This window comes from Actinoplanes sp. NPDC051537 (assembly GCF_055586105.1).
On sequence record NZ_JBVJIU010000003.1, the window covers coordinates 393284 to 505128 of the forward strand.

Annotated in this window: 102 protein-coding genes and 2 pseudogenes (1 of these 104 cut by a window edge); 45 read left to right on the forward strand and 59 right to left on the reverse strand. The window is 72.3% G+C overall.

Annotation, left to right across the window (positions count from 1 at the left end; genetic code table 11):
- A protein-coding gene (locus tag ACZ6TB_RS08690; RefSeq protein WP_465552135.1) for a sensor histidine kinase crosses the window boundary here: on the reverse strand, positions 1 to 1247 show its 5' portion. Its footprint begins 85 nt before the window's first position; only the first 1247 of its 1332 coding nucleotides appear in the window; its start codon is at positions 1245 to 1247; its stop codon lies off the left edge, out of view.
- Between the two features lie 135 nt (positions 1248 to 1382).
- Here ACZ6TB_RS08690 and ACZ6TB_RS08695 point away from each other — a divergent pair, with 135 nt between their 5' ends.
- The 4 genes from ACZ6TB_RS08695 to ACZ6TB_RS08710 all read left to right on the forward strand — a co-directional run bounded on the left by ACZ6TB_RS08695 (position 1383) and on the right by ACZ6TB_RS08710 (position 5366).
- Positions 1383 to 2108, forward strand: a complete 726-nt coding sequence (locus ACZ6TB_RS08695; protein ID WP_465552137.1) for a hypothetical protein — start codon at positions 1383 to 1385, stop codon at positions 2106 to 2108.
- Entirely contained in the window at positions 2108 to 2986 is an 879-nt protein-coding gene (locus tag ACZ6TB_RS08700; RefSeq protein WP_465552139.1) for an ABC transporter ATP-binding protein, read from the forward strand. The genes ACZ6TB_RS08695 and ACZ6TB_RS08700 overlap by 1 nt, the downstream gene beginning before the upstream one ends.
- The gene (locus ACZ6TB_RS08705; protein ID WP_465552141.1) at positions 2983 to 4596 is read left to right on the forward strand and encodes a hypothetical protein; all 1614 of its coding nucleotides are present in this window, start codon (positions 2983 to 2985) and stop codon (positions 4594 to 4596) included. Before ACZ6TB_RS08700 ends, ACZ6TB_RS08705 begins: the two co-directional genes overlap by 4 nt.
- A gap of 107 nt (positions 4597 to 4703) precedes the next feature.
- Entirely contained in the window at positions 4704 to 5366 is a 663-nt protein-coding gene (locus ACZ6TB_RS08710) for a Bax inhibitor-1/YccA family protein (RefSeq protein WP_465552143.1), read from the forward strand.
- Between the two features lie 3 nt (positions 5367 to 5369).
- On the opposite strand, the gene ACZ6TB_RS08715 is transcribed toward ACZ6TB_RS08710, so the two are convergent.
- A complete protein-coding gene (locus ACZ6TB_RS08715; RefSeq protein ID WP_465552537.1) occupies positions 5370 to 6422 on the reverse strand; it encodes an aminoglycoside phosphotransferase family protein in 1053 nt (350 codons plus the stop codon).
- Between the two features lie 180 nt (positions 6423 to 6602).
- Between ACZ6TB_RS08715 and ACZ6TB_RS08720 the strand changes: the two genes are divergently transcribed.
- The gene (locus tag ACZ6TB_RS08720) at positions 6603 to 7325 is read left to right on the forward strand and encodes a hypothetical protein (protein ID WP_465552145.1); all 723 of its coding nucleotides are present in this window, start codon (positions 6603 to 6605) and stop codon (positions 7323 to 7325) included.
- Positions 7326 to 7336: 11 nt separating this feature from the next.
- Here the strand turns inward: ACZ6TB_RS08720 and ACZ6TB_RS08725 are convergent, their stop codons facing one another.
- On the reverse strand, positions 7337 to 8473 hold the full coding sequence (locus tag ACZ6TB_RS08725) for an ROK family transcriptional regulator (protein WP_465552147.1): 1137 nt from the start codon (positions 8471 to 8473) through the stop codon (positions 7337 to 7339).
- Positions 8474 to 8577: 104 nt separating this feature from the next.
- Between ACZ6TB_RS08725 and ACZ6TB_RS08730 the strand changes: the two genes are divergently transcribed.
- Complete coding sequence (locus ACZ6TB_RS08730; protein WP_465552149.1) at positions 8578 to 10662, forward strand: alpha-galactosidase; 2085 nt, start codon at positions 8578 to 8580, stop codon at positions 10660 to 10662.
- 3 nt (positions 10663 to 10665) lie between these two features.
- Here the strand turns inward: ACZ6TB_RS08730 and ACZ6TB_RS08735 are convergent, their stop codons facing one another.
- Together ACZ6TB_RS08735 and ACZ6TB_RS08740 are read right to left on the reverse strand one after the other, a co-directional pair.
- The gene (locus ACZ6TB_RS08735; protein WP_465552151.1) at positions 10666 to 11265 is read right to left on the reverse strand and encodes a TetR/AcrR family transcriptional regulator; all 600 of its coding nucleotides are present in this window, start codon (positions 11263 to 11265) and stop codon (positions 10666 to 10668) included.
- 10 nt (positions 11266 to 11275) lie between these two features.
- Complete coding sequence (locus ACZ6TB_RS08740) at positions 11276 to 14008, reverse strand: helix-turn-helix transcriptional regulator (protein WP_465552154.1); 2733 nt, start codon at positions 14006 to 14008, stop codon at positions 11276 to 11278.
- A gap of 215 nt (positions 14009 to 14223) precedes the next feature.
- On the opposite strand from ACZ6TB_RS08740, the gene ACZ6TB_RS08745 reads away from it, so the two are divergent.
- Both ACZ6TB_RS08745 and ACZ6TB_RS08750 read left to right on the forward strand, forming a co-directional pair.
- The gene (locus tag ACZ6TB_RS08745) at positions 14224 to 16944 is read left to right on the forward strand and encodes a helix-turn-helix transcriptional regulator (RefSeq protein WP_465552155.1); all 2721 of its coding nucleotides are present in this window, start codon (positions 14224 to 14226) and stop codon (positions 16942 to 16944) included.
- 103 nt (positions 16945 to 17047) lie between these two features.
- A complete protein-coding gene (locus ACZ6TB_RS08750; protein WP_465552158.1) occupies positions 17048 to 17449 on the forward strand; it encodes a VOC family protein in 402 nt (133 codons plus the stop codon).
- Here the strand turns inward: ACZ6TB_RS08750 and def are convergent.
- Entirely contained in the window at positions 17446 to 17991 is a 546-nt protein-coding gene (def, locus tag ACZ6TB_RS08755) for a peptide deformylase (protein ID WP_465552160.1), read from the reverse strand. The genes ACZ6TB_RS08750 and def overlap by 4 nt on opposite strands.
- Before the next feature lie 146 nt (positions 17992 to 18137).
- Between def and ACZ6TB_RS08760 the strand changes: the two genes are divergently transcribed.
- The 3 genes from ACZ6TB_RS08760 (at position 18138) to ACZ6TB_RS08770 (ending at position 21951) form a co-directional block, all read left to right on the forward strand.
- Positions 18138 to 18665: a sigma-70 family RNA polymerase sigma factor gene (locus ACZ6TB_RS08760; RefSeq protein ID WP_465552161.1), complete on the forward strand. Its 528-nt coding sequence runs from the start codon at positions 18138 to 18140 to the stop codon at positions 18663 to 18665.
- On the forward strand, positions 18662 to 19597 hold the full coding sequence (locus tag ACZ6TB_RS08765; RefSeq protein ID WP_465552163.1) for an alpha/beta fold hydrolase: 936 nt from the start codon (positions 18662 to 18664) through the stop codon (positions 19595 to 19597). Before ACZ6TB_RS08760 ends, ACZ6TB_RS08765 begins: the two co-directional genes overlap by 4 nt.
- 77 nt (positions 19598 to 19674) lie before the next feature.
- Positions 19675 to 21951 carry a transglycosylase domain-containing protein gene (locus tag ACZ6TB_RS08770; RefSeq protein ID WP_465552539.1) on the forward strand — a complete coding sequence of 759 codons (2277 nt, stop codon included), beginning with the start codon at positions 19675 to 19677 and terminating at the stop codon, positions 21949 to 21951.
- On the opposite strand, the gene ACZ6TB_RS08775 is transcribed toward ACZ6TB_RS08770, so the two are convergent.
- Positions 21945 to 22859 (reverse strand): SDR family oxidoreductase, encoded by a 915-nt coding sequence (locus ACZ6TB_RS08775; protein ID WP_465552165.1) that lies wholly within the window; start codon positions 22857 to 22859, stop codon positions 21945 to 21947. The genes ACZ6TB_RS08770 and ACZ6TB_RS08775 overlap by 7 nt on opposite strands.
- A gap of 95 nt (positions 22860 to 22954) precedes the next feature.
- Between ACZ6TB_RS08775 and ACZ6TB_RS08780 the strand changes: the two genes are divergently transcribed.
- Entirely contained in the window at positions 22955 to 23674 is a 720-nt protein-coding gene (locus ACZ6TB_RS08780) for a TetR/AcrR family transcriptional regulator (protein WP_465552167.1), read from the forward strand.
- 340 nt (positions 23675 to 24014) lie between these two features.
- Here the strand turns inward: ACZ6TB_RS08780 and ACZ6TB_RS08785 are convergent, their stop codons facing one another.
- The 9 genes and pseudogenes from ACZ6TB_RS08785 to cmk form a co-directional block, all read right to left on the reverse strand.
- Positions 24015 to 24149 carry a hypothetical protein gene (locus tag ACZ6TB_RS08785; RefSeq protein WP_465552169.1) on the reverse strand — a complete coding sequence of 45 codons (135 nt, stop codon included), beginning with the start codon at positions 24147 to 24149 and terminating at the stop codon, positions 24015 to 24017.
- Positions 24150 to 24885: 736 nt separating this feature from the next.
- Positions 24886 to 25338 carry a VOC family protein gene (locus ACZ6TB_RS08790; protein WP_465552171.1) on the reverse strand — a complete coding sequence of 151 codons (453 nt, stop codon included), beginning with the start codon at positions 25336 to 25338 and terminating at the stop codon, positions 24886 to 24888.
- A gap of 62 nt (positions 25339 to 25400) precedes the next feature.
- Entirely contained in the window at positions 25401 to 26183 is a 783-nt protein-coding gene (gene trpC / locus ACZ6TB_RS08795; RefSeq protein ID WP_465552541.1) for an indole-3-glycerol phosphate synthase TrpC, read from the reverse strand.
- An 18-nt stretch (positions 26184 to 26201) separates the two neighbouring features.
- Positions 26202 to 26672, reverse strand: coding sequence for a MarR family winged helix-turn-helix transcriptional regulator (locus ACZ6TB_RS08800; RefSeq protein ID WP_465552173.1), 471 nt, complete (start codon positions 26670 to 26672; stop codon positions 26202 to 26204).
- Positions 26673 to 26704: 32 nt separating this feature from the next.
- Positions 26705 to 26899 (reverse strand): hypothetical protein, encoded by a 195-nt coding sequence (locus ACZ6TB_RS08805; RefSeq protein WP_465552175.1) that lies wholly within the window; start codon positions 26897 to 26899, stop codon positions 26705 to 26707.
- A gap of 1 nt (position 26900) precedes the next feature.
- Positions 26901 to 27221 (reverse strand): winged helix-turn-helix transcriptional regulator, encoded by a 321-nt coding sequence (locus ACZ6TB_RS08810; protein ID WP_465552177.1) that lies wholly within the window; start codon positions 27219 to 27221, stop codon positions 26901 to 26903.
- A 65-nt stretch (positions 27222 to 27286) separates the two neighbouring features.
- The gene (locus ACZ6TB_RS08815; RefSeq protein WP_465552179.1) at positions 27287 to 27763 is read right to left on the reverse strand and encodes a MarR family winged helix-turn-helix transcriptional regulator; all 477 of its coding nucleotides are present in this window, start codon (positions 27761 to 27763) and stop codon (positions 27287 to 27289) included.
- Between the two features lie 69 nt (positions 27764 to 27832).
- A complete protein-coding gene (locus ACZ6TB_RS08820) occupies positions 27833 to 28546 on the reverse strand; it encodes an alpha/beta fold hydrolase (protein WP_465552181.1) in 714 nt (237 codons plus the stop codon).
- Positions 28547 to 28652: 106 nt separating this feature from the next.
- Positions 28653 to 29336: pseudogene (gene cmk / locus ACZ6TB_RS08825) on the reverse strand ((d)CMP kinase); the annotation flags it as partial.
- Between the two features lie 140 nt (positions 29337 to 29476).
- Between cmk and ACZ6TB_RS08830 the strand changes: the two are divergent.
- On the forward strand, positions 29477 to 29713 hold the full coding sequence (locus tag ACZ6TB_RS08830) for a hypothetical protein (protein ID WP_465552182.1): 237 nt from the start codon (positions 29477 to 29479) through the stop codon (positions 29711 to 29713).
- 95 nt (positions 29714 to 29808) lie between these two features.
- Positions 29809 to 30252, forward strand: coding sequence for a VOC family protein (locus ACZ6TB_RS08835; protein ID WP_465552184.1), 444 nt, complete (start codon positions 29809 to 29811; stop codon positions 30250 to 30252).
- Here the strand turns inward: ACZ6TB_RS08835 and ACZ6TB_RS08840 are convergent.
- Positions 30227 to 31153 carry an FAD-dependent oxidoreductase gene (locus tag ACZ6TB_RS08840; protein WP_465552186.1) on the reverse strand — a complete coding sequence of 309 codons (927 nt, stop codon included), beginning with the start codon at positions 31151 to 31153 and terminating at the stop codon, positions 30227 to 30229. The two genes, ACZ6TB_RS08835 and ACZ6TB_RS08840, sit on opposite strands and share 26 nt — an antisense overlap.
- A 117-nt stretch (positions 31154 to 31270) precedes the next feature.
- On the opposite strand from ACZ6TB_RS08840, the gene ACZ6TB_RS08845 reads away from it, so the two are divergent.
- From ACZ6TB_RS08845 to ACZ6TB_RS08855, 3 genes are all read left to right on the forward strand, one after another.
- A complete protein-coding gene (locus tag ACZ6TB_RS08845; protein ID WP_465552188.1) occupies positions 31271 to 31708 on the forward strand; it encodes an MmpS family transport accessory protein in 438 nt (145 codons plus the stop codon).
- A 22-nt stretch (positions 31709 to 31730) separates the two neighbouring features.
- Positions 31731 to 32624: a LysR family transcriptional regulator gene (locus ACZ6TB_RS08850; protein WP_465552190.1), complete on the forward strand. Its 894-nt coding sequence runs from the start codon at positions 31731 to 31733 to the stop codon at positions 32622 to 32624.
- A gap of 134 nt (positions 32625 to 32758) precedes the next feature.
- The gene (locus ACZ6TB_RS08855) at positions 32759 to 33985 is read left to right on the forward strand and encodes an EAL and HDOD domain-containing protein (RefSeq protein WP_465552192.1); all 1227 of its coding nucleotides are present in this window, start codon (positions 32759 to 32761) and stop codon (positions 33983 to 33985) included.
- Between the two features lie 202 nt (positions 33986 to 34187).
- On the opposite strand, the gene ACZ6TB_RS08860 is transcribed toward ACZ6TB_RS08855, so the two are convergent.
- Genes ACZ6TB_RS08860 through ACZ6TB_RS08880 form a run of 5 tightly spaced genes read right to left on the reverse strand, consistent with a single transcriptional unit; the run spans position 34188 to position 44449 of the window.
- Entirely contained in the window at positions 34188 to 36545 is a 2358-nt protein-coding gene (locus ACZ6TB_RS08860) for a hypothetical protein (RefSeq protein ID WP_465552194.1), read from the reverse strand.
- A complete protein-coding gene (locus tag ACZ6TB_RS08865) occupies positions 36542 to 37660 on the reverse strand; it encodes a VWA domain-containing protein (protein ID WP_465552196.1) in 1119 nt (372 codons plus the stop codon). Before ACZ6TB_RS08865 ends, ACZ6TB_RS08860 begins: the two co-directional genes overlap by 4 nt.
- On the reverse strand, positions 37653 to 40007 hold the full coding sequence (locus tag ACZ6TB_RS08870) for a DUF5682 family protein (RefSeq protein ID WP_465552198.1): 2355 nt from the start codon (positions 40005 to 40007) through the stop codon (positions 37653 to 37655). The genes ACZ6TB_RS08865 and ACZ6TB_RS08870 overlap by 8 nt, the downstream gene beginning before the upstream one ends.
- 3 nt (positions 40008 to 40010) lie before the next feature.
- The gene (locus ACZ6TB_RS08875; protein WP_465552200.1) at positions 40011 to 41123 is read right to left on the reverse strand and encodes an ATP-binding protein; all 1113 of its coding nucleotides are present in this window, start codon (positions 41121 to 41123) and stop codon (positions 40011 to 40013) included.
- Positions 41120 to 44449 carry a DUF4132 domain-containing protein gene (locus tag ACZ6TB_RS08880; RefSeq protein WP_465552202.1) on the reverse strand — a complete coding sequence of 1110 codons (3330 nt, stop codon included), beginning with the start codon at positions 44447 to 44449 and terminating at the stop codon, positions 41120 to 41122. Before ACZ6TB_RS08880 ends, ACZ6TB_RS08875 begins: the two co-directional genes overlap by 4 nt.
- Positions 44450 to 44604: 155 nt before the next feature.
- Between ACZ6TB_RS08880 and ACZ6TB_RS08885 the strand changes: the two genes are divergently transcribed.
- Genes ACZ6TB_RS08885 through ACZ6TB_RS08910 form a run of 6 tightly spaced genes read left to right on the forward strand, consistent with a single transcriptional unit; the run spans position 44605 to position 52743 of the window.
- Positions 44605 to 45246 carry a GntR family transcriptional regulator gene (locus tag ACZ6TB_RS08885; RefSeq protein ID WP_465552204.1) on the forward strand — a complete coding sequence of 214 codons (642 nt, stop codon included), beginning with the start codon at positions 44605 to 44607 and terminating at the stop codon, positions 45244 to 45246.
- Complete coding sequence (locus ACZ6TB_RS08890) at positions 45243 to 46436, forward strand: CaiB/BaiF CoA transferase family protein (protein ID WP_465552206.1); 1194 nt, start codon at positions 45243 to 45245, stop codon at positions 46434 to 46436. The genes ACZ6TB_RS08885 and ACZ6TB_RS08890 overlap by 4 nt, the downstream gene beginning before the upstream one ends.
- Before the next feature lie 8 nt (positions 46437 to 46444).
- Positions 46445 to 48493: a hydantoinase/oxoprolinase family protein gene (locus tag ACZ6TB_RS08895; protein ID WP_465552208.1), complete on the forward strand. Its 2049-nt coding sequence runs from the start codon at positions 46445 to 46447 to the stop codon at positions 48491 to 48493.
- A gap of 2 nt (positions 48494 to 48495) precedes the next feature.
- Positions 48496 to 50358, forward strand: a complete 1863-nt coding sequence (locus tag ACZ6TB_RS08900; RefSeq protein ID WP_465552210.1) for a hydantoinase B/oxoprolinase family protein — start codon at positions 48496 to 48498, stop codon at positions 50356 to 50358.
- A 51-nt stretch (positions 50359 to 50409) separates the two neighbouring features.
- Positions 50410 to 51633 carry a helix-turn-helix domain-containing protein gene (locus tag ACZ6TB_RS08905; protein WP_465552212.1) on the forward strand — a complete coding sequence of 408 codons (1224 nt, stop codon included), beginning with the start codon at positions 50410 to 50412 and terminating at the stop codon, positions 51631 to 51633.
- A 15-nt stretch (positions 51634 to 51648) separates the two neighbouring features.
- Entirely contained in the window at positions 51649 to 52743 is a 1095-nt protein-coding gene (locus tag ACZ6TB_RS08910) for a class I SAM-dependent methyltransferase (protein WP_465552214.1), read from the forward strand.
- Positions 52744 to 52782: 39 nt separating this feature from the next.
- Here the strand turns inward: ACZ6TB_RS08910 and ACZ6TB_RS08915 are convergent, their stop codons facing one another.
- Positions 52783 to 53049 carry a hypothetical protein gene (locus ACZ6TB_RS08915; RefSeq protein WP_465552216.1) on the reverse strand — a complete coding sequence of 89 codons (267 nt, stop codon included), beginning with the start codon at positions 53047 to 53049 and terminating at the stop codon, positions 52783 to 52785.
- 201 nt (positions 53050 to 53250) lie between these two features.
- Positions 53251 to 54846 (reverse strand): methyl-accepting chemotaxis protein, encoded by a 1596-nt coding sequence (locus ACZ6TB_RS08920; protein ID WP_465552218.1) that lies wholly within the window; start codon positions 54844 to 54846, stop codon positions 53251 to 53253.
- A 318-nt stretch (positions 54847 to 55164) separates the two neighbouring features.
- Here ACZ6TB_RS08920 and sigJ point away from each other — a divergent pair, with 318 nt between their 5' ends.
- The gene (gene sigJ, locus ACZ6TB_RS08925; protein ID WP_465552220.1) at positions 55165 to 56028 is read left to right on the forward strand and encodes an RNA polymerase sigma factor SigJ; all 864 of its coding nucleotides are present in this window, start codon (positions 55165 to 55167) and stop codon (positions 56026 to 56028) included.
- 230 nt (positions 56029 to 56258) lie between these two features.
- Entirely contained in the window at positions 56259 to 57200 is a 942-nt protein-coding gene (locus ACZ6TB_RS08930; protein WP_465552543.1) for an ABC transporter substrate-binding protein, read from the forward strand.
- 5 nt (positions 57201 to 57205) lie between these two features.
- Here the strand turns inward: ACZ6TB_RS08930 and ACZ6TB_RS08935 are convergent, their stop codons facing one another.
- A complete protein-coding gene (locus tag ACZ6TB_RS08935) occupies positions 57206 to 57844 on the reverse strand; it encodes a TetR/AcrR family transcriptional regulator C-terminal domain-containing protein (RefSeq protein ID WP_465552222.1) in 639 nt (212 codons plus the stop codon).
- Between the two features lie 80 nt (positions 57845 to 57924).
- On the opposite strand from ACZ6TB_RS08935, the gene ACZ6TB_RS08940 reads away from it, so the two are divergent.
- Positions 57925 to 58404 (forward strand): hypothetical protein, encoded by a 480-nt coding sequence (locus tag ACZ6TB_RS08940; protein ID WP_465552224.1) that lies wholly within the window; start codon positions 57925 to 57927, stop codon positions 58402 to 58404.
- Here the strand turns inward: ACZ6TB_RS08940 and ACZ6TB_RS08945 are convergent.
- Positions 58399 to 58959, reverse strand: coding sequence for a TetR/AcrR family transcriptional regulator (locus ACZ6TB_RS08945; protein WP_465552226.1), 561 nt, complete (start codon positions 58957 to 58959; stop codon positions 58399 to 58401). The two genes, ACZ6TB_RS08940 and ACZ6TB_RS08945, sit on opposite strands and share 6 nt — an antisense overlap.
- Positions 58960 to 59026: 67 nt before the next feature.
- On the opposite strand from ACZ6TB_RS08945, the gene ACZ6TB_RS08950 reads away from it, so the two are divergent.
- Complete coding sequence (locus tag ACZ6TB_RS08950) at positions 59027 to 59389, forward strand: DoxX family protein (protein WP_465552228.1); 363 nt, start codon at positions 59027 to 59029, stop codon at positions 59387 to 59389.
- Positions 59390 to 59444: 55 nt separating this feature from the next.
- On the opposite strand, the gene ACZ6TB_RS08955 is transcribed toward ACZ6TB_RS08950, so the two are convergent.
- A complete protein-coding gene (locus tag ACZ6TB_RS08955) occupies positions 59445 to 59687 on the reverse strand; it encodes a three-helix bundle dimerization domain-containing protein (protein WP_465552230.1) in 243 nt (80 codons plus the stop codon).
- Positions 59688 to 59768: 81 nt separating this feature from the next.
- On the opposite strand from ACZ6TB_RS08955, the gene ACZ6TB_RS08960 reads away from it, so the two are divergent.
- Complete coding sequence (locus ACZ6TB_RS08960) at positions 59769 to 60311, forward strand: hypothetical protein (RefSeq protein WP_465552232.1); 543 nt, start codon at positions 59769 to 59771, stop codon at positions 60309 to 60311.
- A 21-nt stretch (positions 60312 to 60332) separates the two neighbouring features.
- On the opposite strand, the gene ACZ6TB_RS08965 is transcribed toward ACZ6TB_RS08960, so the two are convergent.
- From ACZ6TB_RS08965 to ACZ6TB_RS08985, 5 genes are all read right to left on the reverse strand, one after another.
- Positions 60333 to 60836 (reverse strand): carbohydrate-binding protein, encoded by a 504-nt coding sequence (locus tag ACZ6TB_RS08965; protein ID WP_465552234.1) that lies wholly within the window; start codon positions 60834 to 60836, stop codon positions 60333 to 60335.
- A 17-nt stretch (positions 60837 to 60853) separates the two neighbouring features.
- Positions 60854 to 62815: an endo-1,4-beta-xylanase gene (locus ACZ6TB_RS08970; RefSeq protein ID WP_465552236.1), complete on the reverse strand. Its 1962-nt coding sequence runs from the start codon at positions 62813 to 62815 to the stop codon at positions 60854 to 60856.
- A 617-nt stretch (positions 62816 to 63432) separates the two neighbouring features.
- Complete coding sequence (locus ACZ6TB_RS08975) at positions 63433 to 63687, reverse strand: hypothetical protein (protein WP_465552238.1); 255 nt, start codon at positions 63685 to 63687, stop codon at positions 63433 to 63435.
- Positions 63684 to 65207: a radical SAM protein gene (locus ACZ6TB_RS08980; RefSeq protein ID WP_465552240.1), complete on the reverse strand. Its 1524-nt coding sequence runs from the start codon at positions 65205 to 65207 to the stop codon at positions 63684 to 63686. The genes ACZ6TB_RS08975 and ACZ6TB_RS08980 overlap by 4 nt, the downstream gene beginning before the upstream one ends.
- A gap of 26 nt (positions 65208 to 65233) precedes the next feature.
- Entirely contained in the window at positions 65234 to 65992 is a 759-nt protein-coding gene (locus ACZ6TB_RS08985) for a prolipoprotein diacylglyceryl transferase (RefSeq protein WP_465552242.1), read from the reverse strand.
- 23 nt (positions 65993 to 66015) lie between these two features.
- Here ACZ6TB_RS08985 and ACZ6TB_RS08990 point away from each other — a divergent pair, with 23 nt between their 5' ends.
- A complete protein-coding gene (locus tag ACZ6TB_RS08990) occupies positions 66016 to 66633 on the forward strand; it encodes a hypothetical protein (protein ID WP_465552244.1) in 618 nt (205 codons plus the stop codon).
- 9 nt (positions 66634 to 66642) lie between these two features.
- On the opposite strand, the gene ACZ6TB_RS08995 is transcribed toward ACZ6TB_RS08990, so the two are convergent.
- A complete protein-coding gene (locus ACZ6TB_RS08995) occupies positions 66643 to 67476 on the reverse strand; it encodes an NAD-dependent epimerase/dehydratase family protein (RefSeq protein WP_465552246.1) in 834 nt (277 codons plus the stop codon).
- Positions 67477 to 67586: 110 nt separating this feature from the next.
- Here ACZ6TB_RS08995 and ACZ6TB_RS09000 point away from each other — a divergent pair, with 110 nt between their 5' ends.
- Positions 67587 to 68378: an alpha/beta fold hydrolase gene (locus ACZ6TB_RS09000; protein WP_465552248.1), complete on the forward strand. Its 792-nt coding sequence runs from the start codon at positions 67587 to 67589 to the stop codon at positions 68376 to 68378.
- 39 nt (positions 68379 to 68417) lie between these two features.
- On the opposite strand, the gene prfH is transcribed toward ACZ6TB_RS09000, so the two are convergent.
- From prfH to ACZ6TB_RS09065, 13 genes and pseudogenes are all read right to left on the reverse strand, one after another.
- Positions 68418 to 69017: a peptide chain release factor H gene (gene prfH, locus ACZ6TB_RS09005; RefSeq protein WP_465552250.1), complete on the reverse strand. Its 600-nt coding sequence runs from the start codon at positions 69015 to 69017 to the stop codon at positions 68418 to 68420.
- Positions 69014 to 70152 (reverse strand): annotated as a pseudogene (locus tag ACZ6TB_RS09010) (RNA ligase RtcB family protein). Before ACZ6TB_RS09010 ends, prfH begins: the two are co-directional and overlap by 4 nt.
- 119 nt (positions 70153 to 70271) lie before the next feature.
- On the reverse strand, positions 70272 to 71039 hold the full coding sequence (locus ACZ6TB_RS09015) for a GNAT family N-acetyltransferase (RefSeq protein WP_465552252.1): 768 nt from the start codon (positions 71037 to 71039) through the stop codon (positions 70272 to 70274).
- A 20-nt stretch (positions 71040 to 71059) separates the two neighbouring features.
- Positions 71060 to 71824 (reverse strand): ATP-binding cassette domain-containing protein, encoded by a 765-nt coding sequence (locus tag ACZ6TB_RS09020; RefSeq protein ID WP_465552254.1) that lies wholly within the window; start codon positions 71822 to 71824, stop codon positions 71060 to 71062.
- A complete protein-coding gene (locus tag ACZ6TB_RS09025) occupies positions 71824 to 72858 on the reverse strand; it encodes an ABC transporter permease (protein ID WP_465552256.1) in 1035 nt (344 codons plus the stop codon). Before ACZ6TB_RS09025 ends, ACZ6TB_RS09020 begins: the two co-directional genes overlap by 1 nt.
- The gene (locus tag ACZ6TB_RS09030; protein WP_465552258.1) at positions 72855 to 73985 is read right to left on the reverse strand and encodes a substrate-binding domain-containing protein; all 1131 of its coding nucleotides are present in this window, start codon (positions 73983 to 73985) and stop codon (positions 72855 to 72857) included. The genes ACZ6TB_RS09025 and ACZ6TB_RS09030 overlap by 4 nt, the downstream gene beginning before the upstream one ends.
- On the reverse strand, positions 73978 to 75150 hold the full coding sequence (locus ACZ6TB_RS09035) for an aldose epimerase family protein (RefSeq protein ID WP_465552260.1): 1173 nt from the start codon (positions 75148 to 75150) through the stop codon (positions 73978 to 73980). The genes ACZ6TB_RS09030 and ACZ6TB_RS09035 overlap by 8 nt, the downstream gene beginning before the upstream one ends.
- A 307-nt stretch (positions 75151 to 75457) precedes the next feature.
- Positions 75458 to 76147 carry a DivIVA domain-containing protein gene (locus ACZ6TB_RS09040; protein ID WP_465552262.1) on the reverse strand — a complete coding sequence of 230 codons (690 nt, stop codon included), beginning with the start codon at positions 76145 to 76147 and terminating at the stop codon, positions 75458 to 75460.
- Positions 76148 to 76232: 85 nt separating this feature from the next.
- The gene (locus ACZ6TB_RS09045; RefSeq protein ID WP_465552264.1) at positions 76233 to 76787 is read right to left on the reverse strand and encodes a hypothetical protein; all 555 of its coding nucleotides are present in this window, start codon (positions 76785 to 76787) and stop codon (positions 76233 to 76235) included.
- 38 nt (positions 76788 to 76825) lie between these two features.
- Positions 76826 to 77440, reverse strand: a complete 615-nt coding sequence (locus ACZ6TB_RS09050; protein ID WP_465552266.1) for a TetR/AcrR family transcriptional regulator — start codon at positions 77438 to 77440, stop codon at positions 76826 to 76828.
- Positions 77433 to 79397 (reverse strand): acetyl/propionyl/methylcrotonyl-CoA carboxylase subunit alpha, encoded by a 1965-nt coding sequence (locus ACZ6TB_RS09055; protein WP_465552545.1) that lies wholly within the window; start codon positions 79395 to 79397, stop codon positions 77433 to 77435. The genes ACZ6TB_RS09050 and ACZ6TB_RS09055 overlap by 8 nt, the downstream gene beginning before the upstream one ends.
- 6 nt (positions 79398 to 79403) lie before the next feature.
- Entirely contained in the window at positions 79404 to 80999 is a 1596-nt protein-coding gene (locus ACZ6TB_RS09060) for an acyl-CoA carboxylase subunit beta (RefSeq protein WP_465552268.1), read from the reverse strand.
- Entirely contained in the window at positions 80996 to 82687 is a 1692-nt protein-coding gene (locus ACZ6TB_RS09065; protein WP_465552270.1) for an acyclic terpene utilization AtuA family protein, read from the reverse strand. Before ACZ6TB_RS09065 ends, ACZ6TB_RS09060 begins: the two co-directional genes overlap by 4 nt.
- Positions 82688 to 82764: 77 nt before the next feature.
- Here ACZ6TB_RS09065 and ACZ6TB_RS09070 point away from each other — a divergent pair, with 77 nt between their 5' ends.
- Positions 82765 to 83910, forward strand: a complete 1146-nt coding sequence (locus ACZ6TB_RS09070; RefSeq protein ID WP_465552272.1) for an acyl-CoA dehydrogenase family protein — start codon at positions 82765 to 82767, stop codon at positions 83908 to 83910.
- A gap of 296 nt (positions 83911 to 84206) precedes the next feature.
- Here the strand turns inward: ACZ6TB_RS09070 and ACZ6TB_RS09075 are convergent, their stop codons facing one another.
- Both ACZ6TB_RS09075 and ACZ6TB_RS09080 read right to left on the reverse strand, forming a co-directional pair.
- On the reverse strand, positions 84207 to 84644 hold the full coding sequence (locus tag ACZ6TB_RS09075) for a hypothetical protein (RefSeq protein ID WP_465552274.1): 438 nt from the start codon (positions 84642 to 84644) through the stop codon (positions 84207 to 84209).
- A 32-nt stretch (positions 84645 to 84676) separates the two neighbouring features.
- On the reverse strand, positions 84677 to 85648 hold the full coding sequence (locus ACZ6TB_RS09080; RefSeq protein ID WP_465552276.1) for a quinone oxidoreductase family protein: 972 nt from the start codon (positions 85646 to 85648) through the stop codon (positions 84677 to 84679).
- Between the two features lie 90 nt (positions 85649 to 85738).
- Here ACZ6TB_RS09080 and ACZ6TB_RS09085 point away from each other — a divergent pair, with 90 nt between their 5' ends.
- Positions 85739 to 86386, forward strand: a complete 648-nt coding sequence (locus ACZ6TB_RS09085) for a TetR/AcrR family transcriptional regulator (RefSeq protein WP_465552279.1) — start codon at positions 85739 to 85741, stop codon at positions 86384 to 86386.
- Here ACZ6TB_RS09085 and ACZ6TB_RS09090 read toward each other — a convergent pair.
- The 4 genes from ACZ6TB_RS09090 to ACZ6TB_RS09105 form a co-directional block, all read right to left on the reverse strand.
- Positions 86371 to 87351, reverse strand: coding sequence for a permease prefix domain 1-containing protein (locus tag ACZ6TB_RS09090; RefSeq protein WP_465552281.1), 981 nt, complete (start codon positions 87349 to 87351; stop codon positions 86371 to 86373). The genes ACZ6TB_RS09085 and ACZ6TB_RS09090 overlap by 16 nt on opposite strands.
- Positions 87348 to 87692, reverse strand: coding sequence for a PadR family transcriptional regulator (locus ACZ6TB_RS09095; protein WP_465552283.1), 345 nt, complete (start codon positions 87690 to 87692; stop codon positions 87348 to 87350). The genes ACZ6TB_RS09090 and ACZ6TB_RS09095 overlap by 4 nt, the downstream gene beginning before the upstream one ends.
- Positions 87693 to 87780: 88 nt before the next feature.
- Positions 87781 to 88530: a DUF3632 domain-containing protein gene (locus ACZ6TB_RS09100; RefSeq protein WP_465552285.1), complete on the reverse strand. Its 750-nt coding sequence runs from the start codon at positions 88528 to 88530 to the stop codon at positions 87781 to 87783.
- A 43-nt stretch (positions 88531 to 88573) separates the two neighbouring features.
- Positions 88574 to 90010: an MFS transporter gene (locus ACZ6TB_RS09105; protein ID WP_465552287.1), complete on the reverse strand. Its 1437-nt coding sequence runs from the start codon at positions 90008 to 90010 to the stop codon at positions 88574 to 88576.
- Between the two features lie 49 nt (positions 90011 to 90059).
- Here ACZ6TB_RS09105 and ACZ6TB_RS09110 point away from each other — a divergent pair, with 49 nt between their 5' ends.
- Positions 90060 to 90647 (forward strand): TetR/AcrR family transcriptional regulator, encoded by a 588-nt coding sequence (locus ACZ6TB_RS09110; RefSeq protein ID WP_465552289.1) that lies wholly within the window; start codon positions 90060 to 90062, stop codon positions 90645 to 90647.
- Here ACZ6TB_RS09110 and ACZ6TB_RS09115 read toward each other — a convergent pair.
- The gene (locus tag ACZ6TB_RS09115; protein ID WP_465552291.1) at positions 90550 to 91449 is read right to left on the reverse strand and encodes a S1 family peptidase; all 900 of its coding nucleotides are present in this window, start codon (positions 91447 to 91449) and stop codon (positions 90550 to 90552) included. The genes ACZ6TB_RS09110 and ACZ6TB_RS09115 overlap by 98 nt on opposite strands.
- A gap of 97 nt (positions 91450 to 91546) precedes the next feature.
- Between ACZ6TB_RS09115 and ACZ6TB_RS09120 the strand changes: the two genes are divergently transcribed.
- The 5 genes from ACZ6TB_RS09120 to ACZ6TB_RS09140 all read left to right on the forward strand — a co-directional run bounded on the left by ACZ6TB_RS09120 (position 91547) and on the right by ACZ6TB_RS09140 (position 98680).
- Positions 91547 to 92206 carry a response regulator transcription factor gene (locus tag ACZ6TB_RS09120; protein WP_465552293.1) on the forward strand — a complete coding sequence of 220 codons (660 nt, stop codon included), beginning with the start codon at positions 91547 to 91549 and terminating at the stop codon, positions 92204 to 92206.
- The gene (locus ACZ6TB_RS09125; protein ID WP_465552295.1) at positions 92203 to 93276 is read left to right on the forward strand and encodes a sensor histidine kinase; all 1074 of its coding nucleotides are present in this window, start codon (positions 92203 to 92205) and stop codon (positions 93274 to 93276) included. Before ACZ6TB_RS09120 ends, ACZ6TB_RS09125 begins: the two co-directional genes overlap by 4 nt.
- A 183-nt stretch (positions 93277 to 93459) precedes the next feature.
- Complete coding sequence (locus ACZ6TB_RS09130) at positions 93460 to 96108, forward strand: transglycosylase domain-containing protein (protein WP_465552297.1); 2649 nt, start codon at positions 93460 to 93462, stop codon at positions 96106 to 96108.
- Positions 96109 to 96165: 57 nt separating this feature from the next.
- On the forward strand, positions 96166 to 97434 hold the full coding sequence (locus ACZ6TB_RS09135) for a DUF1800 domain-containing protein (RefSeq protein WP_465552299.1): 1269 nt from the start codon (positions 96166 to 96168) through the stop codon (positions 97432 to 97434).
- Between the two features lie 13 nt (positions 97435 to 97447).
- Positions 97448 to 98680: a DUF1501 domain-containing protein gene (locus ACZ6TB_RS09140; protein WP_465552301.1), complete on the forward strand. Its 1233-nt coding sequence runs from the start codon at positions 97448 to 97450 to the stop codon at positions 98678 to 98680.
- A gap of 660 nt (positions 98681 to 99340) precedes the next feature.
- On the opposite strand, the gene ACZ6TB_RS09145 is transcribed toward ACZ6TB_RS09140, so the two are convergent.
- Entirely contained in the window at positions 99341 to 100189 is an 849-nt protein-coding gene (locus ACZ6TB_RS09145; RefSeq protein ID WP_465552303.1) for an EamA family transporter, read from the reverse strand.
- A 20-nt stretch (positions 100190 to 100209) separates the two neighbouring features.
- Positions 100210 to 101415 (reverse strand): LCP family protein, encoded by a 1206-nt coding sequence (locus tag ACZ6TB_RS09150; protein WP_465552305.1) that lies wholly within the window; start codon positions 101413 to 101415, stop codon positions 100210 to 100212.
- Between the two features lie 259 nt (positions 101416 to 101674).
- On the opposite strand from ACZ6TB_RS09150, the gene ACZ6TB_RS09155 reads away from it, so the two are divergent.
- The gene (locus tag ACZ6TB_RS09155) at positions 101675 to 102451 is read left to right on the forward strand and encodes an NPP1 family protein (protein WP_465552307.1); all 777 of its coding nucleotides are present in this window, start codon (positions 101675 to 101677) and stop codon (positions 102449 to 102451) included.
- 11 nt (positions 102452 to 102462) lie between these two features.
- Here the strand turns inward: ACZ6TB_RS09155 and ACZ6TB_RS09160 are convergent, their stop codons facing one another.
- The 4 genes from ACZ6TB_RS09160 to ACZ6TB_RS09175 are packed head-to-tail and all read right to left on the reverse strand — an operon-like array spanning position 102463 to position 106378.
- Complete coding sequence (locus ACZ6TB_RS09160) at positions 102463 to 103314, reverse strand: bifunctional 5,10-methylenetetrahydrofolate dehydrogenase/5,10-methenyltetrahydrofolate cyclohydrolase (RefSeq protein ID WP_465552309.1); 852 nt, start codon at positions 103312 to 103314, stop codon at positions 102463 to 102465.
- Positions 103311 to 104219, reverse strand: coding sequence for a formyltetrahydrofolate deformylase (gene purU, locus ACZ6TB_RS09165; RefSeq protein WP_465552311.1), 909 nt, complete (start codon positions 104217 to 104219; stop codon positions 103311 to 103313). Before purU ends, ACZ6TB_RS09160 begins: the two co-directional genes overlap by 4 nt.
- Positions 104216 to 105064 (reverse strand): methylenetetrahydrofolate reductase, encoded by an 849-nt coding sequence (locus tag ACZ6TB_RS09170; RefSeq protein ID WP_465552313.1) that lies wholly within the window; start codon positions 105062 to 105064, stop codon positions 104216 to 104218. The genes purU and ACZ6TB_RS09170 overlap by 4 nt, the downstream gene beginning before the upstream one ends.
- 3 nt (positions 105065 to 105067) lie before the next feature.
- Positions 105068 to 106378, reverse strand: a complete 1311-nt coding sequence (locus tag ACZ6TB_RS09175; RefSeq protein WP_465552315.1) for an aminomethyl transferase family protein — start codon at positions 106376 to 106378, stop codon at positions 105068 to 105070.
- 109 nt (positions 106379 to 106487) lie between these two features.
- Between ACZ6TB_RS09175 and ACZ6TB_RS09180 the strand changes: the two genes are divergently transcribed.
- The 6 genes from ACZ6TB_RS09180 to ACZ6TB_RS09205 all read left to right on the forward strand — a co-directional run bounded on the left by ACZ6TB_RS09180 (position 106488) and on the right by ACZ6TB_RS09205 (position 111682).
- Positions 106488 to 107417, forward strand: coding sequence for a LacI family DNA-binding transcriptional regulator (locus ACZ6TB_RS09180; protein WP_465552317.1), 930 nt, complete (start codon positions 106488 to 106490; stop codon positions 107415 to 107417).
- A gap of 78 nt (positions 107418 to 107495) precedes the next feature.
- A complete protein-coding gene (locus ACZ6TB_RS09185; RefSeq protein ID WP_465552319.1) occupies positions 107496 to 108011 on the forward strand; it encodes a SigE family RNA polymerase sigma factor in 516 nt (171 codons plus the stop codon).
- A gap of 2 nt (positions 108012 to 108013) precedes the next feature.
- Positions 108014 to 108949 carry a hypothetical protein gene (locus ACZ6TB_RS09190; RefSeq protein WP_465552321.1) on the forward strand — a complete coding sequence of 312 codons (936 nt, stop codon included), beginning with the start codon at positions 108014 to 108016 and terminating at the stop codon, positions 108947 to 108949.
- Positions 108946 to 109911 (forward strand): hypothetical protein, encoded by a 966-nt coding sequence (locus tag ACZ6TB_RS09195; protein WP_465552323.1) that lies wholly within the window; start codon positions 108946 to 108948, stop codon positions 109909 to 109911. Before ACZ6TB_RS09190 ends, ACZ6TB_RS09195 begins: the two co-directional genes overlap by 4 nt.
- 75 nt (positions 109912 to 109986) lie before the next feature.
- A complete protein-coding gene (locus tag ACZ6TB_RS09200) occupies positions 109987 to 110520 on the forward strand; it encodes a SigE family RNA polymerase sigma factor (RefSeq protein ID WP_465552325.1) in 534 nt (177 codons plus the stop codon).
- Positions 110507 to 111682 carry a hypothetical protein gene (locus ACZ6TB_RS09205; protein WP_465552327.1) on the forward strand — a complete coding sequence of 392 codons (1176 nt, stop codon included), beginning with the start codon at positions 110507 to 110509 and terminating at the stop codon, positions 111680 to 111682. The genes ACZ6TB_RS09200 and ACZ6TB_RS09205 overlap by 14 nt, the downstream gene beginning before the upstream one ends.
- Positions 111683 to 111845: the final 163 nt, after the last annotated feature.

Consider the following 111845-nt stretch of genomic DNA (forward strand, 5'->3'; position numbering starts at 1 on the left):
CCATCCGCCACCGCCACGCGATCGGCCAGTCCGGTGAGCCCGGTGCCGCGCGCCGGGTCGGCGCCGCCACGACCGTCGTCGAGAACCTCGACGGCGAGGACGTCATCTCGTGAGGCGACGGTGACGGTGGCCGACGCGGCCTCGCTGTGCTTGAAGACGTTCGCGAGTGCCTCGGTGGCCACGAAGTACGCGACCGACTCCACGCCCGGGGGTGGCCGCGCCGGCAGATCGGCGCGCACGCGCACGGGAATCGGGGCCTGGTCGGCCAACTCGCCCAACGCTCCCGGCAGCCCGACCTCGGTCAGCGTCTGCGGCCGGATGCCATGGATCAGCTCGCGCAGCTCGGCCATCAGCATCTTGGCCTGATCGTGCGCGCCGGCCACGGCCTTGCCGGCGGAGGACTCCTTGGGCAGGTCGACCCGGGCCAGCCCGAGCTGCAGGGTGAGGCTGACCAGCCGCTGCTGAGCGCCGTCGTGCAGATCGCGCTCGATCCGCCGCCGCTCGGCCTCGAACGCGTCGACGAGCCGCGCCCGGGAGCGGGAGACCTCGATCAGTTCGGCTCGCAGCCCGGCGTCGGACTGCCCGGTCAGCAACAGTCGCGCGGCGGCGGCGTGCGTGCCGGCGAGCAGGGCCAGCAGGTACGGCACGGCGGGCAGCAGCGCCACCGCGAACAGCGCGTAGGGAATCGCCTCGCCAACCGTGGACACCTGGCCGATGCCGAGCGAGATCGGGCCCTCGCCGTCGACCAGGAACGGGCTGACGATGAAGATGCCGACCACCACCAGGAAGGCCAGCACCGCGCCGTACCAGATCGGAACGCCACCGGCCAGCAGCACGGTGTAGCAGAGCTCGCGCCAGGTCGCAGGCTCCGAATATCGGAGCCGCAGCCACCGGCCCGGGCCGGTGGGAACCGGCCGGTGAGCGGACCGTGCCGGCCGGGTGTCGACCAGGCCGAGCCTTCGCCGCTCCACCGCGCCGACGGGGAGCGCCACCAGGGGGCCGAACGCCGCGATCAGCGCCGCGCCCCCTAGTAGGAGGAGAGCCAGCTCGACGAGCGACGGGTCGTCCCACTGCACCAGGCGGCGGAGCAGGATCGCCCAGGGCAGGCCGAGCACCAGCATCGGCACGGCGGCCGCGAGCGCGACCGGACCGGTGGTCACCAGGTAAGCGGTGGCGCGCCACGGCCACGCGGACGCCAGGAACCGGCGGCGGGTGACCGCCTCGAGCGCGGTTCTCGGCGTGGGCATGCCCCAACGCTAATTGGCGGCCCGCTCGGCCGCGGTATGCCTAGCCATACCTTTTTCCGGTGCCTGGCCGTAGTGCCCGGCACCCTCCGCCGGTGATGGGCTGGGCACCCCACCAAGCGGGAGCGGAGACATCTCATGCGGCTACGACCTCTGATTCCATTCGTCCTGGTCATCTCGATCGCGGGTTGCGCCGACGTCGGCGCGATCAACGAGACGCGCGAAGACCAGCGCGACTTCACCCTGAGCGGCCCGCTGCTGGTGATCGACAATCACGGTGGCGATCTGCGCCTGGTGGCCGGCGGCGGCGATGCCGTCGCGGTCCAGCGGTCGCTGACCGGCAAAGCCACGGTCAAGGGGAACGCGTCCTGGTCGCTGACCGGCGGCACGCTGCGGCTCGGCATCACCTGCAGCGGGTTCGTGCCCGACTGCGGCGGCCGGCACGTCGTCAGCGTGCCGCCCGGGGTCGCGGTCCGGGTGAGCAGCGACGCCCCGGTTCGGGCGGTCGAGCTCGGGGCTGCCCTCACCGCGTCGGTGTCCGACGCGTGGTTGCGCGTCGAGCGCCCGGCCGGCCCGCTTCGGTTGGAGGCGGAATATGCCGTCGACGTCACGGACGCGCGCTCCCCGGATGTCGCGGCCTCGTCCGGCGGCAACGCGGTCCGCCTGAGCTTCGCCAGTCCGCCGGCCCGGGTCGAGGCCCGCGCCGCCGGTTCGGTGCAGGTCACGCTGCCCGCGGGGCCGGAGACCTACCGGGTGACCGCCGTGCCCGGCAGGTCCGCCCTGCCGACCGATCCGGGCAGCAAGCGGTCCGTCGTCGCGCAAGCGGGCGAGGGGCATACCGCCCTCGTGCGGAAGGCGAGCTGATGTTCGAGCTGATCGATGTCACCAAGGTCTACCGCGGCGGCAAACGGGCGGTCGACGGCATAACGATGCGCCTCGGCCCGGGCGTGGTCGGCCTGCTCGGGCCCAACGGCGCCGGCAAGTCGTCGCTGATGCGGGTGGCCGCGACCGTCACCCGGCCGACCAGCGGTCAGGTGCTGTTCGACGGCACCGACGTGCTCGCCCGGCCCGGCGTTCTGCGGCGCCGCCTGGGCTATCTTCCGCAGGACTTCGGCGTCTATCCGCACCTGACGGCGAGGGAGTTCCTCTCCTACCTCGCGGCGCTGAAGGGCCTGCCCGCCCGGGCGGCCCGAGCGCGCATCGACGAGCTGATCGAGCTGGTCAACCTCACCGAGGCGGTCAGACGGCCGCTCGGCGGCTACTCCGGCGGCATGCTGCGGCGGGTCGGCATCGCGCAGACGCTGCTGGCCGATCCGCGGGTGCTCATCATCGACGAGCCGACCGCCGGGCTCGACCCGGAGGAGCGGGTCCGGTTCCGCAACCTGCTCAGCGAGCTGGCCGTGGACCGGCTCGTCCTGCTCTCCACCCACATCGTGTCCGACGTCGAGTCGGTCGCCGGCGACATCGCGATCGTGGCCCACGGCCGGGTACTGCGCCGCGGAGCACCGGATGATCTGTTGCGCGAGGTGTCCGGGCACGTATGGGAGACGGTGATCGAGCCGGCCGCACTCGCCGCGATGCGGTCGCGGCACACGATCAGCCGGATGGTCCGCACCACGGACGGCATCAGGCTGCGGCTGCTCTCGACCGTCCGGCCCGCTGCCGACGCCGCGCCGGTGCAACCCGACCTCGAGGACGTCTACCTCGCGGTGGTCGGTGGCGTGCGGGAGACGGTCCGATGAGGCCCGGCGCGCTGGCGGCCCTGGCCGTCGCCGACTTCCGTGAGCGGGTGCGGCGCCCGGCGTACCTCGTGATGCTTCTTGCCGCCGTTGGTCTCGGATATCTCGCGGCGCCGGGCGCGGGTGCGCAGTGGACGATCGTCAACGCCGGCGCCTATCGCGGCGTCTACAACAGCGCCTACATCGGTACGGTCACGGCGCTCGCCGGGGCGTTGTGGCTCTCGACCGCCGGTTTCTACGTCATCAGGACCGCGATCGCCCGCGACCGGGAGACGGGCGTGGGGCAGTTGCTGGCCGCGACGCCGATGCGGGCCGGCGAATACATGGCCGGCAAGTTCCTCAGCAACCTGCTGGTGCTGAGCTCGATGGCGGGTGCGCTGGCGGTCACGGCGCTGGCCATGCAGCTCGCCCGCGGCGAGTCCCGGGCCGTCCATCCCGTCGCGCTGCTGCTGCCGTTCGTCCTCTGCACCATCCCGGTGCTGGCGCTGACCGCGGCCGCCGCGATCCTCTTCGAGACGACGCCCGTGCTGCGGGGCGGGCTCGGCAACGTCATCTGGCTGTTCTTGTCGCTGGCCGCCGCGATCGCGGGCCAGTCGGCGAGCGCACCGCTCGGCGGCCTCGGCGTGGGAGCGTTCGCCGAGTCCGTGCGCGACCAGTTCGCCGCCCAGGGCATCCGGTTGGGCGAGCTGTCGCTGGGCCTCATGTATCTGGACGATCCGCCGCGCACGGTCCCGTGGAGTGGCATCGACTTCACCGCTGCCTTCACCGGCGAGCGTCTGCTGCTGATCGTGCTCGGGGCCGCGGCCGCCGTCGTGCCGGCCCTGTGGTTCGACCGTTTCGACCGGGCACGCGCCGCGGCCTCAGCGTCGGAGCCGTCGCCGGCGATGCCGCCTGGTGCGTCCGGCAGCGCCTATGCGTCGGCTCCGGTCTCCGGCGAGATGTCGGTGCAGGGATCGGTCGTTTCCTTGGCCGATCTCCCCAAGGCGTGGCGGGCCGGAGGTTGGAATCTGGGCCCGGTCGTCGTGCCGAGGCGTGGGGCGGGCTTCGTGCGGCTGGTTCGCGGGGAGCTGCGCATCCTCACGCGCGGGGTGTCGCGCTGGTGGTGGCTCGTTGCGGTGGCGCTGGTGGTGGCCGGCGTCGCGGCGCCTCCGGCCGCCGGGCCGTTGTTGCTGGCCGCGTGGATCTGGCCGGTGCTGATCTGGTCGCGGCTCGGTGCGCAGGCGCGGGAGCTCGGGGCCGAGGCGTTGCTCGGGGCTTATCCCTCGCCGGTGCTGCGCACGTTCGCGCAGTGGGTGGCCGGGGGTGTGTTGACGGCCGCGGTCGGGTTGGGGCCGGGGGTGACGATGGCCGTGCACGGGCACATCGCCGACTGGCTGGGTGGTGTGGCCTTCATCCCGGCGCTGGCTCTGGTGCTGGGGGTGGTTAGCCGGACGCAGCGGTTCTTCCAGGCGGTCTATCCGCTGCTCTGGTACATGGTGGTCAATGACGTGGCCGGGCTGGATTACATGGGAGTCCTGGGCGGCGGCCCGTCGCCGCTCGCGGTCGGCGGGGTGGCGCTGGTCCTGCTGCTGGCGGCGCTGGGCACAGTGGCGGTCCGGCACCGGCGGCGATGAGGGGGCGGTGATGCGAGGACGCGATCGGTGGGCCAGGGCCCGGGTGCCCGTGGGAACCAGGGACGATCCCTGGCTCCATCCGGCGGTGATGGTCGGAGTCTTGAGGCATGAACGACACTTACTCGTACGGCTCGTCGGGGCTGGCGGCCCGCGATCGGAGCCACACGCTGTTCGCGCAGACGATGGGGTTTGTTGCGGCTACGGCGGGGCTGTTTGCGCTCGGCGCCTATCTGGGGCGCAACCTCGGCGGCGGGGCGGCGATCGTTTCGTACATCCTCGCGTTCGCGGCGCTGATCGGGATGCAGTTTGCCAGCCGGCGGTCGCGGGAGCTGACGATTGGGCTGCTTGCGGTGTTCGGCCTGTTCATCGGGCTGGGGGTCGCGCCGACGATTGCGTACTACGCGAGCAACGATCCGCAGGCCTTGTGGCAGGCCGGTGGGGCTACGGCGCTGTTCATCGCGGGGTTCGGTGCGGCCGGCTATGCGACGCGGCGCGACCTGTCGGTGATCGCGCGGATCTCGTTCTGGGCGCTGGTGGGGCTGATCGGGTTCAGCGTTGTGCTGATCTTTGTGAACGTCCCCAACGGGGCGCTGATCTACGCGATTCTCGGGCTGGTCATCTTCGCGGGGCTGACCATGGTGGACTTTCAGCGGCTGCGCCGGTCCTCCGACGTCGACTCGGCGCCGTTGCTGGCGGCGTCGATCTTCTTGGACATTCTCAACGTGTTCCTGTTCTTCCTGCAGATCTTCAGCCGGGGGGACGACCGGTGATGGCTAGCTGCCGGTGAGGATGGCTTGGAGGCGGGAGCGGCACTCGGCGACGAAGGCGGGCCAGGACTCCCGGTAGTACGAGACGCCGCTGATTCCGACGGCCACGGCCCACGCTCGGGCGCGGGTCCAGGTGAGATCGTCGAGGTTCAGGGCGTCCCAATATGCGTGCCGGGCCGCGGGTGGCAGGTCCCAGACGGCGGCGTGCTCGGCGGCGGGCGCGCCCACGGACAGGCCGCCGAAATCGATGACGGCGTGCAGGCGGCCGTTCCGGACGAGCAGGTTGGAGGGCTTGAGGTCGGTGTGCAGCCAGACGTGCGGGGTGGGCGGCTCGGGCAGCTCGAGGGCGGCGCGCCAGAGGTGTTCGAGGGAGTCCAGATCTAGGTCGGCGGTCGGCGTGCGCCGGCAGTCGTCGAAGTAACCGGCTATCCACTCGTCGCAGTCCTTCAGGCTGCCGCCGCGATATCCCGACAGGGCGCCGGCGCGGGTCGCGCCCATCAGGTCGAGGGCGTGCAGCTCGCGGACGAAGGCGGCCAGGTCGGTGCCGAAGGCTGACCAGTCGCACACGGTGCCGGGGCGGGCGTCGGTGCGAAGGTGGGCGTCGGTGCCGAGGCGGGCGTCGGTGCCAAGGCGGACGTCGGTGCCAAGGCGGACGTCGGTGCTGGGGCGGGCGTCGGTGCCGAGGCGGGCGTCCGTGCTGGGGCGGCCGTCGGTGCCAAGGCGGGCGTCGGTGCCGGGGCGAGCGTCGGTGCAGGGGCGGACCTCAGTGCCGTCGATCCAGCGGTAGACGGCCCACGGGAGCGGGAACTCGGGAGCCGGCGTTCCGGCGTGAAGCGGCTCGGGGATCTGCATGGTCAGCCGGGTGCCCAGCCGGGGAAGCCACGCCAGCTCCTTAGTCAGGGCGCGCGCCTTGTCCGGCGTTCGGGGCAGGCGGACCAGAAGGTCGTCGCCCAGCCGGTACATCGTGTTGTCGGTGCCCGCCCCGGCCGGCGACAGCGCCAGCGCGGCCAGATCCGGGTGCTGGGCGCGGAGTAGCGACCGCACGATCGTCTCGTCCACGGGGATCTCGTTCTCGTGAAGCGCCACGCACCGGATCATTCCGGCGGCGCGGAGGCGGGGCGAGCGAGTTTCGGCGAAACGCAATCGAGGGGCGGCGCAAAGGCGGGGCAAAGGCGGGGCAAAGGCGAGGCAACTGAGATCCGGTGCAACGTCAGCAACTCTCGGCGCGTCGAAGAGGGCATGCGATCGCGCGGACTTCTCCTTCTGGCTCTGGTGCTTGTCGTGGCGGGATGTGCCGGGCGGCACGACGGGCCACCGGCCCGCGGCGGGACGGAGCCGATCGTCCTGATCGAATGGCATCCGGGATTCTCGCCGCCGGGGGAGCGGTGGGCGCCGCCGACCTATGTGCTGCTGGGGGACGGGACGGCGTTTGCGCGCGCCGCGGATCAGGGCGTCATCATGGCGGCGACCCGCCGTAGCCTCACCGACGCGCAGGTTGCCGACCTCTATGACCGCGCCGGTGATGCGGGGCTGTTTCGGGACCGTAGCTATCGCAGCGACGTCCTGGACGCCTCGGGGCTCGCCGTTCACATCACGTCGGCGAAGGGGCGGTTCGCGACGTCCGTCGTTCAGCCGGATCCGGACGAGGGCGGCGCTCGCGGGCGCGTCGCGCGGTTTGCCGATGAGGCTCCGGAGATCGGCGGGCCGACCGGCGCCTACGTGCCCGATCGGGTCGCGGTCGTCCCGATCGCCAACGGCGGCGACGACACCGCCGATATGCGCCCATGGCCGCTGAAAGAAACCCAGCGCTGTCAGGTCGTGGCGGGCGATCAGGTGCAACCGCTGCTGGCCTCGGTGCGCACGGCCACGTTGCAAACCCGATGGAGGGCCGGAGAACACGTGGTCTCGCTGCGCGTCCGGCCACTTCTGCCGTACGAGAAGGGCTGCGAAACGGCGGGGTGAGCCGGGCAACTTCAGACGAGACGGGACTGGATGCTCACGGCGGCCGCCCCGCGGGCCCAGTCCTCGAACGGCAGCGGTCGGATCGACAGCGGACAGTCCGCGGCCGCGCCGAAGGCCTGGCGCTCGAAGGCGGCTCGGATGTGTGGTTCGAAGAGGTCGTAGGCGGCCAGGCCCTCGCCGGAGACGACGATGTGGGCCGGGCCGACCAGGTTGGCCACGGCCGCGATGGCCAGGCCGATCGCCTCGCCGGCCCGGGCGAGGACGGCGGACACCGCGGCGTCGCCGCCGCGGGCCAGGGTGTAGGCATCCTCGATCGTGAGGCCGGCGCGACCGATGGCGGCCAGAATGGACGACGTGCCGGCGATCGCCTCGACGCAACCGCGGCTGCCGCAGTGGCACGCGGGGCCGGCCGCGTCGACGCAGAGGTGGCCGATCTCGCCCGCCACCCCGTGCGAGCCGGAGACCGGGCGACCGTTGACGACCAGGCCGCAACCGATGCCGGAGCCGACCGTGACCAGGGCGAACGAGTCCGCCCCGGCGCCCTCGCCGAACCAGTGCTCGGCCGTGGTGAGTGCCTTGACGTCGTTCTCGACGGTGACGGTCAAGCCCGTCGCGCCGGCCGCCAGCTTGGCCAGGTCGACGTTGTGCCAGCGCAGGAACGGGGAGTAGCGGACCAGGCCGGTGGCCCGGTCGACGTCACCGGAGACGGCCAGGCCGAGCCGGCTGGTGCGGGCCCGGAAGGGCCCGTCGAGCAGCTCGCCGACCAGCAGCACGATCTCGGCGAGCACGTCGTCCACCGCAGAACTCCCCAGCCTGCGGTGGACGACGGCCCGCACCTGCGCGGTCAGGTCACAGACCACGCCGATGAGCTCGTCGCCGGTCAGCTTCACGCCGACGAAGAACTCGCGATCGGGATGCACCCGCAGCGGGCTGGCCGGACGGCCGGCGCCGGGCCCGGTGCGCTCGGTGGCGTCGAGCTCGGCCAGGTAGCCGGCGTCGATCAGCGGCCGGGCCGCCTTCGTCACCGCCGCCGAGGAGAGCCCGAGCTTGCGCGCCAGCGTCACCCGGCTCTGCGGCCCACCCGTGACCAGCGCGGTCAGGATCGCGGCAGCCGCGGGCGACGCGCCGAGAGCGGAGGGAGCGGCCATCACCGAAAGCTAGAGCTAATAATTAACTTCGTCAAGTATTGATTTCCGCACCGGAGCGCTCCTACGCTCGGCCCCACATCGACGTGTAACCGCGAGGACCCCGCATGCCTGTCGCCTTCGATGCCCACCGCTGCCTCTGGCTGCTGAGCGGACCGTCCACCGCCTACGCCGTGCGGCTCGACGCCGACCTCGGCGTCCGCCACGTGCACTGGGGCGAGCCGATCACCATGGCGCAGGCCGCGGCCCTGTCCGCCGACCGGCCCGACCCCGCCGCCAGCAGCTTCGAGCAGGGCCCCGGCGCCGCCGAGCTGCCGGTCGAGGGCGGCAGCCGGTTCGGCCCGGCGGCCCTGATCGTGCGCTTCGCCGACGGCGCCCGGGCGGTCGAGTGGGAGTACCGCGGCCACGAGATCGACGGCGAGCACCTGGCGATCCGTCTTGCCGACCGGCACTACCCGCTGGCCGTCACCCTGCACTACCGGATGGCCGGAGAGGTGATCGAGCGCTGGACCGACGTCCGGAACGTCGGCGAACAAGAGATCACCGTGCTGCGCTGCGACTCGGCGGCGTGGACGGTGCCGACCGCCCCCGGCTACCGGGTCAGCCACCTGGTCGGCGCCTGGAACAGCGAGTTCCGCCTGCACCGCGCCGAGCTGCCGGTGGCCGAGACGACGCTGACCAGCCGCCGGGGCGTGACCAGCCATCATGCGAGCCCGTGGCTGGCGGTCGACGACGGGACGGCCGGCGAGGAGAGCGGGGAGGTGTGGAGCACGGCGCTCGCCTGGAGCGGGAGCTGGCGCGTCACGCTGCACCGCGATCCCGGCGGCCGCACCGGCTGGACCGGCGGCTTCGGCCACGAGGGCCTGACCTGGCGGCTCACCGCGGGGGAGACCCTCGAGACGCCGGTGTTCGCGGGGGTGCACAGCACGGCCGGCTTCGGTGGCGCGAGCCGGATCTGGCATGCGTACGCGCAAATGATCTTGCCGGGGAAAGACGACCGCCCGGTCCTCTACAACTCCTGGGAGGCGACCGGCTTCGACGTCACCGAGGCCGGGCAGATGGCCCAGGCGCGACTGGCGGCAAGCCTCGGCGCGGAGCTCTTCGTCATGGACGACGGCTGGTTCGGGAGCAGGGTGAGCGCGCACGCGGGCCTGGGCGATTGGTTTCCCCACCACCAACGATTCCCGTACGGGTTGAAGCCGCTGGCCGACGAGATCAGACGACTGGGAATGGGCTTCGGCCTCTGGGTCGAGCCCGAGATGGTCAACCCCGACAGTGATCTCTACCGCGAGCGTCCCGACTGGGTGCTGCACGAGCCGTACCGGCGCCGCACCGAGATGCGCCACCAGCTCGTGCTCGACCTGTCCCGCCCGGACGTCGCCGCCTGGACCCACGACTGGCTGGACCGGCTGGTCGGCGAGCTCGCCCTCGACTTCCTCAAGTGGGACTGCAACCGCCCGTTCACCGAGGCCCCGGATCGCGCCTACGTCGACCACGTCCGGGCCGTCTACCAGATCATGGACCGGCTCCGCGCCGACCACCCCGGCCTGCGCATCGAGTCGTGCGCCGGCGGCGGCGGCCGGGCCGACCTCGGCATCCTGCGCCGCACCGACCAGATGTGGCCGTCCGACAACACCGATCCGGTCGACCGGATCGCCGTCCAGCACGGCTTCGCTCAGCTGTTTCCGGCCCGGGTGATGAGCGCCTGGGTCACCGACAGCCCGAACGTCACCACCGCGCGGGAGACCCCGCTGCGATTCCGCTTCCACGTGTCGATGGCCGGGGTGCTGGGCCTCGGCGGCGATCTGACCACGTGGACCCCCGAGGAGCTGGCCGAGGCCGCGAGCCTGGTCGCCGCCTACAAGACCATCCGGCCGGTCGTCCAGAACGGAACCGCGTTCCGGCTGGCCGCGGCCGGAACCACGCTCACCGGCGTGCAGTACGTGCTCGGCGACGACCACGTGATTCTCGCCTGGTGCCCGATCCGGCCGTACGGGCACAGCCCCGGGCCGCTGCGCCTGGCGACCGGCGACGGCGACTTCGCCGACCTCGACACCGGCGCCACCTACTCCGGGGCGGACCTGCGCCGGCGGGGGCTGCCTCTCGAGCTTCCCCCTGGCGACCACGCCAGCGTGCTCGTCCGTCTCCGCCGAGTCTCCCGGAGCTCCGAGGGCCCGCCGGCGGCGGCGTGACCGCTACGGCGCGTAACCGCGCAGCATGAGCAGCGCGCCGTCGAGGGCGGCCTCGAGCGGCACGATCGAGTCCTTCGACTGCATCACGAGCAGCCCGCCCTGGAGGGCCGCGAAGAGGGCGAGCCCGAGGCGCCCGGGGTCGGCGTCCGCCCGGATCAGGCCGTTCTCCCGCATCCGCCGCAGGCCGGCGACCAGGAGCTCGTACCAGCGGTCGGCGTGCCCGGCGACGTCGGCCGCCAGCTGCGGATCGGTCGGCGCGACCTCGTTGACCAGCGCGCTGATCGAGCAGTACTTGTGGGTCAGGCCGCGGTAGTAGTCGACCACCGCGTCCCGCCAGCCCTGCCACGACTCCCACGAGTCGAGCCGTTCCAGCCACGGCCGCTGCGCCTCGAGGACACGCGCGCTCTGGAACGCGGCGATCGCCGACACCAGGTCGCTCTTGCCGCCCGGGAAGTAGTGGAACAGCTGGCTCTTGCTGGTCGCGGTGCCGGCCCGGATCTCGTCGAGGGTCATGCCGCCGACTCCGCGATCGAGGATCAGGTCGGTCGCGGCCCGCACGATCCGGTCCCTGGTCGCGGCGCCCTTGGCGGTCAATCCGGTCATGGTCACCACGCTACCGGGATGGACTCCCGGGTCCAAATTCATCCAGGGCGGTGGGAAGCTCGCGGCGCGACGCGATGCCGAGCTTCGTGAAGATCTTGCGGAGGTGCCACTCGACCGTGCGCGGGCTCAGGAACATCGCGGTGCCGATCTCGGCGTTGGTGCGGCCGGCCACCGCCAGCCGGGCGATGTGCTTCTCCTGGGGCGTGAGCTCCTGGCGCACGCCGGCCGCCCGCCGCGGCACCGTGTCGCCGGCGGCGGCGAGCTCGCGGCCGGCCCGCTCGGCGAACGCCTCGGCGCCGATCGTCGTGAACGCCTCGTGCGCGGCCCGCAGCTGCTCCTGGGCGTCGGCGCGGCGGCTCTCGCGGCGCAGCCACTCGCCGTAGAGCAGGCGGGCCCGGGCCACGACCAGCGACAGCCCGTCGTTGCCGAGCCGCTCGATCGCCTCCCGGTAGCGCTCCTCGGCCCGCGTCGGCGGCCCGGCCAGCGCCTCGCCCAGCGCCCAGACCCCGCGCGCCCACTCGGTGCCGGCCGCCTCGGCCCGCTCGGCGAGCCGGTCCCGCGCCTCCTGGGCCGCCTCGTCGTCGCCGGCCCGCACCGCCGCCTCGGCCAGCTCGGGCAGCGTCCAGCCGTAGATCGCCATGTCCGGATACGCGACGGCGGCCCTGGCCGCGGCGAGCGCCGCAGAAGGGTCGCCGAGCCCGTTGTGCAGCACCGACCGGGCGTACTCGGTGAGCCCGAGCAGACGGCCCTCGTCGCGCTGCCGGGCGTCCGCGACCACCGACTCGATCAGGTCGAGCGCCGGCCGGGCGCGGCCCTGGAAGGCGATCAGCGCCAGGGACGCGAACTGCGGGAAGCGGATGCCGATGGCCTGCGACAGCGCGTTGCCCTCGTCGAGCAGGCCGGCCGCGTCGGCGAAGCGGCCCATGAACAGCAGCGTGCCGGCCCGGTACGACAGGGCGGTCGGCAGCAACGAGACGGCCCCGGTGGCGCGGGCGAACTCGACCGCCTCGCCGGTGATCCGGTAGGCGGTCTGCACCTGGAACAGGTCGTGCGCGGCCGGCGCGATGAGGAACAGCAGGCCGAGGTCGTCGTCGGCGGTCAGCGCGCGCAGCGCCCGGTCGAGCAGCGGCTGGGCGGTGCGGTAGTCGTCGAGCACCCAGGCCGTCATGCCGGCCAGCAGCAGGCCGGCGAAGTCGTCGCCGGCCGGCAGCCGCCGGGCCGCGGTCGCGGCCCGGGTCAGGTCGTCGCCGCCGAGGCGGCCCGCGTGCACGGCGGCGGCAACGGCGAGCAGGTACGCCCGCCGGGCCGCCCCGAGGTCGAGCGGCTCGAGCCGCTCGGCCGCGGCGAGCAGGCCGGGACCGGCGGCCCGGCCCGGGTTCAGGGCGAAGGCCAGCTGTGCCCGCAGCCGCTCGATCCGCGCCCGTTGCAGCGGCTCGAGCGGCGCCATCTCGGCCGCCGCGAGCAGGTCGGGGACGGCGGTGGGGGTGCCCGCGTCGAGCCGCGCCTGGGCCGCCCCGAGCAGCAGCGAGGCCCGCCGGTTCGGGTCGAGGGTCAGCTCCGCCGCCCGCTCGAGGAAGGTGGCGGCGGCGGACCGGCCGCCCCGGGCCAGGGCCCGATCCGCCGTCCGGGCCAGCTCCGCCGCGACGTCCTCGTCGGGGCCGAGCGCGGCGTGCGCCCGGTGCCAGGCCCGCCGGTCGGGGTCGCGGGCCGGGTCGGTGACCTCGCCCAGCGCCCGGTGCGCGGCCCGCAGCTCGGCGGCGTCGGCCGAGCGCCAGGCGGCCGAGCGCACCAGCGGGTGCCGGAACAGCACCCGGGTGCCGATCGTGATCAGCCCGGCCGCCTCGGCCTCGGCCGCCGCGTCCGGCTTGATGCCGAGCCGTTCCAGGGCGCGCAGCAGCAGCGGCACGTTGCCGACCGGCTCGACCGCGGCGGTCAGCAGCACCTGGCGGGTGTCCGGCGGCAGGGCGGCGATGCGCCGCTGGAAGCCCTCCTCGACCCGGCCGGCCAGCGGCGTCCGGCCGTACCCGCCGAACCCGAAGGCCAGGTCGGCGGGGGAGAGGCCGCGGTGCAGCTCGAGCAGGGCCAGCGGGTTGCCGCCGGTCTCGGCGATAATCCGGTCACGCACGCCGGCGTCGATCGGCCCGGGCAGCACCGAGGCGAGCAGGTCGTGGGCGTCGGCCTCGGGCAGCCCGGCGACGACCAGCTCGGGCAGGCCGCGCAGCACCCGGTCGTCGCCGGGGCTGCGGCAGGCGAAGACCATCGCCACCGACTCGGCGTCCAGCCGGCGGGCCACGAACGTGAGGATCAGCTCGGACATCTGGTCGAGCCACTGCACGTCGTCGACCATGCAGACGAGCGGGCGCCGGGAGGCGACCTCGGCGAACAGGCCGAGCACGGCCAGGCCCAGGAACAGGGTTTCCGGCGGCGGGCCGGCGCTCATCCCGAACGCGGTGTTGAGGGCTTCGCGCTGCGGGGCGGGCAGGCGGCCGAGATGGCCGAGCATGGGCGCACACAATTGCTGGAGCACCGCGTACGGGATATCGGTCTCGGGCTCGACGCCGGCCGCGCGGGCCACCCGGCAGCCCGTCGCGTTCTCGGCGAGAAGGTCGAGCAGGGCGGTCTTGCCGGCGCCGGCCTCGCCCCGCAGCACCAGCACCCGGCTCTGCCCGGCCCGCACGTCGTGCAGCAGCCGATCGAGCGTCTCGCGTTCCCGCCGTCGTCCGCGCAGCTCGAATCCGGGCATGCCCCCACCTCCCCCGAGCAGGAGGTTACACACCGCCCGGAGGTTGTCGATCAAGCAGCGGACCGCCGGTGTGCCCGGGGTCACCGGGCGGCCCGCGACCGGGCCCCGGACCCCCTGGGGCGGCCACCAGGGGGTCCGCCAGTGTCCGACCCGGGGTCATGTCCGTGGCCGACCGGGCAGGTTGAGTGGCGAAGCAACGAGCGGAAGGCGAAGTCGTGATCAACATTGACGGACCGGTGCTGCGGGGTCGGCGGCGGGAGCAGGAGAAGCTGGACCAGCTGCTCCGGGACGTCCACGGCGGCCGCAGCCGGGTGCTCGTGCTGCGCGGCGAGGCCGGGGCCGGCAAGACGGCGCTGCTGGAGTACGTGAACGGCGCGGGCGGGGCCGGCCGGGTGGTGCGGACGGCCGGGGTCGAGCTGGAGACCGAGATCGCCTACTCCGGCCTGCAGCAGTTGTGCGCGCCGCTGACCGGCCACCTCGACCGGCTGCCCGCCCCGCAGCGCGAAGCCTTGAACACCGCTTTCGGAATGAGCGGCGGGGACACGCCCAGCGTGCTGCTGCTCGGGCTGGCCGTGCTCGGCCTGTTCGCCGAGGCCGCCGCCGAGCGCCCCCTGGTCTGCCTGGTCGACGACGTCCAGTGGCTCGACCGGGTGTCGGAGATGGTCCTCACGTTCGTGGCCCGCCGGCTGGACGCCGAGTCGGTGGCGATGGTCTTCGCCTGCCGCAGTCCCGGCGACGACCAGATCCTCAGCGGCCTGCCCGAACTGCCGGTGGCCGGCCTGCCCGACGCCGACGCGCTGGCGCTGCTCGACTCGGTGCTGACCGGCCCGGTCGACCCGCAGGTGCGCGACCGGATCGTGGCCGAGACCCGGGGCAACCCGCTGGCCCTGCTCGAGCTGCCACGCGGCCTCACCCCGGCCGAGCTGGCGTTCGGCTTCGGCGGCCAGTCGGCGGCGCCGCTGATGGGCCGGGTCGAGGACGGCTTCCGGCGCCGGGTGGACGAGCTGCCCGCCGATACCCGTACGCTCCTGCTCGCCGCCGCCGTCGAGCCGGTCGGCGACGTGCCGCTGCTGCTGCGCGCCCTGGACCGGCTCGGCGTCAAGCTCTCCGCCGCGTCGCCCGCGGTCGCGGCCGGCCTGATCGAGCTGGGCACCCGGGTCCGGTTCCGGCACCCGCTGGTGCGCTCGGCCGTCTGGCGGTCCGCCGACGCCGACGACCTGCGCGACGTGCACGGCGCCCTGGCCGACGTCACCGACCCGGGGCAGGACCCGGATCGGCGGGCCTGGCACCGCGCGTACGCCGCCCTGGGTCCGGATGAGGAAGTGGCCGCCGAGCTGGAGTGTTCCGCCGAGCGCGCCATCGCCCGCGGTGGGCAGGCGGCCGCCGCCACCTTCCTCGAGCGGGCCGCCGAGCTCTCCCCGGAGGCGAAGCCCCGCGCCGCCCGCACCCTGGCCGCCGCCCGCGCCCGCCTGGCCGCCGGCGCCCCGGCCGCCATTCCCGGCCTGCTCGCCGCGGCCGAGCTCAGCCCCCTCGACCCGCTGCAGCAGGCCGAGCTGGAGCGACTGCGGGCCCAGGCCGCGTTCACCCTGAACCCGGGCCGCGAGGCGGGCGGCCCGCTGCTCGCCGCGGCCCGCCGCCTGGAGGACCTCGACCCGCTCGCGGCCCGCGAGACGTATCTGTCGGCGCTCGGTGCGGCCGTGCACGCCGGCCGGCTGGGTGGCGACGACCGCCGCCGGGCCGCGCTCGCCGCCCGGCAGGTCCCCGAGGGCACCGAGACCGCGAGCCTGTTCCTCACCGCGCTGTCGACCTGGAGCCTGGACGGGTACGCGGCGTCGGTCCCGCAGCTCCAGCAGGCCCTGGCCGCCCTCGCCGAGGACGAGGACGTGAACCTGCTGTGGCTGTCCATCCCGGTCGCGCACGAGATCTTCGACGACGTCGCCTGGCACGGCCTCAGCGAGCGGGCGGTGCGGACCGCCCGGCAGACCGGCGCGCTCTCGGTGCTGCCGTCCGCGCTGTCGTTCCGGGCCGGCGCGCTGCTGCACGCGGGCCGGTTCGCCGACGCGGCCGCGCTGATCGACGAGATGGAGGCGCTGGCCGAGGCGACCGGGCTGCCGCCGGACCCGTCCGGCCCGATGAACCTGCTCGCCCTGCGCGGCCACGAGCAGCAGGCGCTGGACCTGATAGCGGTCACCGCCAAGGACGCCGAGTTCCGCGACGAGGGCCGCCCGCTCGACATGGCCGACCACGTGCGGGCCGTGCTGTTCAACGGGCTCGGCCGCTACACGCAGGCGCTCGAGGCGAGCCGGCGCGCCGCCCAGTACACCGATCTCGGCTTTCACCACTGGGCGCTGAGCGAGCTGGTCGAGGCGGCGGCCCGGGCCGGTGACGTCAAGGAGGCGGCCTCGGCCCGCGAGCGCCTGGCCGGGCTGACCGGACCGGCCGGGACGGCGTGGGCCCGGGGCGCGCAGGCGATCGCCGACGCGCTGGCCGGCCCGGCCGGAAAGATCGAGGACAACTTCCGGGCGGCGATCGACCTGCTGCCGCCGAGCCGGCTCGGCCTTCAGCGATCCCGGGCCCGGCTGATGTACGGCGAGTGGCTGCGCCGCGAGGGCCGGCGCTCCGATGCCCGGGCCCAGCTGCGGGCCGCTCACGACTCGTTCACCGCGATGGGCGCCGAGGGGTTCGCCGAGCGGGCCGGCCGCGAGCTGGGCGCGACCGGCGAGACGGTCCGCAAGCGCGCGGCCGGCACGCCCGACGAGCTGACCCCGCAAGAGGCACAGATCGTGCGGCTGGCGTCGCAGGGACGGACCAACCCGGAGATCGGCGCGGTGCTGTTCCTGAGCCCGCGCACGGTCGAATGGCACCTGCGCAAGGTGTTCACCAAGCTGAACATCACCTCGCGCCGGGAGCTGGACGCGGTGGCGGCCGAACGCTGAGCTTTCGGCCCCCGGGATCGCGCCCGGGATCACCCTGGGGCGACCGGTCACGCCGTACGGCCATCGTGGACCGTATCGGAAGCGATGCGGGAGGTATGCCGTGGTGACTTACCAGCTCGAGCTGATCGTGCTGCCGGTTCGGGACGTCGCGCGGTCGCGGGCGTTCTTCGAGGGGATCGGTTTCCGCTCGCAGCCGGGCGGCCCGGTGATTACGCCGCCCGGCTCGGGCTGCTCGATCGCCCTGGCCCCGGGACCCGGCCGGGTCGAGAACATCCACCTGGTCGTGCGCGACATCGAGGAGGCCCGCGCCGAACTGGTCGCCCTGGGCGTCGCGGTGAGCGAGATCTTCCACGACGAGGACGGCGTCTTCCACCACGGAGGCACCGCCAAGCGGGCGCGGGGGCTCTGCCCGGGGCGGCGGTCTTACGGCTCGTTCGCGTCGTTCGCCGACCCGGACGGGAACGGCTTCCTGCTCCAGGAGGTGAGCGAGCGATTCCCGGACTAATGCGGGCTGACCCGCAGGTCGGGCGCGGGTAGGCCGTCGAACCAGGACGCCTCGCGCAGCGTGTCGAGGATCCGCTGCCGGCCCGCCTCGTCCTGGCGGTCGATGAACAGGACGCCGTCCAGGTGGTCGGTCTCGTGCTGCACGCAGCGCGCCAGCAGGCCGTTGCCGACGATCTGCACCGGGTCGCCGAGCTTGGTGTAACCCTTGGCGGCCACGTTCATCCGCCGGCGGGTGTCGAGGTAGATGCCGGGGATCGACAGGCAGCCCTCGGGGCCGTCCTGGGTCTCCTCGTCGGGGAACTCGAGCACCGGGTTGATCAGGTGATCCAGCTTCAGGTCGTTGCCGGGCAGGTCGGGGTGGATGGCGAAGACCCGCAGGCTCACGCCGATCTGCGGCGCGGCCAGGCCGGCGCCCTTCGACTCGGCCAGCGTCTGGGTCAGGTCCTGCACGAGGCGGTCGAGCTCGGCGTCGAAGTCGGTCACCTCGTCGGCCCGCCGGCGCAGCACCGGGTCACCGACCTTCCGAATGTCCAGCACGGTCATGACATCCATCTTGCCGTACGGGCTCGAGCGCACCGGGGTCCCGGGGGCCGCCCGCCAGGGGGCCGACCAGGGTGCCGCACGGGCTCGTACCGGCACCCTGGCGGAGAAATGTGGATCCCATCGACGAACAACCCCGGGGGATCGACGTGACCACCACCGCAATCGCCGCCGCCGACGAGGCCCGGCTCACCGCACTGCACGAGGAGTACGCGACCGTCCTGCTCGGCTATCTGGCCGGGTTCACCGGTGGCAACCGGGAGAAAGCCGAGGACCTGTTCCAGGAGACCATGCTGCGGGCCTGGAGCAGCCTCCGCGTGCTGCCCACCGAGCCCGAGCACACCCGGCGCTGGCTGTTCACGGTCGCCCGGCACGTGGCGATCGACGCCATCCGCCGCCGCCGGGCCCGGCCGGTCGAGGTGGACGGCCTCGACGCCCTGCCCGCGCCGCCGCACGCCGACGACACCACCGACACCGTGCTGGCCCTGGAGTCGCTGCGCCGGGGCCTGGGCACGCTGAGCCGGGACCACCGCACGGTCCTGGCCGAGCTCTACCTCAACGGCACGTCCACGGCCGAGACCGCGCGACGGCTGGGCGTGCCGGTCGGAACGGTCAAGTCCCGGGCCCACTACGCGCTGCGCTCGCTGCGCGAGTTCCTGGCCGGGGCGCACCGGTGAACCCGCTGACGAGCGGCGCGCACCGGGTCGAGCTGGGCGGCCTCACCCAGCGCTACCACGTCAGGGGACGCGGGCCGGTGCTGGTCGCGATGCCCGGCGGTCCCGGGGTGCACTGGGAGTACCTGCGGATGCCGGCGGTCGAGCGGCGGATGACCGTCGTCTACGTCGAGCCGCTCGGCACCGGCCAGTCCGGGCGTCTTCCCGGCCATCCGCACGGCTACACCCGCGACCTGTACGCCGCGGCGCTCGACCGCCTGCTCGACCACCTCGGCCAGGATCGGGTCCTCCTGCTCGGCCACGGCTACGGCGGCAACGTCGCCCAGCTGTACGCGACGCGCCGCCCCGAGCGTCTGTCCGGCCTCGTCCTGTACGCGAGCACGCCCGTCACCGGCCCCGAGCACGTCGCCGAGACGACCCGCCAGCTCGAGCTGTTCGTCCGCCGCAACCAGTGGAACCCGGAGCTGCCCGCGGTGCTGGACGCGATCCGGTCGCTGCCCGGGATCACCGGGGACGCCGGACTCGGGGCCGCCGTGCGGGGGCTGTTCCCGGCCTGCGTGGCGCACTACTGGGCGCGCAAGCGGGAGCTCGCGCCGCTGCGGGGCCGGCTGCGGGTGACGCACGTCTCCGGGCTCGACGCGATCGGCCTGCCCGAGGTGATCGACGACCGGGCCGTGCTGCCCGGGATCACCGTGCCGACCCTGGTCGCGGCCGGCTGCTACGACCTCTACGGCGGGCTGCGCTGGGGCCGGGAGCTGCACGCCCTGATCCCGGGCGCGCGGTTGCTGCTGCTCGCCTACAGCGGTCACATCGGTCACGTCGAGGAGCCGGAGCGGTTCGCCGAGGGCGTCTTCGGCCTCGTCTCGCCGATCTCGTTGAACCATCGCCTCGTCGGTACGTCTCGGAGGGCGTGGAGCACGAGCACAAACTTCTGACCAACGCGGCGTCCCTGCTGATCTGCGGACTGCTCGGGGGCGTCGTCGTCGCGGCGGCCGCCTTTCCCGCCACCGCCATGTCCGGTCTCGCGGCCAAGGCCGGCGGGGAGACCTTCGCGAGCCTGCCCAGCGAGGTCAAGGACTACAGCTCCCCGCAGATCACGCGCATCTACGCCAGCGACGGCAAGACGCAGATCTCGCAGTTCTACGACGAGTTCCGCAGCGACGTACCGCTGAAGGACATCTCCCCGTACATGCGCCAGGCGATCGTCGCGGCCGAGGACCGGAACTTCTACCACCACCACGGCGTCGACTTCAAGGGCGTCGCCCGCGCGCTCGTGAGCAACAGCGGCGGCAACTCCCAGCAGGGCGCGTCGACCCTGACCATGCAATGGGTACGCATGTCGCTGTCCTACTCGGCGACCAGCGCCCGGGAGGTCATCGACGCCACCAAGGACACGCCGAAGCGCAAGCTCACCGAGATGAAGTACGCGTTGCAGGTCGAGAAGGAGATGTCGAAGGATCAGATCCTCGAGCACTACCTGAACATCGCGCCGTTCGGGAACCAGGCCTACGGGGTCTTCGCCGCCAGCCAGATCTACTTCCACAAGAAGCCGAAGGACCTCACGATCGGTCAGGCCGCGATGCTGGCCGGCATGGTCAAGGCCCCGACCAGCTTCAACCCGACGATCAAGAGCGGCTACGACCAGATCAAGGACCGGCGCGACAACTACGTCATCCCCGGCATGGTCGCGCTCGGCTCGATCACCCAGGCGCAGGCCGACAAGGCGCTCAAGGAGCCGATCCCGAAGCAGGTGACCCCGGTCGGCAACGGCTGCGTCTCGGTCGCCAAGAACAGCTGGGGCTTCTTCTGCGACTACTTCTACCGCTGGTGGATGTCGCAGGAGCCGTTCGGGGCCACCCCGTTCGACCGCGAGCGGCGCCTCAAGAGCGGCGGCTACCGGATCGTGACGTCGCTCGACGCCAAGGCCCAGGACAACGCCCGCAAGCGGATCAGCGACGAGATCGCCGACAAGAACAAGAACGCGCTGCTGCTGGCCGGGGTCGAACCGGGCACCGGCAAGGTCCGGGTGCTGGCCACCAACCGCAAGTACAAGCTGGACGACCCCGCGCACCCGCAGAACCCGCTCTCGCCGAACCCGGCGCTGCGTGCTCGCGGCGTCCGGGCCTCCTATCCCAACACGACCAACCCGCTGATCACCGGCGGCGGCGACATCGACGGCTATCAGTCGGGCTCGGTCTTCAAGATGTTCACCATGGTGGCGGCGCTGGAGAAGGGCCTGCCGCTGGGCTACACGATCAACGCGCCGGGCCGGTACCACTCGCACTACCCGGTCGAGGCGGGCTCGAAGGCGGCGTGCCCGGGCACGAGCGACTGGTGCCCGAGCAACTCCAGCATCAAAGAGGCCGGGGTCTTCGACATGTGGAGCGGCTTCGGGCACTCGATCAACACGTACTTCGTCCCGCTCGAGGAGACGGTCGGCGCGGACAAGGTGGTCGCCGTGGCCAAGCGCTTCGGCGTCCAGTTCCGCAACTCGCTCGACGCCCAGTACGCGTCGCCCGCGTCCGCCGCGACGTGGGGCGCCTTCACCCTGGGCGTCTCCGCCTCCACGCCGCTGGACATGGCCGACGCGTACGCGACCCTGGCCGGTGACGGCATGTACTGCGCGCCGACGCCGGTCGAGCAGATCTACACCCAGGACAACCAGAAGCTCGACTTCGGCAAGCCGCAATGCACCCGGGCCACCAGCAAGGACGTCGCCCGGGCCGCGATCGACGCGGCGCGCTGCCCGGTCGGCGACTCGGCCCAGCTCGGCAACTGTCACGGCAGCGGCACGGCGCCCGGCACCCGCGGCATCGTCGGCCATCCCGTCTTCGGCAAGACCGGCACCACCGACGCCGACAAGACCGCGTCCCTCATCGTCGGCACCACGTCGATGGTGGTGGCGGGCTACATGGCCGATCCCGACTACCAGAACCACCCCGACCACCTGGACCACCACGAGGTCAACAACGCCGTCATGTGGACCATGCACGACTTCATGAAGGGCAAACCCAAGATCCAGTTCAAGACCCCGGGCAACAACAAGATTGCGTACGGGGATCAGCGCTCGATTCCCGGTGTGAAGTGCCAGTCGATGGGTTCGGCGACGGCCGAGCTGGAGGACGCCGGGTTCGCCCCGACCACGGGCGCGGCGGTCGACTCGGACTGCCCGGCCGGCACGGCGGCGTCCACGAGCCCGAGCGGCCGGACCATCAAGGGCGGCGTCGTGATGATCCAGCCGAGCAACGGGAAGGGCGCCGGTAAGCCGGACAAACCCGGCGGTCAGTGACGCCCGGCGGGAACGGCGACGCCGGCGAGGCGCTCGGACTCGGCCCACAGGCGTGCGCGCACGCTCTTGTCCAGGGCCCGGCTCGTCGGCCGGGCCTTGGCCGCCGGCCCGATCAGCCCCCACCGCGGGCCGTAGTAGCCGCCGGCCACCGCGTCCGGGCTGGTCGCCGCGTACAGCAGCGGCTCCGCGCCCTGCTCGGGGCCCTGGCCCGGGGTGACGCGGAAGGAGATCCGCATGCCCAGGCCGGCCTTGCCGCCGAGGTTCGGCCCGGCGGTGGTCAGGTTCGTCTTGGTGTAGCCGGGGTGCGCGCCGTTGGACATCAGCGACCAGCCGCGGGCGGCCGCGATGTCGGCCAGCTCCATCGTCAGCATCAGGTCGGCGAGCTTCGACTGGGCGTACGCGCCGACCGGACGGTAGCCGGTCGCCGACTGCAGGTCGCCGAAGTTGATCCGGCCGCGGGCCGCGGTGCCGCTGCTCATCGTGGCCACCCGCGGCGCCGGGGCGGCGAGCAGCAGCGGCAGCAGGCGCACGGTCAGCGCGAACGGCCCGAGATAGTTGCTCGCCAGCTGCAGCTCGAAGCCGTCGACGGTCTCCGTGCGGTTCGGCACCATCATCACACCGGCGTTGTTGAGCAGCAGGTCCAGCGGACGGCCGGCGGCGAGAAGGCCGTCGGCGAAGTCGCGGACCGAGGACAGGTCGGCCAGATCGACGCGGCGCACCTCGACCCGGGCCGACGGGTGGGCGGCGAGGATCTCGGCGCGGGCCTGGTCGCCCTTGGCCGGGGTGCGCACCGCGAGGACCACTTCCGCGCCGGCCCCGGCGAGACGCTTGGCGGCCTCCTTGCCGGTGCCGCTGTTCGCGCCGGTCACCACGGCGAGCTTGCCGCTCTGGTCGGGTACCTCGTACATGAGCGCTCCTTAAAGACCGTCGGTCTGTTATGCGTCCGACGGTAACAGGACAGGCGGTCTGTTAACAAGAGACTGGAGGTCTGTAAGCTCCCGGCATGGAGTTCAAGCGCGCCCGCACCGACGAGCAGCGGAACGAGCGGCGACGGCAGATCCTGGACACGGCGGCCGCGATGCTGACCGAGATGCCGGTCGCCAAGCTCAGCCTCAACGAGCTGAGCCGCCGCGTCTGCCTGGCCAAGTCGAACGTGCTGCGCTACTTCGAGTCCCGCGAGGCGGTGCTGCTCGAGCTGCTGGACGCCGAGGTCGGGGAGTGGCTGGCCCACCTCGATCGCGTCGTCGAGGCCGGCGACGGCACCGCCCGGGAACGCGGCGACCGGCTCGCGGCGATCCTGGCCGAGTCACTGGCCGAGCGCCCGGTGCTCTGCGACCTGACCAGCGCCCACGCGGGCGTGCTGGAACACAACGTCTCGGCCGAGGTCGCGCTGCGGCACAAGCTGGCGACCAGGAGCTGGTACGAGACGCAGGCCCAGCTGTTCCTCCGATGCCTGCCCGAGCTCGGCGCCCAGGACGCGGCCCACCTGGCCGCCACCGCCACCCTGATCACCGCGGCCGCGTGGCCCTACAGCCGGCCGCCCGAGGCGATGCTGGCCGCCTACGCCGCCGACCCGAGAGCGGCCGCCATGCGGGTCGACTTCACCGACCTGCTGCGGCAGAACCTGGCGGTCACCATCTCCGGCCTCATCGCCCGGCACGAGAACCGCCCGGTCGGCGCGGCCGCCCTCGACGCCCCGGCGCCGGGCGGCATCGGGGGCTGACGGGCGCTACCGCGCATGCTGCCGGGCCTGCTGTTGCGCGCCGCCGGGCCTGCTATTGCGCGCCGCCGGGCCGATGGACGCCGTCGGGCGCCATCCCGCTCCAGCGGGATCGGCGGATCCGAGGCGCACGGCACGCGGCCGGCCGCGCGCGGGGTGGAAAGAGCGCGGAGTCTGCCGAGCCCGGCCGGACGGTGGCCGGGCCCGGCATTCCCCGAGCACGGGGCGCCGCGCCGGGGGTTCACCCGGGCGGCGCCCCTCCCTCACCCCGCGACCCGGGAAGCGTTGTACGCCTCCGCGGTCACGTGCACGCCCCGGCATCCGTTCAGCCGGGACGGCCAGGTCACCGCCACCCGCCGGGACTCGCCCGGAGCAGCCAGAAATAGTTGTCGGCGTAGCGCGCGGGCAGGACCCGGTCGCCCTTCTCGTCACGCAGCGCGAGCCGCACGAGCGGGGCGACGGACGACGAGACAGGCATCCATGCCTCCAGATTTGACAACGTTGTCAGGCTGCTCGGCCGTTTCCAAAAAATCAAGACTTGAAATGTAAGTTGATCTGCCAGAAACTGCGGCTGGTCGGCCGGACCCCATCCCGGCCGCCATCGCTCGCCGTGCCACCCCCTCCGGACCGGCGAGCCGGCAGCGTGCCCGGCCAGGTCCGCCACCTCGGCCGGGCACGCGTTGCCCACCCCAAGCGGCCGGGCACGCGTTGCCCACCCCGCGCGGCCGGGCACGCGTTGCCCACCCCGCGCGGCCGGGCACGCGTTGCCCACCCCGCGCGGCCGGGCGCGCGTTGCCCACCCCGCGCGGCCGGGCGCGCGTTGCCCACCACAAGCGGCCGGGCACGCGTTGCCCACCCCGCGCGGCCGGGCGCGCGTTGCCCACCACAAGCGGCCGTGCACGGGCGAGCCGGCCCCGCGGCCGGGTCGCCCTTGGGCGGGCAGATGCTGCCGGGCGGCGGCGGCAGGCAAGGTGGCTGGTCACCGGCAGCGCAGCCCAAGCGGCCGGGCGGAGTGGCGGCCGGGCGGAGTGGCGGCAGCGCAGCGCAAGCGGCCGGGCGGAGTGGCGGCGGGCGGAGCGGCGGCGGGCGGCGCGGCGGCGGGCGGCGCGGCGGCGGGCGGAGAGGCGGCGGGCGGCGCGGCGGCGGGCGGAGAGGCGGCTGGGCGGCAAGGGCGCCCACGCGGCGTGGGGCCTAGCCGGCCGGGCAAGGCGCGGTCAGGTGCGGGCGGTCCAGGCCGCGATCAGGTCGCCGCCGCGGGCTCGGTTCTCCTTCAGGTGGGCCAGCCATGCCGGGCCCAGTTCGGTCAGCTCGACCATGTTTCCGTCGGGGTCGCGGACCGCCGTGATGCGGGACTCGGCGCCGAACTCGGCCGGCGGGTAGCAGAGGTCGACCCCGTGCGAGGCCAGCCGCGCGATCTGCGCGTCGAGGTCGAAGACCATGAAGGCCAGCTTGATCGGGCCGGGCGTGAGGGGCTCGCCGGGGTAGTCCGCCTCGGGGTGGATCGCGAAGTGGACGTCGCCGAGCTCGCAGGCCCAATGCGGCTCCGAGTCGCCGTGCTGCTCCTCGACCAGGGGCACGCCGAGGACGTCCCGGTAGAAGGCGACCAGGCGCTCGGGCCGGGCCGACACGACGATGATCCCGGAGAGGAACCGGAGGCTTTCGGACATCGAGGCCATTCTAGGAGGATCGTCCTGCCGCTCACCTCTCCGCTCTGGAAGCGCGCGACGACCTAGCGACGGCCGGCGTCGACGAGCGCGGCCGCCGCGTCGCGCGGGCTGTCCTGGGTGACCAGGCCCTCGCCCACCAGCACGGCGTCGGCGCCGGCCGCCGCGTACCGAAGCAGGTCCTCCGGACCCCGCACGCCGGACTCCGCCACCTTCAGCGCCCCACCGCCCAGCTCGGGCGCGAGTCGCTCGAAGACACCGCGGTCGACCTCGAGCGTGCGCAGATCGCGGGCGTTCACGCCGATCACCCGGGCGCCGGCGTCCACCGCCCGGCCCACCTCGCCGGCGTCGTGCACCTCGACCAGCGCGGTCATCCCCAGCTCGTCCTCGAGCAGGGCCCGCAACCGGCTCAGCGTCGGCTGGTCGAGCGCCGCGACGATCAGGAGAGCCACGTCGGCGCCGAACGCGCGGGCCTCGTACGCCTGATAGTCGCCGAACAGGAAATCCTTGCGCAGCACCGGAATCCCGACCGCCCGCCGCACCGCCGCAAGGTCGGCGAGCGATCCGCCGAACCGCCGCTGTTCGGTCAGCACGCTGATCCAGCTCGCGCCGCCGGCCTCGTAGTCGGCGGCCAGCGCGGCCGGATCGGCGATCGCCGCCAGCTCACCCTTGGACGGCGAGCGGCGCTTGACCTCGGCGATCACCGAGACACCAGGGCGAGCAAGCATCCCGTACGCGTCGAGCGCCGCCGGCGCCTCCGCCGCCCGCCGCCTGATCTCCGCCAGGCTCGTCCGGGCCTCGCGCCCGGCGACGTCCTCGCGTACGCCCGCCATGATGTCGTCCAGCACGTTGGTCACCTGCCCAACCTAGTTCCCGGGCGTCTCCAGGTGATCGCGCAGGGTGCTCAGGATGTCGTCGAGCGAGGCGAACTGCTCCGGCGTCAGGGCGTCGCCGAAATGCCTCTTGACCGCGCTCATGTGCGGCCCGGTCGAGGCCCGGAACGTGCGCGCGCCCTCCTCGGTCAGCAGCACCTCGGCGCCCCGGCTGTCGGTCGCGCACTCGACCCGCTCGATCAGGCCGCGCTTCTCCATGCGGGCGAGGTGGTGGGAGAGGCGGCTGCGCTCCCAGTCGATCGCGGCGGCCAGCTCCGACGAGCGCAGGCGGCGGCCGGCGGCCTCGCTGAGCGCCAGCAGCACCGCGTAGTCGCCGGGGGAGAGGCCCGACTCGGCGGTCAGCTGCGCGGTGAGCCGGCGGCGCAGCTCGGCGGTGGTGTCGATCAGCGACCGCCAGGTCACCATCTCCTGCGACGTCATCCGCCGCCGCTGGGCTGCTCTCATGACCGACCCCCCGGGTTGTTGACACATCAATGTTATCTCGGCGGCATGCCCCACTCCCGGTCGACGATCTGGTCGAACGCCGCCCGCACCGCGGCCCGGTCGTTCAGGTCGATCCGTGCCTCGTCCGGGGCGCGGTGCGGCCCGGCGTGAAGCGGCACGGCGTGGAGCGGCGCGTCGTCGTCCATCGCGGCCAGCGCCTGCCAGAGGTACGTGATCCAGCCCTTCATGTCACTTCTCCTCGCCGAGGTGGGTGGCGGACCACTCCTGGATCGCCCGCAGCAGCGGCACGACCGAGCGGCCCAGGTCGGTGAGCGCGTACTCGACCCGCGGCGGGTGCCGCATGTACAGGTTCCGGGTGACGAAGCCGTCCGCCTCGAGCCGCCGCAGCCGCTGGGCGAGGATGGCCGTGCCGACCGGCGCCAGCCGCCGTTGCAGGTCGCCGAAGCGCGTCGGGCCGTTCTCCGCGAGCACCCACACGAGGTGCGGGGTCCAGCGCGCGAAGAGGAGCTCGACGGCGGGGGAGAGGGGGGTCGGCTGCGTTCGGCTCACATCCGGTACAACGCCGCCGTCCGGCTCCTGTTCATCGCTGTGACCGCCCGCACCGGGCGCCGCCCTCAGGCGGCCCGGACCGCGGCGGAACGGCATTGCGGCAGGTGGGCGATGCGGCGGACGGCGGCGGTGAACATCTGCATGGTCTCGCGATCCACGTTCTCCAGGACGTGGCGGCGCACCGCCGACGCGTACGCCTGGCGGCTCGCCCGCAGCCATTCGATGCCGGCCGGGGAGAGGACCGCGTTCCAGCCGCGCCGATCGCCCTCGGCCTGCTCGCGGTGCACCAGGTCCTGCTGTTCGAGCTTCTCGACGATGCGGCTGATCCGGCTCAATGACAGGAACGTCGCCGCCGCCAGCTCGGTCATCCGCAGCCGGCGATCGGGCGCCTCGGCGAGCCGCAGCAGCGTCTGGTACTCGCTCAGGGTGCGGTTCCGCTCGTACAGCAGATCGCTGTCGACGTTGCGCTGCACCGTCATCGCCGCCCCGAGGAAGGCGTCGAACAGGGCCGCCTCCTCGGAGGTCAACCTGTTCTCGGTCATCGGACCCCGCCTCCTCGCCGCTCGGTCGCTCCCTCACCCACGACGAGCCGACGGGGTCCGAGGTTCACGCTATTTCGCGTTCTCGTGCGCGGCCCGCTCGATCAGCTCGGCCACCGGGCCGGGCTGCGAGACCGTCAGCGCGTGACCGGCGCCCGGGATCTCCTCGGCGCTCCGCGCGCCCGCCCGGTCGGCCATGAAGCGCAGCGCCTCGGCCGGGATGTTGCGGTCGGCGCCGCCCCAGACGTGCCAGCTCGGCACCGTGCGCCAGGCCGGCTCGCCGACCAGGCCGGCGGTGAGCGCGGCCTCGGCGACCGGCCGCTGGGTGGCCGCCATCAGCGCCGCCTCGGCCGGGTCGACGTCCGCCGCGAACTGCTGCGGGAACTTGCCGGCCTCGATGGCGAGCTCGGCGCCGCCGGCGGAGAGCGGCCTGGACCGGACGGCGTCGCCGAGCGTGCTGCCCGGGAACTTGCCGGACAGCTCCAGCGCGCTCTCGCCGGTCTCGGGGGCGAAGGCGGACACGTAGACGAGTGCCTTCACCGCCGGGTTCCCGGCGGCGGCCTGGGTGATGACCTGGCCACCGTACGAGTGGCCGGCCAGCACCACGGGCCCGTCGATCGAGGCGACGACATCCCGGACGTACGCGGCGTCGCCGTCGAGGCTGCGGAGCGGGTTCGCGACCGCGATCGCGTCGAGCCCCCGCTCCTGCAGCCGCGCGATGACCCCGTTCCAGCTGGCCGATTCCGCGAATGCGCCGTGCACGAGCACGACTACCGGCTCGGTCATGACTACCTCCCGTTGCAATCCCTGTGCTGTCACACGGGACTACGCACCGGTCGGTGCCCGGTTCGACGGGCGTGTCTCAGGCCACTGTCACCCGGGTGAGGGTCTCGCCCGCGCGCGCCGCCGCACGCAGGCGCCGGCCGCCGCGTACGGCGTCGAAATGAGGCGGAAGGTGGCGCACGATGATCTCGCCCTCGTCGCCGGTCTCCGGCGTCGGCCGCACGCGGCGGGGGTCGAGGTAGCAGAGCGGCTCGGCCGGAACGCCGTCGAGCGCCGCGACGATGCGATCGATGATCTGCTCGGGCGTCGCGCGCGTGGTGTCGCAGATCAGGTCGTAGTTCTGCAGACGGGTCTTGTCGGCGCCGTAGCGGTCCAGGAAACGCTGGCGCTCGCTCTCGCTGCGGGCGGCGAGCTGCTCGCGGGCCTCGGCCAGGTCGCGGTAGTTCTCGACCGGGTCGCCCGGCCGGCCCAGCACCCGCCGGGCCGCCACCTCCGGATCGGTGACGAGGTGCACCTTCAGCGCGTCGGTGAAGAAATGCCAGGCCAGCCGGCTGTCGACGACCAGGGGCTCGCCCGAGGCCGCGATGTCGTGCTGAAGCTGGTCGATGATGTGGTCGATCTTGTCGTCGAGCTCGGCGTGCAGGTTGAACTGCAGCGCGGTCATGCCGTGCTCGGCGGCCATCCGGCGGTAGAGGTCGCCGATGCTGATGCGGCGCACGCCCAGCCGTTCCGCGAGGGCCACCGACACGGTTGTCTTGCCGCTGCCCAGATCCCCGTTGATGACGACCGTCATGGATGCGAGTGTGGCATGCTCGGGCCATGAACCGGGCGGACGCGGAGTGGGTCACCGTGCTGGGCTGTGCGAGCGAGGCGGGCGCGCCCGGTCCGATGGCGGCCGTCCGCGGTTGACTGCGCGAGCGAGGCATCGACTGGATGCCCTTCGCCGCTGCCGATGTCTCCGGCAGCCTGGCCTGCGGGCCCGGACCCGATGGGCATTGGCACGGCTGGTACACGATCCGGATCCGGGCCGGCGCGCTGCGTCGCCTGGGGCTGCATCCCACTCAGCCGGAAGCGGCGGTCAGCGGTAGCTCGCCACCCGCGTGGTGGCACGCGGCGGCCGAGCGCGCTACATCGGCCCGAGTCCATCCGGTGACGCAGCGTGACCGGTGACACCCCAGGGACCCACCCTGGGGCGATCGGGCGCGCGCCCGCGTGAGGGTGGGCGCCGGGTGCCGTTCGGGGCCCGGAACGCTGAGGAGTCGCAGATGGTCGAGTACAAGCTCGAACTGATTGTCCTGCCGGTTGCCGACGTCGACCGCGCCAAGGAGTTCTACGCGCGGATCGGTTTCCAGGAGGACCTCGACTACATCGACGGCGATTTCCGGGTCGTGCATTTCACCCCGCCGGGCTCGCCCGCGTCGTTCGCGATCGGCAACGGAATCGGCGAGGCGGCCCCGGGATCGATGGAGAACGTGCATCTGGTCGTCACCGACATCGAGGAGGCCCGCGCCGACCTGATCGGCCGCGGCGTCGAGGTCAGCGAGATCTTCCACGACGAGGGCGGCGTTTTCCACCACGGCGGCGACCGCAAGCGGGTGCCGGGCCTCTATCCCGGGCGGCGCTCGTACGGCTCGTTCGCCGCATTCACCGACCCCGATGGCAACGGCTTTCTGCTCCAGGAGATCACCGAGCGTTTCCCGGGCCGCTGACCAGCCGCACCACCTCGTCGGCGCACCCCCAGGAAAGGGTCATCCCGGCGCCGCCGTGACCGTAGTTGTGCACGACCCGGCGGCCGTCCGGGCGGGTCTCCAGCTCGACCCGGGGCCCTTCCCGGCGTACCGGCCGAAGTCCGATTTTGGTGTGCAGGACCCGCGCTCCCGCCAGTTTCGGCTCCAGCGCGACGCACCGCTCGACAATGTTCCGCGCCTCGGCCGGATCGGGTTTCGTGTCCCGTTCGCCGACGCCGAACGTGCCGCCGAGCACCACATCGCGGGTGCGCGGATGAATGTAGGTGTCGCCCCCGGCATCGCGGATCGACACGTCCAGCCCCGGATTCTCGGCAATGACGACGTGCCCCCGCGCCGGTTCGACACCGTCGTCCCCGCAGAGCTCCCGCGCGGCGAGCCCGGTGGCATTGACAATGACGGGAGCCGTTACGTCGTCGAGGCGGCCCACCCGTTTCCGGACGACGTCGACCTGTCCGGCGAGCCAGGAGAGATAGACGTCCATCTCGGCCAGAGGAGCATCGAAGACCACCTCTTGCGCGTACGGGGTGACCGAGTCCCGAAGCTCGACCCGTCCCGCCGCCGCCGTCCACCAGGGCAGTTCCGCGAGTCGTTCGCGGTGCAGGTTCCGGGTCCGCCGCATCAGCGTCCCCGGCACGCCGTCCGCGATCTGCCGCCGGAACTCCGCGTAGCTGTCGCCGGCCCACCGCAGCACGTCGCCACCGCCCGCGATCCGCGTCGGATACCAGACGGCCGCGGCCACCGCGGAGACGGTCTGCGCCGGATCGTCGGCGGTCCAGACCTCGACGTCGGCCCCGGCCTGCCGCAGCCGGACCGCTGTCGTCAGCCCGATGACGCCCGCACCGACCACCACCACATCAGCCATGCCCCGATCCTGAGCGCCCGGCGCGTGCGACTCCAATTGACGTTGCCGCCCGAGCGATAAGTCGCGCTTATCGCTCCCGGGCCGCCACCCGGCCGGCCGGTAGGCGAAGATGCTCCGATGCGTGCGCCCATGATCGTCCTTGCCGTCCTCGCGCTGGCGGCCGGCACCATGTCGGCCTGCGGCGCCGGCCCGGAGTCGCGGCCGAACCCCGGGTCGTCGGGAGACCCATCGCGGACCGTTCAGCTCTACCACGCGGGGGACAAGATGATCACCGTGGACTTCGAGGTGTCCGGCGAGGGGCAGGCCGAGATCTCCTACACGCTGCACTCCGGCGACGAACCGACCCGCCTCACCGCGGCGACGCCGTGGACCCGCACGTTCGAGGTGGCGGTCGCGGAACCGGGCCTGGCCCCGGCGCTGACCGCCCGCAACGCCGACCCGGCGGCGCCGATCGCGTGCCAGATCGTGACGACCCAGCTCGCGACGTCCGTGAGCACGCCGCACGGGCCGCAGGCGGTCGCCGAGTGCTCCGTGAAGGTGCGCGGCGGAAGCTGAGGCGCGTGTCTATCCTCCGGGGATGAGCGAGGCGCGGCTGGCCGGCACGGATCTCGAGCGGCTGCGGTCGTTCGCGGTGCTCGCCGTGGAGTTGAACTTCACCCGGGCCGCGGCCCGGCTGCATCTCACCCAGCCCGCCCTCAGCCAGCACATCCGCGCCCTCGAGCGGCAGCTCGGGACGACCCTCGTCGAACGCCACGCACGTGGGTGCACGCTCACCGAGGTGGGCGCCAAGGTGGCGGCCGAGGCGGAACGGCTCATCGCCGAGGCCGACGCCGCGGCGGGGCGGATCCGGGCGGCGGCGGACGGGCACGACGGCCGGCTGCGGCTCGCCTACACCCGGTCGGCGCGGGGCGGGCGGGTCGACGAGCTGGTGGCGCGCTTCCGGCGGGCCCATCCGGGCGTCGAGCTGGTGCCGGAGACCGGGTGGACCGCGCTCAACGTCGACGGCCTGCTCAACGGGCGGTTCGACGCCGCGTTCGTGCGGCCGCCGCTCGACGAGCCGGCCCTGGAATGCCGGCACGTCGACCGCGAGGAACTGCTCCTGGCCGTGCCGGCGACGCATCCGCTGGCCCGGAAGCGCCGCATCACACGCCACGACGTCGCGGGGCGGCCGGCGGTCATGTGGCCGCGGGAGAACGGGCCGGGCATGTTCGACCGGACCATCGCCCAGATCTGGCCGGACGGCGGCTTCGAGCTGGTGCGGCACGAGCCGGACGACGAACAACTGCTGCGCGCGGTGGCGGAGGGCACGGTGATCGCGGCGGTGCCGGCGGGGCGGGCGCGGGCGCTCAAGATGCCGGGCGTACGCCTGAGGCGCTTCACCGAGCCGCTGCCGACCGTGGACATCGGCTTGGCGTACGCGAAGGAATCGACCAACCCGGCGGTCGCGCTGCTGGCCCGGCTCGCGGGGTGAACGGGTCTTCTGGTGCCGGAGTGGCGGCCGGTGCCGCCGCCGGTGTCGCGGCCGGTGCCGCGGTCGGTGTCGCGGTCGGAAAAGAATGAGCGAGCTGTCCTCATGCGGCCCGCATTTCGTCCGATACTGCGAGCGTGCTGATCCATCCGCCGTCCTCGTCGGCCACCCACCACGTCCACGTGGCGAGGCAGCCGATCTTCGACCGCGAGGGTGACGTCGTCGCGTACGAACTGTTGTTCCGCGGGGCGATGGATGCCGTCGAAGCGGGCCGGCGTGACTCGTTCGCGACCAGTCAGGTGATCGTCAACGCGTTCACCGAGTTCGGCCTGGACGAGGTCGTCGGCGACCGCACCTGCTTCATCAACATGACGCGGGAGTTCCTGGTCGGCAACCTGCCGCTGCCGTTCGGCCCCGAGCAGGTCGTGGTCGAGGTGCTGGAGAGCGTCACGGTCGACGACGCGGTGGTCGAAGGCGTCACGGCACTGGTCAAGGCCGGCTACCGGATCGCGCTCGACGACTTCGTCTGGGGCTCCGGGCACGAGCGGCTCTTCCCGCTCGCCTCCTACGTCAAGCTCGACCTGCTCAACGGGGTCACCGAGCACATCGACGACATCGTCGCCGCCTGCCGCGAGTACCCGGCGATCCAGATCGTGGCCGAGGGCCTGGAGACGCTGGAGCACCTGGCGCTCAGCAATCACTACGGATTCGAACTGCGCCAGGGGTACGTCCTCAGCCGCCCCCAGGTGATGACGGCGGTCGCGGTGTCACCGTCCCGCCTGCACCGCCTCGAGCTGGTCGGCGCGCTCAGCAACGGCGACGCCGACATCGAGCACGTCCTGGAGATCATCCAGAGCGACCCGGCGCTGACCATGCGGGTGCTGCGCGCCAGCAACAGCGCCGCGGTCTCCCCGGCCAGCCGCATCTCCTCGATCCGCCAGGCCGTCGTCATGCTCGGCCTCGACCAGATCCGCTGCTGGGCGATGCTGATGGTGGTCGACGACGTGGCCGAGACCACCGAGGCCCAGCTCGTCGAGGTGCTCACCCGCTCCCGGCTGTGCCAGAACCTCGCGCCCACCTTCGGCGCCGACCCCGACGCCGCGTTCGTGGCCGGCCTGGTGACGGCCGTAGCCGCGCTGCTGGCCGTCACGCCCGCGATGCTGGCCCAGCACCTACCCTTGACCGACGAGATCGAGATCGCCCTGGCCCGCGGCACCGGCGCCCTGGGCCGCCTGCTGCGCACGGTCGAGGCCTACCAGCGCGGCGACGTCGGCGCTCTGGCCGAGCGCTATTCCGGCAGCGACCTGACCCGCACGGTGATGGAAGCGATGCGCTGGTCACACGCCGCCATGCCGGCGGCGTAGCACCCGCCCGCCCGGACGACCGATCGCCGTGCCCGCGCGGCCGGCGCCCTGTCGATTCGGCCTGCCCACGGGGCTGGTCGCGCGCTGGATCTGTGTCGCGTTGCGGTCCCTGCGGCGGGCATCGGCGGCGATCGGCGGGCATCGGCGGCGATCGGCGGCGATCGGCGGGCATCGGCGGCCATCGGCGGGGGAGATTGCTTCCTCATTGCCGCAGGTCGGCGGACACGCTGATCCGCAGGTAGGCGTCAACCCAGGCGTTCATGGCCTCCTCTCCGGGGTCCGGCCCGAGCAGCCCGGCGAGCGTCGTCATCTCCCCGCCGGCGCGCCCCAGACCGAGACGTTTCAGCCCGGCCGCCCCTCGGCGCAGCCGCTCGGCCATGGTGGGCGGCGCGTGCAGAAGCCCACGGTGGGCGATTTCGGCAAGCAGCCCCGCGGCTTCCTCAAGCGCGCGCCCGACCGGGTCAGCGGTCGGATCGGGCCGCTCAAGCGGGTCGGCCCGCTCGCCGGCGGGGGAGAGATCGGGCACCACGACGCGGTGGCCCACGTCCCCGCCGCCCACGGTCGCGCCGCCCACGGTCGCGCCGCCCACGGTCGCGCCGCCCACGGTCGCGCCGCCCACGGTCGCGCCGCCCACGGTCGCGCCGCCCGTGGTCGCGCCGGTCGTGGGTTGGCCGGCCGTCGTCTCCCCGGCCGTGGAGCCGCTGCCCACCGCGAAGCCGATCGGGTCGATGACGATGCCGCCACCGCCGCGCCGGACGGTGCCCGCCACGAAGCGCGGGGCCGCCGCCAGGGCCGCGGCCACGGCGTCGAGCCGGCCGGGAGCGCAGGCCGCGTAGGTGGCGGTGATCGTCGCGGCGGTGCCTGCCTCGTCGGTGATCACGGCGTCGAGGCGTTGCGCGCCCGGTGAGTAGCCGATCGAGACGACCCCGGCGATCGGGATCACGCGCACCAGTTCGGCCTCGACCCGGGCGCGAACCGGCCTCGGCGGCAGGGCGTCCAGCTCGGCGGCGAGCGCGGTCAGGTCGGCGGCGAGCAGCGCGCGTGGCAGGTTCTCCCAGGCGCCGCGGGAGGCCATCGCCTCGGTACGGCTCAGCCGGCGGGCGCCCAGCCGCACGGTCCGGCTCGCGCTGCGTGTCGCCGACTCGGTGATCACGGCCCCCGACGCGAGCGCACCGACGGTCACGCCGGCGACGCGGCGTTCGGCGAGACGGGGTCCGGCTTCCGAGGTCTCGTACGCCCGGCGCAGCACCAGCACGGCCGAGCTGTCGGCGTGGGCCAGGAAGACTTCGACCCTACGCTCATCGCCCGCCCCGGACACCCGTGCGCCGAGCCCGTCGAGCCGCGCCCACCGCAGGGGTGTCTCCGACGCCTCATCGGTCCCCAGCACACGCGAGGCCAGACTCGCCCCACCGCGGGTAACGGCCCGATGCCGCGCGAACAGCTCCGCCACATGATCGGCGAGCGCCTCGGGCCGATACCGCGCCGACCGCTCCCGATAGGCATCGAGCTGCCCCACCAGATCGTCCACGGCCAGCAGAGGCCACCGCATCCGCCCCGCCTCGAGATCGCGCCGCACCGCCGCCACCTCACCGCCAATCCCCGCCCCGAGATGCACGGCCCCTTCCCGAAGCACCAGCCCCGCCAGCGCGACGGCCCGCTCCAGCCCCGCCGGGCCGCCCACGACCCCGCCGCCCACCTGCACCCGAACGTCGACCTCACCCGGCGCCCGCTCATCCGCCACCCGAAACGCCCAAACCGCCAGCGCGAGCACGTCATCCCGAACCCCGGCCACCGCGTCGGTCCGCGCGAACGCAAGATTCCCCGGCACCAGAAACCGCACGGTGACCGTAGGCAGCTCGACGCTCGGAACCGGATCCCCCGGCCGCCCCCGATAGACCCGAGCCACATATCCGGCCCGCTCCACCCGCCGCGCGGCCGCCATCATGCGCTCCCCGATCCGCGCCGCAAGCTCCGCGTCCCCGAACGCCCCCGGAGACCACCCACTGCCGCCCGCCGCCGCGCCTCCCGCGCCTTCGGCCGCACCGCCCGATGCCGTGCCCGCGACGCCTTGGGCCGTGTCGCCCGATGCCGTGCCCGCGGCGCCTTCGGCCGCGCTGCCCGCCGCCGCGCCCGCGGCGCCTTCAGCCGTGCCGCCCGGTGCCGCGCCCGCGGCGCCTTGGGCCGCGTCGCCCGCCGCCGCGCCCGCGGCGCCTTCGGCCGCGCTGCCCGCCGCCGCGCTGCCCGCCGCCGCGCCCGCGCTGCCCGCCGCCGCGCTGCCCGCCTCCGCGTCGGCCGCCGTCTGGCCCTGGTAGGCCAACACCAACCCGACCACGTGCCGGCAAACCCCCGCCGCCCCGCAGCTGCACCTGCCCGCTTCAAGCCCACCCGCCGGCAGAGCGGTAACAACGCCGTCGGGCGCTACCGCGTGGACCGTCCCGTCCGCGTCCTCGCTCACCGCCGGCGCCTCGCGGTCGACCTCTCGCGCGGCCCGCTTCACCAGGCCTCGGTTGGTCAGCTCGGCCAGCGTCTCGGCGGTGAGCGCCATCAGGTCGGGCCTCATCGGGACACCTGCTCGGCCACGAACTCGGCCAGCTGCCCGGGCGTCATCGCCCCCACCGCCGCGCCCACGTCGGCCAGCTTCTGGCCGGTCTCGCGGTCGTACGCCGGCGTGGCCCGCGAGTCGAGCGCCGCCAGGCAGAGCACCTTCGTGCCCTGCTCGATCAGGTCGCGGACGGCCCGCACCAGCGGCCACTCCGACCCGCCCTCGCAGAAGTCGCTGATCACCGCCACGATCGCCCGGCGTGGCTGCTCGATCAGGCTCGCTCCGTACCGTACGGCCGCATGAATGTCGGTGCCCCCGCCCAGCTGCACCTTCATCAAGAGCTCGACCGGGTCGTCGACGTCGCTGGTCAGGTCGACCACCGACGTATCGAAGGCGACGAGATGCGTCCGTACGCCCGGAAGCCCCCACAGGCAGGCGGCGGTGACCGCGGAATGGATCACCGAGTCGACCATCGAGCCGGACTGGTCGACGAGCAGGATCACCTGCCACTGGTCGACGTGCCGCCGCGTGCGGGAGAAGAAGTGCGGGGTTTCGATGTACAGCCGGCGCTCGTCGGGGCGGTAGTGCCCGAGGTTGGCGCGAAGCGTGCGGGTCACGTCGAAGTCCCGCGCCTGCTTCCACCGGCTGGGCCGCCGCGCCCGCGTGCCGGTGAACGCCGCCCGCACCTCGGTCGCCATCTTCGCCATCAGGTCGCGGACCACCGCCTCGACGATCCGCCGCGCGAGCCGCAGCACCTCCGGGTTCATCAGGTGCTTGGTCTGCAGCACGGCCCGCAGCAGGGCCGGGTTGGGCTCGACCGACCGCAGCACGCCCGGATCGGTCACGATGTCGGTGATCTGGTAGCGCTCGATCGCGTCCCGCTGGAGCCGCTCGATCGTCTCCTTCGGGAACAGCTCGTTGACGTCGGCGAGCCAGTCCACCGTGGTCAGCACCGACGGCCCGTCCCCGCCCGGCCCGCCCCGCCGCACGTCCCGCCGGTCGTGCTCGCCGTCCCGCCCGTAGAGCCAGTCCAGCGCCGCGTCCCGCCGGGCCGCCTCGGCGCCGAGTTCCCCGGCCGCGGCCGCCGGCTCGCCGAGCACCAGCCGCCACCGCTCCAGATCGGAATCAGTCACGCCCCGCTCCCAGTAGTCCCTCGCGCCGGAGCGCGGCATCGACCAGCTCGTCGAGCGCCATCCCGGCCGCGACCACCGCCGGATCGTCCCCGCCGCGCAGCAGCCGCCGCCCGCTCCCACTCAGACCACGCCGCGCGAGCACCCGATCGGCGATCGCCTCCCGCTCCCGTGGCGGGAAGTACTCGTAGGCCTGCCGGAGCGCCGGCAACGCGACGAGGAAGTCGTCGGCCGCCATGCCCGACATCAGCTCGTCGAGCACCTCGACGACGCCGGGATCGTGCAGCACCTCCTCGCGGGCCAGCGCGAACAGCCCGGCCAGCCAGTCCCCGGCCGACCGGGGCCGGAACGCCCCGCGCACGGCACGCACCGGATCCGGCTCGCCGGCGGCTCCGGCAGGAGAGGAAGCAGCAGCGGAAGCAGCAGAGGAAGCAGGGGAGGAAGCAGGGGAGGCGGAAGCGAAGGAGGCATCGGACAGCGCCCACCGAAGGCCGAACGCCGCGCCCCGCAGATCGGGCGGCGCCCCCACATCGGCGGCTATCCGGGCCGCGATCTCCCGCGCGGCCACCGGGTCGAGCCCCAGCCGCGGGCCGGCGTGCCGCAGCGCGTCCCGGCACGCGGCCAGCGCCCCGATCCGGGCGGGCGAGGCCGGCTCCGAGCCCCCGCGCACCCCCTCGGCCAGCCACAGGATCCGCCGCACCGACGTGGCGATCACGACCCCGAGCGTCGGGCTCTGCGCGGTCCCCAGCACCCGATCGTGCCGCCACATGGTCAGCACGACGGCGAGCATCCGGCCCAGCGCCCCAACATCGACCGCCCCACCCGCCGACGCCTCGATGTCGGCCAGCGTGCGACCCGAGACGTCCGCCGTCCCCGACAACGCCGCGTCGAACAGCACCGCGGCCAGCGCGTCCACGTCTCGCCCGGCCCGCGCCGCCCGCTCGGCGAGCACCGCCGCGCAGGCATCGGCGAGCGTCGCCCCGTACGCGCCCGCCTCGATCACCGCCGCCAGCCGCTCCGGCCCCGGCCGCAGGGTCCATTTCTCCCGCAGCACCGGCTCCAGCCCGGTGGCCGGCCCCTCGTCCCGGCGGAAGCCCGGCACGTCGAGCACCCGCACCCGATGCAGGATCCGGCTGCGTTCGCGGTCGGCGTCGCGGGTGAGGTCGAGATCGAGCGACGCGCTCCCGTCCAGACCCGACCGCGCCAGCTCGGCGCCGAGGTCGTGCACGAGCGGCGGCGCGGGCGTGCCGGGATGCAGCCTCCCGACGCGCGTCCCGCTGAGTGCGGCGACCATCTCGACCACGACCGGATGGCTTCCGGCCCCGAGCGTCCCCCGCGACGACCACGGCAGCGGTACGTCGAGAGCCTCCTTCACCAGCGCCGACGCCAGCCCGTCGAGCACGTCGGTCCGCCCCGGCGCATGGTGCCCGCGCACGATCGCGAGCCCGTCCGCGGTGGTCCGGGCGGCGATCAGATCGGCCGTCGACACCGGCTGCTTGCGCTCCCGCAGGCGCCCGGCCACCGCCTCGACCAGGTGCCGCGCCGCGCCCGAAGCCCCCGACTCCCACAGCTCCTGGTAGTAGCCGGGCGACGGCATCCCCGACTGGTAGCCGTCGAACGAGTCGAGCCGCTTGAACGAGTACGGCACCAGGAAGCTCCCGCCGATCGCCCCGTCCGGCATGGCCGGCACCGCGGGCCAGGCCGCGGAGCTGCCCGAGAACGCCGCCACCAGCGCCGGCCGATGGAAGCCACCGGTCACGACCACGACCGGCCGATCACCGGCGGCGCCGGCCGCGGCGGCGACCCACGACGCCATGTAGGCCTCACGCGCCGCATCCGACTCGCCGGCCGCCGACTCGCCGCGAACGAGGTCGAAGTACGTCGCGAGCCGCTCGGCCAGCCCGGCGGCCGGAGCGATCTCGACCAGGTGGTCCCACAGGGCGTCCACGTTGTCGACCTCGAAGCCGCGGCACAGCCGGTCCACCACCTCGGCGTAGCGCAGCTCGGCGTCCGCGTACCGGTTGCTGCGCCCCGCGAACGCCGGATGCCACGCCGGCAGGTCGATGAACCGCAGCTCGGCCCCGGCCCGGCGGCCGGCGGTCAGCGCCACCCACTCGGGGGAGTAGTCGCACAGCGGCGCCCACGACGCGTGCCGCCGCTCCTCGTCGCGGTAGCTGGAGAACACCGCCACCGGCAGGTCGTGCCCGAGCAGCAGCTCGTCGATCCGGTCGTTGAAGTCGGCCGGGCCCTCGATCAGCACGTACGCCGGCCGCAGCTCCTCGATCGTGGTGGCGACCAGCCGCGCGCAGGCGGGGCTGTGATGGCGGACGCCGATGAACGTGACCGGCATGGCTCAGCCCGGCAGCAGGTGGCGGGCGCGGTGCAGCGCCGTCCACTGGTCGCCGTCGCGCCACGTGACCTGCTGTTCCAGGTAGCGCCGGAGTTTGGCCAGGTCTTCCGGGTTGTCCTTGGCCGCCGTGCCGGCCAGGCAGGAGACCAGATCTTCGGCGTTGCCGGGCTCGCCCCGCAGGAACCAGCCGCGCAGCCCGATCGCGTGCGCCACCGAGACCGCCTCGGCGGTGGACATGACGGCCGAGAGGCGGTCCATCGAGTCACCCCGGGACGTCTCGCCGGTACGCAGCTCGCGGAACGTGGTGACCAGCACCTCGAGGACGTCGCGGCGGGGCTCGGCGGTCACCCCGGAGCGGCGCAGCAGCTTGCCGGCCTCGTCGGCGACCAGGGACAGCTCGGTGCGGAAGTCGGCGATCGGGAAGACGGTCTCGAAGTTGAACCGCCGCTTCAGCGCCGAGCTCATGTCGTTGACGCCGCGGTCGCGGGTGTTCGCGGTGGCGATGATGTTGAAGCCGTCGCGGGCGAACACCATCGCCTCGGGCCCGGTCAGCTCGGGCACCGCCAGCACCCGGTCGGAGAGCGGGGAGAGCAGGCAGTCCTGCACCTCCAGCGGGCAGCGGGTGATCTCCTCGAAGCGGACCGTGCGCCCCTCGCGCATGCCGCGCAGCAGCGGCGCCGGCACCAGCGACCGGGTCGACGGCCCCTCGGCGACCAGCAGCGCGTAGTTCCACGAATAGCGGATCTGGTCCTCGGTGGTGGCCGCGCCGCCCTGGATGGTCAGCGTGGAGTCGCCGCTGACCGCCGCCGCGAGCAGCTCGGACAGCAGCGACTTGGCGGTGCCGGGCTCGCCGACCAGCATGAGGCCGCGGCTGGTGGCCAGCGTGATCAGCGCCCGGTCGATCAGCGACGGGTCGCCGACGAACTTGCGGCTCACCTCGAGCTGCGGGTCGCCGACGACGAACCGGCGGGCGGCCTGCACGCTCAGGTGCCAGCCCGGCGGCCGGGCGGCCCGGTCGGCGGCGCGCAGCCGGGCCAGCTCGCCGGCGAAGCGGACCTCGGCCGGCGGGCGCTGCACCGCGTCGGCGGGCTCGGTGACCTCGACGATGGCGGTCATCGGCTGATCTCGGTGAGGTCGCGGATGATCTCGGAGGCGGCGACCGGATCGAGCCGGGCCAGCGGAAGCCGGCCCGCGGCGCCCCGCCGCCAGCCGGTGCCGCTGCCGTCGTGCAGGAAGACGCCGGTGAGCTTCTGCTCGGGGAACTCGGTCACCATGCCGACCGCGATGCCCGGCTCGAGCGCGACCGCCATCTCGAGCTTGGGGCCGAGCTTGAGCTCGATGTAGCCCTGCATGCCGGCGTCCTGCGGCTGCTCGCGTTTCCAGCCCCGCCGTTCGAGGCCCAGGATCTTGGTGGTCGGTAGGGTCAGGCCCTCGAACCGGGTCAGCTCCGGCGCCGCCGCCTCCTGCGGGCTCAGCGCGAACGTCGAGCGGCTCAGCTGCGGGAAAGGTTGCAGGATCTCGTAGTCGGCGAACAGCTCGGACCAGGCCGGCAGCGCGTCACCGAGGTGCAGCGGATGGGCCACGCCGACGATCGCGTCACCGGCGATCGTGGTCTCGTCGTCGTCCACGGTGGAGAAGGTGCGGTCCTCGGCCACCCGGACGGCGCCGATCAGCTTTCCCGAGGAGTCGAAGACGCCCCAGACCAGGCGGCGCACGATGTGCCACAGCAGCGGGTGCGCCACGAACAGCTCGCGGAACTCGGCGCCGGACCAGCGACGGCCGGTCACCATGGCGGCCTCGAGGCGGCGGATCTGGTCGGCGGCGACCGTGCGCACGTCCTTCTTCAGCGCCGAGAACCGTTTGTACGCGGCGGGGGCCAGCTCGCCGTCGTCCTTGGCGCCCGGTTTCGGCAGGGCCTTGAGGTGCTTGCCGGCGGCGTCCGCCACGTAGGGCCGCAGTTGCTCGTCGAAGCCGACCACGAACTGCCGGGCACCGTAGTCGAGGCGCAGGCTGCCGCCGGGCTCCAGGCCGAAATCGGGCACGAGGCGGTCGGCGAACTGCTCGGCGCTGAGCCCGAGCCCGGCCGCGACCTCGTCCATCTTCTGCTGGGCGCTGGTCTTGAGGCCCTTGAACTTGGCTCGCTGGCTGATCCCGTGCAGGTGCATCAGGGCCACGTCGGTGCCGATCGACGCCAGGATGCGCACGCCGGTGACCGCCTTGGCGTGCCCGCCCTCGCCGGGCCAGGCCAGGATCAGCGGGGTCAGCCGCCGGACGGTCTCGTCGTCGCCGATCAGGCCGAGCACGTCGAGCGCCCAGTTCTCCTTGGCGTTGGCGCCGGAGGAATGCCAGCGCTGGAACAGCTCCCACCCGAACGCGGCGAGCGACTCCGGATCGCAGACCTCTTTGACAACATCGATTCCCGCGTACGGGTCATCCGTGCGCGACAGCGCCAGAACGGTGACCACGTTGGCGACCGCCTCCGCCGGCAGCGCGCCCGCCCCGCCGCGCAGCTCCAGCGGCGGCAGCAGCCCCGGCACCGCCCACGCCGGGTTCGCCGGGATCTTGGCGGGCAGGACGTTCAGCGGGTCGGCGGCCAGTAACGTCTCGACGGCCATCTCGGCCCAGGTGCCGTAGCCGGCGGCGGCCGCTCGGACGGCGTCGGTATGCCCGTCGGCGTGCAGCGCCAGCAGCGCCCGCTCGGCCTGTCGGCGGGCCGTGCCGGCCTTGCCGGCCGCGGCCGGCACCAGCGCCCGGGCCGCCTCGGCCGGGTGCCGCCGCAACCAGGCCAGCGCGGTGCCGCGCACGCTCTTGAGCCGGGTCAGCCAGTCCGCCATGGACGTGGCGATCTCGTTGCTGAAATAGGGCAGCAGGGCCGGGGCGATCTCGGCCGGCGACTTCTCGGCGGTGCGCACCAGCACCGGCAGCGCGTCGAGCTCGAACCGGGCGGCGATCACCCGCATCCAGGAGCCGGCCTGCCAGGTCTGCTCCGGCGTCCACCGCGACAGCAGCGGCCGGGCGACGAGCTCGGGCGCGCGGGTGAAGAACTTGATCGGCTCGTACCAGCCCGAGCGGCCGGTGACGATGCCGGCGGCGAGGGCGGCCCAGTTCTCCTTGCCGTCGAAGTGCATGTCGGACGCCGCCTCGCGCCACTGGTCGCGCTCGCCCGGCAGCCACGTGATCGACGGCCGTTCGTCGCTGGTCAGGCCCTCGACGACGATCGGCTTGGCGGGCTTGGCGCGGTGCTCCCACGGCGGCGACGCCAGCAGCGGCGGGACCGCCCCGGCCGGCGCCTCGACGACGGCCGCGGCGGCGCCGGTGATCGCGGCGACCCGGGCCGCGGCCTCGGCGCCGAGGCCGGGGAGGACCTCGTCGACCAGGTCAGGATGGGCGGCGACGTGGGCGCGCAGCAGGTCGGCGATCGGTCGTGCGGCGCCGGCCTCGGCGAGCAGGCGCAGGGCGCGGGCCGGGAACCGCTCGGCCGCCTCGAGCAGCGCCGGCGACACGTACTTGACGTCGATGCGCTGGATCAGCCCGCTCATCGGCTCGTCGCCGGGCAGCGCGGCGAGCGCCGCGAGCAGGCGGCGCCGGATGTCGGCGCCACGGTCCTCGTCGAACCACTCGAAAAGAGCCGGGGCGGCGGCCGGGCCGAGCCCGTCGACGAAGGTGGCCAGCAGCGGCATCGACCGGCCGACCGCCCACGCGTTGGTCAGCGGGGCCAGCGCGGCCGCCTGCGCGCCGGTGCCGGCCGCCCCGATCAGGGCGGTGACCAGGTATTGGTCGTTGGCCGCGACGGCGTCGGCGATGTCCTGGTCGACCCAGTCGCCGCGCTCGGGGGCGAGCACCGAGGCGGCGACCCGGGCGTAGAGGCTGCCCGCACGGTAGCGCGCGAGCAGCGTGAGGGCGGCCGCGTAGTCGTCCTCGGCGGCGGCGGCGAGCGCCTGCCGGGCCCGGAACAGCATCAGCAGGTGGTCGTCGACCTGCCAGCTGTAGCGGCTCTCGCCCGGCTGCATCGGCCGCACGCAGTAGCGCTGCCCGCTCGTGCCACGGGCGCCGTCCTCGCTGACGCGCAGGGCCATCGCCTCGGCGGCGGCCTCGACCGCGAAGAGCACGCCCCGCTCGGCGAGCCACACGTCGGGAAACGCGTTCATCCGGTGCAGATCGCTCCACTTGCCGAGGGCCGCGGCGACCGACACGGCGGCCGCGCCGGCCGCGGGCGCCCCGGGATCGCCGCCGAGCCAGGCGAGGCCGGCCTGCCGGATGTCGCGGGGGCTGCCCGGCGCCTCGAGGATCAGCCGAACCTGGTTCGGCACGCGGGCGACTTCCTCGTCGACGACCGTGCGGGCCTTGGCGTCGGGCACGAACCGGCCGGCCTCCGCGCCGGCGCGCCGGGCGATCCGGTAGCGGTTCCACGCCTGGGGGAAGACGAACACGTCCTTAGTCATGCTGTGCCTCATCCATGCCGAGCCCTCCTCGAAGATCTGGCCGGAACGGTAGCCGGGGCCTACGACAAAATTGGATTGCATGCAATCTCGGTCTGGATCTTGCTTTGGTGGGACGGCAGGGCCAGGATTGCATGCAATCCAACCGAGGAGGCCCGGTGCGACCAGCGGCGGAGCAGGCGGCGCAGTCCCTGCGGAACGAGATCCTCTCGGGCGCGATCGCCTCCGGCACGAGGCTCGGCGAGGCCGATCTGGCCGGCCGCCTCTCGGTGAGCCGCACCCCGATCCGCGAGGCGCTGTCCCGGCTGGCCGCCGAGGGACTGGTCGAGCTCCAGCCCAACCGCGGCGCCCGCGTCGCGACCTGGAGCACCGAGCAGCTGCGGGAGATCTTCGAACTTCGGCTGCGGCTCGAGCCCTATGCCGTACGCCAGGCCGTGCCCCGCCTGACCGAGGAGCACCTGACCGAGCTGGACGACCTGGCCGGCACCATGACCCGGGCCGGCAAGCCGGGCCGCGGGCAGGACCTCACCGTGATCGTGGAGCTGAACCGGCGCTTCCACGGCCTGTTCATCGACGCCGCCGGCTCGCCCCCGCTGGCCGGCGCGCTGCGCGGCGTCACCCACGCCGCGGTCGTGCACCAGAACTTCCACGACTACACGCCGGACGCGCTGCGCCGCAGCCTCGCCCACCACGTCGAGATGGTGGCGGCGGCCCGGGCCGGCGACGGCGACTGGGCCGAGGCGATCATGCGCGCCCACCTCTACAACGCCCGGGCCACGATGATCGGGGGACGGAAATGACGCTGCCCCTGGCTGACCTGCGCGTCGTCGAGTTCGGCCAGCTGCTCGCCGGACCGTTCTGCGGCCAGTTGCTGGGCGACTTCGGCGCCGAGGTGATCAAGGTCGAGGACCCCGGCCGGGGCGACCCGATGCGGGAGTGGGGCCGCGAGAAACCGCACGGCAAGTCGCTCTGGTGGCCGGTGGTGGCCCGCAACAAGAAGTCGGTGACCTGCGATCTGCGTACGGCCGAGGGCCAAGCCCTGATCCGCAAGCTGATCGACACCGCCGACATCGTGGTCGAGAACTTCCGGCCCGGCACGCTGGAGCGCTGGGGGATGGCGCCCGAGACGCTCTGGGAGACCAACCCGGGCCTGGTCGTCACGCGGGTCACCGGCTACGGCCAGACCGGCCCCTACGCCGGCCGCGCCGGGTTCGGCTCGATCGGCGAGGCCATGGGCGGCATCCGGTACGTGATGGGTGACCCCGACCGGGCCCCGGTCCGGGCCGGCATCTCGCTCGGTGATTCGCTGGCCGCGACGTACGCCTGCTTGGGAACGCTCGTCGCCGTTCACCACCGGGAGCGCACCGGCCGTGGCCAGGTGGTCGACTCCGCGATCTACGAGGCCGTGCTGGCGATGATGGAGTCGCTGCTGCCGGAGTGGGCGATCGCCGGCTACCAGCGCGAGCGCACCGGCGCCGTGCTGCCCAACGTCTCGCCCAGCAACGTCTACCCGACCGGTGACGGCGACCTGATCCTGATCGCCGCCAACCAGGACAGCGTGTTCGGCCGGCTCGCCGCGGTCATGAAAAGGCCGGAACTGGCGACAAATCCGGAGTACGCCACCCATTCGGCCCGCGGCGCTTCCATGGCCGAGCTCGACGTCCTGATCGCCGAGTGGACGGCCACCCAGCCGGCCGACGATCTGCTGGCGATGCTGCACGAGGGCGGCGTGCCCGCCGGAAGAATCTTCCGGGCCAAGGACATGTTCGCCGACCAGCACTTTCAGGCCCGGGAAGCGATCGTCACGGTCCCGCATCCCGACTTCGGCGAGATCCCGATGCAGAACGCGACCCCGAAATTGTCGGTGACCCCTGGCCGAGTGCGCTCCGCCGGCCCGGCCCTGGGCGAGCACAACGACGAGATCTACGGCGGCCTGATCGGCCTCGACGAAACGGAGCGCGCGCGCCTGCGCCAAGACAAGATCATCTAAGGAGAAGCATGTCCTATCGACTCGGCGTGGATGTGGGCGGCACGTTTACCGACGTGCTGCTGGTCGACGAGGAAACGGGTTCGACGTGGCGGGCCAAGACCGCCTCGACGCCGAGCGATCAATCTGTGGGCGTGCTCCACGGCATCGACAAGGTGTGCGCGGAGGCCGGCATCGACCGGTCCGCGGTCGCCCACGTGCTGCACGGCACCACGGTCGCCACGAACGCGATCCTCGAGGGAAAGGGCGCCACGGTCGGCCTGGTGACGACCGAGGGCTTCCGGCAGGTGCTGCAGATCGCCCGCTCGTTCGTGCCCGGCGGCCTGGCCGGCTGGATCATCTGGCCCAAACCCGAGCCCCTGGCGGCCCTGGAGAACACGGTCGAGGTTCCGGAACGAACCGGCAGCGACGGTACGATCGTCCGCCCGCTCGACGAGGATAAGGCGCGCGAGCAGCTGCGCCGCCTGCGGGCCAACGGCGTCGAGGCGCTCGCCATCTCGCTGATCAACGCGTTCGCGAACGACGCGCACGAGCGTCGCCTCCTCGAGATAGCCCGGGAGGAGCTGCCCGGCATCGAGGTCTCGCTCTCCAGCGTGGTGCTGCCCGAGATGCGGGAGTACGAGCGCGCCCTGACCACGGTCGCGAACGGTTACGTGCAGCCGCAGGTGTCCCGCTACGTCGCCAGCCTGAAGGCGAAACTGGCCGGCGAGGGCGTGCCGGCCGAGCTGTCGATCCTGCGCAGCGACGGCGGTCTGTCGGCGGCCGAGGCGGCGATCGCGGCGCCGGTGACCATGCTGCTGTCCGGCCCGGCCGGCGGCGTGACCGGCGCGGTCTGGGTGGCCGAGCAGTCCGGGCACACCGAGCTGCTCACCTTCGACATGGGCGGCACCTCGACCGACGTCGCGCTGGTGCAGGGCGCGCAGGCGCGCATCGGGCGCGAGACCAAGGTGGGTGACCTCACGGTCCGTGCCTCGGCGGTGGACGTACGCACGGTGGGCGCCGGCGGTGGATCGGTCGCCCACGTTCCGCAGCTGACCCGCGCGCTCCGGGTCGGGCCGCAGTCCGCCGGCGCCGAGCCGGGCCCGGCCGCCTACGGCAAGGGCGGCGCCGACCCGACCGTGACCGACGCGAACGTGGTGCTCGGCTACCTCCCGGCGGCCCTGGCCGGCGGCGAGATCACCCTCGACCGCGAGGCGGCCCGCGCCGCCGTCCAGACGATCGCCGACGCCATGGGCCTGGAGTCGGCCGAGCAGGCCGCGGCCGGGATCATCGACATCGTCAACGAGAACATGCTCGGCGGCCTGCGCCTGGTGAGCGTCCAGCAGGGTTTCGACCCGCGCGAGTTCGCCCTGGTCGCGTTCGGCGGGGCCGGCCCGCTGCACGCCAACGCGCTCGGCCGGCTGACCGGCGCCTGGCCCGTGATCGTCCCGCCCTCGCCCGGCGTGCTCTGCGCCCTCGGCGACGCCACGACGTCGGCCCGCGACGAGTCGGCCCGGACGGTGCTGCGCAAACTCGGCGACCTGTCCGCCGAGGAGTTCGCCGGCATATTCCGGGACTTGTCGGAATCAGCGGCCGCGCGGCTCGCCGAGCAGGGTGTTCCTTCCGCGCAAATCGGATATTCCGCTGATGTCAGGTTCGTCGGCCAGGGCAACGAACTGCCGGTCACCTTTGACCTCGACGACGGCCCATCGGGGCTGGCCGCGAAGTTCGACCGGGAGCACGAGCGCCTCTTCTCCTTCACCCTCCCGGTCGACCACGAGCTCGTGAACGCCCGGGCCACGGTGACCGGCCCCCGCCCGACCGTGACCCCGATCCACCTGGAGAAGGGCGACGGCGACCCGGCCGGGGCCCGCACCGGCGACACCCGTATCTACGTCGACGGCCACTTCGTCGACGCCGCCCTCTACGACCGTCTCAAGCTGCGCGCCGGGGACGTCATCCCCGGTCCCGCCATCGTCACCGAGATGGACTCGACCACCCTGATCCTTCCCGGACACGCGGCCACCGCCGACCCCAGCGGCAGCCTCCTGATCCGCCCGACCGAGACCCAGGAGGCCTAGCCATGGCCCGCATCGTGGAGACCGGCGGCGACCCGGTCGCGAAGGTGGACGTCGACCCGGTCACGCTCGACCTGGTCGAGAACGGGCTGCGCAACGCCCGTTACGAGATGGACGAGGTGCTGTTCCGCACCGCCCTGTCGCCCGGCATCCGGGAGCAGCACGACGAGTTCCCGCTGATCGCCGACCCCGGCGGCAAGATGGTCGTCGGCCAGTTCGGCCTCTCCATCCCCGACTTCCTGGCCGGGTTCGCCGGCGACATCGGCGAGGGCGACATCCTGCTCACCTCCGACCCGTACGCGTGCGGCGCCGCGATCAGCCACGCCAACGACTGGCTGGTGGTGATGCCGATCTTCGTCGAGGGCCGGGTCGTCGGCTGGTCCTCGATGTTCGGCCACATGTCCGACGTGGGCGGCAAGACGCCGTCGTCGATGCCGACCGACGCGAAGACCATCTACGAGGAGGGCGTGGTCATCCCGCCCTTCAAGCTGTACGACGCGGGGAAGCTCAACGAGGACGCCTTGCGCATCATCCTCAACCAGGTGCGCGTGCCCGACTGGAACCGCGCCGACCTGAACGGCCTGGTGGCGGCGTGCCGGACGGCCGCGCGGCGGGTCACCGAGATGTGCTCCCGGTTCGGCGTCGCGACGTACCTCTCCGCCCTGGATGCTCTTCTCCAGCGCAACTACGACGCCATGAAGACGCTGCTGCACGTGGTCTTCGAGGAGGACCGCACGCTCTCGTTCACCGACTACATCTGCGACGACGGGGTGGGCTTCGGCCCGTACGAGCTGAAGCTGTCCCTGACCCGCACCGGCGACAAGGTGCACCTCGACTTCACCGGCTCGTCCCCGCAGGCGATCGGCCCGGTGAACTACTACCTGAACGAGAACCTGGCCCGGATGTTCTTCGGCATCTACATGATCACCGTGGCCGATCCGCAGATCCTCTGGAACGACGGCTTCTACCCGCTGGTCGACGTGACGATTCCCGACGGCTCGTACTGGAAACCTCGCCACCCGGCCGCGCTGAACGCCCGCAACCACGGCATCGGCCGGGTGTTCGACCTGTTCGGCGGGCTGCTCGGGCAGACCAACCCGGCGCTCCTGAACGCGGCCGGCTTTTCCTCGTCGCCGCACTTCATGTATTCCGGGAACTACTCCGGCGGCGACCGCAAGGGGGAGTGGTTCCAGCTCTACTCGATCGGGTTCGGCGGCATCCCCGGGCGGCCGCTCGGCGACGGGCCGGACGGTCATTCGCTGTGGCCGAGCTTCGTCAACATCCCGTGCGAGTTCCTCGAGTCGTACTACCCGCTGCGGATCGAGAAGTGGGAGACGGTCGCGGACACCGGCGGCGCGGGACTGCACCGCGGCGGGAACGGGGTCGACGTGGCCTACCGGTTCCTCGAGCCCGGCACGATCGCGATCCACGACGACCGGTGGCTGACCTATCCGTGGGGCGTCAACGGCGGCGAGCCCGGCGCGCGCGGCCGCAAGTGGATCGACCGGGCGTCCGGCGAGCGCGAGATGCTGCCCAGCAAATGCCACGACGTGCCGGTGCGGCCCGGCGACGTGCTGCACTTCGTGACCTGGGGCGGCGGCGGGTGGGGAGATCCGCTCCATCGTGACGCGGCGCTGGTCGCCCTCGAGGTCCGGCGCGGGCTGGTCACGGAGGCCGGCGCCCGGCGGTACGGCGTGGTCGTGGCCGCCGACGGGACGGTCGACGACTCGGCGACCGACGCCTTGCGGTCGTCGATGCGGCGCGAGGAACTGCCGGTGTTCGACATGGGACCGCCGCTGGAGGTGATCCTGGAACGCTGCGAGGAGGAGACCGGGTTGCCGGCGCCGACCCGGCCGGTCTGGACCTGACCGGTACGGGCATGCACCACCGGGTGGCGGCGGCGCGCTTACGGTCCGGTCATGACGCCACGACCGACGGCCGACCCGGCCATCGGCGACCGGATCCAGGCCCGCCGCCACCGGCACGGGTGGAGCATCCGGTACGCCGCCGCCCGCGCCGGACTCTCCCACGCCACCTGGAGCCGCATCGAGCGCGGCCTCCAGGCGGCCGACAACCGGTTCACCCTGGCCGACATCGCCGCCGCGCTGGAGTGCGCCCCGTCCGACCTGGCCGGCACCCCGGTCCCGGCCGCCGACCGCGAGGCGGCGGCCGCGCTGGCCGCCGTGCACGGCATCCGCCAGGCGCTCATCGACATCGACCCCGCCGAGCCGCCGTCCGCCCCGCCACCGGGCGGGCTCGGCGAGGCGCCTTCCGCTCCGCCGCCGGGTGGGCTTGGCGCGCGGCTGGCCGAGGCCGACACGCTGCGGCGGGCCTGCGACTATGCGGGGGCCGCCCGGATGTTGCCGGATCTTCTGCGGGACGCGCACGCGGCGGCGGAGTATCGGGTGCTGTGCGATGCGGCGTTCATCGCGTCCTCGGTGTTGCGCAATCTCGGGCACGTCGCGGAGGCCTGGCTCGGTGCGGAACGCTGCCGTGACGCCGCGGCGGCCTCGGGCGATCCCGTTCTCGGGGCCTACGCCGCCTATGCGCGGGCCTGCGCGGCCAACGCCTGCGGCTCCTACGCGCGGGGGCTCGCGATCGCGGTTCGGGCGGCGGACGAGCTGGCGGCGCACGTCGGGCAGCCCGGCGGGGCGGAAGTGCTCGGCACGCTGCAACTGCTGTGCTCCTGCTCGACCCGCGCGCTCAAACGGGGCGACGAGAGCCGTGGGTGGGCGGCCGAGGCCGGGGAACTGGCGCGGCGGACCGGGGAGACGACCACGCTCGGGCTTTACTTCGGACCTACCAACGTGGACATCTGGCGGGTCGGGATCGAGGCGGACGGCGGGGATCCGGGGGAAGCGGCCGCCATCGCCGGTGGGGTCAACCCGGCGGTCGTGCCGGTCGGGTTCCGGCAGGTGTTCCTCTATGCCGACACGGCGCGGGCTCTCTCGCGGCTGCGGGGGCGGGACCGGGACGCGATCCGGTTCCTGCTGACGGCGGAACGGGTGGCGCCGCAGCACGTCCATACGTCGGCGGTTGCCCGGGAGACCACGCGGGTGCTGCTCGAACGGTCCCGGCTGCGGGCCGGAGGGGCTGAGCTTCGGGGGTTGTCCGAACGCTTCTCCCTCACAAGAACGACATAAACGATAAATTGCGGTATGCGATGGGAGTCGAAGGCCCTGATTCAGAAGGCTTGCGCGGTGGCGCCCGGCGGGGCCGCGCTCTACCAGGTCATCCAGCGGCGGTTCGGCCGGTTGTCGGACGATCCGTTCCGGCGGCTTCCGCAGCACGCGGCCATGCTGCGGCGGCTGGTCGACCAGGGCTTCCGGCTGGACGGGATGCGGTGCCTCGAGATCGGCACCGGGCATCTGCCGGCCGCGCCGGTCGGGTTCTATCTGGCCGGCGCGTCCGAGGTGGTGACGGTCGACCTGCACCGGCGGCTGAATCCCGGGTTGACCCTCTCGATGCTGCGGCGGCTCACGGCGTACGGGAACCGGGTCGTTGATCTTTATGAAGGTTTGATCCCGGCCGACCTGTTGCGCCGGCGGCTCGCCGTGATCGCCGAGATGCACGGCCGGCCGGTGCACGAGATCCTCGACCGGATCGGCGTGCACTACGAGGCGCCGGGGGACGCCTCGCGGATGCCGGACGCGGACGGCAGCTTCGACCTGAGCTTCTCGATGACCGTGCTCGAGCATGTGACCCCGCGGGCGCTGCGCGACATCCTGGCCGAGTCGCGCCGGCTGCTGAAGCCGTCGGGCTTCGCGGCGCACCTGATCGACCCGAGCGACCATTTCGCGCACCAGGACCCGCGGATCACCCGGATCAACTTCCTGCGCTTCTCGGCGAGCCAGTGGCGGCGGGTGGGCGGCAACGAGTTCGCCTACTGCAACCGGCTGCGCGGCTCGCAGCTGGAGCGCATGTTCACCGACGCGGGCTTCGACATCGAACGGTGCGAGCGCACGATCGACGAGCCGTCGCGGGCCGCGCTGGAGGGCGGCTTTCCGGTGCACCCGGATTTCGGCCGTTTCAGCCCGGCCGATCTGTGCACGACGGAGATCGAGGTGTACGCCAAGCCGCAGGCCGGCGCCTCATCCGCGCTGGATGAGGGGGCCGGGCTCGCGCCCGATGCCGCGGCCGGGCTCGCGCCGAATGCCGCGGCCGGGCTCGCGCCCGATGCTGTGGCCGGGCTCGCGCCCGAACCCGCGCGCGAAGATGCGGCCGCGCACGACAAGGCCGGCCGCGCACGATAACGCCCGCCGCGCCCTGACTAAGCGGCGCAACGCCAGGGATCAGCGGCCCGTCCGCCAGCGATAGTTCCGGACCGCGAGGGCCGCGACCGCACCCAGGGCGACCGCGCACGTGAGCACCACGCCGCGCCAGCCCCAGGCGACCATCGCCATCGAGAGGAACGCCCACACCACGCCGCCGACGATCAGGACCGTTATCAGCAGCGGGCGCGGCCAGGGTGCCGTGCCCGTCCGTGCCAGGGACGGGTAATCGGCGGTCAGTCGTTCGACTATGCCGTCGAACTCCTGCCGCGTGTCCTCGGTGCCCATCCGACGCCCTCCTCCTCGAGCCGACACGCCGGCCCGACCGGTTCGCAGGACCGCTCAGGCCGGAAGCGTACGTCCTGAACCTGTCAAAACGATCCCTCTGAACGGATGAGCCGCGCCCACCGCGAAGGTGGGCATTACCGGATGCTCCCATCTGTCCGGAATATCCGACTGGGTGGAGGACGCTTCCGCCTACCCCTCTGTTTACACCCGGAATCCGCCGATGACCCGGCTCAGCTCGCGGCTCGTTTCGGTGAGGTCGGCGATCGCCCGCTGGGAGTCGTCCACGGCGGTCACCGTCGCCGTCGCCGCGTCCGAGAACTCGCCCATCGTCGCCGCGATGCTCGTCGCCCCCGTCGCCGCGTGCGAGACGCTCCCGCGCAGCACGTCGCTGGTGGCGCTCTGCTCCTCCACCGCCGCCGCGATCGTGTTCTGGTGCTCGCGGATCCGCTCGATGACCGAGGTGATCTCCTCGATCGACGCGCTCGTCTCCCGGGTGTCGGCCTGGATGGCGGCGACCTGCTCGATGATCGCCTCGGTGGCCTTGGCCGTCTCCTGCGCCAGATCCTTGACCTCGCTGGCGACCACCGCGAACCCCTTGCCGGTCTCGCCCGCCCGCGCCGCCTCGATCGTCGCGTTGAGCGCCAGCAGGTTCGTCTGGTTCGCGATCGCCGTGATCAGCTCGACCACATGCGAGATCTCCGCCGACGACTGCGACAGCCGCGCCACCTGAACCCCGGTCCGTTGCGCGGTGTCGCTGGCCTCGGCCGCCACCTGCGCCACCTCGGACGCGCTGCGCGCGATCTCCTGAATGGTCGCGGTCATCTCATCACTTCCGGTGGCCGCGTGGCTCATGTCGTCGGCGACCGTACGCGTATCGCCGCTCACCCGTCCCGACCCGTCGCTGACCTGCCGCGCCGATCGCTCGACGATGGCGGTGCTCCCGTTGAGCCGGTCCGTCGAGCTCGCGATCGTGGTCGACGACCGGGCCAGCACCGCCACCGTGTCGCGCATGACCGCCACCGCCCGGTCGACGTCGCCGGCCATCACGCCGATCTCGTCGCGCCGGTCCATGTGGAGCGTTCCGGTCAGGTCGCCGTCCGCCACCGCCCGCAGCACGTGCGAGACGCGTCCCATCGGCCGCACCACCCCGCGCACGACGAGGGTGCCGACCGCGGCCGCCAGCAGAAGCCCGATACCCAGCACCGTGAGCACGAGCGCCCGCCGGTCGCGGTACGTCCGCTCGACGTCCGCCGCGGCCTGCTCGGCGTCCTTCTCCTCGTCCGCCGCCATCGCCTCGATCGCCGCCGCGGCCTGCTCGTAGAGCGGCTGGGCCTGATCGGCGTTGACGCTCTCGAACCGCTCCCGGTTGTCGGCCCGGCTCAGCGGCAGCAACGTCTCGTCGCGCAGCTTCTGATAGGCGAGCCAGGCCTTGGTCAGCGTCCCCAGCTGTTCCGCGCTGCCCGCATACTGCCCGCTGACGTAGTCGGCGAGCGCCGCCTCGAACGCGGCATCGTCCGCGTCGAGCTCCTTCTCCGCCGCGTCCATCTGCGCGCCGGTCGGGGACGCGTTGTGGTTGAGCAGGTGGATCGCCGTGTCCGCGATCGTCTGCCGCACGGCCGCCAGCTGCGCCGTGTTGGTGAGGTTCTCCGACGAGATGGCGTCGGCCTTGTCCGCGACGCCGCGGAGCCCGATCACCCCGACGACCCCGACGATGACGGCCGCCAGCGCCATCACGGCCAGGGCCGCGCCCACCTTGGTTCGCAGCCGACGATCGCGAGCCCAGTCGCCGAGAGCCACCGCACCACGCCTCTCTGACGGTCGTGTTCCCCGCAACTAAGTTCGACCGTTTCCGAAACCACCTGAGCAACGAAGATCCGCTAGTTGGGGTCGGTGGCCTTGCTCTGCTTACCTGGGCGCGCCGGGGGTGGTGGCCTTGCTCTGCTTACCCAGGCGCGCCGGGGCGGGCCGGGTGCGCGGTGACGGTGGGGCGCGTCGGATGCGCTGTGAAGGCGTGGGGCGCGCGGTGACGGCGGGGCGGATGGTGCCGTTGGGGGAGCGGGTCACGTTTGGGCGGGCTGTTTCGTCGGGAGAGGGGAACGAGGGGGGACCATACCGATGACCAGCGCGATTCTGAACGAGCGGCGGCAACTGCTGAACCTCGCCTACCGGCTGCTCGGCTCGCTCGCCGACGCTGAGGACGTGGTGCAGGAGGCCTATGCCCGCTGGTACGCGATGCCCGAGCCGCGGCGGGAGGCGATCGACAACCCGGGCGCCTGGATGATGCGGGTCGCGGGGCGGATCTGTCTCGATCAGTTGCGGTCGGCCCGGGTGCGGCGGGAGCGGTATGTCGGGGAGTGGCTGCCCGAGCCGGTGCCGGGCGACGGGGCGATCGACGACCCGGCCGATCGGATCACGCTGGACGAGTCGGTCAACATGGCGTTTCTGGTGGTGCTGGAGTCGATGACGCCGGCCGAGCGGGTCGCGTTCGTGCTGCACGACGTGTTCCGGTATCCGTTCGCGGACGTCGCCGACATCGTCGGGCGGACGCCGGCGGCGTGCCGGCAGCTGGCGGTGTCGGCTCGTCGTCGCGTCGATGTCGCGCGGGCGCCGGTGACCCCGGTGGCGCAGCAGGCGGCGGTGGTGCGCGACTTCAAGCGGGCGTGGGAGGCGTGCGACATCCGGGCGCTGATCGGCGTGCTCGACCCGAACGCGGTGGCCGTCGGCGACGGCGGGGGCGTGGCGACCGCGGAGCCGCGGCCGGTTTCCGGGAACGAGCGGATCGCGTACGGGCTGGTCGACATCGCGTCCCGGGCGGGCGCGATGACGCTGCTCGAACGGACGGTCAACGGGCGGCCGGGTCTGATCGCCCAGCAGGACGGGGTGACGACCACGGTGCTGGCGTTCGAGGTCGCCGGCGATCGGATCACGCGGATCTGGGCCGTTCGCAATCCGGAGAAGCTGCGGCCGTGGGGGCGCTGACCGGGCTTCCCGGCATAGAACGCTAGATCGGTTCAATTAGGACGGCGGGCCGGAATTTCGGGCGCGGCGGGCCTTGACTGTGCAATTGGGAACGTTAACATCTTCGTGTGCTGCGGGATGAAATACGCCCGGCGTAATACTCGCGTGCTCTCCTCGGCCCGGGTTTACGCATCCCGCCTCGCTGCATTACGAGGAGTCAATACGTGCTCAAAAAAATAGGTGTCCTGGTGATGGTGCTCGCCCTCGCGGGCTGCGCCGATTCGGGAAACGTGAAGGTGAAGTCGGCCCGGAAAGGGCAGATCACGATCGGATTCTCGCAGATCGGGGAATCCAGTCGCTGGCGCGCGGCGAACACGAAATCCATCAAGGACTCGGCCGGTATCCAGAATGTCCGCCTGATCTTCGCGGTGGCGGGCCTCAGCCGCGAGAAGCAAATTTCCGATATCGAGGGATTTATTCGGTCGAAGGTCGACGTCATCGCGTTCTCGCCCGTGGTCGAGGACGGCTGGGACGACGTCCTGCGGAAGGCCAAGAAGGCCGGCATCCCGGTCATCCTGACCGACCGGGCCATCCAGACCGCCGACCCCAGCCTGTTCACCTCGTCGCTGGGCTCGAACTTCACGGCCGAGGGGAGCAACGCGGCGGTATGGGTGAAAGGCGCCTTCCGTAACACCGCCAAAACGGTCAATATCGTCGAACTCGAAGGCACCACGGGATCGGCGCCGGCCATTCAGCGCAAGGCCGGGTTTCTCGAGGGGCTCGGCAAGGACCCGCGGTTCCGGATCATCGCCTCCGGCAACGGGAACTTCGCCCGCAAGCAGGGCGAGACGGCGATGAAGGCGCTGCTGCAGGAGCACGACGACATCGACGTGGTGTTCGCCCAGAACGACGACATGGGAATCGGCGCGGTGACCGCGATCGAGGCCGCCGGAAAGCAGCCCGGAAAGGACATCAAGGTCGTTACGATCGACGCCATCCGGGACGGGCTGGAGGCGTTGTCGAAGGGGAAAATCAACTTCATCGTCGAGTGCAACCCGCTGATCGGGCCGCAACTCATGGCCCTGATCCAGGACGTTTTCCTCGGCATTGCCGTGCCGCGCCGGGTGGACACGAACGAGACGGTCTTCTTCCCCGACAACGTGAAGGAATACCTCGGCGCCCGGGAGTACTGAGCGGGTCAGTCCGCCGGCAGCGCCGCGTAGCCGGCCAGCAGGATCTCCACCGCCTCGTGGAAGCGGCTGTCGAAATCCAGCCCCGCGCGGGTGCGGATCACCTCGGTCAGGTTCGGGAACTCGGCCGGGTCCAGCTCGTCCGCGTGCTGGTCCAGGTCGGGTTCCGTGCCCTCGTGCCCCGGCGTCTCGCCGACCTCGGCCAGCGTGTGGCCGATCGTGAACGTCGCCAGCACGTTCACCAGGTCCATCGAGCGGGCCAGCGACAAGCCGGCCGCGCGCATCGCCGCCAGCCAGCGCTCCGACATGCGCAGGGCGTCGGGGGAGTTCACCGGGCGGGTCGCCGCCAGCGGCAGCACGCCGGGATGCGCCAGCAGGGCCGCGCGCAGGGCGTGGGCGAACTGCCGCAGCCACGGGACCCAGTCGTCGCCGGGAACGGAGAGGCCGGCGAACGCCGTCTCCATCACGCGGTCGACCAGGCCGTCGAGCAGGGCGGCCTTGTTCGGCACGTGCCGGTAGAGCGACATCCCCTCGACCCCGAGGTGGGCGCCGAGCTTGCGCATCGACAGAGCCGGCAGGCCGTACGCGTCGACGTACTCCAGCGCCGCGTCCAGCACCCGCTCGCGACTCAGTCCGGCCTTGGCCACGCTGCCCCCTTGACGATGTTTACGGTGTAAGCCATCCTAGCCATGCTTACGCCGTAAGCATCTGCTCGAAGGAGGCACCCGTGCTCGCCATCGCCATCACACTCACCCTCGCCGCCGTCGCCTACCACGCCCTCACGACGCTGGTCGACCTCTACCCGCTCAACAACGTGCGCGGCGCCAAGCGCTCCGAGCAACGCACCGAAGTCCTCATCAACGGGCCGGTCATGGCCCTGCCGGCGGTCCTGCTGGGGCTCGCCGCGCTGCTCGGCGTGCCGGCGCTGGGCTTCATCGGCGGGGCCGTCGAGCTGCTGGCCGTCGCCGGCGGGCTGGTCCTGTGGTGGATGCCCTACCTGGTGGGGGTGACGGCGCCGTGGGCCACCGCGGGCACCGGCGCCTCGTGGTCCGAGCTGCACTCCCGCACGTACGCCCGGACCCTGATCGTGCTGCCCCGCATCGGTGACCGGCCCCGTCCCAATGTGGAGCACATGGTCCTGCACGGCCTCATGCTCGCGGCCGCCATCTGCATCTTCGTGGCGAGCGTGGGGTTGACCCGATCATGACCGGCGGGCCGGCAGGACCCGCTCGACCACCTCGTCGACCATCGAGGCCGGGATCGGGCGGTGGGCCACGAAACGGCGGTAGAAGAACGGGGCCGCCAGCAGGTCGACGGTGAGATCGGGGTCGAGGGTGGGCGGCAGCTCGCCGCGATCGCGGGCCCGGGTCAGGGCGGCCAGCATCGGCTCGCGACGGCGGCGGGTCAGGTCGGCGTGCAGCGTCTTCAGGGCGGGGTCGCGCTCGGCGGCGTCCATGAAGGCGGCCAGCAGGCGCGGGTACCGCGGGCTCGCGAGCTGGGCGGCGAAGGCGTGCAGCAGCTCGGCGACGTCGGTCTCGACCCGGCCGGTGTCGGGGGCCGGCAGCGGCCGGAACGTCGCGTCCATCGCGTCGACCAGCAGCGCGCCGGCGGTGGGCCAGTGGCGGTAGAGGGTCGCCTTGCTCGCCCCGGCGCGGCGGGCCACCGCCTCCATCGTGAAGCCGGCCAGGCCGTCGTCGTCCAGCACCTCGAGCGCCGCGTCGAGCACGCGCTTCCGGGCGCCCGCCCCGCGCGAGATCGCCATTGCACCCCCTCCATCGAAACGGTAGCGTATCTCTAAAGGTACGGATCCGTTTCGATGGAGGGATCCGATGCGACTTTCGTACGGCTACTGGGCCGTCACCTCGATCGTCGTGGCCGAGAGCGCGATCGGCGGCGCCCTCGATCTGGCCAAAGCGCCGCCGTTCTACCCGGCCATGATCGAGCTGGGCTATCCCGGGTACCTCGCCACGATCATGGGCGGGGCCAAGCTCGCCGCGGCGGTCGTGCTCGTCGCGCCGCGGCTGCCACGGCTCAAGGAATGGGCGTACACGGGCATCATGATCAATATGGTCGGGGCGGTCGCCTCGAATGTCGCGGCACACCAGCCGCCGACCGCGGTGATCGCGCCCTCGATGTTCGCGGTGCTGACGCTGCTCTCCTGGGCGTGGCGCCCGCCGTCGCGCCGGCTCTGAGTAAGGCGCCGGCTCTGAGTAAGGCGCCGGCTCTGAGTAAGGCGCCGGCTCTGATTCAGGCGCGGTCCTCGCCGCGCACGTGGACTTCCGCGCCCTCGCGCCGCAGGTCCTCGGTGACCTGGCCCTCGGTCATCGCGACCAGGTGCGTGTCGATCGTTGCCTCGTCCTTGAGCTGCGCATAGGTCGCGTGGACGCGCTGGTCGAGCTCGGCGCGGTCCACGTCGGGGAACCGCTGGGCCAGCGCCTCGACCTCGCGGTCCAGCGCGACATCCGGGTTGACGACACCATCGGCGGTCATCGCTCTCACTCCTCGTCGGTCGGTTGCCTCCTTCATTCCCCGGAAGCGCGCGGTGACACCCGGCGTCGATACGATGCGGGAGTGAGACGGCTCGGTCCGTGGCTGGTGGCCGCGCTGCTGTTCGGCCTGGCCGTCCCGGTCGGCCTGGCCGACGTGGACAACGGCGCGTGGGGCTTCGTGCTGCCGGTCCTGGCGGTGGCGGTGGCCGCGCCGCTCTTCGTGGTGCTGCACGAGGGCGCCCACCTGCTGGCGGCGCTGCTGCTGAGACTCCGGGTGGCCGGCATGCGGGTGCGATGGGGCGACGGCTCGTACGTCCAGGTCCGTCCCGACCTGGCGGCGCCGGCCCTGCCCGCGCGGTTCGTCGTCTTCTACCTCGCCGGGCCGGCCATCGACCTGGGCCTGGCCGCCGTGCTGTCGCGGGTGGCCTTCGCCGTCACCTCGGAACTGCTGAGCCACTGCCTGCTGGCCTGCGCCCTGGCCGGGGCCCTGTTCGGCCTCGGCAACCTGTGGCCGCGCCGCCTCCGGACGGCGACGGGCACCGACGGCTCGAACGCCCTTCGCTGGGCCTTCCGCCCGGGCCGTGAGCTGACCGCGTTGCAGGAAGCCGGGGCCGCGCCGCACTGAGCGCGACCCCGGGCGGCCCGGTCACGGGATCGGCGGGCTGGTCTGCTGGATGAGCTGGAAGCTGTCGAACCGGTAGAAGTCGCAGCGGCCGGTCGCCGTGGCGTGCATGTAGAGCGCGTGCACGCCGGTCGGGGTCGAGGCGGTGCCGAGGCGCTGGCTCGACTGGTACCACTGGTCGCAGTTCGCGCCGACGATGGTGAACGTCAGGAACGGGGTGGCGGTCGGGCTGTCCAGGCGCAGGTCGATGGTGCCCGGCGAGGTCGAGCAGGAGCGCCACTTGGCGTAGCCGCTGGCCTGGGTGTAGGTGCCGAAGTCGACGGCGTCGAAGCGGAGCCAGTCGCCACCGGAGAACGCTACGGCCTTGCCGCCCGAGGCGGCCAGATCATGGAACACGCGTACGGCGTGCGCGGCGTCGAAGCTCTCGGCCTCGACCACCGCGCCGAACTGGCGGGGCGCCGGGGCCGGGGCCGGCGCCGCCGCGAGCAGGCTGAGCAGGGCGGCGCCGGCGATCGTGGACAGGGTCATGGACCGGACTCCTTGGGCTAGAGGACGGTGCAGGCGGTGCCATTGAGGGTGAAAGCGGCCGGTACGGGGTTGCTGCCCGTCCAGCCGGCCAGGAAGCCGACCGACTGCGAGCCGCCGGCGGGGATCGCGCCGTTCCACGACGCATTGACGACCGTAACAGTGTTGCCGCTCTGCGAGACCGTTCCGTTCCACAGTTGACTGATCGTCTGGCCGCCCGCGAACGTCCATCCGAGCTTCCATCCGGCGATCGCCGCGGTGCCCGTGTTGGCGATCTTCACGTCGCCCTGGAAGCCGCCCGGCCAGCTGCCGGTGACCCGGTAGGTGACCGCGCAGTTGCCGGCCGGCGCGGTCGTGGGCGAGGTGCTCGCCGGCGACGACGTCGAGGTGGCCGGCGTCGGGCTGGTCGTGCTGCTGCCGATCTTGGTGGGATCGACCACGCCCCAGTACGCGGACTTGGCCTGCAGGCGGGTGTCGAACAGCAGCGGGGCGTCCTTGCGAGCGACCGGGTACGTGTCGAGCCACGTGTTGTCGTCGGCGAGGCCCCACAGCGTCACCGACGTGATGGCCGACTTGTACTTGCGGAACAGCGCGAACATGTCCCGGTACACGTACGCCTGCTGGAGAAGACGGTCGGCCGGCGGCGTCGGGAAGCTCTCGCCGCTGCTGGTGTAGATGCTGACGTCCATCTCGGTGATCTGCTGCTCGACGCCGAGCGGCACGAACTTCTGGATCATCGCCTCGGTGTCGGCGACCGACGGCCAGCTCACGTTGATGTGCATCTGGTGGCCGACGCAGTCGATCGGCACGCCCTCGCCCTTCAGCTTCGAGACCAGGTTGTAGAGGGCGTCCCGCTTGGCCGCGACGTTGGTGTTGTAGTCGTTGATGCACAGCTTCGCGGCCGGCAGCACCTCGCGCGCCACCGTGAACGCCGTGCGGATGTAGTCGAGCCCGGTCACGTTGTACCAGGCGCTGCGGCGCATGCCGTCCGACTGCGACTCGTCGATGACCTCGTTGACCACGTCCCAGGTGCCGATCGTGGCGCCGTAGTGGGCGGCCACGTTGCGGATGTGGTTCTCGAGGCGGGACAGCAACAGCGTCTTGTCGTCGGCGGTGCCGGTCATCGCGGTGCCGTCGGCGCGGGTGAAGACCCAGGACGGCGTCTGGTTGTGCCACACCAGCGTGTGCCCGCGCACGGCCATGGTGTGGGCTTTCGCGTACGCGATGAGCGGGTCCGCCTGGGCGTAGGTGAACGTGTTCTCGGTCGGCTCGGTCGCGTCCCACTTGAGCGCGTTGCCCAGGGTCACCGAGTTGAAGTGCCGGGCCAGCAGGTCGCCGTGCAACGTGACCGTCTCGGCGCCGGTGATCGCGGCGCCGACCGGGAACTCGGTGACGACGCTCTTCACGGCCGGGATGTCGGTCTGGATCGGCAGCGCCGGCACGTACGTGACGGTCAGGTCGTCGACGTTGAACCCGGCCAAGGTGGACGCCGTCTCCACGTACAGATGAAGGAAGTCGACGTCGGCGGCCAGCGTGTAGTGCCCCGTGAGGTTCGTCCACCCGCCGCTGGTGACCGCCGTGTTGCCGACCACGGTGTCGTAGGAGGCCGTCGTTCCCGTCCGGCGCTCGGCGCTGAGCCGGGCGTTGTCGGAGCCCTCGGCCAGGCGCACCCAGATCGAGATCGTGTAGGAGGTGCCCTTCTCGAACGTGCCGAGCACGTCGAGCGAGGGCCCCTGCCAGGCGGCGGTGCGGCCGGTGACCGCGAGGCTGTGCGTGCCGCCGTGGGCGACGGTGGTGCTGTTCGCGAGGGTCTCGGCCGAGCGGCCGGTCCAGCCCTGGACGGTGCCGTCCTCGAAATCGCTGGTGAGCACGGTGACCGGCGCGGGATCGTCGGCCGCGTGGGCGACGGTGGTGACGGTGACTGCGGCGATGGGGGCCGCGACCAGCACGGTGGTCACGGCGAGCCGCGCTAGAGCGCGCATCTGCGGGGTCCTTCGGGGGCAAGACGTACGCGGGTGAGGAAGTGACGGTCATCGTTACATGGGAGCGCTCCCATCACAATGGCCGGCTTGGGATGGCCGGGCCGGGCGGCGCGTCGCTCTGCTTACCTATGCGCGCCGGGTGGGGTTGGGGTGGCGCGTGTTGTGCGCGTCGCTCTGCTTACCTATGCGCGCCGGGACGGGTCGTGGTGGCGCGTGGTGGGAGCTTTGCTCTGCTTACCTATGCGCGCCGGGTGGGGTTGGGGTGGCGCGTGTTGTGCGCGTCGCTCTGCTTACCTATGCGCGCCGGGAGGGGGTCGGCGCGCCGGGAGGGGTCGGGTGGCGCGTATAGGTAAGCAGAGCAAGAGGGGCGGCACGGTCAGCGGTAGCTCGGCGGGAGGCGGCTCGGTCCGAAGTGGCTCGGCCCGAACTGCCCCGGCCCGGGCCGGGGCGACCAGGGAGGCGGTGGCCCAGGTGGGAACGGCGCCCCCGGGGCGGCGGGCGGCGCCGCGGGCGCGGCCCACCCCAACGCCGACGCGGTCACGCCCAGCGCGAGGGCCAGGGCCGTGACCACCGCGGCGATCACCATGCGGGGCTTCGAGTCCGAGATGGTGCGGATGCTACGAGAAGGGCCGCAACACATTCAAGTCCATCACTATTGCGGCCAGGCCGGCGATGGTCAGGGCGGCCAGGTAGGCGAGGACCAGGCGCACGTCGCGCAGGCGGCAGGAGGAGCGGCGCAGGCCGAAGCGCCACGCTCGGACGTAGCCCGCGAAAGCCAGGGCCGCGAAGCCGGCCACCGCGATCGGGCCCAGCCACCAGGTCAGCGCGGCGACCGTCGCGTAGACGCACAGCGGCAGCGGGTCGCGTCTCATCGAGCGATCGTGCGGGGGAGGCGCTGGGCGGAGAGCTGCGGCCACGCCTGCACGGCGCAGAACGGGGCGCACTGGTCGCGGTCGCCGTTGCGGGTGCCGACGTGGACGCAGCACTGCGCGAGGCGTTCCTCGATCATCGTGGCCAGGTCCATGAACGGCTTGACCGTGATGCGCTTGACCCGTTCGGCGAGCATCCGGCGCAGGCGGGCGCGGCCGCCGGGCAGGGCCGACGACGCCAGCGTGGTGAGCGTGCCGATGCCGAGGTCGCAGGCGGTGCAGATGTCCTGCCACAGGTCGCCGACGCGCGGGTGGGACAGCGAGGACTGCTCGGACAGCAGGCCCAGCAGCGAGTCCCGGGCGGCGGTGCGCAGGCCGGCCGGCAGGTCGGCGTCGGCGATCCGGTTCGCGATCAGATCCGGGGCCAGGTCGAGCAGGCTCAGCAGACGGTCGGCGCCGATCAGGGCGGTGAGCGACCGCCAGGCGCCGGAGTCGTCGCGCAGCAGGTACCCGACCGAGCAGCAGTGCGGGTGGGAGCAGGGCAACGCGGTCAGGTCGCGCCAGGTGACGAGGTCGCCGGTCTGCGGGCCGAGCCGGGCCAGGACGCCGGTGTGGGTCAGCCGGTGGTTCTCGTCGATCGGGCCCGAGCGGCCGGAGCCGAACTGCGGCTGAACGACCACCCCGCCCACGTACGGCGTGTCCAGCGCCCGCTTCACGACGGCGCCGATCTCGTCGTCGTTGACGTCCAGGGCGGCGGTCATGGTGAGCGTGGTGAAGATGCCCCGGGACGAGAGACGGTCGATCGCCTGGTCCTTGAGGCGGCGCAGGTCGGCGCCGCGGTGGTGGCGGTGGGCGCGCTCGCTCAGGCCGTCGTACTGGAGGTAGACCTCGACCCGCTCGCGATGCGACGTGAGCAGGTCGAGCAGCGCGTCGTCGCGGGCGATCCGCAGTCCGTTCGTGTTGATCAGCGTGCGCACCACCGGACGCGCCGTCACCTCGTCGAGCAGGCTGCTCAGGAAGGGGTAGAGCGTCGGCTCGCCGCCGGAGAGCATCAGCACGTCCAGGCGCTGGTTCTCGCGCGCGAGGCGGGCGTCGAGCGAGGCGAGCACGCCGGCGAGCGGCACCACCGACTCGATCGCCGGGGACGAGTCGGCGAAGCAGGTCGGGCAGCGCAGGTTGCACGAATCGGTCAGGTCGGTGAGCAGGATGCAGGTGTGCTGGGTCTGCATCTCGGGGAGCCCGTCCAGGTAGGCGGCGGGAATCGGGGCGAAGTTCCCGCGTACGTCCGCCGTGTGTTGTTTGGTGGGAGCGGTCCACAGCTCCAGGTAGCGCAAGATCTCCGGGTCCTCGTCGTACAGGGTGCTGACCAGCCCGTGCCGGGGGCAGCCGCGCTCGAGCCACACCGCGCCGTCGCGGATCATCAGGCGGCCGGAGAGGCGCTGCACGGCGGCGACGTCGGTGTGGTCGCACCGCGGGCAGAACGCGTTGACGTAGCGATGAATCCGGTCGGACCGCAACGGCATGCCAGGACCGATCATGCCTGCCCCGATCACGCGATGCCCTCGGCCACGCGGCGGTCGGCGCCGAGGCGCCACACCCGCCAGGCGAGCAGCGGCGAGCAGGCGAGCAGGAACAGCTGCGGCCGGGTGAGCCCGGCGGCGACCACCTCGTTGCCGCGCACGAACTCGACGACGAACCGGAAGACGGCGTAGGCGACGAGATATCCGGTGAACAGCGCGTCGGGCAGCGTGACCCGATCGCGCAGGCGGAGCAGGACCACCAGCGCGACAAGATGAAAGATGATCTCGTACGCGAACGACGGGTGCAGCGGGACGCCGGCGCGCGTCCCCGGGAAACGGGCCGCCTCGGCCGCGCCGAGCGTGACGCCCCAGCGCCCGCCGGTCGGGGTGCCGGGCAGCTCGGTGAGCAGGCAGCCGATCCGGCCGACCGCCATGCCGGCCGCGATCGCCGGGGCGAACAGGTCGCCGGTGTGCGACTCGTAGCGGCACAGGCGCTTCGCGACGAGCACGCCCGCGTACGCGCCGGCGAGACCGGACAGGATGCTGCGGCTGCCGTAGAGCCATTGCTCGGCGGGCCCCGCGTTGGCGGCCGGCGAGAGATGCCGCAGCCAGGTGCCGAGCCGCTCGAAGATCGCGCCGCCGACCAGCGCGCCGGCCACCAGGTACCAGAGCCGGAAGTCCGACCGGCCCCGGTGGCGGGTCTCGGCGGCGAGCACGATCCCGGCGACGATCAGCCCGAGAGCCACGAAAGCGCCGTGCGTGATTCCCGCCGTACGCCCGATATGCACCTTTTGATCGTAACCTAGGGGACGTGCGACGGGACCAGGCAGTCCAGGGTGTCGACCAGCGGATCGCCGCGATTCTGCTGGCGCGCGCCGACCCGCCGATCACCGGCATGCCGATCGCCGCGCCGGAGATCCCGCCGTTCGCGCTCGCGCCGCACGAGACCGGCACCCGCGTGCACCGCGGCATGACCCTGCTGGTCCCGCCCGGCGTCGACGTGTTCGCGCTGTTCGCCGGCGACTGGCAGGCGGCCGGCTTCGAGCCACGCGCGTGGACGGCGCACGAGGGCCCGGCGCTGATGGCCCGGGACCGGACCGGATTCGTGCTGGTGCTGCTGCAACGCGCCGGGCAGGCCGAGCTGCACGTGACCTCGCCGCCGGTGACCACGTCGGTCGGCGGGCTCTTCTACGGCGGCCTGGCGCTCGGCGCGATGATCGGTCTCGTCGGCCCCTGCTTCTCCACGATCGCGCTCATGCGCGCCCTCGACGACGAGCTGGACTACCTGGCGTTCGTTCCGATCCTCCTGCTGCTCGGCGGCGGGCTGATGGTCTCGCCGAACAGCCGCCAGTTCGGCCTCGGCGTGCTGATCGGCGGGGCCGCGACCGGCATCGTGACGGCCGGGGTGTGCGCGTCGATGCTCGGCTAGGACGGGTGCCTACGAACGCCAGGAGTGCTGTGGGTCGTACCCCAGAAGGCGCTTTGCCTTGTCGATCGACAGCATCGTCTCGTGGTCGCCCAGCTCCTTGCGCACCTCGACCCCGGGGTAGACCTCGGCCGCCAGGCTCGCCGACGAGCGGCTCATCACCGTGTCGGCGTTGGCGATGATGAAGACCTCGACGCCGGTGGCCTGGTAGTCGAGGGCCTTGCGGACCGCCTGGGCGCCGTCGCGCGCGTCGATGTAGCCCCAGAGGTTCCATTTGCGCAGGTGGGGGTCGGCGTCGAAGGACGGGAACTCGGCGTAGTCGGACGGGTCCATCACGTTCGAGAAGCGCAGGCCGACCATCTTGAGCTCGGGGTTCCAGCGGCAGAACTGCGCCGCCATCGTCTCCTCGAGGTGCTTGGCCAGCGAGTAGCGGGACTCCGGGCGCGCCGGATATTCCTCGTCGACCGGGATGTACGGCGGCGGGGTGTCGAACGGCAGGCCCAGCACCGTCTCGCTGGACGCCCACACCACGTTCGTGATGCCGGCCGCCTTGGCCGCGGCGAACACGTTGTAGGTGGCGATGATGTTGTTCTGGAACGTCGCCGCGTTGCCGGTGATGCCGGGCGCCGGGATGGCCGCGAGGTGCACCACCGCATCGATCTTGTCGTACCGGTCGTCGATGGCGGTGAGCGCCTCGATCGTCTGGCCGTAGTCGGTGAGGTCGATCCGGATGTCCGGCCGCTCGGCCGCCGCATCCAGGTTGATCACGTCGTCGCCGCTCGCCCTGAGCCCGGCGACCACGGCCCGCCCGAGCTTGCCGGTGCCGCCGGTGACCGCGATCCGCATGACTGCCTCCAAGATTTTCGGTTCGATTGGGAAGACTGCCAGATACCAGCGATGAGTTTCCGTCCGGCGGCCGGTCTGTACCGGCAACACACTGAGCGAGGAGAGCCCCGATGAGCTACGCCGAGGTCAACGGCATCAACCTCTACTACGAGACGCACGGGTCGGGCAGCCCCCTGATCCTGCTCCACGGCGGCCTCGGCTCGGGCGAGATGTTCGGTCCGAACCTGGCCGCACTCGCCGCGAGCCACCAGGTGATCCTGCCCGACCTCCAGGGGCACGGCCGCACGGCCGACGTCGACCGCCCGATCGACGTACGCACGATGGGTGACGACATCGCGGCGCTGATCGATCACCTGGGCCTCGACCGGCCCGACGTGGTCGGCTACTCGCTCGGCGGCGGCGTGGCCATGCAGCTCGCCTTCAACCACCCGGAGAAGGTCGGCCGCCTGGTCTCGGTGTCGGCCGGCATCCGCCGCGACGCCACCTACCCCGAGATCCTCGAGCAGCAGGGCCAGGTGGGCGCGGCGGCGGCCGAGTTCTTGAAGGAGACCCCGATGTGGGAGCTCTACAACCGGGTCGCGCCCCGCCCCGAGGACTTCCCGCGCCTGCTCGACAAGATGGGCCGGTCGATGGCGAACGACTTCGACTTCTCCGACCAGGTACGCGCGCTGACCGTCCCCACGATGATCGTGGCGGGCGACGCCGACATGTGGCCGGTGACGCACTTCGCCGAGGTCTTCAAGCTGCTCGGCGGCGGCCTGCGCGACGGCGGCTGGATGGGCGAGAACCGTCCCGAGGGTGGCCACGCGCTGGCCATCCTGCCCGGCGTCACGCACTACTCGATGGGCACGTCACCGCTGCTCGCGACCGTGACCCTGAGCTTCCTGTCCCAGAAGAACTGACCGACCCCCGCGCCCGGCACACGGGGGGCCGGGCGCGGTTCACGGGCGTTCGGTCCGTACCGGGTTTCCGCGGACGAGCTCGTCGTGCACCCGCCACCGGGCCGCGGTCTGTTCCCGCTCGGCCGAGTGGTTGCCCTCGTCGAGACGCTCGCGCAGCAGGCGCATCGCGAGGCCGCGATTGAGGCTGAGCTTGCGCTCGGTGTCGACCACGACGACGGCCCCGGTCGGGCGGTGGGTGGCCCGGACCGCGGTGCTCGCCTTGTTGCGGTGCTGGCCGCCCGGGCCGCCCGTGCGGATCGGCACGACCTCGACGTCGTCCTCGCGGAACACCCGCGTGACGGTCTCCACCTCGCAGCGTTCGGCGATCACGTACCAGTTCTTGCGGCCGTGGCCACGCCGGTACGGGCTCGTGGCCTGCCAGCACAGCGTCCCCGTCCAGCTCGCCGCGAAGGGCTCGTCGCCGATGCGCAGCAGGACCGAGCGGAACGTTCCCGGGTGGTCGCCGGGGACGGTCTCGACGCGCTCGACGGTCACTCTCGTGCGGGCCGCCTCCGTTTCCAGGCGGCGCAGCAGGCGCGCGACCGCCCACGTGCACTCCCGCGGGCCGCGGCCGGCCGACAACAGCAGGTGGGCGGTCATCGGCGGCGGCGCTTTCCGGGCACGTCGGCGGTCTTGTAGGTGACCAGCGGGACCGTCGTCGCGACCGGGGTGGCCAGCTCGTGCCCGGCCAGGTCGCCGACCACCTGCTCGATGCGCTTGTAGGCGGTCGGCGCCTCCTCGAACAGCAGCTGCCGGTCGCCGCAGACGACAACGGACCCCACCGGCGTACGCCGCAGCTCCTCGACGGTGTGCTTGACCTTTCCCCGCCGCAGGGCGTCGGCCCGTGACATCTTGCGGCCGGCCCCGTGCGCGACCGAGAAGTTCGCCTCCGCGCCGGCGTGGGCGGCGACCAGGTATGACCGGGTGCCGCGGGTGCCGGCCACCAGCACGTCCCGCCCGTCGCCGCGGGCCGCGCCCTTGCGGTGCAGGTAGACGCCGTCGTCGCGGACCTCGACCAGGTTGTGGCACTCGTCGACGATCGGCTCGGCCGGCTCGGCGCCGAGGGCACGCGCCACCCGCGCCGCCATCACGCGGCGGTTGAGCGACCCCCACCGTACGGCCTCGTCGTGGGCCGCGAGATAAGCCGCCGGATCCTCGGCCGGCCCCGCGCCGTGCACCTCGGTGTGCCGCCGCAGGATGCGCTCGCCCAGCCGCGCGAGCCGCTGTGCACGATCAGCACGAGGTCGCCGGCCTCGAGCTGCAGGCGCCGCGCGTGCTCCTGGTCGAGGACCGCGTCGACCCGGGCCAGCTCGACGAAGTGGTTGCCGCGCCCGACCGTGCCGAGCCCGTCGAGGTGGCCGCCCGGAACGCCGCCCGCGCCCGAGGCCGGGACGCCGGCGGCGTCGAATGCGAGATCGGTGACCGGCTCGTCCAGGTCGGGGAAGCGGGCCGCCAGCTTCTCGGGGGAGGGCCGCTTGAGCCGGATCGGAAAGACGGCGATGCCGCAGCCGATGTCCGACCCGACGAGGAACGGATAGAGCACGGTCGAGGTCATGGCCGCCCCGATCGGCGCACCCTTGCCGGGGTGCAGGTCGGGCATGCCGGCCACATGAATCATGCCGTCGAGGGCCGCCACCTGATGGCACTGCGCGACGGCATCGGACTCGATCCAGCTGCCATCGGACGCGAAGACGCGCACCGAAGCCAGCGAGCGCTGGTCGGACAAAAGAGACACTCACTTCCGGAAGAAGCCGGGAAAGCCGGGAGAAGCCGGAAAAGACAGGGGAGCGGGGAAGTGAGGTCAGCGCGTCATGCCTCAGAGCGTCCCGGAATCGCCGGCCGGCGACAACCGGATTACGCCCCGACCTGCTTGGTGTAGCGGCGGCACGGCACCCGGATCGAGGCCGCCTCATAGTCGAAACCGCCCGAATCCGTCCAGCCCGCGCGCTCGTAGAAGCGGCGTGCGCGGGCGTTTCCGGGGACCACCGCGAGCCACGCCACCGGGTGGCCGGCGGCCGCCACCTGACGTTCGGCCTCGGACAGCAGGACGGCGGCCACGCCCGAGCCGCGGTGCGCCTCGCCGACGTAGACCTGCTCGACCTCGTCGCCGGTGACCATGATGAAACCGGCGACCGCGTCGCCCAGCTCGGCGACCGTCGTGTCGCCCACGCGGGCCGCCGCCCGGGTGGCGAACGTGTCGGGGGTGCGGACGGCGACGAGCTCCTCGGGCACGTGGCCGAGATGGCCGTCGCGCCAGCCGGACGACCAGATCGACGCCACGGCGGCGGCGTCGGCGTCGCGGGCCCGGCGCAGCTTCGTCGGCGGCAGGTGCAGCAGGTCGCGCAACCGGGCCGCCAGGACTCCGAGCCGTTCGTTGGCGGCGGCCTGCTCGGCGGGGTCGCTGCGCCGCACCTGGAAGTCGGCGAAGGTGCGGCCCGTGGCGTACAGGCCCTCGAATCGCACCCTCGCCCGCCGGATCGCCTCGTCGTCGGAGGCGTCGGCCGACAGGCAGGCGGCGATCTGCCACATCCGCTGTTGCCACACGTGGCCCTCGCGGCTCTCCGCGGCCAGCAGCGTGGCGAGATCGCCGGCCGTGCGGCGGGCCGTGTCGCGTGTGCTCATTCCGATGGAACCCCCGGTTCTCACTCGTCCGCCGAGTGGGCGCCGCCGCGGCGGCGGGCCCGGTACTCGGCGACCACCAGCTCGGTCAGCTCGTCGAGCGTCACCTCGGCGGTCGGCTTGTCGAACGTGATCGTGCCGTGCTGCAACAGGTTGACCCGGTCGCAGACGTCGAGAACCTGAGCGTAGTTGTGCGCGATGATGATCACCGAGACATCGCCGCGGGTTTTCAGGTCGCGGATCAGGTCGAGGATCAGGGCGCCCTCCTTGGCGCCCATGGCCGCCAGCGGCTCGTCCAGCAGCAGGATCTTCGCGTCCGAGTAGACGGCCCGGGCCACCGCCACCGCCTGCCGCTGGCCGCCGGAGAGCTTGGCGACCTCGGCGTTGACGTTGGCGATGTTGACGCCCATGTCCTCCAGGTGCGCGCGGGCCTGCCGCCGCATCGCCCGGTTGTTGAGCAGCGGCCCCAGCATCAGCTCCCGGTTGAGGAACATGTTGTGGTAGACCGACAGCTCGTTGATCAGGGCGAGTCCCTGGTAGACGGTGTCGATGCCGAGCGCGCGGGCGTGGTCGACGCTGCGCAGCACCACCTCCTCGCCGTTGACCACCAGCCGCCCGGAGTCGGGCCGGTGATAGCCGCAGATGACCTTGATGAGGGTGGATTTGCCGGCGCCGTTGTCGCCGATCAGCCCGAGTACCTCGCCCTTCTCCAGCCGCAGGTTGACGTCGCGCAGCGCGGTCAGCGCGCCGAACCGCTTGGCCACGTGCTCGACGGCGAGAACGTCCATCACCCGCCTCCCGTCCGCCGCAGCCGCGACAGGTACTGGTTCGCGATCATCGACAGCAGGATGGCGCTGCCCAGGATGATGTTGAACGGGTTCGCGCTGATCCCGATCAGGTTGAAGCCGTTCTGGAGCTCGGCCAGGATCAGGGCGCCCAGCAGCGCGCCGATGACCGTGCCCGAGCCGCCGGCGAGCGCGGTGCCGCCGATGACCGCGGCCGAGATCGCGGTGAAGGTGAGCGCGGTGCCGCCGCCGATGTTCGGGTCGATGCTGTTGATGCGGAACGCCTCGAGGATGCCGGCCAGCGCGCCGAGCATGGCCGCCATCATGAAGTTGCCGATCTTGATGCGGTTGACCCGGATGCCGGCCTCGGTGGCGCCGATCAGGTTGCCGCCGACCGAGATCGTGTGCAGTCCCCAGCGCGTACGGGTGAGAACGATGTGGTAGACCCCGACCACGCCGAGGCACCAGATCAGCGACGACCAGTCGGCCGCCCCGAAGATCGACTGGATCTTGCCTTGAGCGGCGGTAGGGATCTGGGCCGGGTACGCGTGCGAGGTGGTCAGCAAGATGCCGAGCAGCAGATAGTACGAGCCCAGCGTGGCCACCAGCGACGGCACCTTGAACTTGGTGACGATGACGCCGTTGCAGAACCCGATGAAGGCCGAGACCGCGAACGCGATGAGGAACGCCGGGATCACCGGGATGCCGTAGTTGTCGACGGCGTAGTGCACGAGGAACGGGGCGAGCGCCGCCACCACGCCGACCGACAGGTCGATCTCGCCGGAGACCAGCAGCAGCACGATGCCGACCGCGACGATCGCGGCCGGGGCGGTGGCCTGCGCGATGTTGCGCAGGTTGTCATGGCTGAGGAAGACGTCGTTGGACGCCCGGAAGTAGATCGCCATGGCGATCGCGACGATCAGCACGCTCGCCTCGCGCCAGCGGACGAGCACGGTGCCGCCGCGGCGCAGCACGGGAAGGAAGCGCCGGCCACTGGCCGCCGGCGCTTCGCTCCGTTTCGGAAGGGTCCCGGTCATGCGTGCGCGATCGGCCCGGAACGCTCGACGAGTTTCACGTCGGTGGACGAGCCCTCGTAGCGCGTCTGGGTGCTCTGGTACTGACCGACGTTGTCCTTCGTGACGAACAGCAGCCCGGTGTTGGTCTGCGGCGGCGAGATGAGGCCGCCGGAGATCTTGAACAGGTAGAGGTAGAGCACCGGCAGGAAGCCCTGCAGGTACGGCTGCTGGTCGATGGTGTAGTCGAGATCGCCGGACTTGATCGAGGCGAGAGTCTCCGGGATCAGGTCGAAGCCCCCGGCCACTTTCAGGCCTTTGGTGCGCATGTTGTACTTCTTCACCGTCTGCCCGACGGACTGGGTCGAGCCCGCGTCCACCGCCAGCATCCCGGCCAGTCCACTGTGCCCCTGCGCGTACGCGTCGATGATGGACAGACCCTTGGTGACGTCGGCGTTGGTCGCCACCGAGGTGAACTGCACCGCGCCGCCGGCGTCCTTGAACGCCTGCGCCGCGCCGTCGATGCGGGGCTGGATGTTGAGCTGGCCGGGGGTGGCGATGAAGCCCACCACGGCGCCGGACTGCACCTGGGTCAGCGCGCGCTGGCCCAGGGCGTACCCCGACTCATAAAGACCTTGGCCGATGTACGTGAGCCGGTTCGTGCCCACGTCGTCGCGAGCGCCGTCGGCGTTGTACGACACCACCGGGATGCCCGCCTCGAGAGCCTGGTCGACCGGCGCCTTGAACGCCGACTTGTCCACCACCGCGATGGCGAGCCCGTCGGCCTTGCCGCTGATCGCCGTGTTGGTGGCGTTGACCATCTCGGCCACCACCGAGTTCTGCGACCCGGTCCACTGGTACGAGCAGCCGAGCAGCTTGCACGCGTCCTCGGCGCCGTACTGGGTCGGGGTGAAGAACGGGTTGGTGGTGACGTGGTTGACGAAGACGAACTTCCAGTTGGGCGTCTTCGGGAAGTTCCCGATCGCGTCCGACGTGGTCTTGTCGTCGCTCTTGCTGCACGCGGAGAGCAGCCCGGTCGCGGCCAGCGACGCGCTGGTCAGCCCGGCGCCGGCCAGCAGCCGGCGCCGGGTCGTGCCGCGTGGATCCAGTTTCTCGGCCGCCTCCTCGACGACCCGGGGCAGATCAGGCATGTCGCGCCACGCCGAGGTGATAGATGGTCGTGGTGTTGTACGTCTGCCCGGGCCGCAGAACCGTCGACGGGAAGTTGGCGTGGTTTGGCGAGTCGGGGAAGTGCTGGGTCTCCAGCGCGAAGCCGTCGCCCTGCCGGTACATGTGGCCGCTCGTGCCGATCAGCGTCGCGTCCAGGAAGTTGCCGGCGTAGAACTGGATGCCGGGCTCGGTGGTGTAGATCGTCAGCTGCCGCCCGGTCGCCGCGTCGGTGGCCTTGGCCGCGAACTCCAGCTTGCGGAACGAGCTGTCGCGCCGGTCGAGCACCCAGTTGTGGTCGTAGCCGCGGCCGATGACGAGCTGGCCGAAGCTGTCGCGGTTGCGGGCGCCGATCGCGGTCGCCTTGCGGAAGTCCATCGGCGTGCCGGCGACCGGGTCGATCGCGCCGGTCGGGATCAGCGTGGCGTCCACCGGGGTGTAGCGGCTCGCGTTGAGCTGCAGCTTGGTGGTGTCGATCGTCCCGGTGCCCTCACCGGCCAGGTTCCAGTAGTTGTGGTTGGTGAGGTTGACGACCGTCGGCTTGCTGGTGGTCGCGATGTAGTCCATCCGGATGTCGTGGTCGCGGGTCACCGTGTAGGTCACCGTGGCCTTGAGCTCGCCCGGGTAGCCCTGGTCGCCGTCGGCGCTGGTGAGCTGGAGCTTGAGCGCGACGCCGTCGCGGACCCGCAGCGGCGTGGCCGTCCACACCCGCTTGTCGAACCCGACCGTACCTCCGTGGAGGCTGTTGGGGTCGTTGTTGATCGGCAGGTGGTAGGTGACACCGTCCAGGGTGAACTGACCCTTGGCGATCCGGTTGCCGTACCGGCCGATCAGCGCCCCGAAGTAGGGGCTGCCGGCCTCGTAGGCGGCGATGTTGTCGAAGCCGAGCGCCACGTTGGCGGTGTGGCCGTGCCGGTCGGGCACGTCGATGGACTGGAGGATGCCGCCGTACGTCAGGATCTTGACGCGCATCCCGTTGTTGGTGAGGGTGTAGCGGTCGACGGGGATGCCGCCGGCCGTCTTGCCCCAGGCCTGTTTCGTGATCGTGGCGGGACCGCCGGCGTATGAGGTCGACGCCGAGACCACGCCGACACCTCCGACCATGAGCAGCACCGCGCCGAACCGGACCGCAGTCCGGCCTAAAGACATCTTGGGCATCGTGCCTCGCCTCTCTCAGCGGCGCCACGCCCGTGCGTGGCTGGGCAGAGTGCGATAGAGGGCGACCACGGGGAGGGGGAGTCATCACCCCGGGGCGTGGTGAGGAACGTCTCGCCTGTGGGGTTAAAAAAGTCGGTTCACCGGCGAAACCAAGAGCGCGGGGTCGAACCTACAATTTGCCCAATAGCAATGTCAACACCGCTATTTGCCTTTGCGCTTTTAAAGAATCAATACTTTTCCCGTACGACTGAGGCCGCCCGATCTCGAAGATCGGGCGGCCTCATTGATCGTCTTTTGCTCAGGCTTGATCAGGTGCGCTGTTGAGCTCCTGCAACTGCTGCGTGACGTGGTTGTTGAGCGCCTGGTGGTAGCTCTGCGCGAGCTGGCCGAGGCGGTCGATCTCCTCGAGCAGCGCGGCCCGCTTGGCGCCGATCTGGCTCATCGCCTCGGAGTGGTTGCGCCGGGCGTCGCTCTCGATCGTGGCCGCGCTCAGCTGGGCCTCGCTGGTGACCTGCTCGGCCTTGGACCGGGCGGTGGAGATCAGCGACTCGACCTCGCGCTGGGCGTCGCGCATGTGCTCGTCGGCCGTGCGCTGCGCCATCATCAGCACGCGCGCGTTGCGGTCGTCGTCGCCGACCTGGGCGAACGAGCCCGACGGGGTGGCCGAACGGGCCCGCTCGAGCTGGGACTGCATGCTGCGCGCGTTCTGCTCGGCGCGGGCGCGGGCCTCCTGGAGGCGGTCCAGCTGCGCGGCCAGCTCGCCGAGCTCGGCGTTGAGCGCCATGTTCGACGGGCCGCCACCCTGGGCCGGGCCCGGGCCGGGGCGCTGCATCTGGTCGCGGAGGACCCCGTTCTCCTCGAGGAGGCGGATCAGCTCCTGCTCGACCTCGTCGAGGAACGCGTCGACCTCTTCCTCGTCATATCCACGCTTACCGATCGGTGGCTTCTTGAACGCCACGTTGTGGATGTCTGCTGGAGTGAGCGGCATCGTGCTCCTCGGTTTCCCGTCGTCACCGGTGTTGCAGCCCGACATGCTACGCAACCCGGCTGAGTAGCGCCCGTCGGCGTGATCGCTACTGCCCTTTTGTCGCGCTTTGGAGCAGTGTGATGATCGCCAGGGTAACTTCCGGCTTGACCTTGCTGCCGCACGACGTGTACCGGACGATGCCCTGGCCGGTCGCCACCACGTAGCTGAACGCGTCGGCGCAGCGCACGGCCTCGCCGTTCTTCGCGGCGGCCTCCTTGGCCAGCCTCGGGTCGGCCAGCAGCTTCTTGAGCTGGGCCCGCTGGGCGGCGGTGAGCCTGCCGGTGCGGGTCGGCTGGCCGCGATCGGTCTTGACCGTCCAGCTGCCGTCGGGGAGCACGGTGATGGTCTGGGTGATGCCGGCGAGGCCGCCGGTCCGGACGATCTGCACGGCGTCGAGGGTGCGGGCCGGGGGCCTGGTCGTGGTGGTCGCCGCGGCGGTGGGGGCGGTCGTGGCCGGCGTCGTGGTCTCGGTCGAGGGCGTCACCGGCGCCGGCGTCGTGATCGGGGCCTCGGTGGTCACCGGGACGGCGGCCGACGGGGCGGGCTGGGCCGTGGGCGTGCTGGAACACCCGGCCAGCGCCAGCACGGCGGCCGTGGTCACGCAGAGCAATCTCGAGGTTCGGGGCATCGTCGGCGAAATTAGGTGCCCGCGCCGGGCGTGTCAAGCGCGGCGGCGAGCTGGGCCGACCACGCGCGTACGACCCGGGCCCGTCGCCGCGAGTCGTCGGTGAGCACGCCGGCCAGTGCCAGGCCGCGGGCCATGTCGAGGGTGGCCTGGATGAGGACGCGCAGCTCCGGGTCGCCGTCGTCGACACCCAGCAGGCGTACGGCACGCCGGTGCACGCCCCGGGCGAAGCGCCGTTCCAGCGGCACCACGGCCGCCCGCAGCTCCGGGTCGGCGGCGGCGACGGCCCAGACCTGCAGGGCGGCCCGGAACAGCTCGCCCCCGATCCCGTCGACCAGCCCCGCGACCACCGCGTGCACCCGCTCGGGCCCGGTCGCCGGCGGCTCGGGAAGCGCGTCGAGCAGCGCCGCCCGCTCCTCGAACATGAACTCCAGCGCACCCAGGATCAGCGCCTCCCGGGTGCGGTAGTGGTGCTGGATGGCGCCCCGGCTGATCCCCGCCGCGGCCGCGATGAACCCGACCGTGGACGTCTCCCACCCGTGCTGGGCGAGGCAGCGGATCGTTGTCTCGAGCAGATGCTGCCGGGTGGCCCGGCTGCGGTCCTGCTTGGGGGTGGTGACGTCAGTCATCGGCGGGGGTCACGACGGCCAGGGGCGTGCCCTGGGTGACCTGGCGGCCGACCGTGACCGGCAGCTCGGCGACCACGCCGGCGGCCGGGGCGTGCACGGCGTGCTCCATCTTCATCGCCTCGAGCCAGACCAGCGGCTGGCCGGCCGTCACCGCGTCGCCGAGCGTGACCGCCACCCGGACCACCGTGCCCGGCATCGGGGCGACCAGGGCGCCGGTGGGGACGCGGGCCGACGGGTCGGTGAAGCGGGGCCGGGGGCGCAGCTCGAGCGAGCCCCGCGGGCCGTCCACGACCACCCGGGCGTCGTCGCCGGCGCCGAAGCGGCCCACCGTCCAGGTACGCCGGACCCCGTCCACGTCGAGCGTGACCCGGCCGGCGTCGGCCGACACCAGCGTCACGCCGTCGAGCCCGTCGACCTCGATGCCGCCACCCCGCACAAATCGATAACGCACCGAAATTTCGTCATCACCGTGGAAATAGGGGCGATGGCGGTATCCGACGGAAATGTTGCGGAAGCCGCTGAGCAGGCCGGGCAGCAGCGGACCGCGTTCGGCCGCGGAATCGGCCAGCGCCGCGACCAGCGCCCCGATTTCGGGACGGTCGAAAGAAACGATCAACGAGGCCGGGGGATGGTCGGCGTAAAAGGCGGTGCTCGCCGTACCGGAAAGAAATTGTTCGTGCCGGAGACTTCCCACCAGAAGATCGCGATTGGTGGTCACGCCGTGCACCCGCGACCGTTGCAGGGCCGCCGCCAGTTGCCGGGCCGCCGCCTCCCGGCCGGGCGCGAAGGAGATCACCTTGGCCAGCATCGCGTCGTAGTGGGTGCCGACCACGCTGCCGCCGGCGACGCCGGCGTCGACCCGGATGCCGTTCGCCCGCGGGTTCTCGAAGGCCACGCCGGCCACGTCGAAGAGGGCGATCGTCCCGGCCTGCGGCCGCCAGCCGGCGGCGGGGTCCTCGGCGTACAACCGCGCCTCGATCGCATGTCCGGTCATGGCCGGCTCCTTGCCGATCAGCGGTACGCCGGCGGCGACGTCGAGTTGGAGGCCGACCAGATCGGTCCCGGTCACGCACTCGGTCACCGGGTGCTCGACCTGGAGCCGGGTGTTCATCTCCAGGAACCAGAAGCCGCCCTTCTCGTCGGCCAGGAACTCGACCGTCCCGGCCCCGCGGTAGCCGACCGCGGCCGCCGCCGCCCGCCCGGCCGCAAGCAGCCGCTGCCGCAGATCGCCGCCGAGCCGGTCGACCAGCGGCGACGGCGCTTCCTCGATCACCTTCTGGTGGCGGCGCTGGAGCGAGCACTCCCGTTCGCCGAGCGCCCAGATCGTGCCGTGCTCGTCCGCCATGATCTGCACCTCGACGTGGTGGCCGTCCTCGAGGTAGCGCTCGCAGAACACGGTCGGGTCGCCGAACGCGGACGCGGCCTCGCGGGCGGCCGACGCCACCGCCTCCGGCAGCTCGCCGAGGGCGCGGACGATCCGCATGCCCCGGCCGCCCCCGCCGGCGCTCGCCTTGACCAGCACCGGGAGGTCGTCGGCGGTCAGCGTCGCGACGTCGAGCCGGTCGAGCACGGGCACGGCGGCGACGGCCATCCGGCGCTTCGACTCGATCTTCGAGCCCATGACCTCGATGGCCTCGGGGCTCGGTCCGATCCAGACGAGGCCGGCGTCGCGTACGGACCGCGCGAAGTTGGCATTTTCGGACAGGAAACCGTAACCGGGGTGGATGGCGTCCGCGCCCGCCCTCCGCGCGGCCTCGATGATCAGGTCGCCGCGCAGGTAGGTGTCGGCGGCCGTCTCGCCCGGTAGCCGGACGGCACTGTCGGCCTCGCGCACGTGCGGCTCGTTCGCGTCCGCGTCGGAGAAGACGGCGACCGTGGCGATACCCCGGCGGCGGCAGGTGGCGAAGACCCGGCGGGCGATCTCACCGCGGTTGGCGACCAGGACACTCGTGATCATCATCTCTCACATCCGGAAGACGCCGTAGCCGTCGGCGCCCCGCACCGGCGCGCCGTGGATGGCGGACAGGGCGACCCCGAGCACGTCCCGGGTGTCGCGGGGGTCGATCACGCCGTCGTCGTAGACCATGCCGGAGAGCACCAGCGGCATCGACTCGGCGGTGATCTGCTGCTCGATCATGTGCCGGACGACCTGGGCGCCGTCCTCGTCGAACGGCCGGCCGCGGGACAGCGCCGACGCCTTGGACACCATGTAGGTGACGTCGGCGAGCTGCTGGGCGCCCATCACCGCGGAGCGGGCGCTGGGCCAGGAGAAGACGAAGCGGGGATCGTACGCGCGCCCGCACATGCCGTAATGCCCGGCGCCGTACGAGTTGCCGATGAGCACCGAGATGTGCGGAACGGTGGAGTTGGACACCGCGTTGATCATCAGGGCGCCGTGCTTGATGATGCCGCCCTGCTCGTACTCCCGGCCGACCATGTACCCCGTGGTGTTGTGCAGGAACAGCAGGGGCGTGTGCGACCGGTTGGCGAGCTGGATGAACTGGGCCGCCTTCTGGGCCTCTTCGCTGAACAGGACGCCGTTGGCGTTGGCGAGGATGCCGATCGGGTAGCCGTGCAGCCGGGCCCAGCCGGTGACCAGGCTTTGCCCGTAGAGCGGTTTCACCTCGTCGAAGTCACTGTCGTCGACGATCCGCGCGATGATCTCTCTGGGGTCGAAGGGCGATTTGAGGCCACTGGGCACGATCGCGAGGAGGTCTTCCACCTCGTACCGTGGCCGCTTGGTTTCGCTTGCTTGTTGTCCTAATTTTTCGTGATTCAGGCGCGCCACGATGCGTCGCCCGATGCGGATCGCGTCCTGCTCGTCGGCCGCGAAGTGGTCGGCCAGCCCCGAGACCCGCGCGTGCATCTCGGCCCCGCCCAGCGACTCGTCGTCCGACTCCTCGCCGGTGGCCGCCTTGACCAGCGGCGGCCCGGCGAGGAAGACCTTGGAGCGCTTCTCGATCATCACGACGTGGTCGCTCATCCCCGGGAGGTACGCCCCGCCGGCCGTCGAGTTGCCGAAGACCAGCGCGATCGTCGGGATGCCCTGCTGCGACAGGCGGGTCAGGTCCCGGAACACCGCGCCGCCCGGGATGAACACCTCCTTCTGCGTCGGCAGATCGGCGCCGCCCGACTCGACCAGCGCGATCAGCGGCAGCCGGTTCCGCAGCGCGATCTCGTGCATCCGCAGCGTCTTCCGCAGCGACCACGGGTTGCTGGCGCCGCCCTTGACCGTCGGGTCGTTCGCCACGATCAGGCACTCGACGCCGCTGACCACGCCGATGCCCGCCACCACGCTGCCGCCGACCGCGAACTGCGAGCCGTAGCCGGCCAGCGCCGCCAGCTCCAGGAACGGCGAGTCCAGGTCGAGCAGCAGCTCGATGCGCTCCCGGGCGGTCATCTTCCCGCGGGCGTGGTGCCGCTCGACCGCCTGAACGCCGCCCCCCGCAACGGCTTTCGCGGTCTCGGCCGCGATCTCACCGAGCGCCTCGAGCATGGCCTCCCGAGCCGCGACCGCCTCGGCCGATCCGGTGTCGAGTGTGGACCGCAGCACGCTCACGACGCCTCCAGAAGCTCGATCGGAATGTCGACGTACCGCGAGCGAAGCCACTCGCCGAGCCCCTTGGCCTGCGGATCGAACCGGGCGCCGTAGGCGACGCCTTGCCCGAGCAGGCCCTCGATCACGACGTTGACGGCGAGGATGTTCGGCAGGCGGGTGATGTGGATCGGGAGGTCGGCGGTCTCCGGGAGCAGCTCGCGGATCCGGTCCTCGACGATCAAGTTCCGGAGCCAGCCGTACGCCTCGGGTCGCCTCACCCACAGGCCGATGTTGGCGTCGCCGCCCTTGTCGCCGGAGCGGGCCCCGGCGAGGGTCCCGAGCGGAAGGCGCCGCGAGTCCCCTGTGGATTCCGCGCCGATTTTGTCGTACCCGGGTGGGTTGCTCAACGGCTCGAGCGCCCGCGTCGCCGGCGGCGGTGCGATCCGCGTGACCGTGCCGTCATCGTGGACGACCTCGTGCTCCGGCTCGTCCTGCGGCACGAACCCGGCCGTGAACACGCCATAGGGATGGGCCGGCCCGGGCGGCGTGGTCGCGAAGAAGCCCGGATACGACCCCAGCGCGACCTGGACGGCGGCATTGCTGAACGAGCGGTCCACGACCTTGCGCTCCGGGTCGCGCGCCACCGCCGTGAGCAGTGCCGACGCCTGGTGCTGCGTCGGCGCGTCCGGCACATCCAGCCGCGACAGCTGCCAATCCAGCTCGGCCGGGCGCCGAGGCAGGCCGGCCTCGAACTGCCGGCGGAACAACGACGCCTTGGCCTCGATGTCCAGCCCGGTCAGCACCGTGGTCATCTCGTTGCGGTACCCGGCGAGCGAGGTCTGCGAGACCTTCAGCGACGGTGGGGGCGCTTCACCGCGTACGCCGGAAATCGCCACCCGGTCCGGACCCGCCTGCCGCAGCGAGATCGTGTCGAGGCGCGTGGTGACGTCCGGTCCGGCATAGCGGGCGTCCTGCACCTCGTACACCAATTGGGCCGTCACCGTGCCGACGGTGACCGCGCCGCCCGTGCCGGGATGTTTCGTGATCACGCTGGAGCCGTCCGGGCTGATCTCCGCGATCGGGAAGCCGGGGTGACCGAGGTCGGCGATCTCGGTGAAGAACGGGTAGTTCCCGCCGGTGGCCTGTGTGCCGCATTCGATGACGTGCCCGGCGACGGTGGCGCCCGCGAGCCGGTCGAGGTCGTCGCGCCCCCAGCCGAAGCGCGCGATGGCCGGGCCGATCACCAGCGAGGCGTCGGTCACCCTGCCGGTGACGACGATGTCGGCGTCCATCGCGCCCGCAATCCCGAAGGCGCCCAGGTACGCGTGCCGCCCCGGGCCGAGCTGATCACCACGCACGAGCGCGACCGTGGGGGAGAGGCCCTGCTCGGCGGCGACCGAACGGATCGCGGCGACCAGCGCCGCCGGGTTCACGCCGCCGGCGTTCGTCACGATCTTGACCCGCCGGTCGAGGGCGAGGCGCAGGCAGTCGCGCAGCTGGGTGAGGAACGTGCGCGCGTACCCGAGACCGGCGTCCTCCCGGCGGTCACGCTCGAGGATGAGCATGGTCAGCTCGGCCAGGTAGTCCCCGGTGAGCACGTCGAGCTCGCCGGTCCCGCCGGTCCCGCCGGTCCCGCTGGTCTCCAGCATCTCGCGCATCGCGGAGAGCCGGTCCCCGTAGAAGCCGGAGAAGTTGCCGATGCGGATCACCCGCCGAGGCTCGCACAGCCGAGAAAAACAAGCAAGCGCGCTTGTTTTTTCGATCCCGGAAAAGCTACCTTGCGGTAATGCGGCTCAACGAGGACCACCAGGCCTTCCGGGACAGCGTCCGACGGTTCGTCGACACCGAGGTCAACCCGCACGTCGACGCCTGGGAGGCGGCCGGGCGGGCGCCGCTGCACGACCTGTTCCCCAAGGCCGCGGCGCTGGGGCTGCTGGGGCTGGAGTATTCGCCCGAGTTCGGCGGGGAGGGCGCCGACCACAGCTTCCAGCTGGTGGCGGCCGAGGAGTACGGCCGGATGCACGCCGGCGGCGTCGGCATGGCGATCGGGGTCCAGGCCATGATGGCGACGCCGTCCCTGCACGACTTCGGTTCCGCCGAGCTGAAGGAGCAGTTCCTCGCCCCCGCGATCGCCGGCGCCGCGGTCACCGCGATCGCCGTCACCGAGCCCGACACCGGCTCGGACGTCTCCCGGTTGCGCACGCGGGCCGTGCGCGACGGCGACGACTGGGTAATCACCGGCCGCAAGGTCTACATCACCAACGGCGCCCAGGCCGACTGGCTGTGCCTGCTGGCCCGCACCTCCGACGAGGGCGGCTACCGCGGCATGTCGCAGATCGTCGTGCCGACCGACCGCCCCGGCTTCTCGGTCGTGCGCACCTTCGACAAGCTGGGCAACCGCTGCTCCGACACCGCCGAACTGGAACTCGACCAGGTGCGTGTCCCCGTCGCCCACACGATCGGCGAGGCCGGCCGCGGCTTCCAGCAGCAGATGCGCCAGTTCGTCACCGAGCGCATGTTCGCCGCCTACACCACGGCCGGCCAGTGCCAGTACGCGCTGGACCGCACCCGCGCCTTCGTCCACGAGCGCTCGGTCTTCGGGCGCCCGCTCGCCGACCGGCAGTACGTGGCCTTCCGCCTCACCGAGCTCCAGGCCGAGGTCGACCTGCTGCGCAGCCACAACCTGCAGACCTGCGAGGCGCTGATGGCCGGCGAGGACATCACCCGCATGGCCACGGTCGCCAAGCTCAAGGCGGGCCGCCTGATCCGCGAGGTGGCCGACTGGTGCCTCCAGTTCCACGGCGGCGCCGGCTACCTCGAGGAAACGTGGACGGCCCGCATGCTCCGAGACGTACGCCTGACCTCCATCGGCGCCGGCGCCGACGAGGTGATGCTGCAGGTGCTCGCCCGGCTGGACGGCCTCCCCGCCTGACCCTCGCGCACCGCCCGCCGCCGCACGCCGCGCCGCCGCACGCCGCGCCGCCGCACGCCGCGCCGCCGCACGCCGCGCCGCCGCACGCCGCGCCGCCGCACGCCGCCGCACGCCGCGCCGCCGCACGCCGCCGCACGCCGCGCCGCCGCACGCCGCCGCACGCCGCGCCGCCGCATGCCGCCGCATGCCGCTGCCCGTCGCCCGTCGCGGCCCGTCGCGGCCCGTCGCCCGTCGTGCCGGGGCAGTCGCCGCTTCGCCGGGCACCCCTTCGGAGGTAGCCGTGGCGACACCGCGCCTCAGCCGCTTGCCGCCTGTGGGCCGACCCGCGCGAGCCGTGCCACGATGGCGTTCTGGTTACGGCCGAACTCGGCCATCAACTCCGCGACCGTCGCGCCCTCGGTGGCCCGCCGGGCCAGGCGGTCGTCGTCGGTGCGCGCCCAGCGCTTGTGCGAATTCGGGTGTTTCTCGCGCAGGTCGGCCATCGTGTAGGCCGGCTCGCGCGACGCCGGCCGGGGCGGCCGGGGCGGCCGGCGGTCCGGTGGCCGCAGGAACACCCGCCCCAGGCCGCCGATGTGTCTCAGCTCGGGCACCCGGCCCGAGAGGCGGGCCACCACGCGGCCCTCGCGTTCGGTGCAGACGACCCGCACGGTATATCCGCCGGGCCCGGCCGTCGCCGTCGGATCGACCTGACGGTCGTTGTCGTTGAGCTGCCAGTAAAGAGGTGTGCCAACCATGCCGGGGAGATTAGGCCCACCCTCTGACAGTTTCAGGGGACAAGCAATACCCGGCCTATCGTCGCTCGGTCCTCCAGCAGCCGATGGGCCTCGGCCGCCGAAGTCAGCGGCAATGTCGCCCGGACTTCGGAACGCAGGCTTCCGTCGGACAGCAAGCGGCTCACCTCCTCCAGATCCGCGCGAGCCTCCGACGGGCGGGCGGCCCGCCACGCCAGCAAGGAGAATCCGGTCACCGTGTGGAGACCGAAGAACGCGCGGAGCGGCAGATCCACCAGGTCACCGCTGGCGGCGCCGTAGACGACTGCTCGGCCCAGCGGGGCCAGCAGGGCGATGCCCGCGGTCAGCACCGGGCCGCCGACGGCGTCCAGCAGCAGGTCTACGCCGTCGGGGGCGAGCTTGCGGACCTGGTCGGGCCAATCAGGAGCGGTGTAGTCGACGGCGAGGTCGGCGCCCAGGGAGCGGGCGTGCTCGCGCTTCCGCTCGGTGCTGGCGGTGGCGATCACCGTACCGGCGCCGGCCTGCCGGGCCAGCTGGATCGCCAGCGCGCCGATGTTCCCGGCTCCGGAGTGGACGAGCACGGTCTCGCCCGGCTCGAGCCGGGCGATGCGCAGCAGTCGCAGGGCGACGGGACCGGCGACCGAGAGCAGGCTGGCCGCGCCCGGCGACATGCCCGCCGGTGCCGGCGCCAGCCAGGCCGCGTCGGCCAGCGCGAAGTCGGCGAACGCGTCGGGATCGACCAGCGCCGCCACCCGGGCGCCGGTCAGCCCGGGATCGACGCCGGGGCCGACCGCGTCGACGATGCCGATCACGTCGCCGGTGGGGGAGCCGGGCAGCGGGCGGACGAAGATCGAGCCGGCGCCGGCCCGGATCTTGGTGTCGACGTAGTTTGCGCCGATCGCCTCCGCCCGCAACCGGACCTGACCGGGGCCGGGCTCCGGCCGTACGGCCTCCTCGATCTTGAGAACTTCGGGCCCGCCGTACTGGTAGTAGCGCACGCGTTGCATGATTGCCTCCTGGTAAATTGGACCAGCGGTCAACTTCGTCGACCGTAGAGCATAAGTTGACCGACGGTCCAGTTATTCGGGAGACAAAGCATGCCGGAGCGCGCCGACGCGGCCCGCAACCGCCGGGCGATCCTGCGCGCCACCGAGGAGCTGCTGACCCGGCTGCCGCCCGAGCAGATCTCGATGGAGCAGGTCGCGGCCGAGGCCGGCGTGGGCAAGGGCACCGTCTTCCACCGGTTCGGCAGCCGCGCCGGGCTGATGCGGGCCCTCATGCAGGAGCGCGCGATGGCGCTGCAGGAGGCGGTCGAGGGCGGTCCGCCACCGCTCGGCCCCGGTGCGCCCCCGCGCGACCGGCTGCTGGCGTTCGTCGACGGCGTCATCGAGGTCGTGTCCCGCAACAAAGGGATGCTCGCCGCGCTCGATCACGCCGAGGCGGTGGTGCAGGCGCGGGTCCCGGGCGAGGATCCACCGCCGCTGCACGCGATCTGGCACCGGCACATCGCCGGCCTCATTCACGAGGCCCGGCCCGATCTCGATGCCGAGGTCGACGCTCACCTGATCCTGGCGTCATTGCACAGCGAGCCGATCCAGCGGTTGCTGGCCACAAAGGACGGCGCCGACCGCCTCGCCGCCGGCCTCAAGGCCATCGTCACGGCGCTGCTCGGGCAGAAGGCGGGTAAAGCGATGCGACCGCCCCGGGTGGGGCGGCCGCATGGAGCGGATCAGCCGAAGTCGTAGCTGCCACCGGTGCCGGTGACCTTGACGGGCAGGCCCTTGCGGATCCGCTCGCCGCGGATCGCCACCTCCACGATGTCCTTGACGCTGCCGAGCAGCAGCAGCGCGATGATGCCCAGCGACAGCCAGTGCTTCACGTCCACGCCGTCGCCGATGTCGGCGAAGCTGTGGAACTCGGGGTTGAAGAACTTGTCGGCCGCGAGCAGGTAGATCAGCGCACCGGCCGAGAGCACCTGGAGGACGGCGTTGACCACGGTCACCGTGCGGTTCCACGTGCCGAGCCGCCACACCCACACCTGGTAGGCGCCCTGCAGGATCAAGACCACGATGAGGTACGGCCACCAGAACGTCCAGTTGGCCGGATCGAGCACGGGGACATCGCTGAACGTGAACTGCTGGAGGATCAGCGCCGCGATCAGCAGTGCGGGCCAGACCAGGCCGACCGCCATCTGGTGGGTGGGCATCCCGTTCGGCTCGTAGCGGGGCAGGTCCTTGAGCGACCACCGGGCCTTGAGGTTGATCTTGCCCCGGCCCGCCCGCTGGACGATGGCGAAGGTCAGGGTCGTCCAGAAGACCATCTGCACGCCCACGGTGAGCGTCGTGGAGATCGCGGTGCCGATCACGTCGCCGACGGTCGGGTCGTCGAACAGCTCGATGATGACCGCCACCGCGACGACGATCGGCAGCACCGCGCTCAGCATCAGCACGGTCAGCCGCCGCCACGTCGGGTAGAGCTCCGGGCCGATCAGGTAGTTGGGCCGGTCGGCGTAGCTGTCGGCCAGCCGGTCGGGGTCGCCGAGCTCGGTCAGCGTGGTCTCGACGGCGGCATCGCGGCTCTCGCCGGCCTCGACCCGGGCGTCCACCGCGTCGTCGATGGAGGCGCGCAGCTCGCGGTCGATGTCGGCCCGCTGCTGCTCGGGGACGCGACGAAGGGCGGTGTAGACGTAGCGGTCGACGAGATTGGTCATCGTGTGCTCCCCGTGATGTCGAGATCGGTGATCGCCTTGTCGAGCCGCGCCCACTCCTCGCGCAGGACGGTGGCGAGCGTGTCGCCGTGCTCGGTGGTGCGGTAGAACTTGCGCGGGCGGGCCTCGTCGGTGTTCCACTCGCTGGTCAGCAGCCCCTGCGCCTCGAGCCGGCGCAGCAGCGGATAGAGCGTGTTGGCCTCGACCTCGAAGCCGGCCTCGCTCAGGGTCTCGAGCAGCGAGTAGCCGTAGCCGGGCTCACGCAGAACGGTGAGGCTCGCGACGACAACCGTTCCCCGCCGCAGCTCTTGCAGGTGCCCCGAGAGCGTCGCATCCGTTGTCATGCTCAACACGATACTGTGCGACACACACTATGGCAACCAAATACACCAATGTGCCGTACGCCAATGACGTGTCAGAGAGATTGTTGGCTCAGAAGGCGGCGGCGATCTCCCGGTCGTACCGGCGCATGATGCGCAAGCCCTCGCGGGCCGTGCGGTCGCCGCCCTCCGCGAGTCCCGCCATGCGGCTGCGCCAGAAGGTCCACCGGGGCACGCTGAACGCCTCATCCGACGACACCGACCCGAGCCGGTCGGCGAACGTGCGCCCGTGCACCGTGGCGTCGACCAGCGCGGGACCGGCGTGCTTGAACCACTCGACCGCCGCCGGCACGTGGCGGGCCGGGTCCGCGTGCGTCTCGAGGGCCTCGCGGATCGTCCACAGCCCCAGGCGCCGGAAGTCCACCACGGCCGGGGTGAGGCGGGCGGCGAAGGAGTTGAGCCGGGTCCAGGAGCCGTCGGGGCGGGGCTCGTTCCAGGTCTCGCGCATCTGCGCCCCGAAGACCGGCAGATCGGCGAAGACGCGCAGCTCCCAGACCCGGCAGTCGCCGGCCGCCGCGACCGCCTTGACCCCGGCCACCAGCGCCACGAGCCGATCGAGGTCGGCGCCGTCGGCCGCGGCGGCCACGACCGTCTCCCAGGCGGCCCAGAGAATCGGCTCGACGTCGGGGGAGACCGCCCACGGGAACGACTCGCCGTCCGGGGAAGGTGCGGCCGGGGGAGGTGCGGCCGGGGGAGGAGTGGCGGCCCCGGAGCACTCGGCCACGATCGGTGCGGCGAAACCCGCGACATCCCCGGCGGCCACGATCGGCGGGTAGTAGGCGCGCGCCTCGTCGTAGTTCACGGGCTTGATCCTGCCGGACGCCGCCGAGCGGGAAGAGACCCGATCAGACCGCCGACATGGCGGGGCTTTTCTCCTCAGCGGGGGCCGCGGACCGCGTACGGAGGAATCCGAAGGCCACCAAGGCCGCCGCCGCGACGGTGAGCGTCAGGGCCGCGATGGTGATCGCCGAGCGGAACTCGGCCGTCTGGTGCGGGCTCCAGGCCGGCGTCGCGATGCTGCCGGTGAACATGGCGGCCAGGATCGTGCCGGTCACCGCGATGCCGGCACCGGAGGTGACCTCGGTGGCCGTGTCGGTGAGTGCGGCGCCGATGGTGGTGCGGTTCTTGGGGAGGCCGCGCAGGACGTTGGTGCCGGCCACGACGCCGACGACGCGGATGCCGGCCGCCACCAGCACCAGGGCGACGGCCACGAAGACGTACCCGAGGTTGCCCAGCAGGCCGTAGACGGCCAGGCCGGCCACGACGGTGGCGGCGCTCAGCCACGCGGCCCGCTCGAGGCCGACCCGCTTGACGAACGGGGTGAGCAGCGCGCCGCCCGCGACCAGGACGATGACCTGCGGCAGCAGGCCGACGGCGGCGAGGCCGGCCGACCAGCCCCAGTCGAGCTGCAACTGAAGGGTCACCATGTAGCCGAGGCCGGCGACCGCCAGCCCGGCCGCGGCCTTGAACGCCAGGCCGCTGGAGACGAGGGGATGGGCGACCAGCTTGAGGTCGAGCAGCGGGTGCCGCGCCGAGCGCTCGCGGAGGACGAAGAGCGCCGCGGCGACGACGACCGCCGCGGTGGCCGCCCACGGTTCCCACGAGCCGGCGCCCTCGTCGACGAACAGCGTCGGCGCGACCAGGGCCAGCACGATCGCCGCCGTGCCGAGCACCGCGCCGGCCCCGTCGATGGGGTCGCGGTGCAGGTCGGCGGGGGCGTCGGCGGCGACGCCGAACCGGATGCCGGCGAACGCCAGCGCGGCGATCGGCACGTTCACCAGCAGCAGGGCCTGCCAAGGAGCGACCGCGAGCACGAAGCCGCCGGTCGTGGGGCCGACCGCGAGCCCGACCAGCCCGACGGTCGAGATGATGTTGATGGCGCGGACCCGGAGGCCGTCGTCGTCGAAGAGCCGGAAGGCCAGCGCCATCGAGCCGGGCGTGGTCATCGCGGCGGCGACGCCCATCGCCGCGCGGACCGCGATCAGCTCGCCGGCGGTGCTGACGAACGCGGTGGCCAGGCTGGCCAGGGCGAGCAGGACCAGGCCGGCGAGCATGACACGGCGGCGGCCGAACCGGTCGGCGACGGCGCCGAACGCCAGCATCAGGCCACCGAAGACGACCGCGTACGCGCCGGTGACCCACTGGAGTGCGGTGGTCGAGGCGTGCAGCTCGCGTCCGATCGTCGGCAGCGCGACGTTCAGAATCGAGTTGTCCAGCATCTCGACGAGGAATACCGCCGACAGGCCGGTCAGGGCCACCCATGCTTCCCGCAACGACGTCATGGGACTAAGTTAAGCCACTAAGTTTAGTCGCACAAGAGAGTGAGGTCACATGCCCCGGACCGGAGAGCGTGGCGGGCCGCAGACCCGTGCCCGGATCGCCGAGGTCGCGGCCCGGCTGTTCCTCGAGAACGGGTTCGACGCGGTGACCGTCGCCCAGGTCGCGCGGGAGGCCGGGGTGTCGAGCGTGACGGTGTTCAACCACTTCCCGCGCAAGGAGGACCTGTTCCTGGACCGCTCGGTCGAGGCCGTCGCGCTGCTGCGGGCGGCCGTCCGCGACCGGGAGGCCGACGTGCTCTCGTCCCTGCGGGAGCTGACCATGCGCCTGGTCGACGAGCGTCACCCGCTGTCGGGGGTCAACGACCGGTCGGTCCCGTTCTTCCGCACGGTCGCGGCGTCGCCGGCCCTGATCGCGCGGGCCCGGGAGATCGGCGCCGAGCTGCAGCGGGCCCTGGCCGAGGAGGTGGACGGCGACGGGACGCTGCTGGCCGCCTTCTTCATCGCCGGTTACGGCACCGTGCTGGTCGAGACCGCGCGCCGGCTCATCGCCGGGGAGACACAAGATGCCGTGCTGGCTGATCATCGGGAGCGGTTCGAGGGGCTGTTCGACGCGCTCCGGAACGGAGTCTCCAGGCGGTAAGAGCGGTAAGAGTCGCCGCGATGATCAACCCGACCCACAGAAACGGAAATGCCGGCTTGCCGGCGGCGTGGATGGTGTCGTCGATCCAGTCGGCCACGACGTCGGTGCGGGCGGCGAAGTCGGCGCCCTCGTGCGGGCAGCCCGGGCCGGTGCTGACCACCGCGACCAGGGTGGCGGCGCCGTGCGACTCGGTGAAGTAGGGGCCGCCGGAATCGTGCAGGCAGGCGCTGGTGTCGGGGCGCGGGTCGCGGCCGGAGACGTCGAGCAGGGAGTCGCGCACGCCGTCGACGGTGAAGCGGCCGGTCCGCAGGCCGGGGGAGCCGGCCGACTCGTCGCCGGAGGTGAGCCCGTACCCGGTCAGGCGCAGGATCTCGCCCGGCCGCGGCGCGGTGGTGCCGATGCCGATCGGGGTGACGCCGGTGACCTCGGTGGCCAGCTCGGCGAGGGCGACATCATGGTCTTTCGCCTGGTACGCCGAGACGACCTCGACATCGCGGCCGGCGACCGTGGCGATGGTCCGGCGGGCGACCGTCTTGCTGACCCGGCGGCCCTCGGCGTCCCGGAAGCAGTGGCCGGCCGTGATCACCCAGCGCGGCGCGACGAGGGCGCCCGAGCACCAGCTGTCCCGGGTCTCGCCGTCCGTCGTGGGGATGCCCGTCATGGTGAGCTTGGTGGCGAACCGGTATTTGCCGGCGGCGACGCGATCGCCGTGCGCGATGGCGGAAGCGGGTGCGGCGGGCGCGACGAGCAATGCGGCGGCCGCCAGCAGGCTGACGAGGTACTTTCGGGGCACGGTGACCATGCTGCGGACCCGGCCGTCGGGCGAGCGTCAGCGGACCGTTTACGGAACCTTTATCCCCGCTGTGCGAGCCTGGTGTGCCCGGGATGGGGGAGGACGCGTGCGAGTGCTGCTGGCCGACGACGAGCGGATGCTCGCCGACACGGTCGCCGAGGGGCTGCGACAGCTGTCGATCGCGGTCGACGTGGTCTACGACGGCGACAGCGCCCTCGAGCGGCTCGGCGTCAACCGCTACGACGTGGCCGTCCTCGACCGGGACATGCCGGGACGCACCGGCGACGAGGTGTGCCGCCGGCTGGTCCAGGAGGGCGCCAACACCCGGGTGCTGCTGCTGACCGCCGCGGCCGGCATCCGCGACCGGGTCGAGGGGCTCGGCCTGGGCGCCGACGACTACCTGACCAAGCCGTTCGCGTTCGCCGAGCTGGTCGCCCGGCTCCAGGCGCTGGCCCGGCGGTCGGCGCCGGCGCTGCCGCCGGTCCTGGAGCAGGACGGCGTCACGCTCGACACGACCCGGCACACGGCGTCCCGGGACGGCCTGGTGCTGTCGCTGTCGCCGAAGGAGTTCGCCGTCCTCGACGTGCTGCTGCGCGCCGGCGGCCAGGTTGTCAGCGCCGAGGACCTGCTCGAGCAGGCCTGGGACGAGAACGCCGACCCGTTCACCAACTCGGTCCGGGTGACGATCATGACGCTGCGCCGCAAGCTGGGCGACCCGCCCGTGATCCACACCGTGCCCCGCGTCGGCTATCGGCTCGGCTCGTGACGAGCCGGTCCCCGGCCCGGCGGATGCTGCTGGTCTGCGCCGTCCTGCTGATCGCGGCCTCGTTCGCGCCACGGCTCGCCGACGAGCTCATGTACCTGTGGGGCGAGCTGGTCCCGTCGCCGTGCCGGGACAGCACCTCGTACGTCTGCGTGCAGTTGTTCCGTCATCCCAGCGTCGCCCCGGCCACCGCCCGCGCCGTCGTGCTGCTGGTCATCCTCGGCGTCTGCCTCGCGGCCGTCCGCTGGTGCCTGGCCCCGCTGCGCGACCTGATCCCGGTGATCGCCGACGTCGGGCCGCAGAACCTCGGTCACCGGCTGCGTCCCGGCCCGGGCAAGGGCGTGGTGAACGATCTCGGCCGCGAGATCGACGACATGATGGACCGCATCGCCGTCGGCTACGAGGCCCAGCGCCGGTTCGCCGCCGACGCGTCGCACGAGCTGCGCACGCCGCTCGCCGTGCAGCGCACGCTCATCGAGGTCGGGATGGCCCGCGAGCTCAACCCCGGCCAGATCGCGCTGCTGGCCGCCCAGTTGCTGGAGACCAACCAGCGCAACGAGCGGCTCATCGAGGGCCTGCTGGTGCTCAGCGAGAGCGACCGGGGGCTGGTGTCCCGCGCGCCGGTGCGGCTCGACGAGGTCACCGCGGCGGTGCTCGACGCGCACCGGGCGCGGGCCGGGGAGGCCGGCATCACGATCACCAGCACGCTCGCGCCCCGGGTGGTGATCGGCGAGCAGGTGCTGCTCGAGCGGCTGGTCACGAACCTCGTGCAGAACGCGATCAAATACAACCGCGAAGACGGCACGATCGACGTACGGGTGGGAGACAGCCCCGCCCTCGTGGTGGTGAACACGGGCGACGACGTCCCGCCCGAGGACGTGGCCGGGCTGTTCGAGCCGTTCCACCGCCTGTCCGGGATCCGCATCGACCACAGTGGCGGGGCCGGCCTCGGCCTGTCGATCGCGCGGTCGATCACCCGGGCCCACGACGGGACGATCGCCGCTCACTCCACCGGCCACGACGGCCTGCGCGTCCAGGTTTCCTTTCCGCAAGCAATTACCCAGCGTAATTAAGAATGCAATGTTGGATTCTTGTGGGGTTCTCGTGGGTATCCCGTCTTAAGTAGCCAATCGCCGGCGGAGCCCCGTAATCTCGGGCGCCATGCGTGTGTTGCGGAAGATCCTTTCTCATTTTCGGCTCAGCTGCATCCATTACGCAGCGTATCTTCCGGCTCGCGCATCCCGAGGTGCGACCGCATGAGCCCGACCGGCGAACCGCAGTCCCCGCGCGCCCGGGCCGCCGTTCCCGGCCGCGCCGCGCCGCCCCCGGACGCCTATCGCCGCAAGGCCGGCGGCCGCGCTTCGGTCGGCAGTGCCTCAGTGGGCAGTGCCTCGGTCGGGAGCGCGTCGGTCGGGAGCGCGTCGGTCGGGAGCGCGTCGGTCGGTGGCCGAGCGTCGGTGGGCAGCGCGTCGGTGGGCAGCACCTCAGTGGGCAGCGCGTCAGTAGGCAGCGCCTCGGTAGCCCGCGCCGCCGTCCGTCCCGGCGACCAAGCGCCCGAAGCGCCGCGCACCCCCGGCGCCGGTCCCGCCCGCAAGGCCAAGGGCAAGGACAGATCGAAGGCGGCCAAGCGCCGCCGCCGCACCAACATCCTCACCGCCGCGGCCGCCGTCGTGGTCATCCTCCTGGGCGCCGGCGTCGTCGGCGGCACCTACTTCTTCGACGACGTCGCCCTGCCCCCGCCGGTCACCGAGGACCAGTCCAACGTGATCCTCGACGCCAAGGGATCCGTCCTGGCCCGCCTGGGCGAGGCGAACCGCACGGTCGTCCCCGAGGAGAAGATCAACAAGGTCGTCGAGCACGCCGTCGCGGCCGCCGAGGACAAGAACTTCTACACCCACCACGGCATCGACGTGAAAGGCATCGTCCGGGCCGCGTGGAACAACTTCACCGGCGGGGCGACGCAGGGCGCGTCGACGATCACGCAGCAGTACGCGCGGCACGCCGCCGATCTGAAGGCGATCAGCATCAACCGCAAGCTTCGTGAGGCGGTCATCGCCCGCAAGCTGGAGTCGCAGTACAACAAAGACCAGATCATGGGCATGTACCTGAACTACGTCGACCTCGGTGAGGGCCGGTACGGCATCGAGGCCGCGGCGCAGGGCTACTTCGGCAAGTCGGTGACCACCCCGGCCGGTCAGAAGAACGCCATCACGCCGAGCGAAGCGGCGGTCCTCGCCTCGATCATCAAGCAGCCCTATCCCGACGACACCTCCCGGGGGTTCGACCCCAACTACAACCTCCCGGACGCCAAGGACCGCTGGGAGTACACGATGAAGAACATGCTGGAGAAGAACTGGATCACTCCGGCCGAGTACGCCGCCCGCAAGTACCCGGCGGTCCGCAAGCCCAGCGCCAGCTCGTGCAAGACGTGCGCCGCCGACAAGCCGGTCGGCATGATCTTCCGGCACGTGAAGGCCGAGCTGACGCAGCTCGGCATCGACCGGTCGGAGTTCGACAAGGGCGGCCTGACCATCACCACCACGATCGACCCCGACGTGCAGAAGGCGGCCGAGCAGGCGGCCTCCCGCACCAGCAAGACCTCGCCGATGCACGACACCCCGAAGACGTACCAGGCGGCGCTGGTCGGCATCGATCCGGCCACCGGCCGGGTGCTCGGCTACTACGCCGGCGACGACCCGAACGGCACCGACTACGCCGGCTACCTGTCCGGGGACGGCACCCAGATCCTCGGCGGCCAGTCGCCGGGCTCGAGCTTCAAGGTCTACACGCTGGCCGCGGGGCTCAAGGAGGGCGCGTCCTTCAAGAGCATCTGGGACAGCACGCAGAAGCGGACCAACGGCACCGAGATCAGCAACGCCGGCGCGGACCCGGGCAAGATCTGCGGAAGCCGGCCCAAGGACTGTGATCTCGAGACGGCGACCGTCAAGTCGTACAACTTCGCCTTCTATTTCCTCGCCGACGAGATCGGACGCGACAAGGTCATCTCGGCGGCGAAGGCGGCCGGCCTCAAGCATCTGTGGACCGACGGCAACAAGCAGTTCCCGAACGGCAAGCTGGTCGACCTCACCAAGACCGACAAGTCGACCTGGCTGAAGTCCGGCTACTTCGACAATGAGATCGCGTTCGGCCAGTACCGGGTTCTGCCGCTCGAGCACGCCGAGGGCGTCTCGACGATCATCAACGGGGGCGTGCACCACGCCGCCCACTTCATCCGGCAGGTCAAGCGGGTCGACCCGGACACCGGCAAGGTCTCGTACCTGAACCCGGAGAAGGTCGGCGGCAACCGGGCCTTCGGCGCCGACGAGATGTCCAACCTCAACGGCGTGCTCAAGAAGATCGTCATCGCCGACGACCTCGACCTGCGCAACGGCCGCGAGAGTGTCGCGAAGTCGGGCACCTGGGAGTACACCAACGGCGGCGGCCGCGACGGCGGCTCCGGCGACTGCTGGTTCGTCGGCGGCATCCCGCAGCTGTCGGCCACGGTGTGGGTCGGCGGCAAGGATCAGCGGGTGCGGCTCAAGAACCCGGACACCGGCGGCGACATGTTCGGCCGCGCCACCCCGGGCGAGATCTGGAAGAAGTTCCTCGACACCGCGGCCGACAAGCTGAGCCTGAAGAACGCCGACTTCCCCCAGCGGGTCGACACCGGCGACCCGGAGAAGTTCGGCAACGGCGTGAAGCCGGCCGCGCCGCCGCCCCAGCAGCCGGCCAACACCTGCGCGCTCACGCTGGTCGGCGGCACCTGCGACCCGCTCGGCGGCAACAACGGCGGCGGCAACAACGGCGGCGGCAACAGCAACGGCGGCAACAACGGCGGCAACAACGGCGGCAACAACAATGGCGGCGGCGGCACCAACGGGGGAGCGACGAACCCCCATCGATGACCGCCGCCTGACCTGGCCCTTACGTGACGCTTACACGGGCGGCCTAGCGTCGTCCGCATGACGGACCGACGCGTGGTTTCCCACGTCCTGCGGCGGCTGACGTTCGGGCCGACGGCGGCCGAGGTGGACGCCGCGGCGCGCGACGGGCTCGAGGCCACCGTGGCCCGGGTTCTCGCGCCCGCCGGCGTCGCCGAGCTGCCGTCGCTCGGCGCCGATCCGGCGGCCGCGCCGGCCAAGGGCGCTTCCCGGGAGGATCGGCAGAAGGCGCGCCAGGCCGCGGCGGCTCAGGTGGCCGACGCGGCGGCCTGGTGGGTGGGCCGGATGGCCGCGGGCGGCACGGCGGCCGAGAAGCTCACCTTCTTCTGGCACGGCCATTGGGCGACCAGCGTGCAGAAGGTCCGCTCGGCCGGGCTCATGCTCGGACAACAGCAGACCTTTCGCCGGTACGGGTCGGGAGCGACCGGGCCGCTGGTCCGGGCCATGCTGCGCGACCCGGCCCTGATCGTGTGGCTGGACGGTCAGAAGAACACCCGCAAGGCGCCGAACGAGAACCTGGCCCGCGAGGTCATGGAGCTGTTCACGCTCGGCGTCGGCCACTACACCGAGGACGACGTGAAGGCCGCGGCCAAGGTGCTCACCGGCTGGCAGGTCGATCGCGCCGCCAGCACCAGCCGCCTCGTCGCCGGCCGGCACGCCACCGGCCCGGTCACGCTGCTCGGCCACACCGGCCCGCTCGACGTGGACGGCTTCGCCGACCTGCTCGTCCGCCACCCCGCGCACGTGCCCTTCCTGGCCGGCCGGGTCTGGCTGCGCTACGGCTCCGGCGACCAGCCCGTTCCGGCGTCCCTGGCCGGCGCGGGCAACGACGTGACCGCCATGCTCCGGGCGCTCGCCCTCGATCCGGCGTTCCCGCAGACGGCCGGGCACCTCGTGAAGCAGCCCGTCGAGTGGACGCTGGGCGCCGTACGCCAGCTCGGTGTTGATCCGCAGAAGGGCCGCAAGCAGATCCTCGCCGGTCTCCGCGCGCTCGGCCAGATTCCCCTGCGGCCGCCGAGCGTGGGCGGATGGCCGGCGGGGGAGGCCTGGCTCACCACCGCGGCCGCCCAGGCCCGGCTGCGCACCGGGCTGGCACTCACCGCGCTCGCCCCCGCCGCCGTGCAGAAGCTCACCGACACCGCCGCCGGCGACCGGCTCGACGCGCTCGCCGCCCTGCTCGCCGTCGATGCCTGGAGCGACCGGACCGCCGCCGTGCTCACCCCCGTGGCCAAGCAACCCAAGCGGCTGCTCGCGCTCGCCCTCGCCACGCCCGAATACACCGTCCACTGAGGAGGCCACGACCATGGACGCCATCACCCGCCGCCGGTTCCTCGTCGCGAGCGGCGTCGCGGCCGGCGGTCTTGCCGTCGCCGGCGGGGGCGCCTACGCGCTCACCGACATCCTGCGCACCGCCGGCGACCGCGATCCCTCGGCGCGAACCCTGGTGCTGGTGACGCTCTACGGGGGCAACGACGGGCTCAACACCGTCATCCCGTACGCCGATCCCGCGTACGCCAAGGCCCGACCGGCCCTCGCCTACGACGCCGGCAAGGTCCTCAAGCTCGACGATGCGTTCGGCCTCAACCCCGCGATGACCGGCCTGCACCAGCTTTTCCAGGCCGACCGGCTGGCCGTGGTCCGCGGCGTCGGCTACCCCAAGCCCGACCGCAGCCATTTCCGGTCGATGGACATCTGGCAGTCCGGCCGCCCCGACCGCCCCGAGAACACGGGCTGGCTCGGCCGCTGGCTGGACGCGTCCGGCGGCGACCCGCGGCTCGCCGTTTCCTTCGAGCCGGTGCTGCCGCCCCTGCTCGCGGGCGCGCACAGCGCGGGCGCCACCGTCCCCGGCGGTTCGGTCGACCTGCCCGCCGGCGTGACCACCGCCGAGCTGACCGCCCTCGGCCGCGCCGACGCCGCCGAGCCCGCCGCCCGGGCCCGCGCCGCCGCCTGCTTCACCGACCTGACCCGCATCCAGGACCTGATGCACGACGTCGCGGCCGCCGCCCCCGACGACGACGAGGACTCCGTCGCCACCGCCACCGGCGGCGCCACCCAGCCCCTGGAGGCCCAGCTGGCGCTGGTCGCCAAGTGCGTCGAGGCGGGCGCCGCGACCCGCGTCTACTCGGTGTCGCTGGGCGGTTTCGATCTGCACGCCGACGAGAAGGCGGCCCAGGAGAACCAGCTCACCAAGCTCGACAAGCCGCTGGCCGCGTTCGCCGACCGGATGTCGCGCACCGAGGCCGGCCGCAACGTGGTGGTCGCCGTCTACTCGGAGTTCGGCCGCCGCGTCACCGCCAACGCCTCCGACGGCACCGACCACGGCACGGCCTCGTCGATGTTCCTGCTCGGCGCCGGCGTGAAGGGCGGCCTCTACGGCGAGGCGCCCAGCCTGACCGACCTCGACGAGGGCGACCTCAAGTACACGACCGACTTCCGGGACGTCTACGCCACCCTGCTGGCTGACGTCCTGGACAGCGACCCGGCCCCGACGCTGAACGGCTGGAAGGGCCGCCTCGACGACATCCTGGCCGTTTAGGAGCCTCTCCTGGCCGGCGGGCGGGACTTCTGGCCATGGCGTTCGAGGTCGCCGGTGAGCCACCGTATTCACGAGCTGAATATTGGTGGGCGGGTCAATCTTTTGGCGGGGAGGTCCGCGTTTCTGGTGGCGGTTTTCCGCCGATCGGCGACGGTGGCGGACAACGTCACGGGATCGTGTAATACGCACTCCGGCTGACCTGAAAGGCGCGGCCCGGCCGACGCCGTGTGGTTGCCCGGAAAGCACTCGAGGCGCGGAGTCTTCCGTGCCCGCCGAGGTGGCGGCGGCGCGGCTTCCCGGTTCGCTCGGCGGGCGGTGGTCTGCCGGGCGTTCGAGTCGAGGCCGGCGTCGGGGAATGCGGGTCTCGGGCCATCCGTTCGGGCCGGTCTTGACCTCGATCTCCGGCCAGTCGGGGCCGCCCTGCTCACGACCGCCCGACTCAGGGTGGGCCGGTGCCGGTGGGACGGCCCGGTGCGGTGCCGGGCATGCGCAACCCGGAACTCCTCGGCCGCCGCCCGGCACCGGCCGGGAAAGGCGCGCAAACAACGGGACCGGGCGTCCTCCACCGCCGCCGGCAAAGCGTGCCGCCCGCACCAACTCGGCCCGCTCAGCGTCGGACAACGTCACCGCAGCAGCAACCGGACTCGGCATCGGCCGGGTCTAGCCGCCGGTGATGAGCAGGACGATGGAGGCGCCGGCGGCCAGGAGACCGGCCTGCTGGCCGCGGTTGATGCGTTCGCGCAGGACGGCGGCGGCCAGGATGACGGTGAACGCCGGGTACAGGCCGGCCAGGACCGCGGTGATGGTCAGTTGCCCGGCTCCGGTGGCGAACAGGAACAGCAGGTTGGCGCACGCGCCCAGCAGCCCGGCCGCGCCGCCCCATCGGGCGACGGCCGCCGCCTTCAGCGGCTCGCGGGCGCGGCGCATCCGGACCATCGCCGGCACCGCGGCCGCCACCACGATGGCCAGGGCGACGAGCTGCCCAGGAAGCAGCGGCCAGGCGCGGGCGTCGGTTCCGGCCCGGTCGAGGGCGACGAACAGAAGCCCGAAACCGAGGCCGGCGACGAGGCCGTAGGCGGCGTCCGCCGTCCGGAAGCCGGCGCCGGGCCCGGACCACGAGGCCAGGGCCACGGCGGGGAGCGCCAGGACGATCCCCAGCCAGCCCCACCCGGTGAGATGGTCGCCGGAGAGCAGACCGACCACGGCCGGCAAGGCCGCGGTGATCACGGCCGAGAGCGGAGCGACGACACTCATCTGCCCCGTGGCGAGGCCGCGGAGCAGGCAGATGTTGCCGATTCCGCTGCCGATTCCGCTGAGCGCGCCCCAGGCCAGAACGTGGGAGGTCGGTGTCCCGCCGAGCGCTACGACCCCGATGACCGCCGCGAGCACCCCGACGATCTGGACCGCGACCGGCATCAGCGCGGGCGGGGAGCGCCGGCCGCCGAGGCCGCCGACGAAGTCGCCGACGCCGTAGGCGAGCGCGGCGAGAAGCGCCAGGACGACGCTCATCGGCGACGCGGCTCGGCGGGCTAGGAGCCGGAGCCGGAGCTGCCGTCGGTGAGCAGGAGCTCGGGGTGGCGGCCCAGGTAGTTGCGCAGGTTGTCGTCGGCGGTGGCCTTGAACAGGTCCTTCGTGCTCTGGGTGATGCCCTCGCCGCTGCCGAGCAGGGACTTCGCGTACGTGCCGTTGTTGGTCTTGACCGGGATCAGGTCGCCGGCGGCCAGGCCCTTCAGGCCGAACATGAAGTCCTCGACGCTCACGCCGTGGGTGTCCATCTTCAGCGACGTGCCGGCGGCCTTGAGGATGGCCGACACCTTGGCCGGGTTGGTCAGGATGCCGGCGCTGGTCGCCTTCTTGGCCATCGCCCGCAGCAACTGCTGCTGGTGCCGCTGGCGGTCGTAGTCGCCGTTGCTGGAGTGCCGGATGCGGGAGAACTCGAGCGCCTCCCACGGCTTCATCTCGCGGCAGCCCTTCTTGAACCAGAGGGCGTTCCTGGGCGGGGACTGCGGGTCGGCGCCCACCGCGTACTGCACCTTGCCGTCGACGATGATGTAGTGGCTCGACCAGACGTCCTTGTCGACGCACATGTAGACGCCGCCCATGGCGTTGAGCATGCCCTGGAAGCCGTTGAAGTCGATGATCACGACGCCGTTGAAGTCGATGCCGGTCAGCTCGTGCACGGTCTTAGTGGCGAGCTTCGCGCCGCCGGTCCAGCCTCGCTTGTTCTCGGAGCCGGTCGCGTACGCCCCATTGATCTTCCCGACCTGGGCCGGCGTGCCGAGCGTCCGGTCCGCCGGGATCTGCACGTCCATGTCGCGCGGGATCGAGATCATGTACGCCTGCTGGCGGTCGGACGGGATGTGCAGGATCAGCATCGTGTCGGAGCGGGACGTCTCGCCCTTCTCCTCCCAGCCGGCCCGGGTGTCGAGGCCGAGCAGCAGCAGGTTCATCGCGCCGTCGGGCAGCTTGCCGGCGGCCGTCTTGGTGCCGGCCGTCTCGTCGTCGAGGACGCTCGACGTGGTCTGGATGTTGTTGGTCAGCTGACCCAGGAAGTACTTGACGCTCACGATGCCGGTGATGGCCAGGACGGCCATGAACGTGCCCACCGCGGTGACCGCTTTTGCCCAGAGCGGGGCCTTCTGCCGCTTCGACTTGAGCTTCGGGACCTTGCCGTTGGCGCCGGCGCCGTTCACGCGAACGTCGCGGGGGCCTTGAGAGACGGTCTGTCCCGGCATCCGTCGATTCCTCCTGACACGAGCGTGTTATCCAGCCCCGCAAGCAGGGGTCGCCCGCGCCGGGCAGAACATCGCAAAGAACAGATATATCTTCACGTTGCGCCAGTCAATCCGCCGTTGGGACGGTACGTCACCGTTGTGACCGGTTGTGATCTTCCGGTTCCGGAACGGGGTGTTATTGACTGATCTCTATCCGACCGGTGAGGATCATTTCCGGGCCACGAAATCGTGGCGAAATACGACGAAGGGTCACCGACTCATGCGCCGTACCCGTCCTCTTTCCCGGATCGGAGTCGCGGCCGGCATCGCCGCCCTCCTCATTGTGGTCCCCGCCACACCCGCGCTCGCCGACCCGCCGCACAACCTCCCCCAGAACGCCGGCGGCTACGAGCAATCGTTCTCCCCGGCCTACGACTACGACACCGACGGCTGCTACGCCGTCCCCGCGATCGGCCCGGACGGCACGCTCAACGCGGGCCTCAAGACCACCGGCGCGGTCAACGGCAGCTGCCGCGACCAGTGGGATCTCGACAACTCCCAGACGTACGCCCGATCGAAGTGCGACCACGGCTGGTGCGCGGTCGTCTACGCCAGCTACTTCGAGAAGGACCAGGCGGTGGCCGGCAGCGGGCTCGGCGGGCACCGGCACGACTGGGAGCACGTCATCTCGTGGGTGAACCAGGCGACCAACCAGGTCGAGTACGTGACGACCACGCAGCACAGCTCGCAGGTGACCTACGCCCGGTCGGCGGTGCGCTTCGACGGCAGCCACCCGAAGGTCGTCTACCACAAGGACGGCGCCTCGACCCACTTCTTCCGGCTCGCCAACGGCAACGACGAGCCGCCGGAGAACCACTACCACAACTGGCGTTACCCGCCGCTGGTCGACTGGACCGGATGGCCCACCGCCGAGCTGCGCGACAAGCTGATGGCGGCGGACTTCGGCGCGGCCACCATCAAGATCAAGGACGGCTCGTTCGAGTACCTGCTCAACGTTTCCAAGCCGGCCGGGATCCCCTTCGACGCGTACGCGTAGAGCCCCTCGTGTCACGGACCGTCCACTGTGCCCCCGGCCCAGCGGGCGGCCCGCAGGGTGTTCGCCATCAGCATGGCGATCGTCATCGGGCCGACCCCGCCCGGCACCGGCGTCACCCGGGCCGCGACGCCGTCGACCTCGGCCGCGCGCACGTCGCCGGCCAGCCCGTCCGGGGTGCGGTGGATGCCGACGTCGACGACGGTCGCGCCCGGCTTGACGTGCCCGGCGCCGATCAGGCCGCGCACCCCGGCCGCGACCACCAGGATGTCCGCCTCCCGGGTCACGGCCGCGAGGTCGGGGGTGTGCTTGTGGGCGAGCGTCACGGTCGCGTCCCGCTGGGTCAGCATCTCGGCCATCGGGTGACCGACCAGCGCCGACCGGCCCACCACGACGGCCCGCGCGCCGCGCATCTTCACGCCCTCGGACTCCAGCAGCTCGATCACGCCGCTCGGCGTGCACGGGCGCAGGCCGTGCTCGCCCCGCGCCAGCAGCCCGGCGCTGTGCGTGGTGAGCCCGTCGACGTCCTTGCCGACCGGGATGCGGTCGATCAGCGCGGCCGCGTCGAGGCCGGCCGGCAGCGGCAGTTGCAGCAGGATGCCGTCGGCGCCGGGGTCGGCGGCCAGCTCGTCGAGCACGGCCGCCACCTCGGCCTGGGTGGCGGTGGCGGGCAGCGAGCGGTGCAGGTCGCGCATGCCGGCCTCGCGGACCGCCCGGCGCTTGCTCGCCACGTAGACGGCGCTCGCCGGGTCGTCGCCGACCAGCACGGTGGCCAGGCCGGGCTTGCGGCTCAGGGCCGCCACGTCCCGGCCGACCTGGGCGCGGACCCGGGCGGCGACGGCCTTGCCGTCGATGTGCACGGTCATCCGGGGAACACGATCGTGTGGTTCTCGTGCCGGATGACACGGTCCTCGCTGTGCCACCGGACCGCCCGGGACAGCACGGCCCGCTCGACGTCGGCGCCCCGGCGCTGCAGCTCGGCCACCGAGTCGGCATGGCTGACCCGTACCACGTCCTGCTCGATGATCGGTCCTTCGTCGAGATCCTCGGTGACGTAGTGCGCGGTGGCGCCGACCAGCTTCACCCCGCGCTCCTTGGCCTTCGCGTAGGGGCCGGCGCCGATGAACGCAGGCAGGAACGAGTGATGGATGTTGATGATCGGCACGCCCGCCCCGGCGATGAAGCCGCCCGACAGGATCTGCATGTAGCGGGCGAGCACCACGAAGTCGACGTTGCCGCGCAACAGCCGCAGGTGCTCGGCCTCGGCCGCCGACTTGTCCGCCCCGGCCGACGGCACGTGGAAGAACGGGATGCCGAACGCGCGCACCTCGTCGGCCGTGTCGGCGTGGTTGGAGATCACCATGGACACGGCGATCGGCAGCTCGCCGCGCCGGTGCCGCCACAGCAGGTCGAGCAGGCAGTGGTCGGCCTTCGAGGCGAAGATGGCCACCCGCTTCGGGATCGACATGTCGCGCAGCGTGAACTCGAGCTCGAATCCCGTGCCGAGCCCGGCCTTGAGGTCGGCGTCCAGCTGCGGGAGAGCGGCCTTCAGGTTGTCGAGGCCGAACACCGTACGCTGGAAGAAGGCCCCGCCGTGCGGGTTGTCGGAGTACTGGTCGAGCGACACGATGTTGGCCTTGTGCCGGCCGAGCACGGCGCCCACCGCCGCCACGATGCCGGTGCGGTCGCGGCCGTGCACGATGAGCGAGGCCTGATTCGGTGCTGGTGTGGGCGACGTCTTCATCAGGGGCGCTACCTGGGTGATCGTCACGTCAGCCCTCCTTCCGCGAAGGTGGTTATCCACTCCGACGTCGCCCGCAGGCCGCCGAACGTGTAGAAGTGCAGCTTGATCTCGCCGTGCCGGCCGGGGTGGTAGTCGGTGGCGAGCGTGCGCAGGAAGCGGTCCGGGCCGGCCGTGCCCATCAGGTTGGTCAGCGACAGGCCGTACTTGCGGGCGATGCCGGCGCTGGTGCCGACGCCGAACCGGGACGCGAACCGCAGCAGCCGCCGCACGCCGGCCGGGCCGGGCACGCCGATCCGCACCGGCGCGTCGATCCCGCGCTCGCGCAGCGACTCGATCCAGTCCAGCACCGGGTCGACGTCGAAGCCGAACTGGGTGATGATCTCGCAGGCCAGGCCCCGTTCGCGCAGGGCCGCGTGCTTGTCGGTCAGGGCCGGCCACAGCACGTCGCCGGGGATGCCCGGGTGCCCTTCCGGATAGCCGGCGACGGCGACCCGGCGGACGCCGAACCGCTCCAGCAGGCCGGACCGGATCAGCGACAAGGCGTCCGCGTACGGGCCATGGGGCTCGCTCGGATCGCCGCCGACCGCGAAGATCTCCTCGGCCGCGCCCTCGGCCCGCAGCGCCGCGAGGAACTCGGCCAGCTCGGCCTCGGAGGTCAGCCGCCGGGCCGAGACATGCGGGACCGGCACGCACGACAGGTCCTTCACGGCCCGGGCGGCGGCGACCCGCATGGGCAGGTCCTCGTTGCCGAGGAACGTGACGTTGATCCGGGTCCCGGCCGGCACGACCGACCGCGCCGCGGCCAGCTCGGCGACGTCCTTGCCGGTCATCTCCAGCGAGAAGCCGTCCAGCAGGGTGAGCGCTCCGGTCATGTCTCAGTCGCGCCGGTACTGGGTGCGGGCGTGCTCGTTGTACGGCGCGGGCTGCACCGTGGCGCGCAGGCGCGGGAAGTCGGCCGTTTCGCCGGTGCCGGGGTCGTCGCCCCAGACCACCTCGACGCGGGTGCCGGGGGTGGCGTGCTCGACGTTCACCAGCGAGAGCGCGAGGACGGCGTCGTAGGGCGCCAGCGAGGCGGTGTGGTACGTGGTGCCGACCAGGTCGCCGCCGGTCGTCTCGATGCGGTTGCGGGCGTAGCTGAGGAAGAAGTCCCGGGCCGGCAGATCCTCCTGATCGAAGACCAGGGTGACCTTCGAGTACCGCACGTTGTCCTTGGCCTTGGCCAGGGCGTCCCGGCCGATGAAGTCGTGGTCGAGGTGGACCAGCCGGCCGTACCCGAGCTCGTACGGGGTGACGTAGTAGTCCTCGATGTCGGGGGAGTGGAAGCTGCCGTGCAGCGGGCGCTGCCCCTCGATGCCGAAGAACGGCAGCCAGCGCCGGTACTCGGCGAGCTCGGGGTCGGTGTAGACGGCCGGCGTCGGCGACGGGATCCAGCCGCTCTCCACCGAGGCCGTCGTGTAGGCGAGCGCCCCGACGTGCACCAGCCCCAGCGGTTCACCGGCCTTCATGAGGGCTTCCTTGACGTACGCGGAATCCCGCCAATCGCCGATGAACTCGTACCCGGCCTGCCCCGCCATCCCGTGCCGCAGCGCCCGGAAGTTCCGGCCGCCGAGCGTGACCAGGGTGGTGTGGAAGAACTTGGTGACCGGCAGCGGCCCGCCGAAGGCCGACTCGACCAGCTGCTGGGCCAGCGGCCCCTGGATCTGGTACCGGAACAGCCCCGGATCCCCGCCGCCCGGCCGGTACGCCGAGGAGGGGTCGGTGGTGAAGGCGACGTCGTAGCCGCCGCGCTCGCCGTGCCACTGCACCCAGTGCTGGGACGCGGGCACGCCGCTGAGCGTGTACTCCCGCTCGGCCCGGCGCAGCAGGATGCCGTCGGTGACGATGAAGCCGTCGCGGTTGACCGGGACGATCTGCTTGGCCTGCCCGATCGCGAACTTCTCGTAGTTGTTGGCGCTCACCGCGGCCAGCAGCCGGGTGGCGTCCGGCCCGGTGATGACCATGTCGTACATGTGGTGGGAGAGGTCGGAGATCGACACCCCCCGGTGCCAGGCCGCCTGCTCCTGGCGCCAGCCCGCGTACTCCCGCTCCACCACCTCCGGCGTCCACGGCGCGGCGCCCGGTCTCCAGAGCATCGCCACTGGTGAGCCGGCCTTGTCGATGCCGTCCTGAAGACTCGGTCCGGGCATGGTTCCTCCCCTGGTAGAGCGCCACTTAATCGAGCTAGCACTAAATCGAGCTAGTGACGAAAGCTACAGGCATGTTTCGAGAGTTGGCAAGGGTCGGTAACGTTCAGCCATGACCGAGACCCGGCGCGCGACGCTCAAGGACGTGGCCGCCGCCAGCGGCGTCTCGCGGGCCACGGTCAGCTTCGTGCTCAACGAGACCCCCAACCAGACGATCTCGCCGGCGACCCGGGAGCGCGTGCTGCGCACCGCCCGCGACCTCGGCTACGTCCCGCACGGCATCGCCAAGGCGCTGCGCGAGGGCTCGTCGCGGATCGTCGTGCTGCACATCGAGAGCGGGCTCGAGGGCAACTACTCGCGCAGCTACATCCACGGCCTCGACCAGGAGCTGGCCGCCCACGACCACGTGCTGCTGGTGCGGCACGGGCCGCCCACCGACTCGGCGACCAAGCAGATCCTCGACGCGATCCGGCCCCGCGCGGTGCTCAGCTTCGGCGAGATCTACCGCACCGGGCGCGAGCTCGACGACATCGGCGGCGGCTGGCAGGACGGCCTCGCGGCGCACGCCGACATGCAGATCCGCTACCTGGCGTCGCGCGGGCACACCCGGATCGCGCTCGCCACCCCGGTCGACCCGCCGCTCGGCGAGGTGCGGCTGCGCTTCTCCGACCTCGCCGCGTCGGCGGCCGGGCTCGCGCCGCTGGCCTGCTTCGCCGTGCCCCGGCCGCGCGCGGCCGGCGCCGAGGCGTTCGCCGCCTTCCGGCACGCGCACGGCGGGGTGACCGCGATCGCGGGCTACGACGACGACACCGCCCTGCGCGCGCTGACCGCCATGCACGACCTCGGGCTGTCCGCGCCCGGCGACCTGGCCGTGATCGGCTTCGACGACTCGGAGTACGGCGCGCTCGCCACCCCGGCGCTGACCACCGTGCACATCGACGGCGAGGGCCACGGCCGGCGGGCCGCGCGCTCCGCCCTCGGCCTCGAGCCGGACGACCTGGTGCCCACCCACGGCCGATTGATCATCCGCGACTCGGCGTAGCGCTTCCCTTTTTGAACCCTCGGCGCCGCTGCACAATCCGGCCTCGGAATGCGTCTCAGAGATGTGTCCCTCCATGTCGTGACCAGGGAAGATCTCTCCCCGGAAATACTCGTCGACGATTTCCGGCACTTCGTGCACGGCATTTCCGGCTCGTTGCACCGCACGGCGTATTTGTTGTGTGGTGATCGCCACTCGGCCGACGATCTGGTGCAGGAGGCCCTCGCCAAGGCGTTCGGCCACTGGCGGAAGGTGCAGCGGGCCGACGACCCGGTGGCCTACGTGCGCCGCATCCTGATCAACGAGTCGCGGACCCAGTGGCGGCGGCAGCGGCATGTGGTGACGGACGCCGACGTCGAGGTCGACGACCTCACCGTCCCCGACTACTCGGACGGGGTGGTGAGCCGCGCCGACCTCCTCCGGGCGCTGCAGGACCTGCCCGTGCGGCAGCGGGCCACCGTCGTCCTGCGCTTCCTCGAGGGGCTCAGCGAGCGGGAGACCGCCCGGGTCCTCGGGTGCAGCGAGGGCACGGTGAAGAGCCAGACCAGCCGGGCGCTGAGCAGACTCAAGTCCGTCCTGAACCGGGGGGAGCACTGATCATGTTCGACACCGAGGAAGACCTCAGTGCGGCGCTGCGCTACCTCGCGGCGGACCGGCCGTTCGTGCCCGATTTCGATCACATCGAGAAGCGGGCCCGGCAGTTGCGGCGGCGGCGTGCGGCGTGGCGGGTGACCGGCGGCGCCGGGGCCCTGGCCGTCCTGGCCGCGGCCGCGGCCGCGTTCGCGGTGACCGGGGCCGGGGCCGGGGCCGGCGCGACGCGGACCGACGCGGCCGCGCCGGACAGCTCGGCTGCGACGTCGGAGGCGGCGAGCACCCCGCTGCTGCAACTGGTCGACTATCTGGCCGCCGAGCGGCGCCCGACCGGCGACGCGACGCTCGTGCTGCGCGACCAGAAGCTGTTCGACGGCCGGCGGGTGAAGGTGTTCGACCTGTTCGCCGACAACGGCGACTACTACTTCGCCCGTACGCGTGCCGCCCTCCCCGCCCAGGTGCAGGCGCACCGCACCGAGGGCGGCGACCTCTACCGCCGGGAGCTGTCGGCGGCCCGGTTCGCGGCCACCGGCGACCTGCAGATCGCCCGGCAGCGGATGGCGTCGGCGCCGAACCCGTCGTCCCCGGTCGACCCGATCGGCCCCGGGGTCAAGGACCGCGGCAAGGTCAACCGGACCGACAACTGGGTGTGGGGCAACGCGATCGACGCCCTGTACGCCGGGGCGGGCGATCCGATGGTGCGGGCCGGCGTGCTGCGGCTGCTGTCGACCATGCCCGAGGTGACGGTCGAGCGCGGCGCCGCCGGCGACCGGCCCACGCTCACGCTGACCGCCGGCGCGCCGGCCTTCGACCCCGGCTACACCGAGAGCCTGACCATCAACGCGTCGACCGGCGAGCCGGTCCGGTTCGTCAGCGACGGCACCACGATCACCTACACGGTGACCCGGGTCAGCCTGGCGAAGGTGGCCAGGGGCGGGTCATGACGACGTACGCCCTCTGCCAGGACCACGGCTCGACGACGGTGGTCGCCGTGTGGCCGACCGGCATCGCGCGCCGGGCCGAAACCGTGTGCCCGTGGCCGCTCTCCCCTTCGTCGGCCGCGGAGCTGTGCGTGGCGCTCACCCGCCTGTCCGCCCGGCTGTGGGAGACGTACCCCTCGTCCTCGCCCTCGTCCGGTCCGCTCGTCGACGCGGGGCATGCGCTGGGCCGGGTGCTCGCCGGGCTCCGATCGCCGGACCTGACCCGGGTCGTGCTGGGCGAGGTGGCGGCCGAGGTCGACGCCCTCGCCCGCGCCGGGCTCGGCGACCTCTCCGGCCGCGCCGCGCAGGCCGCCACCCTCGATCATGCCGACCCGTCGCCGGTGCAGGTCGTCGCCGCGCACCGCATGCTGCACGAGACGCCGCTGGGCGGTCCCGATCTGTTCGCGGCGATGGACCCGGCGGCGGCCTGCGTGGCGGCCGCGCACTGGCTCGCGGCCGCCGCCGAGGTCGCGGCCGGGGTGGCCGGCTGCCGGCCGGTCACGGTGTTCGGCCGGCTCGACGACCTCGACGCCCCGGCCTCCGAGGTGTCGGCCACCGTCGTGCTGCGGATCGTCGCCCACGGCGAATCGCCGCGGGTCGTCGTGACCCAGCTGATCCGCGAGGCGATGGCGGTCGGCCGCGGGCTCGTGCCCGACCCGGCGGCCCTGCCCGGGCTGGTCGACTCCGCCCGCGACTGGGTCGAGAACCTGCTGCCCACCCATCGCGAACAGGCCCTCGCCGGGCTGCTCGAGCGGCTGACCCTGCTCGACCCGCGGCGGCCCGGCCGCAGCCTGCTCGAGCACCTCACCGAGGGCATCCGGTCCTGCCTGCTGATCTACCGGGACGCCACCGGCGCGACGGCGTCACCGTTCGTGACCGCGGTGCGCCATCGGGCCGCCCTGCACCACGACCGCCTCGCCCACTGAAACTTTTCCGCCCGCCGTGCAACTCCCGGGGCCGTCCCCACCGTTTCACCTTCGTCACAAGGGGAGGCAATCGACTTGAAAGCCGAAGACGAACAAGCGTTCCGCGAGTTCGTGACGTTCCAGATGGGGCCGCTGCGCAAGCTGGCGTACGTGACCTGCGGTGACTGGCACGCGGCCGAGGACGCCGTGGCCAACGCGCTGGTGAAGCTCTACCCGCGCTGGCGCAAGCTGGAGCGGCCCGATCTTTACGTGCGCACGATGGTGTACCGGGCCGCGATCGACGAGACCCGCCGCCCGTGGCGGCGCGAGCACTCGGCGGGCGACACCATGCCGGAGGTTCCGCTGACCGACCCGGCCGCCGCGGCCGACGAGCGGCTGCGCCTGCGGGCCGCGCTGAACGCGGTGCCGGCCCGGCAACGGGCGGCCGTGTTCCTTCGGCACTATCTCGGCCTGAGCCTCGAGGACACCGCGGGGGTTCTCGACTGCAACGTCGGGACCGCCAAGAGCCAGTCGTCGCGCGGGCTGGCCAAGCTCCGCGAGCTGCTGGCCGCCGAACGCATCAACCTGACCGGGGAAGCGATGGAGGAGTGGACCAATGCAGTTGCATGACGTGGTGGACTCGGTGACGGCCGACGAGCCGCCCCTGGCCCGCAGCGCCGACGACATCGTCGCGGCCGGCCGCCGGGCCGAGCGCCGCCGCCGGGCCGGCTTCGCGTCGGCCGGCGCGGCCGGGCTGGTCGCCGTGGTGGTCGCGGGCTCGTTCGCGCTCTCCTCCCACGCCTCCTCCCCGGCCACCGGCACGACCACGGCGCCGGCCGCGGCGGCGCCTCCGGTGGCCGCCAAGTGGGTGGAGGCGGCGCCGTTCACCTTCACGTTCCGGGGCTTCGAGGCCGGCAAGTTCCAGGTGCAGGACCCGATCGTGACGTCGACGGCGTACCAGATCGCCTCGGTCTACGAGACCGGCCGCACCTCGAACGACAAGCCCGTCTCCGGCGACGTCTCGCCCGGCAAGCTCAAGGACGGCAAGCGGGAGCCGACCCTGTACGCGTACCTGACCGTCTACCGGCCGGGCGCCTTCAACGCGGCCGGGATCGCCAACGGCAAGCAGGTGACCGTGGCCGGGCACAAGGCCGTGCAGGCGACGCTGCCCACCGGCCTCGACCCGAAGAACCCGGCCGACCCGGCCAACAAGGGTCTCGCCTGGGAGTACACGGACAACGCCTGGGCGATGGTCACGTCCATCTCCAGCGACGACGCCGACCCGTCGTTCGCCGACCTGGGCGCGCTGGTGACCGGCCTCAAGCCGAGCACGCCCACCGCGGCCCCGCTGCCGTTCACCGTCGGCTACGTGCCGGCCGGGTTCACCGCGGTCCAGACCGGCACGCACGCCATGCCCGGCCTGGACGGCATCGCCGCGGCCCGCGAGGGTGACTTCGGCGGGGCGACGTTCGCCCGGCCGGCGCCGGCGGCCACCGGGCTGACCCAGCCGTACGACACCGTCGACGGCACCATCAAGAACAGCTTCAACATCTTCGTGGTGCCGAGCCAGAACTCGAACCAGAGCGCCAAGGCCGGCCAGACCAAGTGCTACGCCAACGGTTTCTGCAACGTCTGGAGCGCCGACGGCAAGGTCCAGGTCCAGATCAGCGACGAGGGGACGGGCGCGAACCTGTCGCCGGGCGAGCTGACGAAGATCGCCCACTCGATCAAGGTGGCCGACGTCCACGACGAGTCCACCTGGACGCCGGCCGCCAAGGCCCTCAAGCAGTAACGTTCCCCGTCCCGCCGTTCCAACGGCGCCGCCTCCCCCGGCGGCGCCGTTGGGCGTTTCACGTCCGGCGGGACGTGTCGCGCCCGGGTCAGGGCATCGACGGCCGTCTCATGTCATGTATTTACGTCGGGCTCGGCCACAGCCCTGCGGGCGAGGGTGAGGC

What these genes read in the sequence shown, in the direction of transcription:
- ACZ6TB_RS08915 (WP_465552216.1), bottom strand. Translation starts at nt 53,049, where the DNA reads ATGGGCACCGAGGACACGCGGCAGGAGTTCGACGGCATAGTCGAACGA.
- ACZ6TB_RS08725 (WP_465552147.1), bottom strand. Translation starts at nt 8,473, where the DNA reads ATGGCCGCTCCCTCCGCTCTCGGCGCGTCGCCCGCGGCTGCCGCGATC.
- sigJ (WP_465552220.1), top strand. Translation starts at nt 55,165, where the DNA reads ATGACCAGCGCGATTCTGAACGAGCGGCGGCAACTGCTGAACCTCGCC.
- ACZ6TB_RS08720 (WP_465552145.1), top strand. Translation starts at nt 6,603, where the DNA reads ATGCGATCGCGCGGACTTCTCCTTCTGGCTCTGGTGCTTGTCGTGGCG.
- ACZ6TB_RS09090 (WP_465552281.1), bottom strand. Translation starts at nt 87,351, where the DNA reads ATGACCAATCTCGTCGACCGCTACGTCTACACCGCCCTTCGTCGCGTC.
- ACZ6TB_RS08790 (WP_465552171.1), bottom strand. Translation starts at nt 25,338, where the DNA reads ATGTCCGAAAGCCTCCGGTTCCTCTCCGGGATCATCGTCGTGTCGGCC.
- ACZ6TB_RS08975 (WP_465552238.1), bottom strand. Translation starts at nt 63,687, where the DNA reads ATGAGACGCGACCCGCTGCCGCTGTGCGTCTACGCGACGGTCGCCGCG.
- ACZ6TB_RS08910 (WP_465552214.1), top strand. Translation starts at nt 51,649, where the DNA reads ATGCGATGGGAGTCGAAGGCCCTGATTCAGAAGGCTTGCGCGGTGGCG.
- ACZ6TB_RS08735 (WP_465552151.1), bottom strand. Translation starts at nt 11,265, where the DNA reads ATGACCGGATTGACCGCCAAGGGCGCCGCGACCAGGGACCGGATCGTG.
- ACZ6TB_RS08845 (WP_465552188.1), top strand. Translation starts at nt 31,271, where the DNA reads ATGCGTGCGCCCATGATCGTCCTTGCCGTCCTCGCGCTGGCGGCCGGC.
- ACZ6TB_RS08705 (WP_465552141.1), top strand. Translation starts at nt 2,983, where the DNA reads ATGAGGCCCGGCGCGCTGGCGGCCCTGGCCGTCGCCGACTTCCGTGAG.
- ACZ6TB_RS09095 (WP_465552283.1), bottom strand. Translation starts at nt 87,692, where the DNA reads ATGACAACGGATGCGACGCTCTCGGGGCACCTGCAAGAGCTGCGGCGG.
- ACZ6TB_RS08965 (WP_465552234.1), bottom strand. Translation starts at nt 60,836, where the DNA reads ATGACCCTGTCCACGATCGCCGGCGCCGCCCTGCTCAGCCTGCTCGCG.
- ACZ6TB_RS08800 (WP_465552173.1), bottom strand. Translation starts at nt 26,672, where the DNA reads ATGAGAGCAGCCCAGCGGCGGCGGATGACGTCGCAGGAGATGGTGACC.
- ACZ6TB_RS09150 (WP_465552305.1), bottom strand. Translation starts at nt 101,415, where the DNA reads ATGCCGGGACAGACCGTCTCTCAAGGCCCCCGCGACGTTCGCGTGAAC.
- ACZ6TB_RS09080 (WP_465552276.1), bottom strand. Translation starts at nt 85,648, where the DNA reads ATGCAACGCGTGCGCTACTACCAGTACGGCGGGCCCGAAGTTCTCAAG.
- ACZ6TB_RS09175 (WP_465552315.1), bottom strand. Translation starts at nt 106,378, where the DNA reads ATGCCCGGACCGAGTCTTCAGGACGGCATCGACAAGGCCGGCTCACCA.
- ACZ6TB_RS09190 (WP_465552321.1), top strand. Translation starts at nt 108,014, where the DNA reads ATGTTCGACACCGAGGAAGACCTCAGTGCGGCGCTGCGCTACCTCGCG.
- ACZ6TB_RS08850 (WP_465552190.1), top strand. Translation starts at nt 31,731, where the DNA reads ATGAGCGAGGCGCGGCTGGCCGGCACGGATCTCGAGCGGCTGCGGTCG.
- ACZ6TB_RS09205 (WP_465552327.1), top strand. Translation starts at nt 110,507, where the DNA reads ATGCAGTTGCATGACGTGGTGGACTCGGTGACGGCCGACGAGCCGCCC.
- ACZ6TB_RS08980 (WP_465552240.1), bottom strand. Translation starts at nt 65,207, where the DNA reads ATGCCGTTGCGGTCCGACCGGATTCATCGCTACGTCAACGCGTTCTGC.
- ACZ6TB_RS08815 (WP_465552179.1), bottom strand. Translation starts at nt 27,763, where the DNA reads ATGACCGAGAACAGGTTGACCTCCGAGGAGGCGGCCCTGTTCGACGCC.
- ACZ6TB_RS09040 (WP_465552262.1), bottom strand. Translation starts at nt 76,147, where the DNA reads ATGCCGCTCACTCCAGCAGACATCCACAACGTGGCGTTCAAGAAGCCA.
- ACZ6TB_RS09075 (WP_465552274.1), bottom strand. Translation starts at nt 84,644, where the DNA reads ATGGTTGGCACACCTCTTTACTGGCAGCTCAACGACAACGACCGTCAG.
- ACZ6TB_RS08805 (WP_465552175.1), bottom strand. Translation starts at nt 26,899, where the DNA reads ATGAAGGGCTGGATCACGTACCTCTGGCAGGCGCTGGCCGCGATGGAC.
- ACZ6TB_RS08950 (WP_465552228.1), top strand. Translation starts at nt 59,027, where the DNA reads ATGCGACTTTCGTACGGCTACTGGGCCGTCACCTCGATCGTCGTGGCC.
- ACZ6TB_RS09105 (WP_465552287.1), bottom strand. Translation starts at nt 90,010, where the DNA reads ATGACGTCGTTGCGGGAAGCATGGGTGGCCCTGACCGGCCTGTCGGCG.
- ACZ6TB_RS09145 (WP_465552303.1), bottom strand. Translation starts at nt 100,189, where the DNA reads ATGAGCGTCGTCCTGGCGCTTCTCGCCGCGCTCGCCTACGGCGTCGGC.
- ACZ6TB_RS08775 (WP_465552165.1), bottom strand. Translation starts at nt 22,859, where the DNA reads ATGTACGAGGTACCCGACCAGAGCGGCAAGCTCGCCGTGGTGACCGGC.
- ACZ6TB_RS08870 (WP_465552198.1), bottom strand. Translation starts at nt 40,007, where the DNA reads ATGCCGGTCACGTTCATCGGCGTCCGCCATCACAGCCCCGCCTGCGCG.
- ACZ6TB_RS09155 (WP_465552307.1), top strand. Translation starts at nt 101,675, where the DNA reads ATGCGCCGTACCCGTCCTCTTTCCCGGATCGGAGTCGCGGCCGGCATC.
- ACZ6TB_RS09135 (WP_465552299.1), top strand. Translation starts at nt 96,166, where the DNA reads ATGACGGACCGACGCGTGGTTTCCCACGTCCTGCGGCGGCTGACGTTC.
- ACZ6TB_RS09035 (WP_465552260.1), bottom strand. Translation starts at nt 75,150, where the DNA reads ATGTCTTTAGGCCGGACTGCGGTCCGGTTCGGCGCGGTGCTGCTCATG.
- ACZ6TB_RS09160 (WP_465552309.1), bottom strand. Translation starts at nt 103,314, where the DNA reads ATGACCGTGCACATCGACGGCAAGGCCGTCGCCGCCCGGGTCCGCGCC.
- ACZ6TB_RS09015 (WP_465552252.1), bottom strand. Translation starts at nt 71,039, where the DNA reads ATGAGCACACGCGACACGGCCCGCCGCACGGCCGGCGATCTCGCCACG.
- def (WP_465552160.1), bottom strand. Translation starts at nt 17,991, where the DNA reads ATGACCGTGCTGGACATTCGGAAGGTCGGTGACCCGGTGCTGCGCCGG.
- ACZ6TB_RS08840 (WP_465552186.1), bottom strand. Translation starts at nt 31,153, where the DNA reads ATGGCTGATGTGGTGGTGGTCGGTGCGGGCGTCATCGGGCTGACGACA.
- ACZ6TB_RS08875 (WP_465552200.1), bottom strand. Translation starts at nt 41,123, where the DNA reads ATGACCGCCATCGTCGAGGTCACCGAGCCCGCCGACGCGGTGCAGCGC.
- prfH (WP_465552250.1), bottom strand. Translation starts at nt 69,017, where the DNA reads ATGACCGCCCACCTGCTGTTGTCGGCCGGCCGCGGCCCGCGGGAGTGC.
- ACZ6TB_RS08890 (WP_465552206.1), top strand. Translation starts at nt 45,243, where the DNA reads ATGACGCTGCCCCTGGCTGACCTGCGCGTCGTCGAGTTCGGCCAGCTG.
- ACZ6TB_RS08700 (WP_465552139.1), top strand. Translation starts at nt 2,108, where the DNA reads ATGTTCGAGCTGATCGATGTCACCAAGGTCTACCGCGGCGGCAAACGG.
- ACZ6TB_RS09030 (WP_465552258.1), bottom strand. Translation starts at nt 73,985, where the DNA reads ATGCCTGATCTGCCCCGGGTCGTCGAGGAGGCGGCCGAGAAACTGGAT.
- ACZ6TB_RS09025 (WP_465552256.1), bottom strand. Translation starts at nt 72,858, where the DNA reads ATGACCGGGACCCTTCCGAAACGGAGCGAAGCGCCGGCGGCCAGTGGC.
- ACZ6TB_RS09195 (WP_465552323.1), top strand. Translation starts at nt 108,946, where the DNA reads ATGACGACGTACGCCCTCTGCCAGGACCACGGCTCGACGACGGTGGTC.
- ACZ6TB_RS08995 (WP_465552246.1), bottom strand. Translation starts at nt 67,476, where the DNA reads ATGCGGATCGCGGTCACCGGCGGCACCGGCAAGCTCGGGCGGGCCGTG.
- ACZ6TB_RS08695 (WP_465552137.1), top strand. Translation starts at nt 1,383, where the DNA reads ATGCGGCTACGACCTCTGATTCCATTCGTCCTGGTCATCTCGATCGCG.
- ACZ6TB_RS08945 (WP_465552226.1), bottom strand. Translation starts at nt 58,959, where the DNA reads ATGGCGATCTCGCGCGGGGCGGGCGCCCGGAAGCGCGTGCTCGACGCG.
- ACZ6TB_RS09020 (WP_465552254.1), bottom strand. Translation starts at nt 71,824, where the DNA reads ATGGACGTTCTCGCCGTCGAGCACGTGGCCAAGCGGTTCGGCGCGCTG.
- ACZ6TB_RS09170 (WP_465552313.1), bottom strand. Translation starts at nt 105,064, where the DNA reads ATGACCGGAGCGCTCACCCTGCTGGACGGCTTCTCGCTGGAGATGACC.
- ACZ6TB_RS09115 (WP_465552291.1), bottom strand. Translation starts at nt 91,449, where the DNA reads ATGGTCACCGTGCCCCGAAAGTACCTCGTCAGCCTGCTGGCGGCCGCC.
- ACZ6TB_RS09180 (WP_465552317.1), top strand. Translation starts at nt 106,488, where the DNA reads ATGACCGAGACCCGGCGCGCGACGCTCAAGGACGTGGCCGCCGCCAGC.
- ACZ6TB_RS08880 (WP_465552202.1), bottom strand. Translation starts at nt 44,449, where the DNA reads ATGACTAAGGACGTGTTCGTCTTCCCCCAGGCGTGGAACCGCTACCGG.
- ACZ6TB_RS09085 (WP_465552279.1), top strand. Translation starts at nt 85,739, where the DNA reads ATGCCGGAGCGCGCCGACGCGGCCCGCAACCGCCGGGCGATCCTGCGC.
- ACZ6TB_RS08835 (WP_465552184.1), top strand. Translation starts at nt 29,809, where the DNA reads ATGGTCGAGTACAAGCTCGAACTGATTGTCCTGCCGGTTGCCGACGTC.
- ACZ6TB_RS09070 (WP_465552272.1), top strand. Translation starts at nt 82,765, where the DNA reads ATGCGGCTCAACGAGGACCACCAGGCCTTCCGGGACAGCGTCCGACGG.
- ACZ6TB_RS08860 (WP_465552194.1), bottom strand. Translation starts at nt 36,545, where the DNA reads ATGAGGCCCGACCTGATGGCGCTCACCGCCGAGACGCTGGCCGAGCTG.
- ACZ6TB_RS09140 (WP_465552301.1), top strand. Translation starts at nt 97,448, where the DNA reads ATGGACGCCATCACCCGCCGCCGGTTCCTCGTCGCGAGCGGCGTCGCG.
- ACZ6TB_RS08830 (WP_465552182.1), top strand. Translation starts at nt 29,477, where the DNA reads ATGCCCTTCGCCGCTGCCGATGTCTCCGGCAGCCTGGCCTGCGGGCCC.
- ACZ6TB_RS08955 (WP_465552230.1), bottom strand. Translation starts at nt 59,687, where the DNA reads ATGACCGCCGATGGTGTCGTCAACCCGGATGTCGCGCTGGACCGCGAG.
- ACZ6TB_RS09000 (WP_465552248.1), top strand. Translation starts at nt 67,587, where the DNA reads ATGAGCTACGCCGAGGTCAACGGCATCAACCTCTACTACGAGACGCAC.
- ACZ6TB_RS08820 (WP_465552181.1), bottom strand. Translation starts at nt 28,546, where the DNA reads ATGACCGAGCCGGTAGTCGTGCTCGTGCACGGCGCATTCGCGGAATCG.
- ACZ6TB_RS09050 (WP_465552266.1), bottom strand. Translation starts at nt 77,440, where the DNA reads ATGACTGACGTCACCACCCCCAAGCAGGACCGCAGCCGGGCCACCCGG.
- ACZ6TB_RS08930 (WP_465552543.1), top strand. Translation starts at nt 56,259, where the DNA reads ATGGTGCTCGCCCTCGCGGGCTGCGCCGATTCGGGAAACGTGAAGGTG.
- ACZ6TB_RS08710 (WP_465552143.1), top strand. Translation starts at nt 4,704, where the DNA reads ATGAACGACACTTACTCGTACGGCTCGTCGGGGCTGGCGGCCCGCGAT.
- ACZ6TB_RS08780 (WP_465552167.1), top strand. Translation starts at nt 22,955, where the DNA reads ATGGAGTTCAAGCGCGCCCGCACCGACGAGCAGCGGAACGAGCGGCGA.
- ACZ6TB_RS09055 (WP_465552545.1), bottom strand. Translation starts at nt 79,397, where the DNA reads ATGATCACGAGTGTCCTGGTCGCCAACCGCGGTGAGATCGCCCGCCGG.
- ACZ6TB_RS08770 (WP_465552539.1), top strand. Translation starts at nt 19,675, where the DNA reads ATGTCCGGTCTCGCGGCCAAGGCCGGCGGGGAGACCTTCGCGAGCCTG.
- ACZ6TB_RS08895 (WP_465552208.1), top strand. Translation starts at nt 46,445, where the DNA reads ATGTCCTATCGACTCGGCGTGGATGTGGGCGGCACGTTTACCGACGTG.
- ACZ6TB_RS08785 (WP_465552169.1), bottom strand. Translation starts at nt 24,149, where the DNA reads ATGCCTGTCTCGTCGTCCGTCGCCCCGCTCGTGCGGCTCGCGCTGCGT.
- ACZ6TB_RS08740 (WP_465552154.1), bottom strand. Translation starts at nt 14,008, where the DNA reads ATGCCCGGATTCGAGCTGCGCGGACGACGGCGGGAACGCGAGACGCTC.
- ACZ6TB_RS09130 (WP_465552297.1), top strand. Translation starts at nt 93,460, where the DNA reads ATGAGCCCGACCGGCGAACCGCAGTCCCCGCGCGCCCGGGCCGCCGTT.
- ACZ6TB_RS08905 (WP_465552212.1), top strand. Translation starts at nt 50,410, where the DNA reads ATGACGCCACGACCGACGGCCGACCCGGCCATCGGCGACCGGATCCAG.
- ACZ6TB_RS08970 (WP_465552236.1), bottom strand. Translation starts at nt 62,815, where the DNA reads ATGCGCGCTCTAGCGCGGCTCGCCGTGACCACCGTGCTGGTCGCGGCC.
- ACZ6TB_RS08900 (WP_465552210.1), top strand. Translation starts at nt 48,496, where the DNA reads ATGGCCCGCATCGTGGAGACCGGCGGCGACCCGGTCGCGAAGGTGGAC.
- ACZ6TB_RS08730 (WP_465552149.1), top strand. Translation starts at nt 8,578, where the DNA reads ATGCCTGTCGCCTTCGATGCCCACCGCTGCCTCTGGCTGCTGAGCGGA.
- ACZ6TB_RS09110 (WP_465552289.1), top strand. Translation starts at nt 90,060, where the DNA reads ATGCCCCGGACCGGAGAGCGTGGCGGGCCGCAGACCCGTGCCCGGATC.